Annotated in this window: 60 protein-coding genes, 1 tRNA gene, 2 rRNA genes and 2 pseudogenes (1 of these 65 only partly in view); 21 read left to right on the forward strand and 44 right to left on the reverse strand. The window is 71.5% G+C overall.

From position 1 onward, the window contains the following. The 3 genes from ACFYMM_RS15815 to ACFYMM_RS15825 form a co-directional block, all read right to left on the reverse strand. On the reverse strand, positions 1-101 hold the 5' end (the start) of the coding sequence (locus ACFYMM_RS15815; RefSeq protein WP_388386584.1) for an ADP-ribosylglycohydrolase family protein. Its footprint begins 805 nt before the window's first position; 101 of the gene's 906 nt are visible here — the first part of the coding sequence; it begins with the start codon at positions 99-101; its stop codon lies beyond the left edge, outside the window. A gap of 12 nt (positions 102-113) precedes the next feature. Next, positions 114-773, reverse strand: a complete 660-nt coding sequence (locus ACFYMM_RS15820) for a histidine phosphatase family protein (protein ID WP_388386587.1) — start codon at positions 771-773, stop codon at positions 114-116. A gap of 119 nt (positions 774-892) precedes the next feature. Next, positions 893-1,498 (reverse strand): YdbC family protein, encoded by a 606-nt coding sequence (locus tag ACFYMM_RS15825; protein ID WP_388386589.1) that lies wholly within the window; start codon positions 1,496-1,498, stop codon positions 893-895. Positions 1,499-1,650: 152 nt separating this feature from the next. On the opposite strand from ACFYMM_RS15825, the gene ACFYMM_RS15830 reads away from it, so the two are divergent. Further along, the gene (locus tag ACFYMM_RS15830) at positions 1,651-2,184 is read left to right on the forward strand and encodes a TerD family protein (protein ID WP_388386591.1); all 534 of its coding nucleotides are present in this window, start codon (positions 1,651-1,653) and stop codon (positions 2,182-2,184) included. Between the two features lie 106 nt (positions 2,185-2,290). Here the strand turns inward: ACFYMM_RS15830 and ACFYMM_RS15835 are convergent, their stop codons facing one another. After that, positions 2,291-5,200, reverse strand: coding sequence for a vitamin B12-dependent ribonucleotide reductase (locus ACFYMM_RS15835; RefSeq protein ID WP_388386593.1), 2,910 nt, complete (start codon positions 5,198-5,200; stop codon positions 2,291-2,293). Positions 5,201-5,366: 166 nt separating this feature from the next. Beyond that, positions 5,367-5,909: a transcriptional regulator NrdR gene (gene nrdR, locus ACFYMM_RS15840; RefSeq protein WP_388386595.1), complete on the reverse strand. Its 543-nt coding sequence runs from the start codon at positions 5,907-5,909 to the stop codon at positions 5,367-5,369. A 564-nt stretch (positions 5,910-6,473) separates the two neighbouring features. On the opposite strand from nrdR, the gene lexA reads away from it, so the two are divergent. Next, positions 6,474-7,253, forward strand: coding sequence for a transcriptional repressor LexA (gene lexA, locus ACFYMM_RS15845; RefSeq protein ID WP_030750750.1), 780 nt, complete (start codon positions 6,474-6,476; stop codon positions 7,251-7,253). Positions 7,254-7,395: 142 nt separating this feature from the next. Here lexA and ACFYMM_RS15850 read toward each other — a convergent pair whose 3' ends face one another. The 4 genes from ACFYMM_RS15850 to ACFYMM_RS15865 all read right to left on the reverse strand — a co-directional run bounded on the left by ACFYMM_RS15850 (position 7,396) and on the right by ACFYMM_RS15865 (position 13,964). After that, positions 7,396-9,372 carry an ATP-dependent DNA helicase gene (locus ACFYMM_RS15850; RefSeq protein ID WP_388386597.1) on the reverse strand — a complete coding sequence of 659 codons (1,977 nt, stop codon included), beginning with the start codon at positions 9,370-9,372 and terminating at the stop codon, positions 7,396-7,398. A gap of 254 nt (positions 9,373-9,626) precedes the next feature. Next, positions 9,627-10,400 carry a GNAT family N-acetyltransferase gene (locus tag ACFYMM_RS15855; protein ID WP_388386599.1) on the reverse strand — a complete coding sequence of 258 codons (774 nt, stop codon included), beginning with the start codon at positions 10,398-10,400 and terminating at the stop codon, positions 9,627-9,629. 68 nt (positions 10,401-10,468) lie between these two features. Further along, positions 10,469-12,385 (reverse strand): IucA/IucC family protein, encoded by a 1,917-nt coding sequence (locus ACFYMM_RS15860; RefSeq protein WP_388386602.1) that lies wholly within the window; start codon positions 12,383-12,385, stop codon positions 10,469-10,471. Positions 12,386-12,434: 49 nt separating this feature from the next. Further along, positions 12,435-13,964 (reverse strand): diaminobutyrate--2-oxoglutarate transaminase family protein, encoded by a 1,530-nt coding sequence (locus ACFYMM_RS15865; RefSeq protein WP_388386711.1) that lies wholly within the window; start codon positions 13,962-13,964, stop codon positions 12,435-12,437. A 304-nt stretch (positions 13,965-14,268) separates the two neighbouring features. Here ACFYMM_RS15865 and ACFYMM_RS15870 point away from each other — a divergent pair, with 304 nt between their 5' ends. Continuing rightward, positions 14,269-15,495: a trypsin-like serine peptidase gene (locus ACFYMM_RS15870; RefSeq protein ID WP_388386604.1), complete on the forward strand. Its 1,227-nt coding sequence runs from the start codon at positions 14,269-14,271 to the stop codon at positions 15,493-15,495. A 120-nt stretch (positions 15,496-15,615) separates the two neighbouring features. On the opposite strand, the gene hflX is transcribed toward ACFYMM_RS15870, so the two are convergent. The 6 genes from hflX to miaA all read right to left on the reverse strand — a co-directional run bounded on the left by hflX (position 15,616) and on the right by miaA (position 23,910). After that, positions 15,616-17,109: a GTPase HflX gene (gene hflX / locus ACFYMM_RS15875; protein ID WP_388386606.1), complete on the reverse strand. Its 1,494-nt coding sequence runs from the start codon at positions 17,107-17,109 to the stop codon at positions 15,616-15,618. A gap of 154 nt (positions 17,110-17,263) precedes the next feature. Next, complete coding sequence (locus tag ACFYMM_RS15880; protein ID WP_388386608.1) at positions 17,264-18,793, reverse strand: M1 family metallopeptidase; 1,530 nt, start codon at positions 18,791-18,793, stop codon at positions 17,264-17,266. Positions 18,794-18,904: 111 nt separating this feature from the next. Next, positions 18,905-21,091, reverse strand: coding sequence for a RelA/SpoT family protein (locus ACFYMM_RS15885; RefSeq protein ID WP_388386610.1), 2,187 nt, complete (start codon positions 21,089-21,091; stop codon positions 18,905-18,907). A 283-nt stretch (positions 21,092-21,374) separates the two neighbouring features. Further along, complete coding sequence (gene dapF / locus ACFYMM_RS15890) at positions 21,375-22,244, reverse strand: diaminopimelate epimerase (RefSeq protein WP_388386612.1); 870 nt, start codon at positions 22,242-22,244, stop codon at positions 21,375-21,377. A gap of 117 nt (positions 22,245-22,361) precedes the next feature. Then, the gene (locus ACFYMM_RS15895) at positions 22,362-22,865 is read right to left on the reverse strand and encodes a hypothetical protein (protein ID WP_388386713.1); all 504 of its coding nucleotides are present in this window, start codon (positions 22,863-22,865) and stop codon (positions 22,362-22,364) included. A gap of 106 nt (positions 22,866-22,971) precedes the next feature. Next, positions 22,972-23,910, reverse strand: a complete 939-nt coding sequence (gene miaA / locus ACFYMM_RS15900) for a tRNA (adenosine(37)-N6)-dimethylallyltransferase MiaA (RefSeq protein WP_388386614.1) — start codon at positions 23,908-23,910, stop codon at positions 22,972-22,974. A 182-nt stretch (positions 23,911-24,092) separates the two neighbouring features. Between miaA and ACFYMM_RS15905 the strand changes: the two genes are divergently transcribed. Further along, positions 24,093-24,575 (forward strand): hypothetical protein, encoded by a 483-nt coding sequence (locus tag ACFYMM_RS15905; RefSeq protein WP_388386616.1) that lies wholly within the window; start codon positions 24,093-24,095, stop codon positions 24,573-24,575. A gap of 48 nt (positions 24,576-24,623) precedes the next feature. Then, complete coding sequence (locus ACFYMM_RS15910; protein WP_388386618.1) at positions 24,624-24,896, forward strand: antitoxin; 273 nt, start codon at positions 24,624-24,626, stop codon at positions 24,894-24,896. A gap of 65 nt (positions 24,897-24,961) precedes the next feature. Here the strand turns inward: ACFYMM_RS15910 and ACFYMM_RS15915 are convergent, their stop codons facing one another. From ACFYMM_RS15915 to ACFYMM_RS15935, 5 genes are all read right to left on the reverse strand, one after another. Continuing rightward, positions 24,962-25,675, reverse strand: coding sequence for a class III extradiol dioxygenase subunit B-like domain-containing protein (locus tag ACFYMM_RS15915; RefSeq protein ID WP_388386620.1), 714 nt, complete (start codon positions 25,673-25,675; stop codon positions 24,962-24,964). Positions 25,676-25,738: 63 nt separating this feature from the next. Then, entirely contained in the window at positions 25,739-27,268 is a 1,530-nt protein-coding gene (gene miaB / locus ACFYMM_RS15920; protein WP_388386622.1) for a tRNA (N6-isopentenyl adenosine(37)-C2)-methylthiotransferase MiaB, read from the reverse strand. Continuing rightward, positions 27,265-32,118: a DNA repair ATPase gene (locus ACFYMM_RS15925; RefSeq protein WP_388386624.1), complete on the reverse strand. Its 4,854-nt coding sequence runs from the start codon at positions 32,116-32,118 to the stop codon at positions 27,265-27,267. The genes miaB and ACFYMM_RS15925 overlap by 4 nt, the downstream gene beginning before the upstream one ends. A 74-nt stretch (positions 32,119-32,192) precedes the next feature. Continuing rightward, complete coding sequence (locus ACFYMM_RS15930) at positions 32,193-34,301, reverse strand: flotillin family protein (protein ID WP_388386626.1); 2,109 nt, start codon at positions 34,299-34,301, stop codon at positions 32,193-32,195. Between the two features lie 31 nt (positions 34,302-34,332). Further along, on the reverse strand, positions 34,333-34,965 hold the full coding sequence (locus ACFYMM_RS15935; RefSeq protein ID WP_388386628.1) for a hypothetical protein: 633 nt from the start codon (positions 34,963-34,965) through the stop codon (positions 34,333-34,335). Between the two features lie 252 nt (positions 34,966-35,217). On the opposite strand from ACFYMM_RS15935, the gene ACFYMM_RS15940 reads away from it, so the two are divergent. Continuing rightward, a complete protein-coding gene (locus ACFYMM_RS15940) occupies positions 35,218-36,276 on the forward strand; it encodes a PucR family transcriptional regulator (protein WP_388386630.1) in 1,059 nt (352 codons plus the stop codon). 40 nt (positions 36,277-36,316) lie between these two features. Here the strand turns inward: ACFYMM_RS15940 and ACFYMM_RS15945 are convergent, their stop codons facing one another. After that, positions 36,317-36,724, reverse strand: a complete 408-nt coding sequence (locus ACFYMM_RS15945; protein WP_388386632.1) for a MazG nucleotide pyrophosphohydrolase domain-containing protein — start codon at positions 36,722-36,724, stop codon at positions 36,317-36,319. Positions 36,725-36,829: 105 nt separating this feature from the next. Here ACFYMM_RS15945 and ACFYMM_RS15950 point away from each other — a divergent pair, with 105 nt between their 5' ends. Further along, positions 36,830-37,828, forward strand: a complete 999-nt coding sequence (locus ACFYMM_RS15950) for a TAXI family TRAP transporter solute-binding subunit (RefSeq protein ID WP_388386635.1) — start codon at positions 36,830-36,832, stop codon at positions 37,826-37,828. Between the two features lie 19 nt (positions 37,829-37,847). Here the strand turns inward: ACFYMM_RS15950 and ACFYMM_RS15955 are convergent, their stop codons facing one another. Together ACFYMM_RS15955 and ACFYMM_RS15960 are read right to left on the reverse strand one after the other, a co-directional pair. Next, entirely contained in the window at positions 37,848-39,245 is a 1,398-nt protein-coding gene (locus ACFYMM_RS15955; protein ID WP_388386637.1) for an ATP-binding protein, read from the reverse strand. A gap of 9 nt (positions 39,246-39,254) precedes the next feature. After that, on the reverse strand, positions 39,255-39,941 hold the full coding sequence (locus ACFYMM_RS15960; protein WP_388386639.1) for a response regulator transcription factor: 687 nt from the start codon (positions 39,939-39,941) through the stop codon (positions 39,255-39,257). 324 nt (positions 39,942-40,265) lie between these two features. On the opposite strand from ACFYMM_RS15960, the gene ACFYMM_RS15965 reads away from it, so the two are divergent. From ACFYMM_RS15965 to ACFYMM_RS16000, 8 genes are all read left to right on the forward strand, one after another. Further along, positions 40,266-41,042: an amino acid ABC transporter ATP-binding protein gene (locus tag ACFYMM_RS15965; protein ID WP_388386641.1), complete on the forward strand. Its 777-nt coding sequence runs from the start codon at positions 40,266-40,268 to the stop codon at positions 41,040-41,042. Positions 41,043-41,107: 65 nt separating this feature from the next. Next, entirely contained in the window at positions 41,108-41,941 is an 834-nt protein-coding gene (locus tag ACFYMM_RS15970) for a glutamate ABC transporter substrate-binding protein (protein ID WP_388386643.1), read from the forward strand. A 74-nt stretch (positions 41,942-42,015) separates the two neighbouring features. Further along, positions 42,016-42,681, forward strand: coding sequence for an amino acid ABC transporter permease (locus ACFYMM_RS15975; RefSeq protein ID WP_388386646.1), 666 nt, complete (start codon positions 42,016-42,018; stop codon positions 42,679-42,681). Next, positions 42,678-43,580 carry an amino acid ABC transporter permease gene (locus ACFYMM_RS15980; protein WP_388386648.1) on the forward strand — a complete coding sequence of 301 codons (903 nt, stop codon included), beginning with the start codon at positions 42,678-42,680 and terminating at the stop codon, positions 43,578-43,580. The genes ACFYMM_RS15975 and ACFYMM_RS15980 overlap by 4 nt, the downstream gene beginning before the upstream one ends. Before the next feature lie 176 nt (positions 43,581-43,756). Next, positions 43,757-45,379 (forward strand): FAD-dependent monooxygenase, encoded by a 1,623-nt coding sequence (locus ACFYMM_RS15985; protein WP_388386650.1) that lies wholly within the window; start codon positions 43,757-43,759, stop codon positions 45,377-45,379. A 77-nt stretch (positions 45,380-45,456) separates the two neighbouring features. Further along, positions 45,457-45,543: a putative leader peptide gene (locus ACFYMM_RS15990; RefSeq protein WP_313960178.1), complete on the forward strand. Its 87-nt coding sequence runs from the start codon at positions 45,457-45,459 to the stop codon at positions 45,541-45,543. Positions 45,544-45,614: 71 nt separating this feature from the next. Next, entirely contained in the window at positions 45,615-46,169 is a 555-nt protein-coding gene (locus ACFYMM_RS15995) for a cysteine dioxygenase (protein WP_388386652.1), read from the forward strand. Next, entirely contained in the window at positions 46,160-46,615 is a 456-nt protein-coding gene (locus tag ACFYMM_RS16000; RefSeq protein WP_388386715.1) for a rhodanese-like domain-containing protein, read from the forward strand. The genes ACFYMM_RS15995 and ACFYMM_RS16000 overlap by 10 nt, the downstream gene beginning before the upstream one ends. Positions 46,616-46,688: 73 nt before the next feature. Here the strand turns inward: ACFYMM_RS16000 and ACFYMM_RS16005 are convergent. From ACFYMM_RS16005 to recA, 3 genes and pseudogenes are all read right to left on the reverse strand, one after another. Then, positions 46,689-49,009: pseudogene (locus ACFYMM_RS16005) on the reverse strand (FtsX-like permease family protein). 173 nt (positions 49,010-49,182) lie between these two features. After that, complete coding sequence (gene recX, locus ACFYMM_RS16010; RefSeq protein ID WP_388386654.1) at positions 49,183-49,944, reverse strand: recombination regulator RecX; 762 nt, start codon at positions 49,942-49,944, stop codon at positions 49,183-49,185. 3 nt (positions 49,945-49,947) lie between these two features. Next, the gene (gene recA / locus ACFYMM_RS16015; protein ID WP_388386656.1) at positions 49,948-51,072 is read right to left on the reverse strand and encodes a recombinase RecA; all 1,125 of its coding nucleotides are present in this window, start codon (positions 51,070-51,072) and stop codon (positions 49,948-49,950) included. 323 nt (positions 51,073-51,395) lie between these two features. Between recA and ACFYMM_RS16020 the strand changes: the two genes are divergently transcribed. Then, entirely contained in the window at positions 51,396-52,139 is a 744-nt protein-coding gene (locus ACFYMM_RS16020) for a hypothetical protein (RefSeq protein ID WP_388386658.1), read from the forward strand. Positions 52,140-52,183: 44 nt separating this feature from the next. On the opposite strand, the gene ACFYMM_RS16025 is transcribed toward ACFYMM_RS16020, so the two are convergent. Then, entirely contained in the window at positions 52,184-53,449 is a 1,266-nt protein-coding gene (locus ACFYMM_RS16025) for an AI-2E family transporter (protein WP_388386660.1), read from the reverse strand. 60 nt (positions 53,450-53,509) lie between these two features. Beyond that, the gene (locus tag ACFYMM_RS16030) at positions 53,510-53,704 is read right to left on the reverse strand and encodes a DUF3046 domain-containing protein (protein ID WP_388386662.1); all 195 of its coding nucleotides are present in this window, start codon (positions 53,702-53,704) and stop codon (positions 53,510-53,512) included. Between the two features lie 80 nt (positions 53,705-53,784). Here ACFYMM_RS16030 and ACFYMM_RS16035 point away from each other — a divergent pair, with 80 nt between their 5' ends. After that, positions 53,785-54,765, forward strand: a complete 981-nt coding sequence (locus ACFYMM_RS16035) for a hypothetical protein (RefSeq protein WP_388386664.1) — start codon at positions 53,785-53,787, stop codon at positions 54,763-54,765. 13 nt (positions 54,766-54,778) lie between these two features. On the opposite strand, the gene ACFYMM_RS16040 is transcribed toward ACFYMM_RS16035, so the two are convergent. The 3 genes and pseudogenes from ACFYMM_RS16040 to ACFYMM_RS16050 all read right to left on the reverse strand — a co-directional run. Then, the gene (locus ACFYMM_RS16040) at positions 54,779-55,087 is read right to left on the reverse strand and encodes an AzlD domain-containing protein (RefSeq protein WP_388386667.1); all 309 of its coding nucleotides are present in this window, start codon (positions 55,085-55,087) and stop codon (positions 54,779-54,781) included. Further along, complete coding sequence (locus ACFYMM_RS16045; RefSeq protein WP_388386669.1) at positions 55,084-55,860, reverse strand: AzlC family ABC transporter permease; 777 nt, start codon at positions 55,858-55,860, stop codon at positions 55,084-55,086. Before ACFYMM_RS16045 ends, ACFYMM_RS16040 begins: the two co-directional genes overlap by 4 nt. After that, positions 55,764-56,723, reverse strand: a pseudogene (locus tag ACFYMM_RS16050) (AraC family transcriptional regulator); the annotation flags it as partial. The gene ACFYMM_RS16045 and the pseudogene ACFYMM_RS16050, both read right to left, overlap by 97 nt. 128 nt (positions 56,724-56,851) lie before the next feature. Here ACFYMM_RS16050 and ACFYMM_RS16055 point away from each other — a divergent pair. From ACFYMM_RS16055 to ACFYMM_RS16065, 3 genes are read left to right on the forward strand one after another with little or no spacing between them, the layout of a single operon-like run. Then, complete coding sequence (locus tag ACFYMM_RS16055; protein ID WP_388386671.1) at positions 56,852-61,828, forward strand: ATP-dependent helicase; 4,977 nt, start codon at positions 56,852-56,854, stop codon at positions 61,826-61,828. Positions 61,829-61,875: 47 nt separating this feature from the next. Then, positions 61,876-62,736, forward strand: coding sequence for an Fpg/Nei family DNA glycosylase (locus ACFYMM_RS16060; protein WP_388386674.1), 861 nt, complete (start codon positions 61,876-61,878; stop codon positions 62,734-62,736). Positions 62,737-62,768: 32 nt separating this feature from the next. Beyond that, a complete protein-coding gene (locus ACFYMM_RS16065; RefSeq protein ID WP_388386676.1) occupies positions 62,769-63,533 on the forward strand; it encodes an SDR family NAD(P)-dependent oxidoreductase in 765 nt (254 codons plus the stop codon). Positions 63,534-63,852: 319 nt separating this feature from the next. On the opposite strand, the gene ACFYMM_RS16070 is transcribed toward ACFYMM_RS16065, so the two are convergent. The 9 genes from ACFYMM_RS16070 to ACFYMM_RS16110 form a co-directional block, all read right to left on the reverse strand. Next, the gene (locus ACFYMM_RS16070) at positions 63,853-64,323 is read right to left on the reverse strand and encodes a Dps family protein (protein ID WP_388386678.1); all 471 of its coding nucleotides are present in this window, start codon (positions 64,321-64,323) and stop codon (positions 63,853-63,855) included. Between the two features lie 223 nt (positions 64,324-64,546). Beyond that, entirely contained in the window at positions 64,547-64,921 is a 375-nt protein-coding gene (locus ACFYMM_RS16075; protein ID WP_388386680.1) for a helix-turn-helix domain-containing protein, read from the reverse strand. Between the two features lie 109 nt (positions 64,922-65,030). Continuing rightward, positions 65,031-65,576, reverse strand: coding sequence for a CinA family protein (locus ACFYMM_RS16080; RefSeq protein WP_388386682.1), 546 nt, complete (start codon positions 65,574-65,576; stop codon positions 65,031-65,033). Continuing rightward, complete coding sequence (gene pgsA, locus ACFYMM_RS16085; protein WP_388386684.1) at positions 65,573-66,349, reverse strand: CDP-diacylglycerol--glycerol-3-phosphate 3-phosphatidyltransferase; 777 nt, start codon at positions 66,347-66,349, stop codon at positions 65,573-65,575. The genes ACFYMM_RS16080 and pgsA overlap by 4 nt, the downstream gene beginning before the upstream one ends. Further along, the gene (rimO, locus tag ACFYMM_RS16090) at positions 66,346-67,818 is read right to left on the reverse strand and encodes a 30S ribosomal protein S12 methylthiotransferase RimO (protein WP_388386686.1); all 1,473 of its coding nucleotides are present in this window, start codon (positions 67,816-67,818) and stop codon (positions 66,346-66,348) included. The genes pgsA and rimO overlap by 4 nt, the downstream gene beginning before the upstream one ends. 91 nt (positions 67,819-67,909) lie before the next feature. After that, a complete protein-coding gene (locus ACFYMM_RS16095) occupies positions 67,910-68,749 on the reverse strand; it encodes a helix-turn-helix domain-containing protein (RefSeq protein ID WP_388386688.1) in 840 nt (279 codons plus the stop codon). Between the two features lie 283 nt (positions 68,750-69,032). Next, a complete protein-coding gene (locus tag ACFYMM_RS16100; protein ID WP_388386690.1) occupies positions 69,033-71,777 on the reverse strand; it encodes a DNA translocase FtsK in 2,745 nt (914 codons plus the stop codon). A 124-nt stretch (positions 71,778-71,901) separates the two neighbouring features. Then, entirely contained in the window at positions 71,902-72,588 is a 687-nt protein-coding gene (locus ACFYMM_RS16105; protein ID WP_388386692.1) for a two-component system response regulator, read from the reverse strand. Positions 72,589-72,862: 274 nt separating this feature from the next. After that, positions 72,863-78,325, reverse strand: coding sequence for a HAMP domain-containing protein (locus ACFYMM_RS16110; RefSeq protein WP_388386694.1), 5,463 nt, complete (start codon positions 78,323-78,325; stop codon positions 72,863-72,865). 395 nt (positions 78,326-78,720) lie between these two features. On the opposite strand from ACFYMM_RS16110, the gene ACFYMM_RS16115 reads away from it, so the two are divergent. After that, positions 78,721-81,477, forward strand: coding sequence for a SpoIIE family protein phosphatase (locus ACFYMM_RS16115; RefSeq protein WP_388386697.1), 2,757 nt, complete (start codon positions 78,721-78,723; stop codon positions 81,475-81,477). A 49-nt stretch (positions 81,478-81,526) separates the two neighbouring features. On the opposite strand, the gene ACFYMM_RS16120 is transcribed toward ACFYMM_RS16115, so the two are convergent. From ACFYMM_RS16120 to ACFYMM_RS16135, 4 genes are all read right to left on the reverse strand, one after another. Beyond that, positions 81,527-81,602 (reverse strand) — tRNA-Thr (locus tag ACFYMM_RS16120). Positions 81,603-81,687: 85 nt separating this feature from the next. Continuing rightward, complete coding sequence (locus ACFYMM_RS16125; RefSeq protein ID WP_388386717.1) at positions 81,688-82,350, reverse strand: DegT/DnrJ/EryC1/StrS family aminotransferase; 663 nt, start codon at positions 82,348-82,350, stop codon at positions 81,688-81,690. Positions 82,351-82,465: 115 nt separating this feature from the next. Continuing rightward, a 5S ribosomal RNA gene (rrf, locus tag ACFYMM_RS16130) occupies positions 82,466-82,582 on the reverse strand. 86 nt (positions 82,583-82,668) lie between these two features. Next, positions 82,669-82,765 (reverse strand): 23S ribosomal RNA (locus tag ACFYMM_RS16135); the annotation flags it as partial.

The raw sequence follows: 82,765 nt of genomic DNA on the forward strand, positions 1-82,765 counted from the left end.
GGGACGAAGAACTGTGAGCCCAGGGCGTCCCCGACCGCGAGCCCGCGCAGGCTCGACAGGGCGCGGTCCAGGCGCCCGAGGGGAGAGGAGTCAGCGGTCATCGCCCTGCCACTCTATCCGGTGATCCAGTGCGGCATCGGCTCCCGCCACTGTTCGAAGGGCCGGTCGAGTGTGTACTTGCCGTCGTCTCCGAGAACGAGCATCCGCATCTCGGCGTTCCCCGGGTTCGACAGCGACTCGAACTCCGCGACCGTCCAGTGGAACCAGCGCATGCAGAACAGCCGCATCGCCAGCCCGTGGGTCACCAGCAGGACGTTGGGCGGATGGTCGGGGGCCTCGAAACTGCGGAACAGGCTCTCCAGGAAGCCGCCGACCCGGTCGTAGACGTCGGCGCCGGACTCCCCCTGCGGGAAGCGGAAGAAGAAGTGGCCGTACGCGTCCCGGTACGTCTTCTGCAGACGTACGTCGTCGCGGTCCTGCCAGTTGCCCCAGTCCTGCTCGCGCAGCCGGGGCTCCTCGCGGACGCGTATGAGATCCGGGTCGAGATGGAAGGCGCGGAACGTCTCGTGCGTACGTCGGTACGGGGAGACGTACACGCTCACGCGTTCCTGGCCGAAGATCTCCCGGATCGTCTTACCGGTCTCCTCCGCCTGTCGCCAGCCGCGTTCGGTCAGTGCGAGAGCGTGGTCGGGCTCCCGCTCGTACACGGAGTCATCAACATTGCCCGTTGACTCGCCGTGCCGGACAAGGACGATGCGCCGTGGTCGTGCCATGCCAAGACCCTAGATCGAGTGGCGGACAGACGAGCACTCGTATGGGCTCCATACAGCGTAGGTCACACGAATCCCGCACGCGGCACGTCGCCCTGCCACACGATTCGAGCATTTGGATTTCAAACCGTCCAGGTCGGCTCCAGATCGACGATATCCCCCGACAGGGCGGCCACGTCCGCCTCGATCTGTGCACGCAGCGCGAGACGTTCCACACGCTCGGTGCGGTACTTGCCGTGCTCGGCGGCCGACCGCCACATCGACAGGACCAGGAACTCCTGCTCGGGCGCCTCGCCGAACATGCCGCGGATCATGCCGGGCGATCCGGCCATCGCGGGGTTCCAGACCTTCTCCTGCATCAGGGTGAAGTGCTCGACCCGCTCCTCGTGGATGCGGCAGAGGGCGACGCGGATCAGGTCGGTGTCGGTGAAGCGGGGTTCGAAGCCGGTTTTCACGTCGAAGCGGTACTCGAAGAGCTTGGCCTGGCTGTCCTTGAAGGTGCCGGACTGCGACGCCGCCAGACGGTCGTGGGACCGGGCCATGAACGAGTCGTAGAAGGCACGGCTCTCCCAGAACGCGAAGATGTGCGCCACGCCGGGCCGCTGCCGGCTCCATCCCCCGCCCTGTCCCCGAAATCCCGGCTCCCCCAGAAGCCCCGCCCACTTCCGCTGCCCCCGCTCGAAGCCGCGGCGGTCCACCACGGTGCAGCGAATCCACTTGACCAGCACCGCGCCATCGTAAGGCCACAGGACGTGGCGTCGGTCACGCTCCAGCGGAGATCGCCCGCGCACGCGCCCCCGCGCGCGTGGCACGATGGACAAAGCGCCCTGACTTCCAGGGAGTTGACGCAGAGGGACCTCTAGGGGGGAGGGAAGGTCTGGTGAACACCTTCAGCAAGGGGATCCGCAAGGCCGAGGTCGCGTTGCAGTGGGACCCGAGTCCTGCGGGCCGGCCGCCCACGGATCTGGACATCGTCGCGGCGACGTTCGTGACGGGCGACGAGTACGGAGCTCCGGCCTATCTGGTGCATTTCGACAGCCGTTCGCCGGACGGCACCATCTTCCTCAACCGGGACAGCACGGACGGCAAGGGCTTCGGCTGGGACGAGGTCATGACGCTCGAACTCGACCGGCTCTCCGAGAGGTACGCGCGCGTGGTGGTCGGGGTCGTCATCCAGCAGGGCTCCGAGCACCGGACGTTCGTGAGCGTGCTGAACCCGGCCGTGCGGATCCGGGAGGGCTACACCGTGCTGGCGCAGCACGACTTCGGCTCGGTCCTCGGGGCGACGGCGGCGACGGTGGCGGAGTTCGTGCGCGACGAGTCCGGCGGCTGGAACTTCCATCCCGGTCTCCACGGCTTCGAGGAGGATCCCGCGGACTTCACCCGGGTCATGGGCCGGGCGCACCAGCGCTGAGCCCGAACGTACGCGGGATCAGCGCCTGCGGACGACCAGCGCGTAAGGGGCGCCGGCCCATGGCCGGCGCCCCTTACGTCAGGGAGCTACTTCAGAGTGCCCGTCCTCAGCTGCAGCCGCTCGTCGAGCCGCAGCCCTCGCAGATGTAGCAGGAACCGGCGCGCTGCATCTTCGTACCGCAGGAGAAGCACAGCGGGGCGTCGGCCTGGATGCCCAGCTGCATCTCCACCAGCTCGGCGCTGGTGTGGACCTGCTTCGGGGCGGGCTCGGCGGCCTCGGCCTCGGCCTTGGGGGCGGCGACGGCCTTCAGGTCGGTCTGACGAGGCGCCGACTGGGCCAACCCCTCCACGTCGACCTCGTCATCCTCGATGGACTGCTCGTACGAACCGGTCTCCAGGTGACGCTGGCGCTCCTCGGCGGAGTGGATGCCGAGCGCGGAGCGCGTCTCGAAGGGCAGGAAGTCGAGCGCCAGGCGGCGGAAGATGTAGTCGACGATCGACTGCGCCATCCGCACGTCCGGGTCGTCCGTCATGCCGGCGGGCTCGAAGCGCATGTTGGTGAACTTCGAGACGTACGTCTCCAGCGGGACTCCGTACTGGAGGCCGACGGAGACCGCGATGGAGAAGGCGTCCATCATGCCCGCGAGGGTGGAGCCCTGCTTGGACATCTTCAGGAAGACCTCGCCGAGACCGTCGTCCGGGTAGGAGTTGGCGGTCATGTAGCCCTCGGCGCCGCCGACGGTGAAGGAGGTGGTGATGCCGGGACGTCCCTTGGGCAGGCGCTTGCGGACCGGGCGGTACTCGACGACCTTCTCGACCGTCTCGCGGATGGTCGCCTCGGCCTTCTCCGTGACAGCGTCGGTCGCGGACTTCTCCTTCTCCTTGGTCTTGGCGGAGAGCGGCTGGCCGACCTTGCAGTTGTCGCGGTAGATCGCCAGGGCCTTGATGCCCATCTTCCAGGCCTCGAAGTAGATCTCCTCGACCTCCTCGACGGTCGCCGACTCCGGCATGTTGACCGTCTTGGACAGGGCTCCGGAGATCCACGGCTGGATCGCGGCCATCATGCGGACGTGACCCATCGCGGAGATGGAGCGCTCGCCCATGGCGCAGTCGAACACCTCGTAGTGCTCGTGCTTGAGGCCCGGGGCGTCGACGACATTGCCGTGCTCGGCGATGTGGGCGACGATCGCCTCGATCTGCTCCTCCTGGTAGCCCAGGCGGCGCAGGGCCTGCGGGACGGTGCCGTTGACGATCTGCATCGAGCCGCCGCCGACCAGCTTCTTGAACTTGACCAGGGCGAGATCGGGCTCCAGGCCGGTGGTGTCGCAGGACATCGCCAGACCGATGGTGCCGGTCGGGGCGATGACGGACGCCTGGGAGTTACGGAAACCGTTCTTCTCACCAAGGCGCAGCACGTCCTGCCAGGCCTCCGTGGCGGCGGCCCAGACCGGGGTGTCCAGGTCGTCCATGCGGACGGCCACGGCGTTGGCGTCGGCGTGCTGCTTCATGACCCGGTTGTGCGCGTCGGCGTTGCGGGCGTAGCCGTCGTACGGGCCGACGACCGCGGCCAGCTCGGCGGAGCGCCGGTACGCCGTACCGGTCATCAGGGAGGTGACGGCACCGGCGAGGGCACGGCCGCCGTCGGAGTCGTAGGCGTGGCCGGTCGCCATCAGCAGGGCACCGAGGTTGGCGTAGCCGATGCCGAGCTGGCGGAAGGCGCGCGTGTTCTCGCCGATCTTCTGGGTCGGGAAGTCCGCGAAGCAGATCGAGATGTCCATCGCGGTGATGACCAGCTCGACGACCTTGGCGAAGCGCTCGGCGTCGAAGGACTGGTGGCCCTTGCCATCGTCCTTGAGGAACTTCATCAGGTTCAGCGAGGCGAGGTTGCAGGACGTGTTGTCCAGGTGCATGTACTCGCTGCAGGGGTTCGAGCCGTTGATACGGCCGGACTCCGGACACGTGTGCCAGTGGTTGATCGTGTCGTCGTACTGGATGCCCGGGTCGGCACACGCCCAGGCGGCCTCGGCCATCTTGCGGAAGAGGGACTTGGCGTCGACCTCCTCGATGACCTCGCCGGTCATCCGCGCGCGCAGGCCGAACTTGCCTCCCCGCTCGACCGCCTTCATGAACTCGTCGTTCACGCGGACCGAGTTGTTGGCGTTCTGGTACTGGACGGACGTGATGTCGTCGCCGCCCAGGTCCATGTCGAAGCCCGCGTCACGCAGGGCGCGGATCTTCTCCTCTTCCTTGACCTTCGTCTCGATGAAGTCCTCGACGTCGGGGTGGTCGACGTCCAGGATGACCATCTTGGCGGCCCGACGGGTGGCGCCACCGGACTTGATGGTGCCGGCGGAGGCGTCGGCGCCGCGCATGAAGGAGACGGGGCCGGAGGCGTTGCCGCCGGAGGAGAGCAGTTCCTTGGAGGAGCGGATGCGGGAGAGGTTCAGGCCGGCGCCGGAGCCGCCCTTGAAGATCATGCCCTCTTCCTTGTACCAGTCGAGGATCGACTCCATGGAGTCGTCGACGGACAGGATGAAACAGGCGGAGACCTGCTGGGGCTGCGGGGTGCCGACGTTGAACCAGACGGGGCTGTTGAAGCTGAAGATCTGGTGCAGGAGGGCGTACGCCAGCTCGTGCTCGAAGATCTCGGCGTCGGCGGGCGAGGCGAAGTAGCTGTAGTCCTCCCCGGCCTTCCGGTACGTCTTCACGATGCGGTCGATCAGCTGCTTGAGGCCGGTCTCGCGCTGCGGGGTGCCGACGGCACCGCGGAAGTACTTGCTGGTGACGATGTTGACCGCGTTCACCGACCAGAAGTCGGGGAACTCGACGCCACGCTGCTCGAAGTTGATCGAGCCGTCGCGCCAGTTGGTCATGACGACGTCACGGCGCTCCCAGCTCACCTCGTCGTACGGGTGCACGCCGGGGGTGGTGTGGACGCGCTCGATACGCAGCCCCTTGGTGGCCTTGGTGCCCTTGGCTCGGGAACCTCGTGCCGGACCGCTCGCCGTCTCTGTCATGCCGCCTCCCTGGTACGGGCGAAAACGCCCTGAAGTGCCACGATGTTCCCGTGACACGGTGTTCTGTCTTGTGCTGCGGGCACCCTCACGCTGCCGCCCGCAACAGGCCTTCGATCGCCGCCTTCCGGCCGGAACCGGGTCATCCGCCCGGTTTCCAGCCCGCCGGTCAGTCGGCGGCGTGGGCGGGCTCGGGAACCTGAGTGGTTCCTCCGGGCCCGCGGGCGTCCTCCGGGCCCCCCGCGTCGTCGTCCGCGGCGGGCCGCCGTGTCGTCTGCCTCAGTTCCGCGATCGCGGCCTCGAAGTCGTCGAGCGAGTCGAAGGCCCGGTAGACGGAGGCGAATCGCAGATAGGCGACGAGGTCCAGTTCCTGCAACGGGCCGAGTATGGCCAGCCCCACGTCATGGGTGGTCAGCTCGGCGCTTCCGGTGGCCCGCACCGCCTCCTCGACCCGCTGGCCGAGCTGGGCGAGCGCGTCCTCGGTGACAGGCCGTCCCTGGCATGCCTTGCGCACGCCGTTGATGACCTTGGTACGGCTGAACGGCTCGGTGACTCCGGACCGCTTGACCACCATGAGCGAGCACGTCTCCACGGTCGTGAAACGACGGGAGCAGTCAGGGCACTGGCGGCGCCTGCGGATCGACGTGCCGTCGTCGGTCGTACGACTGTCGACCACACGGCTGTCGGGGTGCCTGCAGAAGGGGCAGTGCATGATCTCCAACCCTCCTCACAGCAGACTCAACAGCCTCGCCGGACCACATGGGCCCCTCGAAGCAGCCCCAAGCATAGGCGATCGCGGAGGCTCCGGAGACCCGGGGGACCACAACTTGTGGGCTGCTGTAGCAATCCAAGCACTACATGTAGGGATTGGCTGATACATCGACAGTCCACGCGTGTCGCATGCGCGTAAAGCCGCAGCACAAGGGCCATGTCGCCGACGCGAAACCCGCACGCGCGCGTGCGTACCCAAGTGGCGCTCGCGGAGATACCGTGGGCGCCGCGCGGAGGACACGTAGGACTCCGGCAAGAAGAGGGCCCGGATCCCGGTCGCCGGGGTTCCGGATGGCAGACTGGGCGCGCGACCCACGAGGTCAGCACCCCGGCGGCGAAGAGTACGACAATGAGCCCTTTTGTCCGCCAGGTACCGCGTTAGCCATACACCCAGACACATGCTCACGCCAGGTGAACCACGGTTTTTCACTCGAACGTGTGTTTGGCGCAACCTTTCGAAAGCAACTACCGTTGTCCAGCAGGGAGACCATCGAGAGGGGCCGACGTGACCACCACCGCAGACAGTGCCACCATCACTGCCCAGGACCGCTCCCAGGGCCGAGTCGAGCCGGTACATGCGATGAACGAAGCCACGAATCCCGAGGGGCACAAGCGCTCCCTGCCTGGGCGACCTCCAGGCATCCGGGCGGACAGCTCGGGGCTGACCGACCGGCAACGCCGGGTGATCGAGGTCATCAGGGACTCGGTGCAACGGCGCGGTTACCCGCCGTCCATGAGGGAGATCGGTCAGGCCGTCGGCCTCTCCAGCACTTCCTCGGTGGCGCACCAACTGATGGCGCTGGAGCGCAAGGGCTTCCTGCGCCGCGACCCGCACCGCCCGCGCGCGTACGAGGTGCGTGGCTCCGACCAGGCGGTGACGGTGCAGCCCACCGACACCGCGGGGAAGCCGGCCGCGTCGTACGTGCCGCTGGTCGGCCGGATCGCCGCCGGTGGCCCGATCCTCGCCGAGGAGTCGGTCGAGGACGTCTTCCCCCTCCCCCGGCAGCTGGTCGGTGACGGCGAGCTGTTCGTCCTCAAGGTCGTCGGTGATTCCATGATCGAAGCCGCGATCTGCGACGGCGACTGGGTCACCGTCCGCCGCCAGCCGGTCGCCGAGAACGGCGACATCGTGGCCGCGATGCTCGACGGCGAGGCCACGGTCAAGCGCTTCAAGCGCGAGGACGGCCACGTCTGGCTCCTCCCCCACAACGCGGCCTACGAGCCGATCCCCGGCGACGACGCGACCATTCTGGGCAAGGTCGTCGCGGTGCTGCGACGCGTGTGACCGCCGCGGCGGGCGAGCCGGACGGGCTCGCTCCCTGACCGGGCCCCGGAACCCCTGCGCCGGTTCCGGGGCCCTGCTCTGTCCGCAAGGGGTGCGCTCGCGAGGACGGGCAGGGGCGGCACGGGACGGGCCACCCCTTGGATCACTCCGTCTCGGCCTGCTTGGCGACGGCATCGATCGCCGCGAGCGACTTGCGCACCTGGTTCCGGTCCGTCGTGAACCAGAAGTCGGGCAGCGACGCCTTCAGATAACCGCCGTACCGCGCGGTGGCCAGGCGCTGGTCCAGTACGGCGACCACACCCCGGTCCCCCGAGGCCCGTACGAGACGGCCGGCGCCCTGCGCCATGAGGAGCGCGGCATGGGTCGCTGCCACCGCCATGAAGCCGTTGCCGCCCGCTTCCTCCACCGCCTTCTGGCGGGCGCTCATCAGCGGGTCGTCCGGGCGCGGGAACGGGATCTTGTCCATGACGACCAGTTGGCAGCTCGGACCGGGGACGTCGACGCCCTGCCACAGCGACAGCGTGCCGAACAGGCAGGTGGCGGGGTCGGCCGCGAAGTTCTTGATCAGCTCGCCCAGGGTCTCCTCGCCCTGCAGCAGGATCGGGAACTCAGGGATCCTCGAGCGCAGTTCCTCGGCGGCGAGCTGAGCGGCTCGCATGGAGGAGAACAGGCCGAGCGTACGGCCGCCGGCCGACTGGATCAGTTCGGTCAGCTCGTCGAGCATGTCGGTGCGGTCACCGTCCCGCGCGGGACGCGAGAGGTGCTTGGCGACGTAGAGGATGCCCTGCTTGCGGTAGTCGAAGGGTGAGCCGACGTCGACGCCCTTCCACTTCGGCAGGTCCTCGCCCTCCGTGCCCTCGGGGGCGAGCCCCAGTGAGGCGCCGACACCGTTGAAGTCACCGCCCAGCTTGAGAGTCGCCGAGGTGAGGACCACCGAGCGGTCCGCGAAGAGCTTCTCCCTGAGCAGCCCCGAGACGGACATGGGAGCCACCCGCAGCGAGGCCCCGAAGCGGTCGTGGCGTTCGTACCAGACGACGTCCCACTCGGAGCCGTTCACGATCCGCTCCGCCACGTCGTGCACGGTCTCCACCGAGGCGAGGGCCTGCTTGCGGACCGCGTCCTCGTCCTGGACCGACTTGTCGCGGGTCGCACCGATCGCGGAGATGACGGTGCGGGCGGCGTCCCGCAGCGCCATCAGGGCGTAGGCGAGGTCCTCCGGGATCTCCTCCAGGCGGCCCGGCAGGGCCAGTTCCATCAGGCGCTCGAAGCCCTCGGCGGCGGTCTGGAGCTGGTCGGCGGCCTTCTCGTTGACGAGCTTGGCGGAGCGGCGCACCGCCCGGTTGACCTGGCCGGGGGTGAGTTCGCCGGTGGCCACACCGGTCACCCGGGAGACCAGTTCGTGCGCCTCGTCCACAATGAGCACCTCGTGCTGCGGGAGCACGGGGGCGCCTTCGATGGCGTCGATCGCCAGCAGGGCGTGGTTGGTGACGACGACCTCGGCGAGCTTGGCACGCTCGCGGGCCATCTCGGCGAAGCACTCGGCACCGTACGCGCACTTGGACGCGCCCAGGCACTCGCGGGAGGACACCGACACCTGGGCCCATGCGCGGTCGGAGACGCCGGGCGTGAGGTCGTCTCGGTCGCCGGTCTCGGTCTCGTCGGCCCAGTCGCGCATCCGCAGCAGGTCCTGGCCCAGCTTGCTGGTGGGTGCCGCGGCCTCGAACTGGTCGAAGAGGCCCTCCTCCTCGTCCTGCGGCACACCCTCGTGGAGGCGGTGCAGACACAGGTAGTTGGACCTGCCCTTGAGCATCGCGAACTCCGGGCGGCGGCGCAGCAGGGGATGCAGGGCGTCGACCGTGCGCGGCAGGTCGCGCTCCACTAGCTGGCGCTGCAGGGCGAGGGTGGCCGTCGCGACGACGACGCGCTCCCCGTGCGCGAGCGCGGGCACGAGATAGCCGAGCGACTTTCCGGTGCCGGTGCCGGCCTGGACCAGCAGGTGGGATCCGTCGTCGATCGCCTCGGCGACCGATTCGGCCATGGTCACCTGGCCGGGGCGCTCCGTGCCGCCGACGGCTGCGACAGCGGCATGCAGGAGTTCGGGGAGTGAGGGCTTCGTCATAGCCCGACCACCCTACGGCCCGGCACCGACAAACGGGCGATCACGACGGGGACGAGGGGTGGGTTCACTGCCAGGGCTCCTCGGCTGGGGCGGGCGTGGGGCGGAGGGCGGTGCGGCGGACCAGGGCGGAGCGCCGCTGGGGACGGGCGGGCCTCGGCCGCGCCCGCTCGGCGGGGCCCGGAAATCTTTCGGACCGGGCGGGAACCACGCCGGCCCGTCCCGCGTTCCCCATGTGAGCGCTACGTCACGCAGCGTTACATCAGATGACGTAGGGACCGGTCCCTGATCATGAGGGCGGCCCGCTTGGCGGGCAGGTCGACCTCGGCGGCGTACCGGAAGCCCGCGCTCAGGAAAGCGGCAAGGGAGGGGGTGTTGTGAAGGTCGGGTTCGGCGACGATGCGCGCGCAGGCGGGGCGTCGGTCCAGGGCGAGGTCGGCCACGGCTCTGAGCAGGGCGGAGCCCAGACCCCGTGCTCGGTCCGCGGCATCCCCGATGAGGAGGTGCACGCCCGTGTCGTGCGGACGCGCCGGATAGTGGCGGGCCAGCGGATCGAGGTCTGCCCGGTAGATCTCCCAGTAACTCATCGGGGTGCCGTCCAGCACACCGAGACACGGGACGCTGCGCCCGTCGCCCTCGCACTGGGACCGCAGATGCTCTTCCGTCCGGGCCGGGGAGCCCCCGAGGTCCCAGTAAGCGGCCACGGCCGGGTCGTTCATCCATCGGTGGACGAGCGGAAGGTCCCGGCCGACGCGCACGGGTACCAGGTGGAACGGTCCGACGGGGGTGATGGTCGGTCCCCAGGCGCCGACGTGGTCGAGCAGGTCGTCAGTCCTGTCCGCGTGGGCTGTCCCCCCGGCGAGGAGGGTGACGAACTCGTCCGGCAGCCGGAGGTCCAGTGTGTCCTCGCAGTCCCCGTTGTCTCCGTTGTCTCCGTTGTCTCCGCTCTCTCCGGCGTCTCCGCCGGGTCCGGGGCGGCCCGGGTGGACGGGGACGGCGCCGGTGTCGGCGCTCGCGTCGATGGGAGGCACGGTGGGCTCCTCTCAGGAGGCGAGGGGTGTCATGTTCCTCGGAGTGGATGAAGTCGGTGCGGTGCGGTTCAGGAGTGGAGGGGGTTGGCGATGGTGACGTAGACGGACTGGGTGTCGACCGGGCCGACGAGTTCGTCGAGGCCGTGCAGCCGGGTGAGCAGGTTGGCCTTGCAGCGCAGGACGGGTGAGTCGAGCAGGCGGCCGGGCAGGGAGGTGCGCAGCGCGGCGGGGCCCGAGGCGACCTCGGTGAGGAAGCGGCGGAAGGCGGCGAGCAGCAGGTACTCGTCGGCGAGTCGCTGGTAGCCGAAGGCACCGATCAGGCCCAGCACGTTGTTGACGGCGAGGTAGTAGACGAAGCGTTCGTCTGTGACGTCGTCGCCGACGAAGCTGTCGCTGTGCTCGCCGATACCGGGCTGCCGGGCGTCGAGTTCGGCGCGTCGGGACTCGCGGAAGTAGTAGCCCTGGTTGTCGCGGTAGCGCCCCCCGGCGGGCCAGCCGTCGCCGTCCAGCAGGAGCAGCGTGTTCTGCTGGTGGGCCTCCAGGGCGATGCCGACCTCGCTGTCCAGCCACAGCACGGGACGTACGACGTGTTCGAGGTAGCGCAGGAACCACTCCGCGGCGACGGCGCCGAGGGGCCGGCCGGTGCTCGCGGCGAGCCGTGTCACCAACTGGGACAGCCGGGAGGTGTCCGGCTGGGCGAGGGGGCGGGGCGAGACCAGTCCGGCGACGCAGGCGACGTCGTCGCCCGGCGTGAACGGGTTGTGCCTGATCATCACGTCGAGTCCGGGCACGGGCAGCCCGTCGGGGTCGTCGACGGCGAGCCAGGCCGGGTCGCGGACGATGTCGAAGCCGGGGTGCGCGGCCTGCCACTGCTTGGCGAGGCCGCCGCGCAGGAGGCGGTGTACCTCGACGCCGCGATGCAGCTCCTTGCGGAGGTTGTCGCGGCGGGAGTTGGTGATCCGCAGGCCCAGTGAGAGCTTGAGCATGGCGGGGGCACCGGATCGGTGGACGGTACGGACGGAGGAGGTGGGGTGCCAGGGGGAGCCGGCAGGGCCGAGGTCGCGCAGGAGGCCTGAGTCGAGGAGGAGGGCGGTCTGTTCGCGGTGCCGCACGTCGCGTGCCTGCCAGGGGTGCAGGGGAAGGGCGGCGTATCCGTCGGGCAGCGGCAGGGCGGTGTCGGCGAGGCGCTCGGTGAGGTGGGCGGCGGGGAGCGGACGGCCTCGTTCGGTCCAGGCCGAGTCGGTGGCGAGGAGTGAGGAGGCGACGGCCATCCAGTGCAGGGGGAAGGAGCCGCGCAGCTCCGGTGAGTACAGCCGGGCTTCGGCCTCGGTCAGGCCCTCGCGGCTCTTCGGGGTCGGGTGGTGGGGGTGTCCGAGGAGGAGGGCCTGTTCGGCGGCGAGGAAGAGGTCCGGTCCGTCGGCGGGGTGTTCGAGGCGGTGACTGATGAAGGTGACGGTGCGGCGCAGGGAGTCGGCGACCCTGGCGACGAGGTCGCCCGCGTCGGAGGAGAGGGTGGCGGCCGGAGCGTCGGGGGTGCCCGTGTGTGTCTCGCGAGTGAGCAGTGCGGCGAGGGTGACCGCGTCGACCGGTGGGGCGCCGGCGGGGGCGTCGGCCAGCCGAGGGGGGCCGAAGCGGTGCCAGCCCGTCGGGGACCAGTGGTCGACGGGCGCGAGCAGGGCCGTACCGCTGGCGGGCAGCGGGATGCGGAGGATGCCGCCGTCGGCTGCGGTGAGGCCGATCTCGCGGACCCAGCAGCGCAGCAGGTTCTCCACCGCGGCGGCCTGGGCCGCTGTGCGGGGGTCGTGGGGGTCGGGATGTTCCGGGAGGTCGCCGGCGTCTCCACGTGGCCTCGCCGCTCGTGTGGTCAGGCTCCTCTGCTGGGGGACCGACTCGGCCGCCGGGCGCGGCGAGGCGTGGGCGGCGCCGTTGTCTCCCTGGTCGTCAGGGGTGTGGGAAGGGCCGTTGGGGGTGGGGCTGGCGCTCAAGAGGCTTCCTCGGGGGTTCGTACGGGTGGTACTTCGGGCCGTCGTCCGGTCAGTGCTGGCCCCCGTGGCTTCCCCGGTGGCGGGCGACGGCTGCCACGGCGTCGGCCAGGCGGTCCAGTACGGCCGCTGCCTGCTCGTCGCTGATCGTCAGCGGAGGGAGCAGACGTACGACCCCCGCGTGGCGACCGCCGAGTTCCACGATCAGGCCGCGACGCAGGCACTCGCGCTGGACGGCGGCGGCGAGGTCCGGGGCGGCGGGGCGGGGCGCGCGGACCGGGCCCGCTGCGGTCATCCGTCCGAGCCGGACGTCCGGCCCCCCGTGGCCCCACTCGCTCCCGCCCGGCTCCTCTTGGCCCGTCTCCTCTTGGCCCGGTGCCACGGTGCCCCGGTCGCCTTGGCCCGTCTTCCTTTCGCCTGGCTCCGTCTCCGGGTCCACCAGCTCGACCCCGATCATCAGTCCCCGCCCCCTGACCTCGCCCACGCACGCGAACTCCCGCTGAAGGTCGCGCAGTTGGGCCAGCATCCGGGCGCCGAGGTGAGCCGCGCGCTCGGCGAGAGCGTTCTCGCGGACGTGGGCGAGGGTGGCGGTGCCCGCGGCCATGGCGAGCTGGTTGCCGCGGAAGGTGCCCGCGTGGGCACCGGGCTCCCAGACGTCGAGATCGTCGCGGTAGACGACGACGGCCAGCGGGAGGCTGCCGCCGGTGGCCTTGGACAGGACCATCACGTCGGGCGTGACACCACTGTGCTCGACGGCCCAGAAGGCGCCGGTCCGTCCGACCCCGGTCTGGATCTCGTCGGCGATCAGCGGGATGGACCGCGCGGCGGTGATCTGCCGCATCCGCCGCATCCAGTCGTCCGGCGCGGGGATCACTCCGCCCTCCCCCTGGACGGGTTCGAGGATCATTCCGGCGGGCAACGGGACGCCCGACTTGGGGTCGTCGAGGAGGGACTCGGTCCAGCGGGCGGAGAGTTCGGCGCCGGGCGGGCCGCCGACGCCGAAGGGGCAGCGGTAGTCCTGCGGGTAGGGCAGCCGGGCGACCCGTACGTCACCGGCACCGCCGGAGGCGGCCAGGGCGCCGCTGGTCATCCCGTGGTAGGCGCCGGTGAAGGCGAGGATTCCGGTGCGCCCGGTGGCGGCCCGGACCAGTTTGAACGCGGCCTCCACCGCGTCGGTGCCCGCCGGTCCGCAGAACTGGACCCGTGCGCGGTCGGCGAGGCCGGGCGGCAGGGTACGGAACAGCTCGGTGATGAAGGCGTCCTTGACCGGGGTCGCGAGGTCCAGGACGGAGAGCGGGGCGCCGGAGTCGAGGACCTTGCGGATGGCCTCCAGCACGACGGGGTGGTTGTGCCCGAGGGCCAGGGTGCCCGCGCCGGAGAGACAGTCGAGGTAACGGCGGCCGTCGGCGCCCTCGATGGTCAGCCCGCGTGCCCGCACCGGCACGATGGGCAGGGCGCGCGCATAGGTACGCGCAGAGGACTCGCGCGCCGACTGGCGCCGCAGGATGCCCTCGTGCGCCCCGCTCGCTGCCGCGCGCTTGGCTCCCGCCGCCGATTCGTCGGTCACCGACTTCCCAGCCATCGACTCGGTCACGGCCACGGCTCCCTGTCCTCCCGCTGTTCAGAGGCGAGTTGTTCCGCGGGGACCGGGCACAGGCAGCAGTCCCCCCACCGCTACCAACCCCGGACCGTCCACCGGGTTACGGGTTGCTTCAAGATCCTTGCCGTGATGGAACCGTTGCCGTTCCATCGGAAGTCCCCCACAGCGACCGCATAGTGTGTGATGCCGTTCCAGGACGGCCGTCGAACCGGCATGAACTCTCCATGAGTGGTGCCGTCCTTCGCGACCGCCGCGCCAGTCCTTTACCGCAGGGGGAATCAAGACCATGCGATCCATACGACCGTCGTTCACCGTTCGCCGAGGGAGGAGCGCGTCTCGCCGAACCTCCCCCGTGCTGGCGTCGGTCGCCCTCGCCTCGGCGCTGGCGTTCACGGCCACCGCCTGCAACGGCGACAGCAACGCCGACGCGAAGCCGACCGCCTCCGCGACCAGCGACGGCACCGGCGACGGGAAGATCAAGATCCCGGACGACATCAGGAAGAAGCTCAAAGAGCACGGGATCGACGTCGACAAGTGGAAGCACGGCGCCTGGAAGAACTGGAACAAGCGCGACTGGCTGCGCGAGGCCAACGACTTCATCAACCCGATCATCAAGGGCCTGTGGGACCCCAACCGCATGCGCGGCGCCAACGACCCGGACAAGGGCGTCAACGACAACGACATCTCCGGTGACCAGGGCGTGACCGACCCGACGCCGGCGGCGGTCAAGGCGCAGGCGCTGCAGCCGCCGTACCACGCCAGCGCGGCGACGTCCGGCAAGGTGTTCTTCGACGCCCCCGGCGGGACGATGGTCTGTTCGGCGACGGTCGTCGAGGACCCGGCGCACCCCGGCAAGTCCGATCTCATCTGGACCGCGGGCCACTGTGTGCACGCCGGCAAGAAGGGCGGCTGGTACCGCAACATCGCCTTCGTGCCGTCGTACAACAACGCGGGCCTGACCAGCCGGCAGCTGCAGACCGCCGGCCGGGCCCAGATCGCGCCCTACGGCGTCTGGTGGGCCGACGGGGCGCAGACCTCACAGCAGTGGATCGACAAGGGCGGCGAGACGGGCGGCGACGGTGCCCCGTACGACTACGCGGTGATCCATGTGACGCCCGAGCAGGGTGGGACGACCAAGTCCCTTGAGGAGACGGTCGGTTCGGCGCTGCCGGTGAACTTCGGCGCTCCGGCCGTCACGAAGGTGCAGAGCCTCATGGCGCGCGGGTATCCGGCGGCGGCTCCGTACGACGGCAGTCTGCTCTACCAGTGCCAGGACAAGCCGGGCCGACTGTCGGTCAACCAGGCGGACCCGACGATGTACCGGATCGGCTGCACGATGACGGGTGGCTCCTCCGGTGGCGGCTGGGTGGAGACGGGCTCGGACGGCAAGCCGGCCCTCGTGTCGAACACCTCGATCGGCCCGGTGACCTCGGGCTGGCTGGCCGGTCCGCGGCTGGGCGAGGTGGCCAAGGGCGTGTACGACTCGGTCAGCCAGAAGTTCGCCGGACGGTAGGACCGCCGTCGGGCGCGGCGTCCGGCCGACGCTTCACGGGGTGACCGGACCATCCGGTCCGGTCACCCCGCACAGAAAGGCCCGCCACCCAGGGGTGGCGGGCCTTCGCGTTGCTGCGGGTCAGGCCGCCGGGGCCGGGGTGTACGGCGCCAGGTCGGCCGCCAGTTCCTCGTGGACCCGCACCTTGAGCAGCGTGCCCTCCGCGGTGTGCTCCTCGGAGATCACCTCGCCCTCGGTGTGGGCCCGGGCGACCAGCTTGCCGTGGGTGTACGGCACGAGCGCCTCGATCTCGACCGAGGGGCGGGGCAGCTCGTTGTCGACCAGCGCGAGCAGTTCCTCGATGCCCTGGCCGGTGCGGGCCGAGACCGCGATGGAGCGCTTCTCGACTCGCATCAGCCGCTGGAGGACCAGCGGGTCCGCCGCGTCCGCCTTGTTGATCACGACGATCTCGGGCACGTCGGTGGCGCCGACGTCCCGGATCACCTCGCGCACGGCGGCGAGCTGCTCCTCCGGCACCGGGTGCGAGCCGTCGACCACGTGCAGGATCAGGTCGGCGTCGCCGACCTCCTCCATGGTGGAGCGGAACGCCTCGACCAGGTGGTGCGGCAGGTGCCGGACGAAGCCGACGGTGTCGGCCAGCGTGTACAGCCGGCCGCTCGGGGTCTCCGCCCGGCGGACGGTCGGGTCCAGGGTCGCGAACAGGGCGTTCTCGACCAGGACGCCGGCCCCCGTGAGGCGGTTGAGCAGGGAGGACTTTCCGGCGTTGGTGTAGCCCGCGATGGCGACGGACGGCACCTTGTTGCGCCGGCGTTCCTGGCGCTTGATCTCGCGGCCCGTCTTCATCTCCGCGATCTCCCGGCGCATCTTCGCCATCTTCTCGCGGATCCGTCGCCGGTCCGTCTCGATCTTGGTCTCACCGGGGCCACGGGTGGCGAGTCCGCCGCCCTTGCCGCCGCCCATCTGCCGGGACAGCGACTGACCCCAGCCGCGCAGCCTCGGCAGCATGTACTGCATCTGGGCGAGCGCGACCTGCGCCTTGCCCTCACGGGACTTGGCGTGCTGGGCGAAGATGTCGAGGATCAGCGCCGTACGGTCGATGACCTTGACCTTGACGACGTCCTCAAGGTGGATCAGCTGGCCGGGGCTCAGCTCACCGTCGCAGATGACGGTGTCCGCCCCGGATTCGAGGACGATGTCACGCAGCTCGTTGGCCTTGCCGGAGCCGATGTAGGTGGCCGCGTCGGGCTTGTCCCGGCGCTGGGTCACGCCGTCGAGCACGAGCGCGCCGGCGGTCTCCGCGAGGGCGGCCAGCTCCGCGAGGGAGTTGTCCGCGTCCTGCACGGTCCCGGAGGTCCACACGCCGACGAGGACGACCCGCTCCAGGCGGAGCTGGCGGTACTCGACCTCGGTGACGTCCTCGAGTTCGGTGGACAGGCCTGCCACGCGGCGCAGGGCCGCGCGCTCGGAGCGGTCGAACTGATCGCCGTCCCGCTCTCCGTCGATCTCGTGGCTCCAGGCGACGTCCTCTTCCATCAGGGCATCGGCCCGAAGACCTTCGGGGTAGTCATGCGCGAGGCGCTTGGTGTCCTGGGAAAAGGAAGAAGAGGAGGTCATTGGATCCTTACGTCGATGGGGGCATCCGGTACGGCGGTCGTAGAGGACAACGCACGAGTACCCCGGGAGATTCCCGCATCCCGTGCCACGCCGACCTGAAGATGTTCCCACGCGACCGGCCGTCCAGTCACCGTGTTATTCGGGGGCCGCCGGCTCACTTGGCGGCCTTCTGCACGGCGGCCTTCTGGGCGGGGGCCGTCTGCGCAGGGGTTTTCGTCTTCCAGTCGGGGTGGCCGGGCATCGGCGGGGTCTTCTCGCCGTACAGCCAGCTCTGGAAGAACCCGCTCAGGTCGCGGCCGGCGACGGTGGACGCGAGGCGCACGTAGTCGGCGGTGGTGGCGCTGCCGTCCCGGTGCTCCTTGACCCAGGCCCTCTCCAGGCGCTCGAAGGCGGTGTTGCCGATCTCCTCGCGGAGCGCGTAGAGCACGAGTGCGGCGCCGTCGTAGACGTTCGGCCGGAAGATGCTGATCTTCTGGCCGGGGGCGGGTGCCTTGGGCAGGGCGGGCGGACCGCCGGAGGCACGCCATCCGTCGGAGGCGGCGTAGGCGGCCTTCATGCGGTCCGCCATGGGCTTGTGGGCCGTCTCCTCGGCGTACAGCTGCTCGTACCAGGTGGCGTGTCCCTCGTTCAGCCACACGTCGGACCAGGTGCGGGGGCTGACACTGTCGCCGAACCACTGGTGGGACAGCTCGTGCACCATGATCGACTCGACGTACCACTTGGGGTAGGCGGGCTCGGTGAACAGGTCCTTCTCGAAGAGGGAGAGCGTCTGGGTCTCGAGTTCGAAGCCGGTGTCGGCCTGTGCCATGAGCACGCCGTACGTCTCGAAGGGGTAGGGGCCGACCTTGCTCTCCATCCAGGCGATCTGCTCTGGGGTCTTGGCCAGCCAGGGTTCCAGGGCCTTGCGGTCGGCGCTGGGGACGACGTCGCGGACGGGCAGCCCGTGCGGTCCGGCGCGGTGCAGGACGGCGGAGCGGCCGATGGACACCTGGGCGAGTTCGGTGGCCATGGGGTGGCGGGTGCGGTAGGTCCAGGTGGTCGAGCGGCCGGAGCGGACCTTGCCGGTCGGCAGGCCGTTGGCCACCACCGTGTAGTCGTCCGGGGCGGTGACCCGGATGGTGAACATCGCCTTGTCGGAGGGGTGGTCGTTGCTCGGGAACACCAGGTGGGCGGCGTCGGCCTGGTTGGCCATGGCGAGCCCGTCGGAGGTGCGCACCCAGCCGCCCTCCTCGCCCGGGGCGGCGACGGGGTCGCTGGTGTGGTGGACGGTGATGCGCATCCAGGTGCCCCGGGGCAGCGGCCGGTCCGGGGTGACGACCAGGTCCTCGCCCGCCCCGGCGAAGGCGGCGGGGCGGCCGTCCACCTCGACGGACTCGACCTTGCCGTGCGCGAAGTCGAGGTTGACGCGGTCCAGGTCGCTGGTGGTGGTCGCGTTGATGGTGGTGACGGCCTGGAGCGGCTTGTCGTTGGTGCCGGGATAGGTGAAGGAGAGGTCGTACGACGCCACGTCGTACCCCGGGTTGCCGAGGTACGGGAAGAGCCGGTCGCCGATGCCGAGGGGCTTGGCGGGGGCGCTCGCGGCGAGGAGGCACACGGAGACGGCCGAGGCGAGGAGAGCCGCCTTGCGGTGCCGGACGTTCTTGACGGAGGGCCGGGACCGCCGGATGCGGGGCGTGAGCAGCATGCACCACCGCTACCAGCGCGCACCTGCCCCGCGACGGCGACGCGCGCCCGGCCCACCCGAACGGGTTGCTGGGCGGCGTGCGGTCGGCCGCCGGGCGCCCTGGGCGTGCGGCTAGGCGGTGGGGGCCTGGTGTTGCGCCCGGCTCACGTCGTACACGCCCGGCACGTTGCGCATCGCGCGCATCAGGGCGGGGAGGTGGGCGGCGTCGGGAAGCTCGACGGTGTAGGTGTGGCGGACCCGCTGCTGGCTGGGTGGTTCGACGGTGGCGGAGACGATCTCGGCGCCTTCGAGGGCCATCGCCTCGGTGAGGTCGGCGAGCAGATGGGGGCGGCCGAACGATTCGGCGAGCAGGGTGACCCGGCATGCGGTGGTATCCCCCCAGCGCACGCCGATCTCCGGGCGCCCCCCGCTCTTCATGCGCGCCGCTCCCGCGCATTCCACGCGGTGCACGGTCACCACACCGCCGCGTACGGCGAAGCCGGTGATCTCGTCCGGCGGTACGGGCGTACAGCACCCGGCGAGCCGTACCACGGCGCCGGGCCGGTCCGCGAGGACGTCGTCGCCCCGGGGGCGTCCGGGGGGCGCCGCGGCGGTGGCGCCGGGGGTCATGCGGCCGCTGCCCACGTCCCGCCAGCCGCCGTCCCGGGCGCCCGTGCCGCCCTCGCCGCGGCCTTGCGCGGTCTGTCTCGCGCTCTCGTCCTCGCTGTCCGCCGGGTGCGTCGCCAGCCAGCGTTGGATGGCGATCCGGGCGGCCGGGGTGTGCGCGTGCTCCAGCCACTCCCGGGAGGGCTCGGAGGCCGGGTCCTGGCCCATCAGCAGCTGAACGGTGTCGCCGTCCCGAAGGACGGTGCTCAGGGTCGCCAGACGGCCGTTGACCCGGGCGCCGATGCAGGCGTGCGCGTCCTCGCCGTACTGGGCGTAGGCGGCGTCCACGCAGGTGGCGCCGTCGGGCAGGCCCAGGGTGCCGCCGTCGGGGCGGAACACGGTGATCTCGCGGTCCTGGGCGAGGTCCTCGCGCAGGGTGGACCAGAAGGTGTCGGGATCGGGCGCCGCCTCCTGCCAGTCGAGGAGCCGGGAGAGCCAGCCGGGCCGCGTGGGGTCGGCACGCTCACCGTCGCCGGTGCTCAGCTCCTCCGCGGGAGGAGCGTAGGGATTGCCGAGCGCGACGACACCGGCCTCGGCGACCCGGTGCATCTGGTGGGTGCGGATGAGGACTTCGGCGACCTGGCCGTCCGCGCGCGCGACGGCGGTGTGCAGCGACTGGTAGAGATTGAACTTCGGTACGGCGATGAAGTCCTTGAACTCCGAGACGACGGGCGTCATGCAGGTGTGCAGTTCGCCCAGTACGCCGTAGCAGTCCGCGTCCTCGTTGACCAGCACCAGCAGGCGGCCGAAGTCGGAGCCGCGCAGCTGTCCGCGTTTGCGGGAGACGCGGTGGACGGAGACGAAGTGCCGGGGGCGGATGAGGACTTCGGCCTGGATGCCGGCGTCGCGCAGTACCCCGCGGGCCTCGTCGGCGATCTCCGCGAGGGGGTCGTCGGAGCGGGCCGCGTTCTCGGCGATCAGTTCGCGCGTGTGGTCGTACTCCTCCGGGTGGAGGATGGCGAAGACCAGGTCCTCCAGTTCGGTCTTGAGGGCCTGCACGCCCAGGCGTTCGGCGAGCGGGATGAGGACGTCCCGGGTGACCTTGGCGATACGGGCCTGCTTCTCCGGGCGCATCACGCCGAGGGTGCGCATGTTGTGCAGCCGGTCGGCGAGTTTGATCGACATCACTCGGACGTCGCTGCCGGTGGCGACGAGCATCTTGCGGAACGTCTCGGGCTCGGCCGCCGCTCCGTAGTCGACCTTCTCGAGTTTCGTGACGCCGTCGACGAGATAACGCACTTCCTCGCCGAACTGTTCCCGCACCTGATCGAGCGTCACGTCGGTGTCCTCGACGGTGTCGTGGAGCAGTGAGGCCGTCAAGGTGGTGGTCTCCGCGCCGAGTTCGGCGAGGATCAGGGTGACGGCGAGCGGGTGGGTGATGTACGGCTCGCCGCTCTTGCGCATCTGGCCGCGGTGCGAGGACTCGGCCAGGACGTAGGCGCGGCGCAGGGGTTCGAGGTCCGCGTCGGGGTAGTGGGCGCGGTGGGCCTCGACGACATGGCCGATCGCGTCGGGCAGTCTGCCGCGCGCGGCGGGGCCGAGCAGCGCGGCCCGGCCGAGTCGGCGCAGGTCGATCCGGGGGCGGGCCTTCCTGCGAGGCGCTGTAGGCACTACAGGGCCAGGGGTCGCAGGGTTCGTGGCCTCCGCACTCATGGGCACCTCCGGCTCGTGGACCGGCGGACGGGGCCCCAGGGCATACACGGCTCAGGGATGGCGACGTTCCCCCGTCCGTGCCGGTGCTTGATGCTACCGAGCCCATCGCGCCCGACTGACCGCCTCTCGCCGAGCGTGAAACGGATCACCCATTCGAGCGATGGCCGAGAGGTTTACGGTTTTGCGCCAGGCGTTTCAGGACCGGCCGTGGATTCAAACGGTCGTGGCAGCCGGGACCCTTGGATCCTGGCGTCCTCGACACCGGGGCTTGCGTTTCACACGGTCAGCGAGCCGCGTTTTCCAGCCATTCGGCGTCGACCTCACCCTCGGCGACGATGACGGCGGGGCCGGTCATCTCGATCTCGCCGTCCGGCCGTTCGGTGATGAGCAGGCGTCCGCCGGGCACGTCGACGGTGTACGTCGCCGGGATCCCGGTGACGGCGGGGTCGGCGCCGTCGCGCCGGGCGGCGGCCACGGCGACGGCGCACGCGCCCGTGCCGCACGAGCGGGTCTCGCCGGAGCCGCGCTCGTGCACGCGCAGGGCGACGTGTCCAGGGCCGCGGTCGACCACGAACTCGACGTTCACACCGTCCGGGTAGGCGGCAGCCGGGCTGAAGGGCGGCGGGGCGAGCAGGTCCCCGGCGTGCGCGAGGTCGTCGACGAAGGCGACGGCGTGCGGGTTGCCCATGTTGACGTTGCGCGCGGGCCAGCTGCGCTCGCCGACGCTCACCGTGACGTCCCCTTCGGGCAGGAGCGCGCTGCCCATGCCGACGGTGACGTCACCGTTCTTGGCGATGTGGACCGTCTTCACGCCCCCGCGCGTGGCGACGGCGGTGTCCCCCTCGGCCACATGACCGGCGTGCTGGAGGTAGCGGGCGAAGACGCGCACGCCGTTGCCGCACATCTCCGCGACGGACCCGTCGCCGTTGCGGTAGTCCATGAACCACTCGGCCTCGGCGGCCATCGCCTTGGCCTCGGGGTGTGCGGCGGACCGCACGACGTGCAGCACTCCGTCGGCGCCGATGCCCGCGCGACGGTCGCACAGGGCGGCGACGGCGGCCGGGGACAGGTCGAGGGCGTTCTCGGGGTCCGGGACGATCACGAAGTCGTTCTCGGTGCCGTGCCCCTTGAGGAAGGCGATCCGCGTGCTCATTCCTCGATCGTACGGGTTCGGTACGACAGTCCTCACGGACGGGCCGCAGGGTGGTCTGCGCGGTCGCACCGGCAGCGGCTCCCGGTAGGGGATCGCAGGCGGAGCCGACGGGCGATGCTAGCGGAGCCGCGCCACCCGCCACACGGCGAGGACGGCCACCACGGCCACCAGCAGTGCGTAGGCGAGGACGACGCGCCAGTCCGGGCGGCGGGCGGAGCCGCGGGCCGGCAGGCCGGGCCAGGTGTAGCCGACCCGGCGGGCGGCCATCATGCCCCAGCCGGCGGCGCACGAGCAGATCAGCAGGCCCAGCATGGCGACGACGGCGCCGCTGTCCCCGAAGTCGAAGGCGAGCGGGAAGGCGAACATCAGGGAGCCGACCGCGGCCAGGGCCACGATGGGCGCGAGCTGCCAGATGCGCAGTCTGCGCTGCGGACGCAGCTCGACCTCGACCTCCGGGCCGCCGGCGAACATCTCCTCGGGCTCGGGGCCGTCGTCGGTGACACCGCCCGGCATCTCGTCCGGTCCGTCGGGGCTGAGTCGGTGCTCGCCCAGTTCCGCTTCACCACCGTCGGTGGTGACATGCTCGGCACTTTGTGCGGTGTCGCGAGGGCCGGCCTCCATCGCCACGCGCCCTCCCAACCAGGACTCCACTTGCGATCGAAGCTCGATGATGGCACGGCGCCGCAGGCCGCGATGACCGGCGGCGCATCCCGATGCCATCACGTGATCAGGCTGTGACCGGTCGTTCGAGCAACGCCAGCGCGAGCTCCGGAAGTTCCGCGCGGTCCGCCGAGGCCCCACTCAACCAGTGCACCCTGGGATCGCGCCTGAACCACGAATCCTGACGGCGCGCGAAGCGCTTGGTGGCGCGCACCGTCTCGGCCCGCGCTTCCGCCTCGGTGCACTCGCCGGTGAGCGCCGCGAGCACCTGCTGGTAGCCGAGCGCGCGCGACGCCGTGCGCCCCTCTCGCAGGCCCTGCGCCTCCAGTGCGCGCACCTCGTCGACGAGGCCCGCCTCCCACATCCGGTCGACCCGGCGGGCGATGCGCTCGTCGAGTTCGGGACGGGCCACGTCGACGCCGATCTGGACGGTGTCGTAGACGGAGTCGTGGCCGGGGAGGTTGGCGGTGAAGGGCTGGCCGGTGATCTCGATCACCTCCAGCGCCCGGACGATACGGCGGCCGTTGCTCGGCAGGATCGCCCGTCCGGCCCCGGGGTCGGCGGCGGCCAGCCGCGCGTGCAGCGCGCCGGAGCCGCGCAGCACGAGTTCCTCCTCCAGGCGGGCCCGGACCTCGGGGTCGGTGCCGGGGAACTCCAGGTTGTCGACGGCGCCGCGGACGTACAGCCCGGAGCCGCCGACCAGGATCGGCCAGCGCCCCTCGGCGAGCAGCGCGTCGATCCGCGCGCGGGCGAGCCTCTGGTACTCGGCGACCGAGGCCGTGACCGTCACGTCCCATATGTCCAGCAGGTGGTGCGGGACGCCGCCGCGCTCCTCGGGCGTCAGCTTGGCGGTGCCGATGTCCATCCCTCGGTAGAGCTGCATGGAGTCGGCGTTGACGACCTCGCCGCCGAGTCGTTGGGCCAGGAAGACGCCGAGATCGGACTTTCCGGCCGCGGTGGGTCCGACGACGGCGATGACGCGGGGGGCGGGGGGTGCACTGCTCACCGCACCAGTCTCGCAAACCTCGCGGGCCCGCCTCGAACGAGTTACGTGACGGCACGGGTCCGGGGTCGTTGCCCGTTGCGAGGTTCCTGCCGCCGGTTTCGAGGGGCGGCGGCCCGGGTGGCGCAAACGGACGCTCCGGGTGACGCGGGATTTCGCCCGCATGAGTAACGTATGGAGTGGATATGGGCGTTTTTGCACGACTCCTTGGGAAGTCGAAGTCGAAAGCCGCGAGGGAGGCTGCGGCCGAGGCTCAGGGCGGCACGGAGCCGGGTGGCGCCGAGGCGGGGGCTGCCGGGGAGGGAACCTCGGAGGCGACGTCGGTAGCGGCGGCGGGCCCGGAGGTTCCAGAGGCTGTGGAGGCTGCTGAGGTTCCGGCCCTGGAGGGCGCGGAGGGTGCGGACCGCTCGGAGGCTTCCGAGGAGGTCCCTGCCGGGGCCACTGAGGGTCCTGAGGGATCCAAGGCCGCGGAGACTTCGGCGGGTTCGGAGGACGCGGAGGACTTGAAGGCTTCGGAGGTGAAGGGTTCGGCCGCGGACGACGGGGAAGGCGTACCGGCGGAGCCGGATGCCGTCGAGGCGACCGCTTCCGAGGGCGCCGAGATCCCCAAGCAGCAGTCCGCCGACGAAGCCGCGGACAACGAGGCCGGCGAGAGCGCCCGTACGTAACGGTCCCGTGAGGGACGCACACGACTGTCCCGCAAGGGAAGGTGGACGATGGGTCTGTTGGACAACATGAAGGCCAAGCTCGCCCCGGCCAAGGACAAGGTGTCGGACCTCGCGCGCCAGCACGGGGACAAGGTCCAGCACGGCATCGACAGGGCCGCGCAGGCCGTCGACGAGCGGACCAAGGGAAAGTACAGCGACAAGATCCACGCGGGCACGGGCAAGGCCAAGGACGCCATGGACCGGCTCGCGCACAAGGATCACCCCGGAACCGACGGCCCCGCGGCCCCCACCCAGCCGGAAGGACCGCCACCGACTTCCTGAGCGGCACACGATCGGCGGACGGCCGAGGAGCTCGCGGGCTCCCGGCCGTCCGCCGTTTCCCGGGCTCAGGACCAGGTGGCCACCACGTACCCGACGCCGTACGGAGCGTCCTCGTAGAGCAGGGTCCCCTTGAGGCCCGTGTGCTCGGCCGCGCCCGCCAGGACCTGCCAGGGAGCCCGGCCGGAAACCTTCAGCTCGTGCGCCAGGCCGGGGTCGAGCGCCTCGATGGCCGCGAGGTCCGCCGCGCCGAGCGCCCGTGCGGCCTCCGTGTCGAAGGGCGCCGCCCGTTCGTCGAGGTATCCCGGCGCCTTGAGCGTGCGGCAGGCGCTGGCGTCGCCCATCACCAGCAGGCCCACCCGTGCGGCCCGGGTACCGATCTCCCGGCCGGCCTCGACGCAGCGCCGGGGTGCCAGCGGCTCGCCGACGCCGAGCCCCTCGACCGGGGCGCCCGCCCAGCCGGCCCGCTCCAGGAGCCACGCGCCGACGGCCAGGGACGGCGGCAGCTCCCGTTCCGGCGCGGTGTCCGTGCCGGGGCCCAGCCGTACGTCCAGGTCGACGCCGAAGCCACGGAAGGAACCCGGGGTGCCCTGCGGGTACGGCCCCCGCCCGTCGCGCTCCGCGGGCCCGACGACCACGAGCAGGTCGGGCCGGGCGGCGGCGAGCACGCCGAGGGCGTCCGCGCAGGCCGCGCGCGCCCCGTCCAGTTCGGCCGCGGCGCCCGCGGCGACCCGGGGCACGAGCAGCGGCGGGCATGGGCAGACGGCGGCGGCGACCAGCATGTCCGGCAGGGTAACGCCGCAGGACGCCTCCCCGGCGGAGCCGGCGGCCGGGGAGTCAGTGGCTCAGTCGCAACCGCAGCCGCTGCCCGTCGCCACCGGCAGCGGCTGCGGGACGCCGATCTTCGGCAGTCCCAGCATCACGCCCGCCGACTTGGCGGCCTCTGCGGTGTTGCGCTTCTCCCAGGCGTCACCCGCGCGCGTGCGGCGGACGCCGAGGACGGGACCCTCGGCGAGGAGGTGGTGCGGGGCGGCGTACGTCACCTCGACCGTGACCACGTCGCCGGGGCGCACCTCCTGCTCCGGCTTGGTGAAGTGGACCAGCCGGTTGTCCGGGGCGCGGCCGGAGAGGCGGTGGGTGGCGCCGTCCTTGCGCCCCTCGCCCTCGGCGACCATCAGCTCCAGGGTGCGGCCGACCTGCTTCTTGTTCTCGTCCCAGGAGATCTCCTCCTGGAGGGCGACGAGCCGCTCGTAGCGCGCCTGGACGACCTCCTTGGGGATCTGGTCGTCCATGGTCGCGGCGGGCGTTCCGGGCCGCTTGGAGTACTGGAAGGTGAACGCCTGGGCGAACCGCGCCTCGCGGACCACGTGCAGCGTCTGCTCGAAGTCCTCCTCGGTCTCGCCGGGGAAGCCCACGATGATGTCGGTGGTGATCGCGGCGTGCGGGATGGCGGCGCGGACCTTCTCGATGATGCCGAGGTACCGCTCCTGCCGGTAGGACCGGCGCATCGCCTTCAGCACCGTGTCCGAGCCGGACTGCAGGGGCATGTGGAGCTGGGGCATGACGTTCGGCGTCTCGGCCATCGCCGCGATCACGTCGTCGGTGAAGTCGCGCGGGTGCGGGGAGGTGAAGCGGACGCGCTCCAGGCCCTCGATCGTGCCGCAGGCCCGCAGCAGCTTGCTGAAGGCCTCGCGGTCGCCGATGTCGGAGCCGTAGGCGTTGACGTTCTGGCCGAGCAGCGTGATCTCGCTGACGCCCTCCGCGACCAGCGCCTCCGCCTCGGCGAGGATGTCGCCGGTGCGGCGGTCCTTCTCCTTGCCGCGCAGGGCGGGGACGATGCAGAAGGTGCAGGTGTTGTTGCAGCCGACGGAGATCGACACCCAGGCCGCGTACGCGCTCTCGCGGCGGGTCGGCAGCGTCGAGGGGAACGCCTCCAGCGACTCGGCGATCTCGACCTGCGCCTCCTGCTGGACCCGGGCGCGCTCCAGCAGCACCGGCAGCTTGCCGATGTTGTGCGTGCCGAACACGACGTCGACCCAGGGCGCCTTCTTCACGATGGTGTCCCGGTCCTTCTGCGCGAGGCAGCCACCGACGGCGATCTGCATGCCCGGGCGGCTCGTCTTCCTCGGCGCGAGCCGGCCCAGGTTGCCGTACAGCCGGTTGTCGGCGTTCTCCCGGACCGCGCAGGTGTTGAAGACGACGACGTCCGCGTCCCCGTCGGAACCCTCGGGGGCCCGCACATACCCGGCCTCCTCGAGCAGCCCGGACAACCGCTCGGAGTCGTGGACGTTCATCTGACACCCGTAGGTGCGGATCTCGTAGCTCTTGGGTGCGGGCACGTCCACTGCGGGGCTCCGGTCGCTGCTGCTGGTCATGGCTCAAGGGTAGGCGGTCCCGGGAGAAGGCTGTCCCGCCGCTGACCGCCGGTGGCGCGGGTGATCGCCGATTCGACGGCCGCCACCCGGTCGGCGAGCAGGGTGAGGGCGGCGACCGCGCGGGTGAGGGGGTCCCCGTCGGGGCCGCCGAGGGTCCGGGAGCGCAGGTAGGCCGTCTTCAATTCGGCCCAGCGGTCCGCCTGTTCGGGGCTCAGGGTGCCCCTCAGCTCGGCCAGTTTCAGCAGGTTCGCCTCGGCTCCGCCGGTCAGGGTCCGGGCCTGGGCCGTGTAGTGGTCGTCGACGACGGCGGTGAGTTCGGCCCCGTCCATGACCGGCTGGATGCGTCGGGCGATCGCGTTCATGGTGCGGTAGGAGCCCTGGAGGCGGAAGGGCGGTTCCGTGCGGGTGGCATCCGACTGCGCGGCGGAGGCGATGTAGGCCGCGTTGACCGCGAGCACCGTCTCCCGGGCGGCCAGCAGGTGGCGCAGGACGGCGAGGATCCGATCGCGTTCGGCGGGCGGGTACGGGTGGGTCAGCCGGTCGGTCCGGGCGGTGGGGTCGCCCTGGGCGAGACGGGTCAGCAGGTCCAGGTCGGCGCGGTCACGGCCGACGAGGGGTGCCAGGACCGGGTTGGCGGTCAGCGCGTTCTCCACGAAGCTCGCCGCGAAGAGTTCCTCCTTGCCGGTCAGGACGTCGCCGAGGTTCCACACGTCGGCGCGGTTGGCGAGCATGTCGGGGAGGTGGAAGCGGTCGCCCGAGCCGGTGTGGGGATTGGCTGCCATACAGACGGCGAAGCGTTTGCCGCGCAGGTCGTAGGTGCGCGGCTCGCCGTCCCACACGCCGTCGATGCGGCGGGTGGAGTCGCACAGGGGGACGAACTTCTGCAGCAGCTCCGGCCCGGTGTGCTGGATGTCGTCCAGGTGGAGGAGGGTGTTGTTGCCCGCCGCCAGCGCGAAGTTGATCTTCTGGACCTCCTGGCGGGCGGTGGCGTTCGGAGCCTCGGCCGGGTCGAGCGAGGTGACGTCGTGGCCGAGGGCCGGGCCGTCGACCTTGACCAGGACGAGGCCGAGGCGGTCGGCGACGTACTCCATGAGCGTCGTCTTGCCGTAGCCGGGCGGGGAGACGAGCAGCAGCAGTCCGCCGGTGCCGGCCTGTGCGCCGGCGCCGGCCGTGCCGAGCTGGCGGGCCAGGCTGTCACCGACGAGGGGCAGGTAGACCTCGTCGATCAGCCGGTTGCGGACGAACGCCGTCATCACCTTCGGCCGGAACTGGTCCAGCCGGATGCGGGAGCGTTCGGCGCTCACCAGGGTGGTGCGGCGCCGCTGGTGGGCGCGGTGGGCGGGCGCCTCGCGGGTGCGGAACGCGTCGGTGCGGGCGAGGAACTCGTCGATGCGGAGGGTGAGCGTACGACCGGTGATGCGGGGGTGGGTGCCGAGCAGTCCGGTGACGGTGGCGGTGAGCGGGGCGTCGTGTGCGTAACGGATCAGCTCCGGGCAGAGTTCCGCGGCCACCGCCTCGGCCAGGTCGCCCGGGTCGAGGTCCGCGCCGGTGGCGGAGGCGTAGGCGGACAGCCAGCCCTCCACCAACTGGCGACGGGCGGCGGGGTCGTCGAGGGCGGTGAGGTCGTCGTCGTAGGCGCGGGTGCCTGTCGTGCGCCGGAACTTGTCGAGGAAGGTCCGGGTGTCGGCGCCGATGACGAAGCCCTCCGGTCCGCTCGTCAGCTCCTCGAAGAGGTAGGCCGCCGCGGCCTCGCCGCCCGCCCGGGCGGCCAGCTCGGTGTGGAGGTCGGTGAGGGCGGGCGCGGGCCCGAACGTCTCGCGCGCCCGCGCCAGCGACCGTGCGCGCCGCGTCAAGCCGTCCCGCTCCCCGGCGCTGGTGCCGTGCGCCCAGAAGAGCTGGGCGGCCGCACGGGCGGCCGGCGGGTGGCGCAGCGGACCGGCACCCTCGTACAGCCGCAGCAGCTCGGTGAGGATCGCGGTGGCGTCATGGTCGTGGACGCCGCGTTCGTAGCCTTCGTCGTACGACTCCTGCGCCGTGCGCCGGACCAGCGCCGCCAGGTCGGTGCCTGCCAGGGCGGCCGGGCCGTGCTCGTGCAGCAGGCGGGCCGCGAGGTGCTCGGCGCGGTACACCTCGGGGGACTCCGAGGGCAGCGGGCGGTTCCAGTACGGGCGGGTGGCGGCGAAGTCCGGGTCCGTCACCGGGGAGCGGTAGTCCGTGCCGGTGAGCGCGAAGGCGAGGCCCTCGCCGTGCGGGACCAGGGTGAGGTCGAGCGGCTCGGTGTTGACGGCGAAGCGGTGGCGGCCCAGGCGCAGGGTGCGGCCGGTGTCGTCGTACAGGTCGGTGCGGTCGCGCAGGGCGCGGGCGGCTTCCTGGCGCGCGGCCGCCAGGCGGCCGTCCAGCTCCTGCGCCCGCACCTGGTCGTCCAGGGCGCGCAGGTCGTCCGCGGTGCGCCGGATCTTCGCGACCATGGGGTCGGTGGCGAAGTAGGCACTGATCGCGTCGGCGTCGGGAAGCGTGCCGGCCCTGCGGCTCACGGTGGCGAGGACGCGCTCGGCGGAGGCGGCGAGCTGTTCGGCGCGGCGGGCCCGTTCGTCGGCCAGGCTCTGTCTGCGGGCCGAGAACGCCTCGTAGATCTCGGTGCGCCGGTCGGTGAGCCGGGCGAGGAAGTCGTCGAAGCCGGCGAACCGGGCTTCCAGGGTCTCCAGCCGGACCAGCAGTCCGGCGAGGTGGGTGTCGCAGGAGTCCGGGTCGGCCGCGGCGGCGAGGGATCCGGCGACCGACTGTCCGAGCAGCGCGAGTTCGGCGGCGAACTCGGCCCGTCCCTCGTGCTCCTGGAGTTCGCGGCGGCGGGCGTCGAGCACGGCCCGGGCGCGGTTGGCGCCGCCGACCGCCTCGGCGACGCGCTCCAGGACGGACGTGCGCACGGTGGCGTCGCCGGTGTCGAGCGCGCCGACGACCTCGGTGACCGTCCGCAGCTGCTCGGTCAGTTCGTCGACCCGGCCGGCCAGGGGCTCGGCCCGGGCGGCCGTGGTGAGCGCGGCGGCCTCGGTGACGAGGGTCGCGATGTCGTCGTGGTAGCCGGCGAAGGCGTCCTCGCGGGCGAGGGCCGCAACGGCCCGCTGTCCGAAGGAGGCGAGGTCGGTCCCGACGGTCGAGGCCAGTTCGTCGATGCGGCCGGTGTCGGCGTACCGCAGGTCCTTCAGGGTCAGCAGACGTCCCTGGGCGCGGCGCAGTTCGGTCAGTCCGGCGACCCAGGCGGCGGCGTCGCGGGGTGCCTCGGCTCGCAGCCGTCGTACGAGGGAGGCGATGCGGTCGGCGCTCTGGTCCAGGGCGTCCGCGGCCTGCCGGGTGAGGGTCCGGACGGTCTCGAACTCGGTCAGCACCTGCTCGGCCGTGGCCCGGACGGCGTCCAACGGGGCGCGCAGGTCGCCCAGTTCGGGGTCGCCGAGCCAGTGGTGGGTGTCGGCCGCCCGGACACAGGCGGCGACCAGGGTCTCGTACACCTCGGCGGTCGGGGCCGTCCCGGCGGCCGTGGTCGTCAGGGACAGGCAGTCGGAGATGCCGCGGACGAGGTCGGCGTTACCGACACGGGCGAGCGGGCCGGTGCCGACGGGACGGGCCGCCGCGTGGATGTCGGAGACGTACGGGGAACTCCACAGCCGGACGGGGTGGACGCGAGCCGGCTCGCCGCCCTCGGCCCGCAGCGCGATCAGGGTGCCGTCGTCGAACAGCGCCCAGCCGTGGCAGGACAGCGGCGCGGCCACCTCCTTGCGGACCAGGTTGTAAGGCAGCAGGAGGCGGCGGCCGGCCACGCGCGCGTGGTAGGCGAACAGGACGTCCTCGCCGTTGGGTGAGCGCACCATCCGCTCGAACTCCAGTCCGGACGTGTCGATGCCGTCGAAGGTCTTCGCGGCGCCGGTGGCCAGGCAGTACCCGCCCGGGAAGACGATTCCCTGGTCCTCGGGGAGCCGGCGGCAGGACTGTCCGATGCCGTCGAGGCGGACCACCGTCCTGGTGAGCGTGTTGAAGACGAGGTGGCGGTGGGTCTCCTCCTTGTAGGGGCGGACCCGCAGCAGGATCAGGACGCCCACGCGCGCGTACGCGATGTCCGCGTCGGCGAGGGACTGCAGCGGCTCGTCGACGGGCTCGACGTGGATGCCGTCGCCGGTTTCGGTGTCGTCCTCGGTCTTGACGGTGAGGGTGCCGCCGACGGTGGCGACGAACAGCTCGCCCTTGATGGAGACGTGCGGGTGGCGGCCCAGGACGTGGTCCTCGCGGGTCGTCGCCGTCCAGGTGACGTCGTGGGCCGGCGGCAGGACGTCGTCGCGCTCGCCCCGCGCGTCGAGGAACGTCCACCGGCCGTCCGCCGTGCGCGCCCAGCGCAGGACCCGGACGTCGTCGGCCTCCTCACCGGTCTGGAAGACGGCGAGCAGTTTGCCCTCAACATGCCGCAGCGTGCGCAGCCGGGCGTCGCGGAAGTAGCGGTGCAGGGCGGCGAACTCGCGCCGGAACGCGGGGGCGTCGAACAGGCCGGGCACCGCGTCCTCGGGCAGCCGCCGCAGATCGCGGTCGTAGAGCGCGAGGACGTCGTCCACCGTCGGTTCGGGGCCCGCACCGGGGCCCGGTCGGCAGCCGAGGAGCAGGGCGTCGCCGACCGCGACGATGTCACGCGGGACACGGGCCTGGCCGGTGCGCAGCTGCCCGGTGCCGGTCGGCTCCAGCCGTGTCGAGCCGAACTCCTCGGCACGGCGGGTGTTGAGCGCGTCGGCTCGCCGGGCCAGTTCGGCGGCCTGTGCGGCGAGCCGGTCGCGCAGCACCTCGTACGTACCGGTGTCCGGGCCGGTGGTCATGGAAGGCCTCTCAGCGGGTCGGAGGAGGGACCGGAGCCGCCGTCCCCTGTGCGGCGGCTCCGGAGCACCGATGGTCAGGCCCTGGCGCTGCCGTTCAGGGCGGTGAGCGGGGTGTCCGCGAGCCCCAGTTCGCCCGCCTTGTCGAGCAGCTGGCGCATCGCGTCGGAGTCGCCGCCGCCGCGCATGAGCTTCATCAGCAGGGCCGAGACGGTCAGGTTCTGCACGTCCGCCGCGGAGACCGGGCCCAGCACGTGCCGCAGGTCGTCGGGGAAGCTCGCGGTGCCGTCCAGCCAGGGCTTGACCAGTGCCTGTGCCGTCTGCGAGTTCTGGACGAAGCCGTCGACGCCCTTGCCCAGGGTGATCGAGGAGACGAGCCGGTCGAAGAAGACGGAATCGCCGCCGACGATGTCGATGTCGGCGTTCTCCAGGCCGGTGGCGAGGACCGTGGCCTGCGCCTCGGCGACCTGCCGCTGCGTGTCGAGGCCGGCCAGCCGGATCTCCTTCTCCGCCTGGAGCCGCAGCCGGTACTCCTCGTGGCCGCGCGAGGCGTCGTCCAGGGCCGCCATGGCGACCGCCTTCTGGCTCAGGCCCTCCGCCTCCGCCTTCAGCTTCTCTCCCGTACCGGTGGCCTCCGCGAGCGCTTTGGCCCGCGCGCCCTCGGCCTCCGCCCGCAACCGCGCCTCGGCGCCCTCCGCCTGCGCGAGCGAGAGAGCGCGCGCCCCCTCCGCCTCCGCGCGCATGCGGGCCTCGGTGGCCACCGCCTCCGCGCGGCCGGCCTTCTCCGTGACCTCCGCCTCCTTGTCACGGACCTGCACGGCGGCGAGCCCCTCCGCGGCGCACTCCGCCTGGACGCCCTCGGCGAGCCGCAGCTTGGCCCGGGCGTCGAGGTCGGCGGACTTCAGCCGGGCCTCGGCCAGGGTCAGCTGCTCGGCCGCGCGATGCGTGGCCGCGGACTCCGCCGCCTCGGCCGCCTTGATGTCCTTGACCAGTTTCTCCTGCGCCTCGGCCTCGGCCGCGATGATCACCGCCTGGCGCTCGCGCTCCGCCTGCTCGACGGTGCGCAGCTTCTTGATGGACTCCTCCTGCTCGGCCACCGTACGGTCGACGGCCACCCGCTCCCTGATGACCTCCGCGATGTCCCGCTTCTCGCCCTCGACCTCCTTGTCCTTGGCGATCCGGGTCAGCTCGGTCTCCCGCTCCCGGGCGATGACCTCCAGCAGGCGGTCCTTCTCGATCCGCTCGTTCTCCACGGCGATGACCCGCTCGCGGTTCTTCTGCGCGACGGCGATCTCCCGGGCCTGGTTCTCCCGCTGGACGCCGAGCTGTTCCTCGGTGCGCAGGAACGCGCCCTGCGCGCCCAGCCGTTCCTCCTCCTGGACCTTCGCCGTGGCGGCCTCCTCGCGGGCCCGCAGTGTCTCCACCTCGCGCCGCTGCCTGATCTCCGCCTCGGCCTGGCGTCGCTCCAGCTCCAGGATGGTCTCGCGGGCGTCGACGTTCTGCCGGGTGATCTCCTTCTCCTCGGTGCGCTGGAACTCGTTCGTGCGCACGTGTTCGAGGGTCGTCAGCTCGGTGATCTTCCGGATGCCCTGGGCGTCGAGGATGTTCGCCGCGTCCAGCTGGGACATGGGGGTCTGCTCGAGGTGGTCGATGGCGGCGTCGTCGAGGTGGTAGCCGTTCAGGTCCGTGCCGATGACCTGGATGATGCGGTCCCGGAACTCCTCGCGCTTGGTGTAGAGGTCGACGAAGTCCAGTTGTTTGCCGACCGTCTTGAGCGCCTCGGAGAACTTCGCCGCGAAGAAGTCCTGGATGGCCGCCGGGTCGCTCGCGGTGTGGGTGCCGATTGCCTGGGCGACCTTGACGACGTCCTCGACGGTCTTGTTGACCCGGACGAAGAAGCTGATGTGGATGTCGGCGCGGATGTTGTCCCGGCAGATCAGGCCCTCGCGGCCGGTACGGCGGATCTCGATGGTCTTCACCGAGATGTCCATGTACTCGGCCTTGTGCAGCACCGGCAGCACGACCGCCCCGGTGAAGGTGACGTCGACCTTCTTCGTCTTGGAGACGATCAGCGCCCGCCCCTGTTCCACCTTGCGGAACAGCCGGCCGACCACCAACAGCAGGGTGAGCGCGATGAGCAGCACGACGGCGACGAACACACCGATGCCCACGGAAATGGCGTTCATGACATGAGTCCTCGAAGGAAGAGAAGGGAGATCAGCCGGTGGGGGTGGAGCGGCGCGGGTCGAGGGCCGTGTCGTACCCGGACACCCAGAAGAACTCGCCCACCTCGTCGTAGGCGTACAGCAGTCCCGTGCTGCCGCTGGTGAGGGCTTCCGTGCCGCTCTGGCGGACCTGGACCACCGCGCTGGAGCCGTCGGCCGCCCGCACCTCCGCCTGCCCGAAACCCCGGTCCACCCGCCCCGTGCGGATGGTGCAGGTCAGTCCGACGAAGTCCCGCCGGGAGGGGGCGGGGACGTCGGGGAAGAGGTGGCGCAGGGTCCGGGCCAGCGCCCGGGTCAGCCACCAGGCGACGGCCGTCGCGCCGACCAGTACGGCGCCCCGCACCGCGCCCCGTGCGAGCCCCGCCGGAGCCAGCGGAACCACCAGGACGGTCGCGCTGAGGCTGACGAGCCAGCCGATCGCGGTCAGCAGCGAGAACGCCACCGTCACGGGCACCCCGCTCATCCCCCGGGTGCCGGAGTGGCCGTGGCCGTGAACGCCGTGCGCGTGGAGGCCGTGGGCGTGCAGGCCGAGCGCCGCGAGCAGCCAGAACGCGACGACCACGACGAGCGCGGAGCTGAACAGGATGGTGGGAAACCCCGCGGCAGCCGCGAGAAACGCCCCCATGGTCCCCATCCCCGTCCTGCGATACGACCGCCCCGTACGGCTGTTGCCCTGCCGGGGTACGGGGTCCCGGTGCCGGGCGCCCGTTGTCTGCCGGGCTCCGGCATCGGGACCATCCGTAGTGCTCCCCTGCGCTCATCGTGCACGCGGCGCACACGCCCGCGCATTGCCGGTTTCCGGCAGTGTTCACTAGGGTCTGCGTGCCGGATGCCGTCAGGAAACCGTCACCGGCGCGTCAAGATCCGGGGGGACGACGTGACGGACGACGAGATACCCGCGCGCTATCTGCACGGCTATGCCCAACTGCTGGCGGACGTCTCCGCCACCGGCCGTCGCCTCACCCGCGACGAGATCGAGAGCCGGCGCGTCCTGGGCGAGCAGGCCGCCGAGGCCGGCCACGGGCTGCGCGCCCTGGTCAGCGCCCACCTGGGCGCGACCCGCGCCGCCTGGCCGCGTACCCCTGGGCCGAGCGACGGCACCCTCACGGCGATGCACCAGGCCATCGACGCCTTCGCCGAGGGCTACGAACGCGCCCAGCGCCTCGCCGTACGCCAGGAGGAGGCGGCGCGCCGCGAGTTCATCGACGACCTGCTCTACGGCCGCAGCGACCTGGGCCGCCTGGCCCAGCGAGCGGCCCGCTTCGGCCTGCGCATGTCCCATACGCACGCCGTCGCCGTCGCTCAGGGGCCGGCCGCCTACGCCGAGGGCGGGCCGGTCGTGCGGCAGGTGGAGCGGGCGCTGATCGCCCGGTTCGACGACCGCAGTTTCCTGCTCACCACCAAGAACGGCCGGCTGCTGTGCGTGGTTCCGGGTGATGAGAGCGAGGTGCTCACGTACTTCGCCAAGCAGGCGCACGCCGCCACCGACGGCGGCCACGTCGCCATCGGCCGCTCCCAGCCCGGCCCCGGCGGGGTCGTGCAGTCGTACGAGGAAGCCGTCAACGCCCTCGACCTCGGGGAGCGGCTCGGGCTCGACGGGCCGGTTCTGCGCGCCGCCGACCTGCTGGTCTACCCCGTCCTCACCCGCGACCGCCAGGCCATGGCCGACCTCGTCCTGGACGCCCTCGGCCCGCTCACCGGGGCCCGGGGCGGTGCCCAGCACCTCCTGGACACCCTCACCGCGTACTTCGACTCCGGCTGTGTGGCCGCCGAGGCCGCCCGCCGCCTCTCGCTCAGTGTCCGCGCCCTCACCTACCGGCTGGAGCGCGTCCATCAGCTCACCGGAGCCGACCCGGCCGATCCCGCCCACCGCTACATGCTCCAGACGGCGGTCATCGGCGCCCGTCTGCTGGACTGGCCGGCCAAGGAACTGTGACAAGGAACCGTGACGTGGGAAGCCCGGGCCGCGGGCAGCGTCAGGCGGTGCCGTCCGGTATCCAGCCCTGGCCGCGCAGCACGGCGGAGACGTCCGGCGCCCGGTAGTGCTCGCCCTTGAGGACCTTGCCGTCGGCCCGGCGGGTCACCTCGCCGTCCGGGCCCAGCTTGCTCATGTTGGCCCGGTGGATCTCGCTGAGCACCCCGTCCAGGTCGATGCCGTGCACCAGGGCGGTGCCGTACGCCACGTAGACCACGTCCGCGAGTTCGTGGGCCAGCCGGTCCAGCGGGCCGGTGACCGCGACCTCGGCGACCTCCGCCGCCTCCTCGGCGAGCAGTTCCCCGCGGTGCGCGGCCAGCTCGGGGGACACCTCCGACGGTCTGGTGCGGGCGTCGAGACCGAAGGCGAGGTGGAACTCACGGACGAGGTCGGCGGGCGAACGGCTCATGCGACGACTCTAACGGCGGCCACTGACAGCCCCTCCCGGCCCGGCGGCACCCGCCTCGCGGGCCGCCCTGTTCAGGACCGTGGACGGCCTGGCAGGATCGCGCGCATGTCCAAGGTGTTCCCCCGTATCGGCAGGCGCCGCGCGCTCCAGGGCGCGGCCGTCGGCTTCGTGGTCTTCGGGCTGCTGCTGTGGTGGCTGCTGCCGCTCGGCGAGGACCCGCCGAGCGGGACGGTCGTCTTCAGCACGGGGACACCTCGGGGCGTCTACCAGGACTACGGCGAGCGGCTGCGCACCGAGCTGCGCAAGGACATGCCGGACCTGAAGGTGACGCTGCTCAACAGCGCCGGTTCGCAGGAGAACGTCCAGCGGGTGGCGACCGGGAAGGCCGACTTCACCATCGCGGCGGCCGACGCGGTGGAGACGTACGAACTGCGGCACGGCAGCGGTGCCACGCGGCTGCGCGGGGTGGCCCGGCTCTACGACGACTACGTACAGCTCGTCGTGCCCCGCGACTCGCACATCCGATCGATCTCGGACCTGCGGCACAAGCGGGTGGCCACCGGGCTGCCCGACTCGGGGGTGCGGCTGATAGCGAACCGGGTGCTCCGGGCCGCGGGGATCGACCCCGCCAAGGACATCACGCCGCTGGCGGACGGCATCGACACCGGCCCCGGCCAGCTGAAGAACGGCGGGATCGACGCCTTCTTCTGGTCGGGCGGACTGCCCACCAACGGGCTGGTCGAGCTGGCCCGGACGTTCGCCATCAGGTTCGTCCCGATCGACGGCGACCTCGTCACCAAGCTCCACGCCGAGGGCGACGCGGCGCGCTACTACCGGGCCACCAACATGCCCGAGTCGGCCTATCCGTCCGCGCAGCAGGGCTCCACCGTGCCGACGATCGCCGTGTCCAACGTGCTCATGACGCGCGCGGACATGGATCCCCGGCTCACCGAGTGGGTGACCCGTACGGTGCTCAAGAGCCGGGACGGCATCGGCGCGCACGTCCACTCGGCCCAACTGGTCGACCTGCGCACCGCCATCTACACCGACCCGCTCACCCTGCACGAGGGCGCCCGCCGCTACTACCGCTCGGTGAAGCCGTGACGGCAGGGAGTCCGGTCCGCTAGGTGCTCCTCGGAACCGACACCGTCACCCGCAGCCCCCGGGGCTCGTGGTGGTCGTAGGAGATCGAGCCGCCGCCCGCCGCGAGCAGGGTGCGGCTGATGGAGAGGCCCAGGCCCGAGCCCTTGACGTTCTGGTGGCGGCCGCTGCGCCAGAAACGGTCGCCCACGCGCGCGAGTTCCTCGTCGGTGAGCCCGGGGCCGGTGTCGGTGACCACGACCGTCGAGGTGTCGCCGGCGGCGCGGACGGTGACCTCCACGGTGCCGCCGTCCGGAGTGAACTTCACAGCGTTGTCGATCACCGCGTCCAGCGCGCTGGACAGGGTGACCGGGTCGGCCCAGCCGGTGGTGGGCGGGCAGTCGCCGACCAGCCGGACCCCCCTGGCCTCGGCCGACGGCGACCAGGCGGCCACCCGCTCCGTGGCCAGCCGGCCGAGGTCGGTCAGTCTGAGGTCCGCCTCGGCGTGCTCGGCCAGCGCCAGGTCGAGCAGGTCGTCGAGAACCTGCGCGAGACGCTTTCCCTCGGTGCGGACCGAGGCGATCTCCTCGTTGCCCTCCGGGAGTTCGAGGGCGAGCAGTTCGATGCGCAGCAACAGCGCCGAGAGCGGGTTGCGCAGCTGGTGCGAGGCGTCGGCGATGAAGGCGCGCTGCTGCTCCAGCACGTCCTCGACGTTGTCCGCCATCTCGTTGAACGACCGGGCCAGCCGTCTGAGTTCCGGCGGACCGCCGGCCGCGGCCACCCGGGACTTCAGCCGCCCGGTGGCGATGTCGTGGGTGGTGGCGTCGAGCACGCGCACCGGCTTGAGCACCCAGCCGGTCAGCCGCAGGGCGGCGCCGACCGCGAGCAGCATCGCGGCGATCTCACCGGCGCCGATGAACAGCCAGCCGCGCAGGATCCGCGAGCGCATCGCCCCGGTGGGCGAGTCGGTGACCACGACGGCGACCACGTCACCGTCCCGGATGACCGGCGAGGCGACCACGAGTCGGCTGCGCTGCCAGGGCCACACCTGCTCGGGGTCGTGGCTGCGCCGGCTGAGCAGCGCCTCCTGGAACGCCTCGCGCACCTCGCCGCTCTTGGGCAGCACCCAGTCGCCGGGCGCGTTGGCCATCGCCGAGGCGTTGCGGTAGAAGACGCCCGCGCGGATGCCGTAGACGCCGTAGTAGCTGGTCAGTTCGCGGCTCAGGGTCTCCCTGCGCTCGTCGGTGGAGGCGCGGGGGGATCCGTCGGGGCCGTCGGTGACGAACTGGGCGAGCGCCGCGAAGCGTGCCGTGTCGTCGATCCGGTCGACGACGACCCGCTGCTGCTGGGCGGCGGCGACGCTGACGGCGAGCGGGACGCCGAGCGCGAGCAGGACGGCCGCCATCAGGACGATGAGCAGCGGGAGGAGCCGTGTGCGCACCCGGCCCCGCTAGGCGGCCGGGGCGACGAGCCGGTAGCCCACGCCGCGTACGGTCTCGATCAGCGCGGGCATGCGGAGCTTGGCGCGCAGGGAGGCGACGTGCACCTCCAGGGTGCGTCCGGTGCCCTCCCAGCTGGTGCGCCAGACCTCGCTGATGATCTGTTCCCGTCGGAAGACCACCCCGGGCCGCTGGGCGAGCAGCGCGAGCAGGTCGAACTCCTTGCGGGTCAGTTGGATCACCGAACCGTCCACGGTGACCTGCCGGGTGGGCAGTTCGATGCGTACCGGGCCGAGATGCAGCGCGCTCTCGGCTCCCGGCGCGGCGTCCTCGTGGGCGGTGCGCCGGCTGACGGCGTGGATCCGGGCGAGCAGTTCCCCGGTGTCGTACGGCTTCACCACGTAGTCGTCGGCGCCCAGGTTGAGGCCGTGGATGCGGGAGCGGACGTCGGAGCGGGCGGTGACCATGATCACCGGGATGCCGGTGCGCTTGCGGATCTTGCCGCAGACCTCGTAGCCGTCCTGGTCGGGCAGGCCCAGGTCGAGCAGGACGACCCCGAAGCCGGCGCTCTCCGGGACGAGGGCCCGCAGTGCCTCCTCGCCGCTGCGCGCGTGGGTGACGTCGAAGCCGTGCCGCGCGAGGACCGCGGACAGGGCGGCCGCGACGTGGTTGTCGTCCTCGACGAGCAGCAGTCTCATTCCGGCCCCCTCCGGTTCAGCGGTCGTGCGCGTCGTGTGCGTCCTACGCCTCGTGGCCTCGTACGACTCATACGCCTCGTACGCGAAGAGCGTGCACACGCGCGTGCACCATGCAGTCACGCTGATGGACGACAACGGCGTCAAGTGGGTTCCGGTCGGCCGCCGCTTCCGTTACCCGCCCGATACGCGCCCCGTGGCAACTGCTACGACACGTGTCCGATTGCTATCCGATCGTGATGCTCAGATCTCCCTCAGATGTAATGACGCTGGTCATCCGGCCTCACTACTGTCCTGCGAAACCGAGGAGGACGGAGCCCGAGAGCGATGACCGAAGTATCGGTGGCCAAGGAAGACGTGGCCGCAACCGGCGAACTGGTCGTCCTGAAGAGCGTCAACAAGCACTTCGGCGCGTTGCACGTACTCCAGGACATCGACCTGACGATCGCCCGGGGCGAGGTCGTGGTGGTCATCGGACCATCCGGCTCCGGAAAGTCGACCCTGTGCCGCACCATCAACCGCCTGGAGACCGTCGACTCCGGCGCCATCACCATCGACGGAAAGCCGCTGCCGCAGGAGGGCAAGGAGCTGGCCCGGCTCCGGGCGGACGTCGGGATGGTGTTCCAGTCCTTCAACCTCTTCGCGCACAAGACCGTGCTCCAGAACGTGATGCTGGGGCAGGTCAAGGTCCGCAAGGCCGACAAGGGGCAGGCCGAGGAGAAGGCGCGGGCCCTGCTCGACCGGGTCGGCGTGGGCACCCAGGCCGACAAGTACCCCGCGCAGCTGTCCGGCGGCCAGCAGCAGCGCGTCGCGATCGCGCGGGCGCTGGCGATGGACCCGAAGGTGATGCTCTTCGACGAGCCGACCTCGGCCCTCGACCCCGAGATGATCAACGAGGTCCTCGAGGTCATGCAGCAGCTCGCCCGTGACGGCATGACGATGATCGTCGTCACCCACGAGATGGGTTTCGCACGATCGGCTGCAAACCGGGTGGTCTTCATGGCCGACGGCCGGATCGTCGAAGAGGCTGCGCCCGACCAGTTCTTCAGCAATCCGCGCAGCGACCGGGCCAAGGACTTCCTGTCGAAGATCCTGCACCACTGAACGGTCCGCCGCGCCCCGCCCCAGACGGCTCACCTCTCTTCTTCACCAGCCAAAGGATGTTCCCCATGCAGCTCCGCAAGGTCACCGCCGCCTCGGCCGCCGTGCTCTCCCTCGCCCTGGCCGTCACGGCGTGCGGCTCGGGCAAGAAGAACGGCAGTTCCTCCTCCGGTGGCAAGACGATCACCATCGGCATCAAGTTCGACCAGCCCGGTATCGGCCAGAAGACCCCGCAGGGCTACGCGGGCTTCGACGTCGACGTGGCGACCTATGTCGCCAAGAAGCTGGGCTACGGCGCCGACCAGATCGAGTGGCGCGAGTCGAAGAGCGCCGACCGCGAGACCATGCTCAAGCGCGGTGACGTCGACTTCATCGCCGCCTCCTACTCGATCACCCCGAAGCGCCAGCAGCTGGTCGACTTCGCGGGCCCGTATCTGCTGGCCCACCAGGACGTGCTGCTCCGCGCGGACGAGACCGCGATCAAGTCCCCCGCCGACCTCAACAGCAAGAAGCTGTGTTCGGTGGTCGGCTCCACCTCGGCGCAGAACGTCCACGACAAGCTCGCCCCGAAGGCGCAGCTGCAGACCTACCCGACCTACTCGGCGTGCCTGAACGGTCTGCAGAGCGGCGCCGTCGACGCCCTGACCACGGACGACTCCATCCTCGCCGGCTACGCCTCGCAGGCCCAGTTCAAGGGCAAGTTCAAGCTCGGCGGCTTCAAGATGACCAACGAGAACTACGGCATCGGCGTCAAGAAGGGCAGCGACCTCAAGGCCAAGATCAACTCGGCGCTGCAGGCGATGGTGGCCGACGGTTCCTGGCAGAAGGCCGTGGACAAGAACTTCGGCCCGGCCGGCTACAAGAACGAGCCCGCGCCGAAGATCGGCGACATCAAGAGCTGAGGCAGCGCCCACCGGTGCGCGGTCCGCGCGGGCGGCGCACCGGGGCACCCCTACACGCGGAAGCGCGGGACAACGTGTTCGACTTTCTTCAAGGTTACGACCTGTTGGGAGCCTTCTGGACGACGGTGCAGCTGACGTTGCTGTCCGCCGCGGGCTCCCTGATCTGGGGCACCGCACTGGCCGCCATGCGGGTGGGCCCGGTGCCGCTGATGCGCGGTTTCGGCAGCGCCTACGTGAACATCGTGCGCAACATCCCGCTCACGGTGATCATCCTGTTCGCCTCGCTCGGCCTGAGCCAGACGCTGGGCGTCAACCTCGGTGCGCACGACGTCGACACGGTCAACTTCCGGCTGGCCGTGCTCGGTCTGATCGCCTACACCTCGGCCTTCGTGTGCGAGGCGCTGCGCTCGGGCATCAACACCGTCCCGGTCGGACAGGCGGAGGCGGCCCGGGCCATCGGCCTGAACTTCACGCAGGTGCTCGGGCTGGTCGTGCTGCCGCAGGCCTTCCGGGCTGCCGTCGGACCGCTGGCGAACGTCCTGATCGCGCTGACGAAGAACACCACGGTGGCGGCCGCGATCGGTGTCGCCGAGGCAGCGCTCCTGATGAAGGGGATGATCGAGAAGGAGGCGCAACTGATCCCGATCGCCGCGATCTTCGCCTTCGGTTTCGTCTGCCTGACCCTGCCGACGGGTCTGATCCTCGGCTGGGTGGGCAAGAAGGTGGCGGTGAAGCGATGACCTCGGTCCTGTACGACGCCCAGGGCCCCCGCGCCAAGCGGCGCAACGTCCTGCTCACGGTGGTCTTCACGGTCGCCTTCGCGGCGGTCGTGTGGTGGGTGTACGGCGCCCTCGACGACAAGGGCCAGCTGGCGTGGGCCCTGTGGAAGCCGTTCTTCACCGGCACCGAGGCCTGGTCCACGTACATCTGGCCGGGTCTGGAGAACACGCTGAAGGCCGCCGCGCTGGCGATGGTCATCGCGCTGCCGCTGGGCGCCGTCCTCGGCATCGCCCGTCTCTCGGACCACCTCTGGATCCGTGTGCCGGCCGCGGTCGTGGTCGAGTTCTTCCGGGCGATCCCGGTGCTGGTCCTGATGATCTTCGGCATGGCCCTGTACTCCACCTACACCGACGTCAGCACGGACGACCGGCCGCTGTACGCGGTCGTCACCGGACTCGTGCTGTACAACGCGGCGGTGCTCGCGGAGATCGTCCGGGCGGGCATCCTCTCGCTGCCCAGGGGCCAGTCCGAGGCGGCGATGGCGATCGGCCTGCGCAAGAACCAGGTGATGCGGCTCGTCCTGCTGCCCCAGGCGGTCACCGCGATGCTCCCGGCGATCGTCAGCCAGCTCGTGGTGATCGTGAAGGACACCGCGCTGGGCGGCGGTGTCCTCACCTTCCCCGAACTGCTCGCCTCGGCCAACACGATGGCCAGCTACTACGGCGCCAACATCATCGCCTGCTACACCGTCGTCGCGGTGATCTTCATCGCCCTCAACTTCTCGCTGACGAGCTTCGCGGGCTGGCTGGAGCGACGGCTGCGGCGCGGGAAGAAGTCCGGCGGGGCGGTGCTTCCGCCGTCGGCGGTGGCGGACATCGCGGGCACCGCGCCGACCGGAGCCGGCGGTGCTGTCATCTGATCATCGGTCAGTTCGCGTCCCGTGACCCGAGGCAGTGGCATGATCGCCACTGCCTCGGGTCGCTTGACGCAAACACCGCCAATGGGTTGCATACGTTCTGTGATCGTGCACCCCGCTCCACCTTCCTGTTCACCCAGGCCCGACAGGGCACCGCTGCGGGCAGGGGGCGCCGCGCCGTGGATCCGGTGATCATCGTCGGAGCGGGGCCCGTCGGGCTCACGCTCGCCCTGGCGCTGGCCCGCCAGGAGGTGCCGTCCGTCGTCCTCGACGAGGGCCCCGGCAAGGACGAACCACGCCCGGCGCGCACCGTCGTGCTGCGTGAGGACACCACCGCCCTGCTGACGCGGCTGACCCGCGTCCCGCTCGGCGACCAGGGCGTCCACTGGGCCGGATGGCGGTCGCTCAGGAGAAGGCAGGTGATGCGCGAGATCACCTTCGACGGCGCCGAGCCCGCCCCGCTGCACATCGCCCAGCACGTGCTGACGAACGCCCTGCGCGCCGCCCTCGCCGACGAGCCCCTGTCCAAGGTCGTGGTGGACAGCCGCCTGGACACCATCGAGCAGGAACGCTCCGGCGTCACCGCGCACACCCGGGGCCCCAAGGGCACCTGGTGGCGGGGAAGTTATGTGGTGGGCTGCGACGGCCCCCGTTCGACCGTGCGCAAGCTCCAGGACATCCGCTTCCCCGGCCGTACGGCGGTGGAACGGCACGCCGTCGCCGCGCTGCGCGCGGAACTTCCGTGGCCAGGCCAGGCGTTGCTCCATCGGCTGCCGCCGTGGCGGACGACCGGGCCCTCGGCCGGGGAGGTGACCGCCCGCCCCCTCCCGGACGGCGCGTGGCGCCTGGACTGGCTGCTGCCCCCGGGCAAGGACCTGGTCACGCCCGAGATGCTGGTCGCCCGCGTCCGCGAGACCCTCGCGGGCTGGACGGACGGCTCCACACCGCCGTACGACCTCCTCGACACGGGGGTCCACACGGTGCACCACCGGCTCGCCCGCAGGTGGCGGGTGGGCCGGGTGTTCGTCGCCGGGGACGCGGCCCACCTGCTCGGCGCGCTCGGCACACAGGGTCTCGACGAGGGCCTGCGGGATGCCGACAACCTCGCCTGGAAGCTGGCCCTGGCCTGGCACCACGGTCCGCACGAGGCACTGCTCGACAGCTATCAGGCGGAGCGGCGCGCCATCGTCGCCGCCCGGCTGCGCGCCGCCGACCAGGTGCTGCCGGTGCTGCGCGGCGGCGGTGCGCTGCGCGGTTACGTCCCCGGCGCGGCCCGGGGGCACGACACTCTGCTCACCGACGGTCATCTGGGGCGCGGGTCATTGGGCGCGCCAGGGGCGTACACCGACTCGCCGCTCGCGCCCCGGCGGCTGGAGGCCGAGGTCGCCATCGACACCCCGCCGGGTTCCCCGGTCACCGATGTGCGTGTCACGGCGGAGGACGGCACGTCCGTCCAGCTGCGCGACCGTCTCGGCCGCGGCGCCCTGCTGGTCGTGCTGATCGCGCCGGGCACGGGCGTGTGGGACCGCAAGCACTGGATGTCGGCCGGGCTGATGCCCCGGCTGGCGGCCGCGGTGACCGCGCTGCCGCACCCGGCCGAGTTGCTGGTCGCCGAGAGCTACCCGGGGGCGCCGGCGCACACCGTGCTGCTCGTGCGCCCAGACGGCCACCTGGTCACCGCGCTGAGCGGCGTCCGGCCGGCCGACCTCTACGCGGCGGCGGAGGCGGCGGTGGGCGGTCCCGCGAAGGAGGAGGCGCGGGCGGGTTCCACGGAGGCGCGGGCGGGCTCCGGCGCGCGTTGAGCGTGGCTCAGGTCACGCTCCGTCCACATGGTGACGCTGAGTTGACCGGTGTGTCCCGGCATGGTGTACTCCGGATCGTGACCGACACCTGTGTACGCCTGTGGCGGAGGGTCCACATGGACCTCGTCCGCTATGCGGGCTGCGTGTGTCGCCCGTCCTGCTGAACGCGCATTCCCCTTGTCCCACCGGGCGCCCCCGCGCGCCTGTTCGGCGAACGCTCTTCAGGACGGTCAACGTGTCTGTCTCCCCCTCCGTTTCTCCCTCCCTTCCCCCCTCGGCCGCCCCGGCCGCCGCCTCGGCGCCCACCCAGGCGGACCTCCTCGACTTCGTGCGGCGCACCGCCGCCGACGCCGAGCTGATCGCCTCCCTTCCGCTCGATCCCGATGGCCGTACCTGGGTGCGCCTGGAGGGACCCGGCGGCAGCGAGGCCTGGCTGATCGGCTGGCCGCCCGGCTCCGGCACCGGCTGGCACGACCACGCCGACTCGGTCGGCGCCTTCCTCACCGCCTCGGGCGAGCTGAAGGAGTACTCGCTCGCCGCCCGGCTGCCCACCGACGGCTGGAAGACCCTGGAACTCACCGAGGGAGTGGACCGCGAGCGCCGGCTGAGCGCCGGGCAGGGCCGCGCCTTCGGCCGCCACCATGTGCACGAGGTGCTCAACGAGTCCACCGAGCACCACGCGGTCTCCGTGCACGCCTACTACCCGCCGCTTCCTCGGATCCGCCGCTACAGCCGGAACGGACAGACGCTGCGCCTGGAACAGGTCGAGCGCCCCGAGGACTGGCAGTGAGCGGCGCGGAGCAGGGGCCCGTGGGCATCGACGCACTGCTGGAGCGGGTGCGCGAGGGTTACCGGCGCGTGGAGGCACAGGAGGCGTACGACGCGGCGCGGGCCGGTGACGCCCTGCTGGTCGACATCCGGTACGCGGCCCTGCGCGACCGGGACGGACTGATCCCCGGCGCACTCGTCGTCGAGCGCAACGAACTGGAGTGGCGACTCGATCCCCAGGGCAGCCACCGCCTCCCCGAGGCCACCGGGCACGAGGTGCGGGTCGTGGTGATCTGCAACGAGGGCTACGCCTCCAGCCTGGCCGCCGCCTCCCTGCACCAGTTGGGTCTGCACCGGGCTACGGACCTGGTGGGCGGCTTCCAGGCGTGGAAGACGGCGGGGCTGCCGGTGGCGAGCCCGGTGGGCGCGTCCGCCGAGGACGCGCCCGGCGCGCCCACCGACGGCTGAGCCGCCCCCTCCCGGTCGTCTCCTCCCTCCCAGTCGCTTCCTCCCTCCCAGTCGCTTCCTCCCTCCCGGTCGGCTACTCCTTGGCGGTCGCCACCGTCACCGCGCGGACCCTGAGCGCCACGCGTCCTGGCAGGGCGCCGGCCACCAGCACGAGGAGGCCGGCGAACGCGACGACGGTGACGTACGGCAACGGCGTGACGGTGGGGGCGGCCTGGCCGGTCATGCCGAGGCCGAACGCGGTGAGCACCGCGAGGGCGATACCGCTGCCGAGCGCCGTGGCGAGCAGCAGGACCGACAGCGCCTCGGTGCGCAGCATCCGCAGCACCTGGCGGCGCGTCGCCCCGGCGAGGCGGAGCAGCGCGAACTCACGGACACGTTCGGAGACCGACATGGCGAGCGTGTTGACGACGGCGATGGCGGTGAAGGCCAGGACCAGTCCCATGGCCAGGTAGTTGACCTCGGCGTTCGTCTGCTGCCGGTCGCCCCGCAGCGAGTCGGCGGCGGCCGGGGAGAGAACCCGCAGACCCGGGAACTCACGGAGGGTAGTCGCGAGTTGTGTCTGTGTGCGGGTCGTGCTGACGAGGACGGAGGAGGCGAGCGGGTTGTCGACGTGGTGGGCGACGAGGTCGTGCGCGAAGGTGAGGTCTCCGAAGCCGAGACCCCGGGCGTAGACGGCGGCGACGGTGAGCGTGGCGGGCGTGCCGTCGCCGAGGGTGAGCCTCAGGGGGCTTCCGGGTTTCAAGTGGTGTTGATCGGCGACCAGTTCGCTGACCGCGACGGTGTTCGCGGTCAGCCGGCCGAGGGAGCCTGCCGTGACCTTCGGGTCCCAGGTGCGGGTGAGGCCGGCGGGGGTGACGCCCTGGGCGGCGTACTTGTCCAGGCCCACGCGAACAGTCGTGCGGACGACTTCGGTGACGGCGTCATGGCCGGTCCGCAACTGCCGTGCGGCCGCGGCGGGGATGCCGGGCCCGCGGGCGGCGACGACCCAGTCGGCGGTGACGCCTTCGCGGGCCTGGGCGCGGGCGGCGGCGCCGAGGGTGGACTGGACGAACAGGACGGTGCAGGTCATGCCGATGAGCAGGGTGAGGGGGGTGACGACGGAGGCCATGCGGGTGGCGTTGCCGCGCAGGTTGGCGGTGGCGAGCCGGCCACCGTGACCGGTGAGCCGCAGCGGGCCGGCGAGCAGCAGCGCGGCCGCCTTGACGAGCAGCGGGCCGAGCAGGGCGACGGAGGTGGACAGGACCACGACGGCGAGGAAGGTGACGGGAGTCGAGGCCGGTTCGGTGCGCAGCGAGGTGAGGACGGCGACGAGGACGGTCCCGGCGGCGAGCAGCAGCAGGCCGGCCGCGACCCGTCCCCAGGCGGGGCGGGTGTTCTCGGTGCCGGCCTCGGTCAGGGCCTGCGCCGGGCGGATCCGGGTGATCCGGCGGGAGGCGATACGGGCCGCCGTCCAGGCCGCCGACAGGGTGGCGGCGAGGGCCGCCAGCACCGGGAAGACGCTCACCGTGTGCCGCAGCGTGTCGGGTACGGCGCCCAGGGCGACGAACCTGCTGTTCAGCAGGCCGCCCAGGGGCAGGCCGAGCAGCGCGCCCGCCGTGCCCGCCGCGGCGCCGACGATGAGCGCCTCGCGGCCGAGCAGCTTGCGGATCTGTCCGGGGGTGGCTGCGATGGCGCGGAGCAGGGCCAGTTCGCGGTGGCGCTGCTGGACGGTGAGCGCGAAGGTGCCGACGACCACGAGGATCGCCACCAGCAGCGAGGTGCCGCCCATCGCGCCGCCCATGCTGACCAGCCGGGTGCGGGCCGCCGCCGCGTCCAGGAACTCGACGGGGCCGCGGGCGTCGCCGGTGCTGACCTGGGCGGTGGTGCCGTGCAGCGTCCCGGCCACCGCCTGCCGCAGCTTTCGCGGGTCCGTGCCGGGCGTGGGCAGCACGCCGAATGCCGTGACCTGCCCGGGGTGTGCGGCCAGTCGGCGGGCCTCGGCGGCGGAGAAGAACAGGGACGTCTGGTGGTGCACGTCCGCGACCGGGGTGGCGATGCCGGTGATCCGGTAGCTGCGCGGTGTCTGCGTCGACTGCACGGTGAGCTGGTCCCCGGGCCGGAGGTGGGCGCGGGCGGCGAGGTAGCGGTCCACCACGAGGTCTGTGCCGGCGGTGGGGGCGGTGCCCTCGGCCAGCCGGTACGGCGTCAGCGCGGCGGACGCCCAGGCGTGTCCGTAGGCGGTACGGCGAGGGGCGCCGCCGCGTAGCGCTCGGTGCGGATCGTGCCGCGCAGACCGGTCTCGAGGAGGGTGCCGCAGGCGGAGATGAGGGCGGCCGCGCACATCAGGGCGAGGAAGGCGCCCAGGAAGCCGGCCTTGCGGGCGCGGACGGTCTGGAGGGCGTAACGCAGCATCATGATGAGCGGGCTCTTTTCTGTTGTGTGCCGCCGAGTCCAGGGACTTCGGCCTCGGGCTTTCGCTCTCCGAGGCGTGCGTACACGTTCGCCCGCGCGGTGCCGTGGGCGCACTGCGGTGGCCCGGCATGTTGTCCGGGGGGACAACCCCACCCCCGGACATGGCCCTCGGGCCGTCAGAACCCGTCGTCCTCCAGGAAGTCCGTGTCCTCGCCCTCTTCCTCCAGCGCCTGCCGGACGACCCGCAGGGCCATGCCCTCGGGGTAGCCCTTGCGGGCGAGCATGCCGGCGAGGCGCCGCAGCCGCTTGTCGCGGTCGAGGCCCCGGGTGGCGCGCAGCTTGCGGTCGACGAGGTCGCGGGCGGTCGTCTCCTCCTGCTCCGAGTCGAGCTGGGCGACGGCCTCGTCGATCAGCGCCGCGTCGACGCCCTTGGTCCGCAGTTCCCGGGCGAGCGCGCGGCGGGCCAGTCCCCGGCCGTGGTGCCGGGACTCCACCCAGGCGTCCGCGAACGCGCCGTCGTCGATCAGTCCGACCTCCTCGAACCGCGACAGCACCTCCTGGGCCACGTCCTCGGGGATGTCCCGCTTGCGCAGGGCGTCCGCGAGTTGCTTGCGGGTGCGCGGGGTCCCGGTGAGCAGGCGCAGACAGATAGCCCGCGCCCGCTCAGCCGGGTCCCCTGAAGACTCCCCTTGCTCGGCCCTCGACGAGGAGGGGGCGTCTTCGTCTTCACCGGCCGCTTCCCCGAAGCGGCGCCGCCCCCGCGCGCGCCCGCCTCGGGAGCCGGCCCCGCGCCTGCCCCGGCCGGAGGAGCCGTCGTCGTCGGTCCCGGGGCCGCCGTCGCCGTCCCGGGCGGGGCCCGGGTCGCCCCCGATGCCCCTCCCCCGTGGGGCATCGGGGGAGGTGTACTCGTACTCGGCCCAGTCGGTTCGTCGTGTCACGGGTCAGCTCTTGGCAGCGGCGGCCTTGGGCTTGGTGGCCTTGGCGGCGGCCGGAGCGGCGGCCGGCTTCGCGTCGTCGGCCCCCGTGGTGACCGCCGCGTCCGCGCCGGGCTCGGCGGTGGGCTCCTCCGGCCGGACACCGACGCCCAGCTTCTCCTTGATCTTCTTCTCGATCTCGTTGGCCAGGTCGGGGTTGTCCTTGAGGAAGTTGCGCGCGTTCTCCTTGCCCTGGCCGAGCTGGTCGCCCTCGTACGTGTACCAGGCGCCGGCCTTGCGGACGAAGCCGTTCTCCACGCCCATGTCGATCAGACCGCCCTCGCGGCTGATCCCCTGGCCGTAGAGGATGTCGAACTCGGCCTGCTTGAAGGGCGGCGCGACCTTGTTCTTGACGACCTTGACGCGGGTGCGGTTGCCGACCGCGTCGGTGCCGTCCTTCAGCGTCTCGATGCGGCGGATGTCGAGTCGCACGGAGGCGTAGAACTTCAGCGCCCGGCCACCGGTCGTGGTCTCCGGGGAGCCGAACATCACGCCGATCTTCTCGCGGAGCTGGTTGATGAAGATCGCGGTGGTCTTGGACTGGTTGAGCGCGCTGGTGATCTTCCGCAGGGCCTGGCTCATCAGACGGGCCTGCAGACCGACGTGGCTGTCGCCCATCTCGCCCTCGATCTCCGCGCGCGGGACGAGCGCGGCGACGGAGTCGATGACGATCAGGTCGAGCGCGCCGGAGCGGACCAGCATGTCCACGATCTCCAGCGCCTGCTCGCCGTTGTCCGGCTGGGACAGGATCAGGTTGTCGATGTCGACGCCGAGCTTGCGGGCGTACTCCGGGTCGAGGGCGTGCTCCGCGTCCACGAAGGCCACCTGGCCACCGGCCTTCTGGGCGTTGGCCACCGCGTGCAGGGTCAGGGTCGTCTTGCCGGAGGACTCCGGTCCGTAGATCTCCACGACACGGCCGCGCGGCAGGCCGCCGACGCCGAGCGCGACGTCGAGCGCGGTCGACCCGGTCGGGATGACCTCGATGGGCTCCTTCGACCGCTCGCCCATGCGCATGACCGCGCCCTTGCCGAATTGCCGTTCAATCTGTGCGAGCGCGGCGTCGAGCGCCTTCTCGCGGTCGGTTCCTGCCATGGGTTCCACCCGGTTTGCTTGAGTCGATCGCTTCACGTCAAAGACGCTAACGCCTGCCACTGACAATGCGCCCCGACGTCGGGCCGGCCTGTGGATAACTAGGGGACATCTCCACTCGAACCACGTCGAAATCCCTGCCAAGGGCCTTGCCCGAGCCTCAATAAGAATAGATGTTCGATTTTAGTGTCAAGCGCACCACACGGCACTCGGGGCCGCCCCCGGTGCCTGCGGGGCACAGGGCGGCCCCGCTGCTCCGGGTGGTGTACGGCGGGTGTCTTCGGTCGGACGACGACCACGCGCGCCGCTCTCGGGAGCCTTGGCGCATGAAGAACCCGCGCCCCGTCGAGCGTCTCTGCCACGCGACCGGCCTGCTCCTCGTCCTCTCCGGACTCACGCACCTGGTGGTGTTCGCGGTGGACGGCGGCCCCTGGTACGGCCCCGTCTCCTGGCGCAAGCCCGTCACGTTCGGGCTCTCCTTCGGGGCGACCTTGATCGCTGTCACCTGGGTCACCTCGTACCTGCGCGTGGGGCCCCGGCAGCGCGCCGTCCTGCTCGTCGTGTTCGCCGCCGACTGCGTGCTGGAGGTCGGCGGTATCACGCTGCAGGCGTGGCGCCGGGTGCCCTCGCACCTCAACATGGAGACGCCCTTCGACACGGCGGTGTCCATGACGCTCGCGGTGGGCGGCGGCGTCCTGGTGGTGCTGCTCACCGCCTTCGCGGTCGCGTCCTTCCAGCAGCGGCCGGCCGGCCCCGCCGGGATGCCGCTCGCGGTCCGCTCCGGCTTCGCGATCCTGCTCGTGGCGCTGGCCTCCGGAGCCGCGATGATCGCGCGCGGGGTCGCCCTGGCCCGGACCGGTCACCAGGAGGCCGCCTTCCACTCGACGGCCCCGCTCAAGCCGCTGCACGGGGTGAGCCTGCACGCCGTCCTGGTCCTGCCCGCGCTGGCCGCCCTGCTCGCCCGTACCCAGTGGAGTGAGCGCGTGCGGTGGCGGATCGTGGCCGCGGCGGTCGGCTGTTACGCGGCCGCCGTCGCGGGAGCCGGGGTGTGGGCGGCCCTGACGTACTGAGCACGCGTACGCACGGCGCCTGGGGACGTGGCCCCGCGCGCGTCCTAGGAAGAACCCTCCTGCGAGGCGACCGGCTCCCCCGCCCCCGGCTGCCGCGACCACAGCCCCCGCGCTCGCGTGAACAGGCCCGGTCCGCCCTGTCCTCGGCTGCGGTGTCCGTGCACCCGGGGGTCGTCCGTGACGTCGTACCGCCTGACGTACGCCCCCAGGAAGGCCTGGAGCGTGGCGACCGCGGGGATCGCGATCAGCGCGCCGACGGCGCCGAGCAGGGCGGTGCCCGCGATGACCGACCCGAAGGCGACGGCCGGATGGATGTCGACGGTCTTGGAGGTCAGCTTGGGCTGCAGGACGTAGTTCTCGAACTGCTGGTAGAGCACCACGAAGACCAGCACCCACACCGCGTACCAGGGTGCCACCGTGAAGGCGATCAGCATCGGCAGTGCGCCGGCGAGGTAGGTGCCGATGGTCGGGATGAACTGCGAGACCAGTCCCACCCAGACGCCGAGCACGGGCGCGTACGGCACGCCCAGCGCCTGGAGCAGGACGTAGTGCGCGATCCCGGAGACGAGTGCCATCAGACCGCGCGAGTACAGGTAGCCGCCGGTCTTGTCCACGGCGATCTCCCAGGCCCGCAGCACCTCGGCCTGGCGCGCGGGCGGCAGCACGGAGCACAGGGCGCGCCGCAGCCGGGGGCCGTCGGCGGCGAAGTAGAACGAGAACAGGGTGACCGTCAGCAGTTGGAAGAGCCCGCCGAGCACCTGGGCGGACACGTCGAGCACACCGGCCGCGCTGTTCTGCGCGTACTTGCGCAGCCAGTCGGAGTGCAGCAGTCCCTCCTGGACGTCCACCCGCTTGAGATCCGAGTGGAACGTCTGGTTGACCCAGTTGATGAGCGAGTCGAGGTAGGCCGGGAAGCCCTCGACCATCTTGATGATCTGGCCCGCGAGCATCGAACCGAGCAAGGCGACGAATCCGGCACTGAAGATCATCAGCCCCAGGAAGACCAGGAAGGTGGCGAGCCCCCGGCGCATCCCGCGCGTCGCCATCCGGCTCACCGCGGGCTCGATGGCAAGCGCCAGGAAGAACGCGATGAGGATGTTGATCAGCAGGCCGGTCAGCTGGTGGAAGGCCCAGCTGCCCAGCTGGAACGCGGCTATGAGCGCGAGCGCGAGCACCATGGCACGCGGCAGCCATCTCGGCATGCGGGCGCCCGGCAGGGCGGTGCCCCCGGCCGGGGGCCGGGCGGGCGGCGTCGTGCCGGACGGGGAGGCGTGCGGGGCGGTCGGCCCGTGATCGTCAGTGGGTGCCACGGTGCAAGTCTCGCCCACGCCACCGACAACCCGGTGCCCGCCCGCGGTCTCCGGGACCGGTCAGCGCCTCTCCCCCGGAACGTTCATCACCGTGCAGACCACCCGCCACACGTCCTTCGCCTCCCAGCCGGCGTCCAGCGCCTCGTGCACCGTCCGCTCGCCCAGCTCCGACATCACGTGATCGTGCGCGAAGGTGTCGGCGTACCCCGGACCGAAGTGTTCCGCCATCCGCTGCCAGAAGACCGTCAACCGCATGACCCCAGTATCCCGCTCCTGGGGGTGGGCCCCGCCCGGGACCACGTGCCGAGACCGCTTTCCGTCCTACGGTCTGACCCATGGCCGAATCAGGAGCTTCCCCACTCCCCCCTATGCCCCCCGCGTCCCCGGCACCCTCGGCGCACTCGGTGCCCTCGGCGCGTTCCGCGCTCTTCCACGCCGAGCAGTTCGTCTGGCTCACCGCGCGCGTGCTGGAGCAGCACCTCTTCGCGTACCACTTCCTGAACGGCGGCGCCGATCCGGTGGAGGCGGCGCTGGACGCCTACCGCAACGAGGACGGCGGATACGGTCACGCGCTGGAACCCGATCTGCGCGGTCCGGTGAGCCAACCCCTGCACACCGGTCACGCGCTGGCCGTGCTGGACGCCATCGGGCGCTGCGGCGGGCAGCGGGTGGAACGCGTGTGCCGCTATCTGACCTCCGTCTCGACCCCGGACGGCGCCCTGCCGGCGATCCACCCCAGCCAACGCGGCTATCCGGCGGCCCCGTTCATCCCGGTCGTGGACGACCCGCCCGGCGAACTGCTCGCCACCGGCCCGGTGGTGGGCCTGCTGCACCGCAACGAGGTGTGGCACGCCTGGCTGTTCCGGGCCACCGACTTCTGCTGGCAGGCGGTGGAGTCCCTGGACAAGTCCCATCCCTACGAGGTCGAGGCCGCCGTGGCGTTCCTGGACTCGGCGCCCGATCGCCCGCGCGCGGAGGCGGCCGCCGACCGGCTGGGCCGCCTGGTCCGTGAGCAACGCCTCGCCGCGCTGGACCCGGAGCGCCTCGACGCCTACCCGGTCGCCCCCGGCTACGCCCCGGGCGAGCACCACTTCCCCCACGACTACGCGAAGACCCCCCGCTCACTCGCGCGCGCGTGGTTCACGGACGACGAGATGACCCGCTCGCTGGACTTCCTCGCCGGTCAACAGGGCGATGACGGCGGCTGGCCGCTGCGATGGCGCCAGTGGGCGCCGGGCACCGCCCTGGAGGCGCGCCCCCTGGTGACGATCGAGGCGCTGCGCACCCTGAGGGCGTACGGCCGCTTCGTGGGATGACGCCGAGGGGTCCTCACCCGCCGACGGCCCGCACTCCGGCGGTCACCAGCACGGCCGCCGCGACGACCAGCAGGAAGGGTGCGCGCAGCACCAGCGCCGCGGCGGCCGCCGCCAGCCCGGCGGCCCTGGCGTCCAGCACCAGCCGGTGACCGTCGGCGAACGTCTGCTGGGCGGTGAGCGCCGCCAGCAGGGCGACGGGCAGCAGGGCGGCGAGCCGCCTCACCAGCGGCCGTTCCAGGGCGCCCGTCGGCACCAGCAGTCCGGCGAGCTTGACGGCGTAGCAGCCGACGGCGGTCGCGGCGATGGCGATCCAGGTGTTCAACGGTCCCCCTCCGACACTGCCGACGCTTCCGGTGCTGTTCCCTCTGTCGCGGGGGCGGGCCGACCACCGCGCCGTCCCTGCGCGAACAGTGCGACCGGTGCCGCGAGTGCGGCCGCCAGGACCGGTACCCCGGCCGGCAGGACGGGCAGCAGACCGAGCCCGAGCAGTACGGCGAGGCCCGCCACCGCGCGCTCGGTGACCGTCTTCACCATGGGCGCGAGCAGCGCCAGGAAGACGGCGGGTCCGGCCGCGTCCAGCCCCCACGCGTCGGTGTCCCCGAGGGCCTTGGCGCCCAGCGCGCCGAGCAGCGTGGTGAGGTTCCACAGCAGGTACAGGCTGATCCCGGTGACGGTGAAGCCGACCCGCGCGGCGCGCCGCGTCGGCTGGGCGACGGCCACCGCCGTCGTCTCGTCGATCACCCACTGGGCGGCGAACGGCCGCACCGCGCGCGGGAGAGCGAGCAATTGCGACAGCCGCAGGCCGTAGAAGGCGTTGCGGACGCCGAGGAAGAACGCCCCGGCGGCGGCCGTGAGCGGATTCCCTCCGGCCGCGAGCGCGCCCACCAGGGCGAACTGGGAGGCTCCGGTGAACACCAGGAGGCTGAGCGCGCACGTCTGCAGCAGGCCGAGCCCGCTGCCGGCCGAGGTCACCCCGAAGGCGAAACCGGACAGGCCCACGGCGATCCCGACCCCGAGGGCGTCCCGTACGACGGCGGCGTCGGGTTTGCCCCCGTCGTCATCGCGTATGTCTGTGAGAGCTGTCTGTCGTGCCACACGCCGGACGTTACGGGCCGCGGTCACCCGGGGTCTTGTACGTTCTTGCGCTCGCGCTGGTAGGCGCCGGGAGGGACGCCGACGATCCGGGCGAAGTGCCGGTTGAGGTGCGGCTGGTCGGTGAAGCCGACGGCCACGGCCGCCCGCGCCGGGCTGGTCCCGGCGTCCAGCAGATGCCGCGCGCGGCGCACGCGGGCGTCGGTCAGCCAGGCGTGCGGTGGCATGCCGTAGGCCGCGCGGAACGCCCGTAGCAGCGCGAAGGGGCTGGTTCCGAGATCGGTGGCGAGCTGCTCCAGGGTCGGCGGCTCGGCCAGTCGCTCCTGGAGCACGGCACGCGCGTGTGCCGCGAGCCGCGCTCCGGCCGCCCGGACCCGGCGCTCGGGCAGCGGGCCGCCGTTCAGTCGCAGCAGCCGGGTCACGGCCACCCGCAGAAGCGTGTCGGCGGCCAGGGCGTTGCCCTCGTCGGCGGCGCGCAGGACCTGGTGGACCAGGCGGGCGGTGTACGGATCGTCGAGCACGGGGCTGACGAAGCCGGGGGCGCCCCGGATGGTCGTGATCTCCGCGGCGATCTGTGCCACCACCTCGGGCGGCGGATAGACCGCGCCGTAGCGCCAGCCCTCCGGAACGCCCGCCCGGCCGGTGTGCGCGGTGTCCGGATTGACCAGCGCGAGCGCGCCCGGTCCGGCGGACACGTCGGATCCGCCGTGGTGGAAGACCTCGACGCCGTCGGCGATGGCAGCGATCACGAAGTTCTCGTGGGTGTGCCGGACGAAGGTCTTGCTGATGTAGCGGGCCCGCAGCAGGTCGACGCCGGGCAGCTGCTCGTACTGCCAGTGCCGTGCCCGCTCCCTCGAAACCGCCATGCGGCCATTGTCCGCCACTCGGCCGACCACCCGCCGGATCCGGGCCCCGCCCGGCCCCGCTCATGGCCCGGCCGATCGAGTCTTCGCAGGTCAGGGCGATTGTCAGTGGCCGGGTGCAGGATGGACGCATGGTCAGCTCCGCACACCGGGCCCTCGACGGCTTCTCCCCCGCGACCCGCGGCTGGTTCACGGGGGCCTTCTCCGCGCCCACCGCGGCCCAGGCGGGCGCGTGGCGGGCCATCGGCGCGGGTTCGGACGTGCTGGTGGTGGCCCCGACCGGCTCGGGCAAGACGCTGGCCGCGTTCCTCGCCGCCCTGGACCAGCTCGCCTCGACACCGCCCCCGGCCGACCCGAAAAAGCGCTGCCGGGTGCTCTACGTGTCTCCGCTCAAGGCCCTCGCGGTCGACGTCGAGCGCAACCTGCGCAGCCCGCTGACCGGCATCCGCCACGAGTCCGTGCGCCTGGGCCTGCCGGAGCCCGAGGTCAAGGTCGGCATCCGCTCCGGTGACACCCCGGCCGCGGAGCGCCGCGCCCTCTCCACCCGGCCGCCGGACATCCTGATCACCACCCCGGAGTCGCTGTTCCTGATGCTGACGTCGGCCACGCGCGACGCGCTGACGGGCGTGGAGACGGTGATCCTGGACGAGGTGCACGCGGTCGCGGGCACCAAGCGCGGCGCGCATCTCGCGCTCTCCCTGGAGCGTCTGGACGAGCTGCTGCCGAGGCCCGCCCGCCGCATCGGCCTGTCCGCGACCGTCCGCCCGGTCGACGAGGTGGCCCGCTATCTCTCACCCCGGCGCAAGGCGGAGATCGTCCAGCCGGACTCCGGCAAGGAGTTCGACCTCTCCGTCGTGGTCCCCGTGGAGGACCTGGGCGAACTGGGCGGCTCGCCCGTGGCCGACGGGAACGAAGGAGCCGAGCGGCCCTCGATCTGGCCGCACGTCGAGGAGCGGATCGCCGACCTGGTCCAGGCGCACCGCTCCACGATCGTGTTCGCCAACTCCCGTCGTCTGGCTGAGCGGCTGTGCAACCGGCTCAACGAGATCGCGTACGAGCGGGCGACCGGCGAGCCCCTGCCGGAACACCACGCCCCCGCCCAGCTGATGGGGGGCTCCGGAGCCGCCCAGGGAGCGCCCCCGGTCATCGCCCGCGCACACCACGGCTCGGTCTCCAAGGAGCAGCGCGCCCTGGTCGAGGAGGACCTCAAGGCGGGCCGTCTGCCGGCCGTGGTCGCCACCTCCAGTCTCGAACTGGGCATCGACATGGGCGCAGTCGACCTCGTCGTCCAGGTCGAGTCGCCGCCCTCGGTCGCGTCCGGCCTCCAGCGCGTCGGCCGGGCGGGACACCAGGTGGGCGCGGTCTCCACCGGCGTGGTCTTCCCCAAGTACCGGGGCGACCTGGTCCAGGCGGCCGTGGTCACCGAGCGGATGCGGTCGGGCTCCATCGAGTCCCTGAAGGTGCCCGCCAACCCCCTGGACGTGCTCGCCCAGCAGCTGGTCGCCATGACGGCGCTGGACACCTGGCAGTTCGACGACCTGCTCGCCATGGTCCGCCGCGCGGCCCCCTTCGCCTCGCTGCCGGAGTCGGCGTTCACGGCCGTCCTCGACATGCTCGCGGGCCGCTACCCGTCCGACGCGTTCGCGGAGCTGCGCCCGCGTGTGGTGTGGGACCGCGTGGCCGGCACGGTCACCGGCCGCCCCGGCGCGCAGCGCCTCGCGGTCACCTCCGGCGGCACGATCCCCGACCGGGGGCTGTTCGGGGTCTTCCTCGCCGGTTCCGACCCCAAGAAGGGCGGCGGCCGGGTCGGCGAGCTGGACGAGGAGATGGTCTACGAGTCCCGGGTGGGCGATGTGTTCACCCTGGGCACCAGCTCCTGGCGGATCGAGGACATCACCCGTGACCGGGTGCTGGTCTCCCCCGCGCCGGGCGTTCCCGGCAGGCTCCCCTTCTGGAAGGGGGACCAGCTGGGCCGCCCGCTGGAACTGGGGCGCGCGGTGGGCGCGTTCCTGCGCGAGGTCGGCTCCCTGTCCAAGGAGGACGCCCGGCTCCGGTTGCTCGCGGCGGGCCTGGACACGTGGGCCGCGGACAACGTCCTGTCCTACCTGGACGAGCAGCGCGAGGCCTGCGGCCATGTCCCGGACGACCGCACCATCGTCGTGGAGCGCTTCCGCGACGAACTCGGCGACTGGCGGGTCGTCGTCCACTCGCCCTTCGGCGCCCAGGTCCACGCCCCCTGGGCCCTCGCCCTGGGCGCCCGACTCTCCGAGCGGTACGGCATGGACGCGCAGGTGATGCACGCCGACGACGGCATCGTCCTGCGCCTGCCGGACGCCGACCTGATGGGCCTGGACCTGCTGGATCAGGAACCCATGAAGGCGGGCACCGAGTACGACACCGAGCAGGCCCCGGTCGGCGCCGGGGACGTCGCCTTCGACAAGGGCGAGGTCGACCAGGTCGTCACGGACCAGGTGGGCAGCTCGGCGCTGTTCGCCTCCCGGTTCCGTGAGTGCGCCGCCCGCGCCCTGCTGCTGCCGCGCCGCACCCCGGGCAGGCGGACCCCGCTGTGGCAGCAGCGCCAGCGGGCCGCGCAACTGCTGCAGGTGGCGAGCGAGTTCGGCTCTTTCCCGATCGTACTGGAGGCGGTCCGCGAGTGTCTCCAGGACGTCTTCGACGTCCCCGGGCTCGTCGAGCTGATGGGCGACATCGAGTCCCGCAAGGTGCGTCTGGTCGAGGTCACCACCCCCGAACCCTCGCCCTTCGCCCGCTCCCTCCTGTTCGGTTACGTCGCCCAGTTCCTGTACGAGGGCGACTCCCCGCTCGCCGAGCGCCGGGCCGCCGCGCTCTCCCTGGACTCACGGCTGCTGGCCGAGCTGCTGGGCCAGGCGGAGCTGCGCGAGCTGCTCGACGCGGAGGTGCTGGCAGAGCTGGAGCGCGAGCTGCAGTGGCTGACGGAGGACCGCCGGATCAAGGACGTCGAAGGCGTCGCCGACATCCTGCGGCTGCTCGGCCCACTGACCGACGCCGAGCTGGCCGAGCGGGGCGCCGAGCCGGCCTGGGCCCGCGAGCTGGCCGCCGCCCGCAGGGCCATCCGGGTCCGGATCGCAGGCACCGGCCACTGGGCGGCGATCGAGGACGCGGGCCGACTGCGCGACGCGCTCGGTACGGCGCTTCCGGTCGGTGTCCCCGAGGCCTTCACGGAACCGGTCAAGGACCCGCTCGGTGACCTCCTCGCCCGCCACGCCCGCACCCACGGCCCGTTCACCTCGGCCACGGCGGCGGCCCGGTTCGGCCTGGGCGTGGCCGTCACCGAGGGTGCCCTCCAGCGGCTCGCCGCGAGCGGCCGTGTCGTCCAGGGCGAGTTCCATCCGGCGGGCATCGGCCAGGAGTGGTGCGACACGGCCGTGCTGCGCCGGCTGCGCCGCCGCTCGCTGGCTGCCCTGCGGCACGAGCTGGAGCCCGTGCCGCCGGCCGCGCTGGCCCAGTTCCTGCCGCAGTGGCAGCACCTCGGCAAGGGCCACGGCCTGCGCGGCGTCGACGGGCTGGTGCGTGCCGTGGAGCAGCTGCAGGGCGCGTCCGTGCCCGCCTCGGCCCTGGAGAAGCTGATCCTCCCGTCGCGCGTGGCGAACTACTCCCCGTCGATGCTCGACGAACTCACCGCCGCCGGTGAGGTCGTGTGGGCCGGCGCGGGCGCCCTGCCCGGCAAGGACGGCTGGGTCTCCCTCCAGCTGGCGGACGCGGCCCCCCTGCTGCTGCCGCCGCCCCACCCCCTGGAGCTGACGGCGCTTCACCAGTCCGTCCTCGACGCCCTCTCCGGCGGCTACGGCCTGTTCTTCCGCCAGATCGCCAACCAGGTCCGCGCCACCACGCACCCCGACGCCACCGACCCCCAACTGGCCGACGCCGTCTGGGATCTGACCTGGTCCGGGCGGCTCACCAACGACACCCTCGCGCCGCTGCGCTCGGTCCTGGGCTCGGGCCGTACCGCCGGCTCCACGGCCCACCGGGCCAAGCGCACCGTCCCGCGCGGCCGCTACGGCTCCCTGACGGCCGCCGCCCGCCCCGCCTCCCGCGGCGGCCCGCCGACCGTCGCCGGCCGTTGGTCGCTGCTGCCCCCGCGCGACCCGGACCCCACCGTGCGCGCTCACGCGCTGGCCCGCACGCTCCTGGACCGGCACGGAGTGGTCACCCGGGGAGCGGTCGCCGCGGAGGGCGTCGAGGGCGGCTTCTCGGCGGTGTACCGCATCCTGTCCGCCTTCGAGGAGAGCGGACAGGCCAGGCGCGGCTATGTGGTCGAGGGCCTCGGCGCCGCCCAGTTCGCGATGGACGGCGCGGTCGACCGCCTGCGCGCGGTGTCCACCGCCCGTGACCGCGGGGAGGGTCTGCCCGGCCCCGGGTCCGCCGACGGCGCCCGGGGTTTCGCGGCCGACGGCTCCAGCCGGTTCACCCCGCCTGAGCGCGGCCACGCGGCACCCGACCGCTTCGACTGGGCCGACGGCACGGAAGGAGCCGACGGAGAACACGACTTCGCCGCCCTCGACGGCGACTTCACCTGGCCGCAGGACCACCGTCCCGCACCGGGCGACTACGTCTCGCCGCGTGACATCGCCCCCACCGACCCCTTCGCCTCCCCCGGCTACGGCGGCCCGCGCGGCGGCCCCGCGCCGTACGGGTTCTCGGGCTTCGGCGAGCACCGTGACCGCCCCCGCACCCCCGACCCGGGAGCCGTGGTCCTCGCGGCGGCCGATCCCGCGAACGCCTATGGAGCGGCCCTCGGCTGGCCCGAGCCGCCCACCGGCGCCGGGCACAAGCCGGGCCGCAAGGCGGGCTCGCTGGTCGTGCTGGTCGAGGGCGAACTGACCCTCTACATGGAGCGCGGCGGCAAGACCCTGCTCGCCTGGCCCTCGGCCCCGGACCTCGCGGCCACCGACGACCCCCGCCTGCGTACGGCCGCCGACGCCCTCGCCGCGGCGGCCCGGGCGGGCACCCTCGGCACGGTCACGGTGGAGCGCGTCAACGGCGCCGCCGCACTGACCTCCCCCCTGGGCACCCTCCTGGAGGGAGCGGGCTTCATAGCGACCCCGCGCGGGCTGCGCCTGCGGGCCTGAGAGAGCGCGGCCGACCCCGGTCCGCTCCTCCGTGTCACCCTTGACCCATGCCCGAGGGTGACACGGTCTGGCAGGCCGCGAGCCGGCTGCACGACGCGCTCGCGGGCAAGGTGCTGACCCGAAGCGACTTCCGGGTCCCCAAGTACGCCACGGTCGACCTCACCGGCCGCACCGTCCTCGACACGGCTGCCCGCGGCAAACACCTGCTCACCCGCTTCGACGGCGGCCTGACCCTGCACACGCATCTGCGCATGGAGGGATCCTGGAAGGTCTACGGCACCGGCGAACGCTGGAAGGGCGGCCCGTCCCACCAGATCCGGGCCGTTCTCGGGACCGCGGACCGCACGGCGGTCGGCTACCGCCTCCAGGTCCTGGAGTTCCTGCGCACCACCGAGGAGGAGCGCGCGGTCGGGCATCTGGGGCCCGACCTGCTCGGGCCGGACTGGGACGCCGACCGGGCCCTGGCGAACCTGCTCACGGACCCCGCCCGCCCGCTCGGCGAGGCCCTGCTCGACCAGCGCAACCTCGCCGGCATCGGCAATGTGTACAAGTCCGAGATGTGCTTCCTGCTGGGCGTCACCCCCTGGCTCCCCGTCGGCGTCCTTCCCGCCGACCGGGCCGCCCGACTGCCCACGCTCGCCAAGCGGCTCCTGGAGACCAACCGCGACCGCCCGGTCCGCCGGACCACCGGCCTGCGCGGACAGGACCTGTTCGTCTACGGCCGCGCGCCCCGCCCCTGCCTGCGCTGCGGCACCTCGATCCGGGTGGCCGACCAGGGCGACGGCTCACGCGAGCGCCCCACGTACTGGTGCCCCACCTGTCAGACCGGCCCCTCCCCCACCCGGGGCACACCGCGCACGCACCGGACCCGCCACAACCGCTACACCGGTCCCCGCACATCCGATTGACGGACCGTCAGAAACGCTCGTACCGTCGCCTTATGGCCCTCAAGGCGTACGACCTCACCGGACGCACCGCATTCGTCACCGGCGCCGCCAGTGGCATCGGCCGGGCCAGCGCGGTCCTGCTCGCCGAGGCGGGCGCGACGGTGCACTGCGCCGACCGGGACGAGGACGGCCTGCACGGCACGGCGACCCTGATCAAGGACCGCGGCGGCACCGCCCACACCCACCCCCTCGACGTCACCGACCGGGAACGGCTCGGCCAGGCCGTCCGGTCCTGCGAGCGCCTGGACGTGATGGCGGCGATCGCCGGGATCATGCACACCAGCCCGGTACTGGAGACCTGCGACGAGGACCTCGACCGCGTTCTGAACGTCAACTTCAAGGGCGTGCTCTACGCCTGCCAGGAGGCCGCCCGGCTGATGCTCGCCCACCGCACCCCGGGCAGCATCGTCACCATGGCCTCGGGCGCCGTCGACACCGGCGGACCCGGACTCCTGTGCTACGGCGCGGCGAAGGCCGCCGTCGTCCAGCTGACGAAGACCCTCGCGAACGAGGTGGGCCGGCACGGCATCCGGGTCAACGCCGTGGCACCCGGCTGGATCCGCACCCCCATGACCGACCGCCACGACCGCGAGGCGCAGCAGCACACGGAGGCCCGGATGGCCCGGATGTCACCGCTGGGCCGGGTCGGCGATCCGGACGACATCGCGCACGCCGTACTGCACCTGGCATCCGACGCGTCGGCGTTCACGACGGGCCAGATCCTGCGTCCGAACGGGGGCGTGGCGATGCCCTGGTAGCGCCCCCCGCCCACCAGGCCGCCCGCCACCGCCGCGCCCCCACCGCCCCCGCCTCGGGCACACAGTGCACCGGCAGCAGGCTCAGCCCCCACCCGCCTGCCGCGACGGCGCCTTCGAGCACCCCGGCCCCCTCCCCGAAGGCGATCCGCAGCACGGCCCACCACCACACCGCACCGAGCCCGAGAACGGCCCCCCAGCGCACTGCCCGCCCCACCATGGGCCGCCACCTCCAGCCGGACGCTAGACCGCCGTCTGACCCGCCGGGAAGGCGCACCGGGGGCTCACGGACGCATCCCCGCACACCGCCCGTGCCTCAGGGTCACGCGTTCTCCGCCTGGAACATCCAGTGATGCTTCTCGAGATCGGCGGTGATCCCGATGAGGAGGTCCTGGGTCACCTGATCCGCCGCCTCGGTCGACGCCACCCGCTGCCGCATCCGCGTGATCACCGCGCCCAGGGCGTCCACGAGGGCCCGCACCCCGTCCGCGTCCTTGATCCAGCCCGAGGGGGTAGCGCCGATGCCGGTTCCGGAGGCGACCGTCGCCGCCCGGCCGTCCGGCGGGACACCGAGCGCCGAGGCCCGTTCCGCGACGGTGTCCGAGTGGGTGCGCGCGGAGGCGACGACCTCGTCGAGCTGCAGATGAACGGAACGGAAGCGGGGGCCGACCACGTTCCAGTGGACCTGCTTGGCGACCAGGGAGAGGTCGATCAGGTCGACGAGCGCGCCCTGCAGCGCCTCGGCGACGGTCTTGAGGTCCGGGTCGGACAACGGGCTCTTGACGACGTACATGCGTCACTCTCCGGTCATTCGCCCCCGCCGCGTCCCTCAACGATGACCGCAGCACCCCCGGCCGGCAAACGGACGAAGGCCGCGTCCCGGCCGCACCGCGGCGCACGAAAGCCCCGCCCGCACCTCTCCGGGTTCTCCCGGAGAAGCCCCGGCCGGGGCCTCACACGTGTTGCGTCGGCTCGCAGCACCGCACATGACCCGCGTGAGCGGATCGATGCGAACGTCAGGCGGCGACCACGTCGACCGCCTCGGCGGGCGCCTTGATGGTCACCCGTTCCGGTGGCACGCCCGCCACCGACACGGAACCCAGCATCGGGCGAACCGGCGTGGGTACGCGCTCGGTGGCCGCAGCAGACTGGGCCAGCTCGGCGAGTGCGAGTTCGTCGCTCACTTCCCGCATGAGCTCGGACATCCGTACGTCCAGCGCGTCGCAGATGGCGGAGAGCAGCTCGGAGGAAGCCTCCTTCTGCCCCCGCTCCACCTCGGAGAGATAGCCGAGTGAGACTCGGGCGGACGAGGAGACTTCGCGCAGAGTACGGCCCTGGCGTTGGCGCTGCCGACGCAGCACGTCACCCAGCAGGCGACGGAGCAGAATCATCGGTGGCTCCCTCCTCGGACCGCGTAGCCGCATCCTTCACGCCCCACCGTACCGCCTTGCGCCGCGGCCGTGCGGGGAGCGATGTCGTGTTCACTCAGGGCTGCAAACATCAAAACCCCCCGTTCCGTTCCGTATCCTGTGCCCGCTCATTCCCGGTCTGTTCGCCCGCAAGCTCCTTCAGAAGCAGTGCGAGTACGCTCCGTACACTCTCCATACGAATTTCCGCACGGTCGCCGTTCAACCGCAGGGCCCCCACTTTTCCGCCGGCGGCAGAACCGGAACCGGCGTCACAGGGCCCCTCGACGGCGACGAAGACCGTCCCGACGGGCTGCCCGTCCTGTGGTTCGGGACCGGCCACTCCGGTCGTCGCGATGCCCCAGTCGGCTCCCAGAGCCTTCCGCGCTCCGGCCGCCATCTGGGCCGCCACCTGCGGATCCACCGCTCCGCGCTGGGCCAGCAAGGTGGCGTCGACACCCAGCAGCCGGTGTTTCAACTCGGTGGCGTAGGCGGTGACCGAACCCCGGAAGACCTTGGACGCCCCGGGGACCGAGGTGATCTCCGCCGCTACCAGGCCACCGGTGAGCGACTCGGCGACGGCGAGCGTCTCACCCCTCACCGTGAGTAGTCGCACCAGTTCGGTGGCCGAGGAACTCACGCTTCCGTCTCCTCCAACGCCGCCGCGCGCTCGGCGATTCCCTGCCTGCGCAGCACAATGGCCTGTCTCACATAGTCGAGACCGGTCACGACGGTCAGCACCACCGCCGCCGCCATCACCCAGAACCTCAGCGTGGCCAGCCACCCCGTCAGTGCCAGTACGTACATCCCGACGGCCACGCCCTGGGTGAGGGTCTTGAGCTTGCCGCCCCGGCTGGCCGGGATCACGCCGTAGCGAATGACGAGAAAACGCAGCAGTGTGATGCCGAGTTCCCGGCCGAGGATCACGGCCGTCACCCACCAGGGCAGATCGCCCAGGGAGGACAGGCAGATCAGCGCCGCGCCCATGATCGCCTTGTCGGCGATGGGGTCGGCGATCTTCCCGAAGTCGGTGACCAGGTTGTAGGTGCGCGCCAGATGCCCGTCGAACAGGTCGGTGATCATGGCCACGGCGAAGGCCGCCCAGGCCAGCGACCGCCAGGCCGGGTCGTATCCGCCGTTGGTCAGCATCAGTGCCACGAAAGCGGGGACGAGCAGCAGCCTGAGCATGGTCAGCAGATTGGCGACGTTCCACACGCTGGCCTGGTTGACGGCAGCGGCCGCCAGCTTTCCGCCCCGGGCCTGCCTGGCATCGCCGTGGCCGACGCCGCCGGAGCCCGCGGGAGAGGAACCGGGCCCGGAACCAGCCGCCGTGCCGGAAGCACCGGCGGAGCCGCCCGGGGCGCCCTGCGCGCCGGAGGAGCCGCCCGCGGCGGAAGCCGGGACTCCGGTCATCTGCCCGCCTCCTCACTACACCCGAGCGAGCCCGTCAGCGGCTCGGCCACCAGATCGACACCTTCGGTCCCGACCACCTTTGCCTCGACCATACGACCGACGCTCAGACCTTCGCCGCTCGTGAGCAGCACCTGGCCGTCCGTCTCCGGGGCCTGGTGGGCCGCCCGTCCGTACACGCCCTCCTCCTCGTCGACGGACTCGACGAGGACGTGCACGCTCTGGCCGACGCGCTCCTCGGCCCGCTGCGAGACGAGTTCCTCCGCGAGGCGGGAGATGTGGGCGAGCCGTTCGGCGACGACGTCCTCGTCCAGCTTGTGGTCGTACGTCGCCGCCTCCGTGCCCTCCTCGTCGGAGTAGCCGAAGACACCGATGGCGTCCAAACGCGCACCGGTCAGGAAGCGCTCCAGCTCGGCCAGGTCGGCCTCGGACTCGCCGGGGAAGCCGACGATGAAGTTCGAGCGCACCCCCGCCTCGGGGGCCTTGCTCCGGATGGTGTCGAGCAGTTCCAGGAAGCGGTCGGTGTCGCCGAAGCGGCGCATCGCGCGCAGCACGTCGGGAGCGGAGTGCTGGAAGGACAGGTCGAAGTACGGGGCGACCTTGGGAGTGGAGGTCAGTACGTCGATCAGGCCGGGGCGCATCTCGGCGGGCTGGAGGTAGCTCACGCGCACCCGCTCCAGGCCGTCGACCTCGGCCAGCTCGGGCAGCAGGGACTCCAGCAGGCGGATGTCGCCCAGGTCCTTGCCGTAGGAGGTGTTGTTCTCGGAGACCAGCATGATCTCCTTGACGCCCTGCTCGGCCAGCCAGCGGGTCTCGTTCAGCACGTCGCTCGGGCGGCGCGAGATGAAGGAGCCGCGGAAGGACGGGATGGCGCAGAAGGAGCAGCGCCGGTCGCAGCCGGAGGCCAGCTTGACCGAGGCGACCGGGGCGCCGTCCAGGCGGCGGCGCAGGGGCGCCCGGGGGCCTGAGGCCGGAGCGACGCCGTCCGGAAGGTCCGCGGGTCCGTGTCCGGGCAGCGAGATCTCGGCCGCCGACCCCTGGCGCTCGGCCGGACTGATCGGCAGCAGCTTGCGCCGGTCGCGCGGGGTGTGGGCGGCGTGGATGCCGCCGTTCAGAATGGTCTGCAGACGGTCGGAGATGTTGGCGTAGTCGTCGAAGCCGAGCACGCCGTCGGCCTCGGGGAGGGCCTCGGCCAGTTCCTTGCCGTACCGCTCGGCCATGCAACCCACCGCCACGACAGCCTGGGTTCTGCCGTGCCCCTTGAGGTCGTTGGCCTCCAGGAGGGCGTCGACGGAGTCCTTCTTGGCGGCCTCGACGAAGCCACAGGTGTTGACCACGGCGACATCCGCGTGCGCGGCGTCCTCGACGAGGTCCCAGCCGTCCGCCTCCAAACGGCCTGCGAGCTCCTCCGAGTCCACCTCGTTACGGGCGCAGCCAAGGGTGACGAGTGCGACGGTACGGCGTTCAGGCATGGGCTCAAGACTACTTCGTCCCACTGACACCCCACGTCGACGGGGTTGGCCGATCTTGGCCAACCCCGTTCGTGCGCGTCCCTGGGGCCTCTCAGCCGACCTCGGGGTCGCCCTTGGTGTAGGTCAGCCGCTCCACGGCGCCGGGCTGGAAGTCGTTCTGGATCTTCTTGCCGTTGACGTACAGCTCGATGGCCCCGGCGTCGCCGAGGATGAGGTTGATCTTCGAGCTGTCCTGGAAGGTCTTGGACTCGCCCTTCTTGAGCAGCCCGTCGAACAGCATGCGCCCGTTGTGGTCCTTCGCCGAGATCCAGCTGCGACCGTTGGGAGCGCTGACCTGGACGGTGACCTTGTCCTGGGGCGCGGCCGCGATGGCGCTGTCGGACGGCTCGGCCGAGGGTGCGGGCTTGTCCTTCTTGGGCGTGGGCGAGGCGGCCTTGCTGGTGGAGGGCGTGACGCCCTCGGCGATCTGCGACTTGGCGTCGCTCCCGCTGTCGCCGCCCCTGAAGGCGGTGAACCCGACGAAGCCGACCACGGCGACGATCGCGGCGACCATGGCCGCGGTCCAGTTCGGTCCCCGCCGCTCGGGGCGGATCCGTTCCGCCTCGAACAGGGGCGCGGCCGGCGTCGGGGCCGGGCGTCCACCGTGCTCGTCCTCGTACCGCGCGATCAGCGGGGCGGGATCGAGGTGGACGGCCCTGGCCAGGGTCCGGATGTGCCCACGGGCGTAGACGTCACCGCCGCAGGGGGCGAAGTCGTCGGCTTCGATGGCGTGCACGATGGCGATACGGACACGAGTGGCGCTGCTGACATCGTCGACGGTGAGCCCGGCCGCGATGCGCGCCTGCTTGAGGGCGCGCCCCACGGAAGTGCCGGCTTCCTCGGACACGTCGGGGAAGGGACGCTCGTCTTCAGGGGAGTTGCCGATGGACACGGGGGCGCCTTTCGAGCGTTTGAGCCACCTGTGCTGGACGTTCAGTCTAGGTCGGGTGCGAAAGGGTGGGGCAACCGGGCGGTGATATTTGTACGCCATAGGAATGGCCGGTCATCCCAACGGCGGGACCGACGTGCACCACCCCGAAACGGGGCCCGTACCTGTCCTTCCGCTCAACTTGACGTACGGCAAAGGGAAACGGTTGCCCGCCGCTCTCTAACGGGTGGATCACGGTGGTGCGGCCACCCGGTGTAAGCCCGACACGCCGGGCGGCGTCGCGTCCCTACCCCTCAGACTCCCCGCGAATCACCGCGAGCACGCCGTCCAGGTCGTCGGGTTTCACAAGAACGTCACGTGCCTTCGACCCCTCGCTGGGCCCGACGATGTTCCGGGACTCCATCAGGTCCATCAGCCGGCCCGCCTTGGCGAAGCCGACGCGCAGCTTGCGCTGGAGCATGGACGTCGACCCGAACTGCGTGGAGACGACCAGTTCGGCCGCCTGGCACAGCAGGTCGAGGTCGTCACCGATGTCCTCGTCGATCTCCTTCTTCTGCTTGGTGCCCACGGTGACGTCGTCCCGGAAGACCGGCGCCATCTGGTCCTTGCAGTGCTGGACGATCACCGCGACCTCGGCCTCGGTCACGAACGCGCCCTGCATTCGGGTCGGCTTGCTGGCGCCCATCGGCAGGAACAGCCCGTCGCCCTTGCCGATCAGCTTCTCGGCGCCGGGCTGGTCGAGGATGACCCGCGAGTCGGCGAGCGAGGAGGTGGCGAACGCGAGCCGGGAGGGCACGTTGGCCTTGATGAGACCGGTGACCACGTCGACCGACGGGCGCTGGGTGGCGAGCACCAGATGGATGCCGGCCGCGCGCGCGAGCTGCGTGATGCGCACGATCGCGTCCTCGACGTCGCGCGGGGCGACCATCATCAGGTCGGCCAGCTCGTCGACGATCACCAGCAGGTACGGATACGGCTGGAGTTCCCGCTCGCTGCCGTCCGGCGGCTTGGCCTTGCCCTCGCGCACGGCGCGGTTGAAGTCGTCGATGTGCCGGTAGCCGTAGGCCGCCAGGTCGTCGTAGCGCAGGTCCATCTCGCGTACGACCCACTGCAGGGCCTCCGCGGCCCGCTTGGGGTTGGTGATGATCGGCGTGATCAGGTGCGGGATGCCCTCGTAGGCGGTCAGCTCGACCCGCTTGGGGTCGACCAGGATCATCCGGACGTCCTCGGGGGTCGCCCGCATCATGACCGAGGTGATCAGGCAGTTGATGCAGGACGACTTGCCGGAACCGGTGGCACCGGCGACCAGCATGTGCGGCATCTTGGCCAGCGAGTGCATGACGTAGCCGCCCTCGACGTCCTTGCCGAAGGCGACCAGCATCGGATCGTCGTCCTCCGCGGACTCCGCGAGGCGCAGCACGTCGCCGAGGTTGACCATCTCCCGGTCGGTGTTGGGGATCTCGATGCCGACGGCCGACTTGCCCGGGATCGGGCTGATGATCCGCACGTCGGGGCTGGCGACGGCGTACGCGATGTTCTTGGTGAGGGCGGTGATCCGCTCGACCTTCACGGCGGGGCCCAGCTCGACCTCGTAGCGTGTGACCGTCGGTCCGCGGGTGAAGCCGGTGACGGCCGCGTCGACCTTGAACTCGGTGAAGACGGTGGTGAGCGAGGCGACCACCGCGTCGTTGGCGGCGCTGCGCGCCTTGCCGGGGCCCCCGCGGGTGAGGAGGTCGAGGGACGGCAGCGCGTAGGTGATGTCGCCGGAGAGCTGCAGCTGTTCGGCGCGCGCCGGCAGCTCGCGGGGCTCGTCGGGGGCCGACTTGGTGAGGTCGGGGACCGGTCCGGCGGTGAGCTTCTCCTGCTTGGGGCGCCCGGCGGGGGCCGGGACGGGCGAGGAGGCGGGCGCGGGGGTGGGGGTCGGCGTGGTGTCCTCGCGGTCGCCGACGCTGACGCCCTGCGTGAGGTCGGCGACCAGCGGGGAGGGCGGCATGCCGTGCAGCACTGCGCCGTCGAGCGCGGCGGCCGCGGCCGCGGCGACGTCCACGGCGTCCATCCGACGGTGCATGTCCGGCTGCGGCACGGCGGAGCGCCTGGGCCGGCCCCGGCGCTGGGCGAGGGCCTCGTCCTCGGCGCTCTCGGGGTCGTACGCCTGAGGGGCGCTCCGGCGCCTGCGGGGGCGCGCGGGCAGCGCCTCGCGCCACTGCTCCTCGTAGCGCTCGTCGTCCTCGGTGAACGGGTCCTCGTCGTCGTAGTCGTGCAGCACGCCCAGCCGCACGCCGAGCGCCCGCAGCCGTTGCGGGATGGCGTTCACGGGGGTGGCGGTGACGACGAGCAGTCCGAAGACGGTGAGCAGCACCAGCAGCGGTACGGCGAGCACATCGGTCATGGAGTACGTCAGCGGGGTGGCCACGGCCCAGCCGATCAGACCGCCGGCGTCCCTTATGGCCTGCATGCCGGCGCCGCGGGCGGGCGAGCCGCAGGCGATGTGGACCTGGCCGAGCACGCCGATGACGAGAGCGGACAGGCCGATCACGATCCGCCCGTTGGCCTCCGGCTGCTCCGGATGCCGGATGAACCGTACGGCGATCACCGCGAGCAGTATGGGCACCAGCAGATCGAGCCGGCCGAAGGCACCGGTGACCAGGATCTCCACCAGGTTGCCCACGGGACCGCGCAGGTCGGCCCAGGTGCCGGCGGCGACGATCAGCGCGATGCCGAACAGCAGCAGCGCGATGCCGTCCTTGCGGTGTGCCGGGTCGAGGTTCTTGGCGCCCTGCCCTATGCCCCGGAAGACGGCGCCGACGGCATGGGCGAGACCCAGCCACAGGGCGCGCACCAGCCGGTAGACGCCACCGGTGGGACTGGGCGCCGGCCTCGGCGGCGGCACCGCCTTCTTGGCCGCGGCTTTCCGGGCGGGCGCCTTCTTCGCCGGCGCCTTCTTCGCGGCGGCCTTCCTCGCCGGAGCCTTCGCCGGAGCGGCCGCCTTCTTGGCGGGCTGCTTCTTGGCTGCGGAGGGACGTGAGGCCATGAGTGTGAGGTTACCGGGGGAGACGCCGGGCGACACGTGTGCCCGCTGCTTCACCCGTTCGTGTCGCCCTTGCCGGGGCGCGGAACTGACGCGCGCTCATGGGCAACCGCGTCCGCCGCTGCCGTCAGTTCTGCGTGGGGACCGACGCGGCGGCCCCACCCGTGCCCGGTTCCAGCGCGTCGAGCGCGCGGCGCAACCCCGTGAGTTTGCGTTCGAGATGGGCCGCAGTGGCGACCGCGGCGGCATCCGCCGACTCGTCGTCCAACTGCTTCGACAGCGCCTCGGCCTGCTCCTCCACGGCCGCGAGCCGCGCGGACAGTTCGGCGAGCAGACCCGCCGCCTCCTTGCCGGCGCCGACACCGCCCTTGCCGCCACCGCCCTCCAACTGCAGCCGCAGCAGCGCCGCCTGCTCCCGCAGCTGGCAGTTCTTCATGTACAGCTCGACGAAAACCGAGACCTTCGCGCGCAGCACCCAGGGGTCGAACGGCTTGGAGATGTAGTCGACCGCGCCCGCCGCATAGCCCCGGAAGGTGTGGTGCGGGCCATGGTTGATGGCCGTGAGGAAGATGATCGGGATGTCCCGGGTCCGTTCTCGCCGCTTGATGTGCGCGGCGGTCTCGAAACCGTCCATGCCCGGCATCTGGACGTCCAGCAGAATGACCGCGAAGTCGTCCGTGAGCAGTGCTTTGAGCGCTTCCTCCCCGGACGATGCCCGAACCAGCGTCTGATCGAGCGCAGAGAGGATGGCCTCCAGCGCCAGCAGATTCTCCGGCCGGTCATCGACCAGGAGGATCTTGGCCTTCTGCACCATGGCCCGCCCTCCTCGCCCCGGCGGTACACCGGGCGCCGCCCCAGGGGACGACTCCCTTTCGCCGCCCGTCCTTGTGCCGGTCATGGTAGCCGCACCCCGCCTGTCGACACACCCTGTCACCGCGATGTCACTGTGCACGTAGCAGAAACGCAGCGCGAGACCAGAAGGTTCCCCGAATCCCGTACTTCTACACGGCCCCGGCCACCCTCAGTCAGCAACTCCGGGCGTCCGCCGAAGGTTCCCGCACCGTTCACACCGGACCCGTTCGCCGCCGTCACTCCCCGAGCATCCACTGTCGCATCACCGTCAGCAGATGATCGGGGTCGACCGGCTTCGTCACATAGTCGGACGCGCCGGACTCGATCGCCTTCTCCCGGTCGCCCTTCATCGCCTTCGCGGTCAGCGCGATGATCGGCAGCCCCGCGAACTGCGGCATCCGACGGATCGCCGAGGTCGTGGCATACCCGTCCATCTCGGGCATCATGATGTCCATCAGAACGACCGCCACGTCGTCGTGCTGCTCCAGGACCTCGATGCCCTCCCGGCCGTTCTCGGCGTACAGCACGGACAGGCCGTGCTGCTCCAGCACGCTGGTCAGCGCGAACACGTTGCGGATGTCGTCGTCGACGATCAGCACCTTCTCACCGCCGAACCGCACCCCGCGCTGCGACTGGGCCGCCTGGTCCTGCCCGCCGAGCATCCACTGCTCGGGCCGCTGCTCGGCCGCCGGAACACCCCGGCGGCGGCGCCTGAAGAGCGCGGCGGGGCCGTTCTGCGTCTCCTGGTACGACTTCACCTCGGCCGGCGTCTCGATCTCCACACCGGCCAGCTCCGAGGACACACGGAACTCGGAGGCGACCAGTTCCACCGCCTCCAGGGCGGGCACGGACTGCTGGTAGCCCTGCGGCGGGAGTTCGCTGGGGTGCAGCGGCAAATACAGTGTGAACGTCGAGCCGCGCCCCGGTTCGCTCTGCGCGTGGATCTCACCGCCGAGCAGCTGGGCGATCTCCCGGGAGATCGACAGCCCCAGTCCCGTACCGCCGTACTTGCGGCTAGTGGTGCCGTCGGCCTGCTTGAACGCCTCGAAGATCACCCGCATCTTGCTCGCCGCGATCCCGATACCGGTGTCGGTCACCGAGAACGCGATCAGCGGCGCGTCCGCCTGGGTCAGCGACCCGGTCTCCAGCAGCTGCTCCCTGATGCCCACCGGGACATCGGCACTGGCGGGCCGGATCACCAGCTCCACCGACCCCGAGTCCGTGAACTTCACCGCGTTTGACAGCAGGTTGCGCAGCACCTGCAGAAGGCGCTGCTCATCCGTGTGCAGCGTGGCGGGCAGCTCCGGGGAGACCCGTACGGACAGGTCCAGGCCCTTCTCCGCGGTCAGCGGCCGGAAGGTCGCCTCCACGTAGTCCACCAGCTGAACCAGGGCGATGCGCGTCGGGGAGACGTCCATCTTGCCCGCCTCGACCTTCGACAGGTCGAGGATGTCGTTGATCAGCTGCAGCAGGTCGGAACCGGCGCCGTGGATGGTCTCGGCGAACTCGACCTGCTTCGGCGAGAGGTTGCCCTCGGCGTTGTCGGCGAGCAGTTTGGCCAGGATCAGCAGCGAGTTGAGCGGGGTGCGCAGCTCGTGCGACATGTTGGCCAGGAACTCGCTCTTGTAGCGCATGGAGACGGCCAGTTGCTCGGCGCGCTCCTCCAGGACCTGCCGCGCCTCCTCGATCTCGGTGTTCTTCACCTCGATGTCGCGGTTCTGCTGGGCCAGCAGCTCGGCCTTCTCCTCCAGCTCGGCGTTGGACGCCTGCAGCGCCTTCTGCCGGTTCTCCAGCTCGGCCGACCGCTCGCGCAGTTGCTCGGTCAGCTCCTGCGACTGCTTCAGCAGCACCTCCGTCTTGGTGTTGACGGAGATGGTGTTGACGCTGGTCGCGATCATCTCGGCGATCTGGTTCAGGAAGTCCTTCTGGATCTGCGTGAACGGCGTGAACGACGCCAGCTCGATCACACCGAGCACCGTGCCCTCGAACAACACCGGCAGCACGATCACCTGCGCGGGCGGAGCCTCACCGAGCCCCGAGGAGATCTTCAGGTAGCCGCTGGGCGCGTTCTCCACCAGGATCGTGCGCTTCTCCTGGGCAGCCGTCCCGATCAGCGCCTCACCCGGCCGGAACGACGTCGGCATGGAGCCCATCGAGTAGCCGTACGAACCGAGCATCCGCAGCTCGTACGCCTCCTCGTTCTCGGCGCTCAGATCCTTGCCGTCGTCGACCAGCGGCATCGTCAGGAAGAACGCGCCGTGCTGCGCGGAGACCACCGGGGTCAGCTCGCTCATGATCAGCGAGGCCACGTCCTCCAGGTCGCGCCGGCCCTGCATCAGCGCGGAGATCCGGGCGAGGTTGCCCTTGAGCCAGTCCTGCTCCTTGTTGGCGATCGTGGTGTCACGCAGGTTGGCGATCATCTTGTTGATGTAGTCCTGCAGCTCCTGGATCTCACCGGACGCGTCCACGTCGATCTTCAGGTTGAGGTCGCCGCGGGTCACCGCGGTCGCCACGCGCGCGATGGCGCGCACCTGCCGGGTCAGGTTCCCGGCCATCTCGTTCACCGACTCGGTCAGGTCCCGCCAGGTGCCGTCCACGTCACGCACGCGTGCCTGGCCGCCGAGCTGGCCCTCCGTGCCCACCTCCCGGGCCACCCGGGTGACCTCCTCGGCGAAACTGGACAGCTGATCGACCATCGTGTTGATCGTCGTCTTCAGCTCCAGGATCTCACCGCGGGCGTCGATGTCGATCTTCTTCGTCAGGTCACCCTTGGCGATGGCCGTGGTCACCATGGCGATGTTGCGCACCTGGCCGGTCAGGTTGGACGCCATCTGGTTCACCGACTCGGTGAGGTCCTTCCACGTACCGGCCACACCCGGAACGTGCGCCTGACCGCCCAGGATGCCGTCCGTGCCCACCTCACGGGCCACCTTCGTGACCTGGTCGGCGAACGAACTCAGCGTCTTGACCATCGTGTTGATGGTGTCCGCGAGCTGCGCGACCTCACCGCGCGCCTCGATCGTCACCTGCCGCGTCAGGTCGCCGTTGGCCACCGCCGCCGACACCTGGGAGATGTTGCGCACCTGCATGGTCAGGTTGTTGGCCATCAGGTTGACGTTGTTGCTGAGGTCCTTCCAGATGCCCGTGACACCCGGCACATGCGCCTGACCGCCCAGGATGCCCTCGGTACCCACCTCACGGGCCACCCGGGTCACCTGCTCGGCGAAACTGGACAGCTGGTCGACCATGGTGTTGACCGTCGTGACCAGCTCAAGGATCTCACCCTTGGCGTCAACGGTGATCTTCTTCGACAGGTCGCCCTTGGCGACCGCGGTCGTGACCTCGGCGATGTTGCGCACCTGGATGGTCAGGTTGTTCGCCATGAAGTTCACGGACTGCGTGAGGTCCTTCCAGGTGCCCGCGACCCCCTGCACCTCGGCCTGACCGCCCAGGATGCCCTCGGTACCCACCTCGCGGGCCACCCGCGTGACCTCCTGGGCGAACGACGACAGCTGGTCCACCATCGTGTTCAGCGTGTTCTTCAGCTCCAGGATCTCGCCGCGCGCGTCCACCGTGATCTTCTGCGACAGGTCACCCCGGGCCACCGCGGTCGCCACCTGGGCGATGTTGCGCACCTGGGCCGTGAGGTTGCCGGCCATGCCGTTCACGGAGTCCGTCAGGTCCCGCCACACACCGGCCACACCGGGCACCTGCGCCTGACCGCCCAGCCGGCCGTCCGTACCCACCTCACGGGCCACCTTGGTGACCTGGTCGGCGAAGGCGGAGAGCTGGTCGACCATCGTGTTGATGGTGTTCTTCAGCTCCAGGATCTCGCCGCGCGCGTCCACGTCGATCTTCTGCGACAGGTCACCGTTGGCGACGGCCGTGGTGACCTGGGAGATCCCGCGCACCTGGGCCGTCAGGTTGCCGGCCATCGTGTTGACGGAATCCGTCAGCTCCTTCCAGGTGCCCGAGACCCCGTCCACCCGGGCCTGACCGCCCAGCCGGCCCTCCGTGCCCACGTCACGGGCCATCCGGGTCACCTGGTCGGCGAAGCTCGACAGCTGGTCCACCATCGTGTTCACGGTGTTCTTCAGCTGGAGCATCTCGCCGGAGACGTCGACGGTGACCTTCTGGGAGAGGTCGCCGTTGGCCACCGCCGTGGTCACCTGGGCGATGTTGCGCACCTGCCCGGTGAGGTTGCGGAACGCCGTGTTGACGGAGTCCGTCAGGTCCTTCCACGTACCCGCCGCACCCGGCACCTGCGCCTGGCCGCCCAGCTCACCCTCGACGCCGATCTCCCGCGCCACCCGCGTGACCTCGGCACCGAACGAGGACAGTTGATCGACCATCCCGTTGACGGTGTTCTTCAGTTCCAGCATCTCCCCGGCCACGTCGACGGTGACCTTCTGCGACAGGTCACCGCTGGCCACGGCGGTCGTCACGGCGGCGATGTCCCGCACCTGCGTGGTGAGGTTCCGGAAGACCGTGTTGACGGAGTCCGTCAGGTCCTTCCAGGTGCCCGCGGCACCCGGCACGTTCGCCTGCCCGCCGAGCCGCCCCTCCCCGCCGACCTCGTTGGCCACGCGGGTCACCTCGTCCGCGAAGATCCGCAGCGTCTCGGTCATCTGGTTGATCGTCTCGGCGAGCTGCGCGACCTCCCCACGCGCCGGCACGGTCACCTTCTGCGACAGGTCACCGTTGGCGACGGCCGTGGTGACCTGGGAGATCCCGCGCACCTGGGCCGTCAGGTTGCCGGCCATCGTGTTGACGGAGTCGGTCAGCTCCTTCCACACTCCGGCCACGCCCGGCACCTGCGCCTGACCGCCGAGAATGCCCTCGGTGCCCACCTCCCGGGCCACCCTGGTCACCTCGGAGGAGAAGGACGACAGCTGGTCCACCATGCCGTTGACGGTGTTCTTCAGCTCCAGCATCTCGCCGGCCACGTGCACGGTGACCTTCCGCGACAGATCACCGCGGGCGACCGCCGTGGTCACCAGCGCGATGTCCCGCACCTGAGCGGTCAGCCGGTTCGCCATCGTGTTGACGGACTCCGTCAGGTCCTTCCACGAACCGGACATACCGCGCACCCGGGCCTGGCCGCCCAGCTTGCCCTCGGTGCCCACCTCACTGGCCACCCGGGTGACCTCGTCGGTGAACGTCGACAACTGGTCGACCAGGTTGTTGACGGTACGGCCGACCTTCAGGAACTCGCCCCGCAGCGGATGCCCGGTCCCGTCCGGCGCCTGTGTCCGCAGCTCCATGCGCGGCGACAGGTCGCCCTCGGCCACCCCCGTCAGCACCCGGCTGACCTCGGAGACGGGCCGTACGAGATCGTCCACGAGGGCGTTGGAGGCGTCGATGGCGGCCGCCCAGGAACCCTCGCAGGCACCCGTCTCCAGCCGTTCCGTGAGTTTTCCCTCACGTCCCACCATCCGCCGCACCCTCGACAGCTCACCCGTCAGATGGAGATTGCGGTCGGCCACCTCGTTGAAGACCGCCGCGATCTCCGACATCACGCCGTCCCCGGACACCGTGAGCCGCTTGCGGAAATTCCCGTCGCGCATGGCCACGAGCGCGGCCAGCAGCCGGTCCATGGCCGCGGTGTCCACAGACGTGGTCCCGCCGCGCCGCCTGCCGTGGGACGGTCCGTCCTTCGCGCGCGTCTTCGTGCCCCGCGTCGCTGCGCCAGACTCCACTGTGTCCCTCCCGCAGGGGTCGACCATTGCTGCCGTGCTCAGGTACTGCCACTCGGCATACCGGATACTCCGCCGTACCGGTTACTACTGCGTATTTCTGCCAGATCGGATCCGGCCGCACCAGGGGCTGCTGCCCGCCGTACACGGAATGCACGCAGCCTGATCCGACCTTCACCAGAAGCTTGCCCAGTGTTTCACCCTGTCCGAACCAGGCCATAACAGTTCGGCAGCTTCGCACATCGTCCGCACACCCTGGGGGCGTAAACACCATCGACCGGCATCCGCACGGACCGCGAAGGTAAGTAACCTTGCATGCGGCTGTCCAGCCGCGCCGGTCCCGTCCGGCCTGGGCGGTGGCACGAGAACGAGCGGGCATCGGAGGGCGGCCGCAGACCATGACCACCGGACTGATCCCCGGGGGGCACACCCCGGAGCCACGGCCGACGGGCGAGCTGATGCCGCAGCAGCGGCGCGAGCCGGCCGGCCCTCCAGACCTGCACGTCGACAACCGGCCGAGGAGTTCTGTGATCACCGCGCGCGCGGCTGCCAGCTTCGAGCCCGTGGGGCGATCGGTCGCGACCGCCCGCTCCTTCGTCCGCGACACGCTCCAGGGCTGGGGCTTCGCCGACATCGTCGACGACGCCGTGGTCCTGACCAGCGAGCTGGTGACGAACGCCGTGGTGCACGCGGGCACGCACGCCGAGGTCCTCTGTCTGCGCGCCGAGGACGGCGTACGCATCGAGGTGGCCGACCGCTATCCGGAGCGCGAGGTCCCGCTCCAGGGTTCGGTCGCCACCATGGGCAGCCCGGACCGCGAGGGCGGCCGGGGCCTCCAGCTGTGCGCGGCCCTGGCCACCCGCTGGGGCGTGGACTACACACCCACGCACAAGAACGTCTGGTTCCAGCTGGACCTGCCCGAACGCCCGGTCGGTACCCGTACGGCCGGCCCGTCGCTCCCCGCCGACCTGCTGCCGCTGGCCGACGGCCGGGTCCGGGTGGCGGTCGTCCAGATCGACCGCAAGGGCCACATCTCGGCGTGGAACGAGGACGCGGAGGAACTCTTCGGCTACACCGCCGGCCAGGTCACCGGCAGGCCCCTCAACGACCTCGCGGCCTGGCCGCACACCCCGGGCACCAGCACCGGCATCGCCGAGGCGCTCCAGCTCTCCCGCTGGGAGGGCAGTTACGGGATCCGCGGCGCCGACGGCCGGGTGATCTCGGTGTACGCCTCCCATCTGAGAGTCCGGGACACCGGAGGCGAGCCGTCCACGGTCTGTCTGCTGGTCCGCGACCACGAGCGCGCCGTCCTGCAGACCCCGCCCCGCGTGCCCTCCGCGGACGGGTCCCAGGCAGGCGACGGCCAGAGCACGGACCCTTTCGAGGTGTTCATCGGCTCCCCCGCCCCGGACGACCTGGACGGCCTGCTGCAGCGCACGGTGGAGCGCGCCCGGGACATGCTCGACGCCGACTCCGCGTTCCTGCTGCTGGCCACCGACGACGAGACCGAACTGGAGGTCCGCGCCTCCACCGGCCTGCCGTCGGCCCGCCAGCGCTTCGCCCGGGTCCCCGTGGAGGGCGGCCCCGGCCGCTACGGCTCGGCCCGCATGCCGGCCGTCCACGACGATCTCAGCGCCGTTCCCGGGGCCGTCCCGCTCCTGGCCGGCACGGGCATGCGTTCGGTCGTCACGGTCCCGCTGAAGGTCGAGGGCCGTCTCACCGGCTCCCTCGGTGTCGCGGCCGAGGCGCCCGGCCGGTACTCCAACGAGGAGGCGCTGCGGCTGCAGTTCGCCGCCGACCGGATCGCGCTGGCCGTCGAGTCGGCCCGCCTGGGAGAGCTGGAGCGGCTGCGGCGCGGCTCGCTGAGTTTCCTCGTCGAGGCCTCGGACCTGCTGGCCGGCACCCTGGACCGCGACCAGACGCTGGCGCTGATGGCCCAGATGACGGTTCCGACGCTGGCCACCTGGTGCGCCGTGTACACGATCGCCGACCAGGCCTCGGAGCCGTTCCTCTCCTATGTCCTGCACGAGGACGAGGAACTCATCGACGGCATCAAGTCGTTGCTTTCGAAGATCGCTCCGCCCGACCCGGTACCGACGCCGGGCGCCCGGGTCTGGACGGCTCCCGGCGAGGTCGCCCACCGGGCCGCCCTGCGCAGCTCCATGCGCAGTCTCGGGCTGACCGGTGGCCCCACCCACCAGTTCGCCTCGGGTATCGGCCCGACGCTGGCCACGGCCTCGGCGGTCGGCGGCGAGACGGTGGTCCTGCCGCTCGTCGCCCGTAACCGTGTCATCGGCATGCTCACGCTCGGCAAGCCGACCGATGAACACTTCCGTCAGGAAATCCTGGAGCTGGCCGAGGACTTGTCCCGCCGGGCCGCCCTGGCCCTGGACAACGCCCGGCTGTACTCGGAGCGCACCGCCATCAGCCAGTCCCTGCAGCGCAGCCTCCTGCCGCCCGGCCTGCCTTCCATCGACGGTGTGGAGGTGGAGGTCATCTACCGCGCGGCCGGTGAGGGCAACGAGGTCGGCGGCGACTTCTACGACGTCTTCCCGATCAGTGACGGCGCGTACGGCTTCGCCATCGGCGATGTCTGCGGTACCGGCCCGAACGCGGCGGCGGTCACGGGCCTGGCCCGGCACGCGCTGCGCCTGCTGGCCCGGGAGGGGCTGAGCGGCCCGGCGGTCCTCGAGCGCCTGAACTCGGCGATCCTGGACGAGGGCGCCCGCAGCCGCTTCCTGACGCTGTTGTACGGCGAGTTGCGGTCCCAGGAGGACGGCAGCGCCCAACTGAAGGTGGTCTGTGCCGGTCATCCGCTGCCGCTGCGTCTGCGTCAGGACGGCACGGTGGAGGCGGCGGCCGAACCTCAGCCGCTGCTCGGCGTCATCGAGGACCTGGAGTTGTACGAGGAGACGGTCACCCTCGACCCGGGAGATGTCCTGCTGTGCGTGACCGACGGCGTCACGGAGCGCCGGGAGGGGACGCGCATGCTGGGCGACGACGGCCTGGCCGATGTCCTCACGACCTGCACGGGCCTGACGGCGGGGGCGGTCGCGGCGCGCATCATGCGCGCGGTGGAGCGCTTCGCGTCGGACGCCCCGTCGGACGACATGGCGATTCTGGCGATGCGGATCCCTGGTCCGGACAGGGACTGAGGCCCCCGCGCACGAAAAAGCCCCGCCCGAAGGGGCGGGGCTTTTATGCTGGAGCCCCCAAACGGAATCGAACCGTTGACCTTCTCCTTACCATGGAGACGCTCTGCCGACTGAGCTATAGGGGCCTGTCGCTTTCGAGGTTTCCCTCGCGGCAACGGAATAGATCGTACCTCGAACAGGCTCGAGTTCCCAAACTCGTTGGCGGCTCGCTCAGAAGGCGGGCTGGAGCAGTCCGCCGAGGGTGTTGCAGGCGGACACGATCCGCTGCATCTCCCGCTTGGTCAATGCGGCGTCCACGGGTAGTGCGAGTGTTTCGTCGGCGGCCCGCTCGGTCTCCGGCAGGGCCACGCAGCGCCGGAATTCCGGGAGCCGGTGCACGGGCGTCTTCACCGGTACGCGGCAGTCGACTCCCTTGGCGCGCAGGGCTCGGGCGAAGGCGTCCCGGTCGGGCCGGCCGTTGCCCGGCACCCGTACGACGTACTGCTGGTAGGTGTGTCCGTCGCCGCCCTCGGGGGTGCGTACGCCCCTGAGCTTGGTGTCGAGGTAGGCGGCCCGCTCCCTGCGTTGCGCGACCTCGTCGTACGGCGCTTCGGATTCGCCCTGCTCCAGGACCAGCAGTCCGTGCCGCTGCCCGATCTCGTGCAGGGCGGCGATGCCGGCCCGACGCCCGAAGCGGTGGACGACGACTATGGCCGCGGTGCGCGGAGTTATGACCGTTTCCACGGCGGACGCGTCGAGGCAGTAGGTCATGGGGTCTATGTCGGCGAACGTCGGGAGCGCACCGGCCAGGGTGACGGCCTCGGCCACTTCGACGTTTCCGAAGGCCGGCACGACGACCTCGTCACCGACTCCGACGCCGGCGGCCCTGAGCATTGCAGCAGTACCCATGTGAGGGATGCTGGGCGGGCAGAGTGAACGTCAAGTTACGCATACCAAAAAAGGGTTGGACCTTGAACCGAAGTTCAGGGTCCAACCCTTTTCAAAAATTGTTCGGCGGTGTCCTACTCTCCCACAGGGTCCCCCCTGCAGTACCATCGGCGCTGTGAGGCTTAGCTTCCGGGTTCGGAATGTAACCGGGCGTTTCCCTCACGCTATGACCACCGAAACACTATGAAACTGACAACCGGACCACGTTGTGGCAACGTGGGGCTGTTCGTGGTTTCAGAACCAACACAGTGGACGCGAGCAACTGAGGACAAGCCCTCGGCCTATTAGTACCGGTCACCTCCACACGTTACCGTGCTTCCAGATCCGGCCTATCAACCCAGTCGTCTACTGGGAGCCTTAC

Origin of the sequence: Streptomyces sp. NPDC006739 (assembly GCF_042869815.1) — a bacterium.
Classification (GTDB): Bacteria; Actinomycetota; Actinomycetes; order Streptomycetales; family Streptomycetaceae; genus Streptomyces.

Bases quoted from the DNA above. Each gene is read 5' to 3' on its own strand.
- ACFYMM_RS15820 (WP_388386587.1), bottom strand. From the start codon at position 773: ATGGCACGACCACGGCGCATCGTCCTTGTCCGGCACGGCGAGTCAACG.
- ACFYMM_RS15835 (WP_388386593.1), bottom strand. From the start codon at position 5,200: ATGACAGAGACGGCGAGCGGTCCGGCACGAGGTTCCCGAGCCAAGGGC.
- nrdR (WP_388386595.1), bottom strand. From the start codon at position 5,909: ATGCACTGCCCCTTCTGCAGGCACCCCGACAGCCGTGTGGTCGACAGT.
- ACFYMM_RS15850 (WP_388386597.1), bottom strand. From the start codon at position 9,372: ATGACGAAGCCCTCACTCCCCGAACTCCTGCATGCCGCTGTCGCAGCC.
- ACFYMM_RS15865 (WP_388386711.1), bottom strand. From the start codon at position 13,964: ATGGCTGGGAAGTCGGTGACCGACGAATCGGCGGCGGGAGCCAAGCGC.
- ACFYMM_RS15870 (WP_388386604.1), top strand. From the start codon at position 14,269: ATGCGATCCATACGACCGTCGTTCACCGTTCGCCGAGGGAGGAGCGCG.
- hflX (WP_388386606.1), bottom strand. From the start codon at position 17,109: ATGACCTCCTCTTCTTCCTTTTCCCAGGACACCAAGCGCCTCGCGCAT.
- ACFYMM_RS15880 (WP_388386608.1), bottom strand. From the start codon at position 18,793: ATGCTGCTCACGCCCCGCATCCGGCGGTCCCGGCCCTCCGTCAAGAAC.
- ACFYMM_RS15885 (WP_388386610.1), bottom strand. From the start codon at position 21,091: ATGAGTGCGGAGGCCACGAACCCTGCGACCCCTGGCCCTGTAGTGCCT.
- dapF (WP_388386612.1), bottom strand. From the start codon at position 22,244: ATGAGCACGCGGATCGCCTTCCTCAAGGGGCACGGCACCGAGAACGAC.
- ACFYMM_RS15895 (WP_388386713.1), bottom strand. From the start codon at position 22,865: ATGGAGGCCGGCCCTCGCGACACCGCACAAAGTGCCGAGCATGTCACC.
- ACFYMM_RS15905 (WP_388386616.1), top strand. From the start codon at position 24,093: ATGGGCGTTTTTGCACGACTCCTTGGGAAGTCGAAGTCGAAAGCCGCG.
- ACFYMM_RS15910 (WP_388386618.1), top strand. From the start codon at position 24,624: ATGGGTCTGTTGGACAACATGAAGGCCAAGCTCGCCCCGGCCAAGGAC.
- ACFYMM_RS15915 (WP_388386620.1), bottom strand. From the start codon at position 25,675: ATGCTGGTCGCCGCCGCCGTCTGCCCATGCCCGCCGCTGCTCGTGCCC.
- miaB (WP_388386622.1), bottom strand. From the start codon at position 27,268: ATGACCAGCAGCAGCGACCGGAGCCCCGCAGTGGACGTGCCCGCACCC.
- ACFYMM_RS15925 (WP_388386624.1), bottom strand. From the start codon at position 32,118: ATGACCACCGGCCCGGACACCGGTACGTACGAGGTGCTGCGCGACCGG.
- ACFYMM_RS15930 (WP_388386626.1), bottom strand. From the start codon at position 34,301: ATGAACGCCATTTCCGTGGGCATCGGTGTGTTCGTCGCCGTCGTGCTG.
- ACFYMM_RS15935 (WP_388386628.1), bottom strand. From the start codon at position 34,965: ATGGGGGCGTTTCTCGCGGCTGCCGCGGGGTTTCCCACCATCCTGTTC.
- ACFYMM_RS15945 (WP_388386632.1), bottom strand. From the start codon at position 36,724: ATGAGCCGTTCGCCCGCCGACCTCGTCCGTGAGTTCCACCTCGCCTTC.
- ACFYMM_RS15950 (WP_388386635.1), top strand. From the start codon at position 36,830: ATGTCCAAGGTGTTCCCCCGTATCGGCAGGCGCCGCGCGCTCCAGGGC.
- ACFYMM_RS15960 (WP_388386639.1), bottom strand. From the start codon at position 39,941: ATGAGACTGCTGCTCGTCGAGGACGACAACCACGTCGCGGCCGCCCTG.
- ACFYMM_RS15965 (WP_388386641.1), top strand. From the start codon at position 40,266: ATGACCGAAGTATCGGTGGCCAAGGAAGACGTGGCCGCAACCGGCGAA.
- ACFYMM_RS15970 (WP_388386643.1), top strand. From the start codon at position 41,108: ATGCAGCTCCGCAAGGTCACCGCCGCCTCGGCCGCCGTGCTCTCCCTC.
- ACFYMM_RS15980 (WP_388386648.1), top strand. From the start codon at position 42,678: ATGACCTCGGTCCTGTACGACGCCCAGGGCCCCCGCGCCAAGCGGCGC.
- recA (WP_388386656.1), bottom strand. From the start codon at position 51,072: ATGGCAGGAACCGACCGCGAGAAGGCGCTCGACGCCGCGCTCGCACAG.
- ACFYMM_RS16020 (WP_388386658.1), top strand. From the start codon at position 51,396: ATGAAGAACCCGCGCCCCGTCGAGCGTCTCTGCCACGCGACCGGCCTG.
- ACFYMM_RS16030 (WP_388386662.1), bottom strand. From the start codon at position 53,704: ATGCGGTTGACGGTCTTCTGGCAGCGGATGGCGGAACACTTCGGTCCG.
- ACFYMM_RS16035 (WP_388386664.1), top strand. From the start codon at position 53,785: ATGGCCGAATCAGGAGCTTCCCCACTCCCCCCTATGCCCCCCGCGTCC.
- ACFYMM_RS16055 (WP_388386671.1), top strand. From the start codon at position 56,852: ATGGTCAGCTCCGCACACCGGGCCCTCGACGGCTTCTCCCCCGCGACC.
- ACFYMM_RS16060 (WP_388386674.1), top strand. From the start codon at position 61,876: ATGCCCGAGGGTGACACGGTCTGGCAGGCCGCGAGCCGGCTGCACGAC.
- ACFYMM_RS16065 (WP_388386676.1), top strand. From the start codon at position 62,769: ATGGCCCTCAAGGCGTACGACCTCACCGGACGCACCGCATTCGTCACC.
- ACFYMM_RS16070 (WP_388386678.1), bottom strand. From the start codon at position 64,323: ATGTACGTCGTCAAGAGCCCGTTGTCCGACCCGGACCTCAAGACCGTC.
- ACFYMM_RS16075 (WP_388386680.1), bottom strand. From the start codon at position 64,921: ATGATTCTGCTCCGTCGCCTGCTGGGTGACGTGCTGCGTCGGCAGCGC.
- pgsA (WP_388386684.1), bottom strand. From the start codon at position 66,349: ATGACCGGAGTCCCGGCTTCCGCCGCGGGCGGCTCCTCCGGCGCGCAG.
- rimO (WP_388386686.1), bottom strand. From the start codon at position 67,818: ATGCCTGAACGCCGTACCGTCGCACTCGTCACCCTTGGCTGCGCCCGT.
- ACFYMM_RS16100 (WP_388386690.1), bottom strand. From the start codon at position 71,777: ATGGCCTCACGTCCCTCCGCAGCCAAGAAGCAGCCCGCCAAGAAGGCG.
- ACFYMM_RS16105 (WP_388386692.1), bottom strand. From the start codon at position 72,588: ATGGTGCAGAAGGCCAAGATCCTCCTGGTCGATGACCGGCCGGAGAAT.
- ACFYMM_RS16115 (WP_388386697.1), top strand. From the start codon at position 78,721: ATGACCACCGGACTGATCCCCGGGGGGCACACCCCGGAGCCACGGCCG.
- ACFYMM_RS16125 (WP_388386717.1), bottom strand. From the start codon at position 82,350: ATGCTCAGGGCCGCCGGCGTCGGAGTCGGTGACGAGGTCGTCGTGCCG.